Annotated in this window: 102 protein-coding genes, 1 tRNA gene and 1 pseudogene (1 of these 104 running past the window's edge); 42 read left to right on the top strand and 62 right to left on the bottom strand. The window is 73.9% G+C overall.

Going from position 1 to position 107,265, the window contains the following annotated elements; all coding sequences use genetic code 11:
• The 9 genes from PH190_RS02725 to PH190_RS02765 form a co-directional block, all read left to right on the top strand.
• Positions 1-485 carry the end of an acetyl-CoA C-acetyltransferase gene (locus PH190_RS02725; protein ID WP_274229944.1) on the top strand. Its footprint begins 724 nt before the window's first position, so 485 of the gene's 1,209 nt are visible here — the last part of the coding sequence; its start codon lies beyond the left edge, outside the window; it ends in the stop codon at positions 483-485.
• Positions 486-544: 59 nt separating this feature from the next.
• Complete coding sequence (locus PH190_RS02730) at positions 545-2,701, top strand: 3-hydroxyacyl-CoA dehydrogenase NAD-binding domain-containing protein (RefSeq protein ID WP_274230053.1); 2,157 nt, start codon at positions 545-547, stop codon at positions 2,699-2,701.
• A gap of 157 nt (positions 2,702-2,858) precedes the next feature.
• On the top strand, positions 2,859-3,650 hold the full coding sequence (locus PH190_RS02735; protein WP_274229945.1) for a DUF1326 domain-containing protein: 792 nt from the start codon (positions 2,859-2,861) through the stop codon (positions 3,648-3,650).
• Between the two features lie 27 nt (positions 3,651-3,677).
• Complete coding sequence (locus PH190_RS02740) at positions 3,678-4,463, top strand: DUF2182 domain-containing protein (protein WP_274229946.1); 786 nt, start codon at positions 3,678-3,680, stop codon at positions 4,461-4,463.
• A 23-nt stretch (positions 4,464-4,486) separates the two neighbouring features.
• Complete coding sequence (locus tag PH190_RS02745) at positions 4,487-9,277, top strand: multicopper oxidase domain-containing protein (protein WP_274229947.1); 4,791 nt, start codon at positions 4,487-4,489, stop codon at positions 9,275-9,277.
• Between the two features lie 21 nt (positions 9,278-9,298).
• Entirely contained in the window at positions 9,299-9,772 is a 474-nt protein-coding gene (locus PH190_RS02750) for a hypothetical protein (protein ID WP_274229948.1), read from the top strand.
• An 83-nt stretch (positions 9,773-9,855) separates the two neighbouring features.
• Entirely contained in the window at positions 9,856-11,007 is a 1,152-nt protein-coding gene (locus PH190_RS02755; protein WP_274229949.1) for a CaiB/BaiF CoA transferase family protein, read from the top strand.
• 41 nt (positions 11,008-11,048) lie between these two features.
• A complete protein-coding gene (locus tag PH190_RS02760; protein WP_274229950.1) occupies positions 11,049-12,449 on the top strand; it encodes an alpha/beta fold hydrolase in 1,401 nt (466 codons plus the stop codon).
• A 129-nt stretch (positions 12,450-12,578) separates the two neighbouring features.
• Positions 12,579-12,866, top strand: coding sequence for a hypothetical protein (locus PH190_RS02765; RefSeq protein ID WP_274229951.1), 288 nt, complete (start codon positions 12,579-12,581; stop codon positions 12,864-12,866).
• Between the two features lie 20 nt (positions 12,867-12,886).
• Here the strand turns inward: PH190_RS02765 and PH190_RS02770 are convergent, their stop codons facing one another.
• Positions 12,887-13,066: a hypothetical protein gene (locus PH190_RS02770; RefSeq protein WP_274229952.1), complete on the bottom strand. Its 180-nt coding sequence runs from the start codon at positions 13,064-13,066 to the stop codon at positions 12,887-12,889.
• A gap of 291 nt (positions 13,067-13,357) precedes the next feature.
• Here PH190_RS02770 and PH190_RS02775 point away from each other — a divergent pair, with 291 nt between their 5' ends.
• Positions 13,358-14,353, top strand: a complete 996-nt coding sequence (locus PH190_RS02775) for an aldo/keto reductase family protein (RefSeq protein WP_274229953.1) — start codon at positions 13,358-13,360, stop codon at positions 14,351-14,353.
• A gap of 73 nt (positions 14,354-14,426) precedes the next feature.
• On the opposite strand, the gene PH190_RS02780 is transcribed toward PH190_RS02775, so the two are convergent.
• A complete protein-coding gene (locus PH190_RS02780) occupies positions 14,427-15,185 on the bottom strand; it encodes a decaprenylphospho-beta-D-erythro-pentofuranosid-2-ulose 2-reductase (protein ID WP_274229954.1) in 759 nt (252 codons plus the stop codon).
• A 78-nt stretch (positions 15,186-15,263) separates the two neighbouring features.
• Here PH190_RS02780 and PH190_RS02785 point away from each other — a divergent pair, with 78 nt between their 5' ends.
• From PH190_RS02785 to PH190_RS02810, 6 genes are all read left to right on the top strand, one after another.
• A complete protein-coding gene (locus PH190_RS02785; RefSeq protein ID WP_274229955.1) occupies positions 15,264-15,587 on the top strand; it encodes a P-II family nitrogen regulator in 324 nt (107 codons plus the stop codon).
• A 178-nt stretch (positions 15,588-15,765) separates the two neighbouring features.
• Entirely contained in the window at positions 15,766-16,734 is a 969-nt protein-coding gene (locus tag PH190_RS02790) for a sensor histidine kinase (protein WP_274229956.1), read from the top strand.
• A gap of 31 nt (positions 16,735-16,765) precedes the next feature.
• Positions 16,766-17,398 carry a maleylpyruvate isomerase family mycothiol-dependent enzyme gene (locus PH190_RS02795; RefSeq protein ID WP_274229957.1) on the top strand — a complete coding sequence of 211 codons (633 nt, stop codon included), beginning with the start codon at positions 16,766-16,768 and terminating at the stop codon, positions 17,396-17,398.
• A gap of 71 nt (positions 17,399-17,469) precedes the next feature.
• Complete coding sequence (locus PH190_RS02800; RefSeq protein WP_274229958.1) at positions 17,470-17,874, top strand: VOC family protein; 405 nt, start codon at positions 17,470-17,472, stop codon at positions 17,872-17,874.
• A gap of 29 nt (positions 17,875-17,903) precedes the next feature.
• Entirely contained in the window at positions 17,904-18,269 is a 366-nt protein-coding gene (locus PH190_RS02805; protein ID WP_274229959.1) for a VOC family protein, read from the top strand.
• 11 nt (positions 18,270-18,280) lie between these two features.
• The gene (locus PH190_RS02810; protein ID WP_274229960.1) at positions 18,281-18,781 is read left to right on the top strand and encodes a VOC family protein; all 501 of its coding nucleotides are present in this window, start codon (positions 18,281-18,283) and stop codon (positions 18,779-18,781) included.
• Between the two features lie 1,414 nt (positions 18,782-20,195).
• Here the strand turns inward: PH190_RS02810 and PH190_RS02815 are convergent.
• The 6 genes and pseudogenes from PH190_RS02815 to PH190_RS30700 all read right to left on the bottom strand — a co-directional run.
• Positions 20,196-21,161: a C40 family peptidase gene (locus PH190_RS02815; RefSeq protein WP_274229961.1), complete on the bottom strand. Its 966-nt coding sequence runs from the start codon at positions 21,159-21,161 to the stop codon at positions 20,196-20,198.
• A gap of 67 nt (positions 21,162-21,228) precedes the next feature.
• A complete protein-coding gene (locus PH190_RS02820; RefSeq protein WP_274229962.1) occupies positions 21,229-21,714 on the bottom strand; it encodes a poly-gamma-glutamate biosynthesis protein PgsC/CapC in 486 nt (161 codons plus the stop codon).
• Positions 21,711-22,958, bottom strand: a complete 1,248-nt coding sequence (pgsB, locus tag PH190_RS02825; protein ID WP_274229963.1) for a poly-gamma-glutamate synthase PgsB — start codon at positions 22,956-22,958, stop codon at positions 21,711-21,713. Before pgsB ends, PH190_RS02820 begins: the two co-directional genes overlap by 4 nt.
• 1 nt (position 22,959) lies before the next feature.
• Positions 22,960-24,513, bottom strand: coding sequence for a HAMP domain-containing protein (locus PH190_RS02830; protein ID WP_274229964.1), 1,554 nt, complete (start codon positions 24,511-24,513; stop codon positions 22,960-22,962).
• A 181-nt stretch (positions 24,514-24,694) separates the two neighbouring features.
• On the bottom strand, positions 24,695-26,581 hold the full coding sequence (locus PH190_RS02835; RefSeq protein WP_274229965.1) for a CapA family protein: 1,887 nt from the start codon (positions 26,579-26,581) through the stop codon (positions 24,695-24,697).
• Positions 26,582-26,614: 33 nt separating this feature from the next.
• A pseudogene (locus PH190_RS30700) lies at positions 26,615-26,902 on the bottom strand (carboxypeptidase-like regulatory domain-containing protein); the annotation flags it as partial.
• A 633-nt stretch (positions 26,903-27,535) separates the two neighbouring features.
• On the opposite strand from PH190_RS30700, the gene PH190_RS02840 reads away from it, so the two are divergent.
• The 9 genes from PH190_RS02840 (at position 27,536) to PH190_RS02880 (ending at position 35,510) form a co-directional block, all read left to right on the top strand.
• Positions 27,536-27,844: a putative quinol monooxygenase gene (locus PH190_RS02840; RefSeq protein WP_274229966.1), complete on the top strand. Its 309-nt coding sequence runs from the start codon at positions 27,536-27,538 to the stop codon at positions 27,842-27,844.
• Entirely contained in the window at positions 27,841-29,037 is a 1,197-nt protein-coding gene (locus tag PH190_RS02845) for a helix-turn-helix domain-containing protein (protein WP_274229967.1), read from the top strand. The genes PH190_RS02840 and PH190_RS02845 overlap by 4 nt, the downstream gene beginning before the upstream one ends.
• Positions 29,038-29,142: 105 nt before the next feature.
• Complete coding sequence (locus tag PH190_RS02850) at positions 29,143-29,655, top strand: hypothetical protein (protein WP_274229968.1); 513 nt, start codon at positions 29,143-29,145, stop codon at positions 29,653-29,655.
• Complete coding sequence (locus PH190_RS02855; protein WP_274229969.1) at positions 29,655-29,912, top strand: hypothetical protein; 258 nt, start codon at positions 29,655-29,657, stop codon at positions 29,910-29,912. Before PH190_RS02850 ends, PH190_RS02855 begins: the two co-directional genes overlap by 1 nt.
• 274 nt (positions 29,913-30,186) lie before the next feature.
• On the top strand, positions 30,187-30,480 hold the full coding sequence (locus PH190_RS02860; protein ID WP_274229970.1) for a WhiB family transcriptional regulator: 294 nt from the start codon (positions 30,187-30,189) through the stop codon (positions 30,478-30,480).
• 218 nt (positions 30,481-30,698) lie between these two features.
• A complete protein-coding gene (locus PH190_RS02865) occupies positions 30,699-32,234 on the top strand; it encodes an FtsK/SpoIIIE domain-containing protein (protein WP_274229971.1) in 1,536 nt (511 codons plus the stop codon).
• Between the two features lie 59 nt (positions 32,235-32,293).
• Positions 32,294-33,919: a replication initiator gene (locus PH190_RS02870; RefSeq protein ID WP_274230054.1), complete on the top strand. Its 1,626-nt coding sequence runs from the start codon at positions 32,294-32,296 to the stop codon at positions 33,917-33,919.
• A gap of 29 nt (positions 33,920-33,948) precedes the next feature.
• On the top strand, positions 33,949-34,125 hold the full coding sequence (locus PH190_RS02875; protein WP_274229972.1) for a helix-turn-helix transcriptional regulator: 177 nt from the start codon (positions 33,949-33,951) through the stop codon (positions 34,123-34,125).
• Positions 34,125-35,510 (top strand): tyrosine-type recombinase/integrase, encoded by a 1,386-nt coding sequence (locus PH190_RS02880; RefSeq protein ID WP_274229973.1) that lies wholly within the window; start codon positions 34,125-34,127, stop codon positions 35,508-35,510. Before PH190_RS02875 ends, PH190_RS02880 begins: the two co-directional genes overlap by 1 nt.
• A gap of 249 nt (positions 35,511-35,759) precedes the next feature.
• Here the strand turns inward: PH190_RS02880 and PH190_RS02885 are convergent, their stop codons facing one another.
• Together PH190_RS02885 and PH190_RS02890 are read right to left on the bottom strand one after the other, a co-directional pair.
• Positions 35,760-36,284, bottom strand: coding sequence for a hypothetical protein (locus PH190_RS02885; protein WP_274229974.1), 525 nt, complete (start codon positions 36,282-36,284; stop codon positions 35,760-35,762).
• Positions 36,285-36,653: 369 nt separating this feature from the next.
• Positions 36,654-36,737 (bottom strand) — tRNA-Tyr (locus tag PH190_RS02890).
• Positions 36,738-36,847: 110 nt separating this feature from the next.
• Here PH190_RS02890 and PH190_RS02895 point away from each other — a divergent pair.
• Positions 36,848-37,339, top strand: coding sequence for a YajQ family cyclic di-GMP-binding protein (locus tag PH190_RS02895; protein ID WP_274200512.1), 492 nt, complete (start codon positions 36,848-36,850; stop codon positions 37,337-37,339).
• Here PH190_RS02895 and PH190_RS02900 read toward each other — a convergent pair.
• A complete protein-coding gene (locus PH190_RS02900; protein WP_274229975.1) occupies positions 37,323-38,024 on the bottom strand; it encodes a TetR/AcrR family transcriptional regulator in 702 nt (233 codons plus the stop codon). The two genes, PH190_RS02895 and PH190_RS02900, sit on opposite strands and share 17 nt — an antisense overlap.
• Positions 38,025-38,143: 119 nt before the next feature.
• On the opposite strand from PH190_RS02900, the gene PH190_RS02905 reads away from it, so the two are divergent.
• Entirely contained in the window at positions 38,144-38,914 is a 771-nt protein-coding gene (locus PH190_RS02905; RefSeq protein WP_274229976.1) for an SDR family NAD(P)-dependent oxidoreductase, read from the top strand.
• A gap of 54 nt (positions 38,915-38,968) precedes the next feature.
• On the opposite strand, the gene PH190_RS02910 is transcribed toward PH190_RS02905, so the two are convergent.
• Positions 38,969-39,739, bottom strand: coding sequence for an excalibur calcium-binding domain-containing protein (locus PH190_RS02910; RefSeq protein ID WP_274229977.1), 771 nt, complete (start codon positions 39,737-39,739; stop codon positions 38,969-38,971).
• 231 nt (positions 39,740-39,970) lie between these two features.
• On the opposite strand from PH190_RS02910, the gene PH190_RS02915 reads away from it, so the two are divergent.
• Both PH190_RS02915 and PH190_RS02920 read left to right on the top strand, forming a co-directional pair.
• Positions 39,971-40,255, top strand: coding sequence for a hypothetical protein (locus tag PH190_RS02915; protein WP_274229978.1), 285 nt, complete (start codon positions 39,971-39,973; stop codon positions 40,253-40,255).
• 23 nt (positions 40,256-40,278) lie between these two features.
• Positions 40,279-41,619, top strand: coding sequence for an NAD(P)/FAD-dependent oxidoreductase (locus PH190_RS02920; RefSeq protein ID WP_274229979.1), 1,341 nt, complete (start codon positions 40,279-40,281; stop codon positions 41,617-41,619).
• On the opposite strand, the gene PH190_RS02925 is transcribed toward PH190_RS02920, so the two are convergent.
• The 4 genes from PH190_RS02925 to PH190_RS02940 form a co-directional block, all read right to left on the bottom strand.
• Positions 41,612-42,166, bottom strand: a complete 555-nt coding sequence (locus PH190_RS02925) for a Clp protease N-terminal domain-containing protein (RefSeq protein ID WP_274229980.1) — start codon at positions 42,164-42,166, stop codon at positions 41,612-41,614. The two genes, PH190_RS02920 and PH190_RS02925, sit on opposite strands and share 8 nt — an antisense overlap.
• Positions 42,167-42,232: 66 nt before the next feature.
• Positions 42,233-42,688: a GNAT family N-acetyltransferase gene (locus PH190_RS02930; RefSeq protein ID WP_274229981.1), complete on the bottom strand. Its 456-nt coding sequence runs from the start codon at positions 42,686-42,688 to the stop codon at positions 42,233-42,235.
• Positions 42,689-42,838: 150 nt separating this feature from the next.
• A complete protein-coding gene (gene htpX / locus PH190_RS02935; protein WP_274229982.1) occupies positions 42,839-43,666 on the bottom strand; it encodes a zinc metalloprotease HtpX in 828 nt (275 codons plus the stop codon).
• A 67-nt stretch (positions 43,667-43,733) separates the two neighbouring features.
• On the bottom strand, positions 43,734-44,300 hold the full coding sequence (locus tag PH190_RS02940; protein WP_274229983.1) for a PaaI family thioesterase: 567 nt from the start codon (positions 44,298-44,300) through the stop codon (positions 43,734-43,736).
• Between the two features lie 70 nt (positions 44,301-44,370).
• On the opposite strand from PH190_RS02940, the gene PH190_RS02945 reads away from it, so the two are divergent.
• From PH190_RS02945 to rarD, 4 genes are all read left to right on the top strand, one after another.
• A complete protein-coding gene (locus tag PH190_RS02945; RefSeq protein ID WP_274229984.1) occupies positions 44,371-45,177 on the top strand; it encodes an enoyl-CoA hydratase-related protein in 807 nt (268 codons plus the stop codon).
• 177 nt (positions 45,178-45,354) lie between these two features.
• Positions 45,355-47,241 carry a 2-oxoacid:acceptor oxidoreductase subunit alpha gene (locus PH190_RS02950; RefSeq protein WP_274229985.1) on the top strand — a complete coding sequence of 629 codons (1,887 nt, stop codon included), beginning with the start codon at positions 45,355-45,357 and terminating at the stop codon, positions 47,239-47,241.
• Positions 47,238-48,332: a 2-oxoacid:ferredoxin oxidoreductase subunit beta gene (locus PH190_RS02955; RefSeq protein WP_274229986.1), complete on the top strand. Its 1,095-nt coding sequence runs from the start codon at positions 47,238-47,240 to the stop codon at positions 48,330-48,332. The genes PH190_RS02950 and PH190_RS02955 overlap by 4 nt, the downstream gene beginning before the upstream one ends.
• Positions 48,333-48,369: 37 nt before the next feature.
• Positions 48,370-49,245, top strand: coding sequence for an EamA family transporter RarD (rarD, locus tag PH190_RS02960; RefSeq protein ID WP_274229987.1), 876 nt, complete (start codon positions 48,370-48,372; stop codon positions 49,243-49,245).
• Between the two features lie 37 nt (positions 49,246-49,282).
• Here the strand turns inward: rarD and PH190_RS02965 are convergent, their stop codons facing one another.
• The 25 genes from PH190_RS02965 to menD all read right to left on the bottom strand — a co-directional run bounded on the left by PH190_RS02965 (position 49,283) and on the right by menD (position 78,271).
• Complete coding sequence (locus tag PH190_RS02965) at positions 49,283-50,293, bottom strand: polyprenyl synthetase family protein (protein ID WP_274229988.1); 1,011 nt, start codon at positions 50,291-50,293, stop codon at positions 49,283-49,285.
• Positions 50,293-51,933 (bottom strand): NADH-quinone oxidoreductase subunit NuoN, encoded by a 1,641-nt coding sequence (nuoN, locus tag PH190_RS02970; RefSeq protein ID WP_274229989.1) that lies wholly within the window; start codon positions 51,931-51,933, stop codon positions 50,293-50,295. The genes PH190_RS02965 and nuoN overlap by 1 nt, the downstream gene beginning before the upstream one ends.
• Positions 51,930-53,567, bottom strand: coding sequence for an NADH-quinone oxidoreductase subunit M (locus PH190_RS02975; protein ID WP_274229990.1), 1,638 nt, complete (start codon positions 53,565-53,567; stop codon positions 51,930-51,932). Before PH190_RS02975 ends, nuoN begins: the two co-directional genes overlap by 4 nt.
• Positions 53,564-55,558: an NADH-quinone oxidoreductase subunit L gene (nuoL, locus tag PH190_RS02980; protein WP_274230055.1), complete on the bottom strand. Its 1,995-nt coding sequence runs from the start codon at positions 55,556-55,558 to the stop codon at positions 53,564-53,566. The genes PH190_RS02975 and nuoL overlap by 4 nt, the downstream gene beginning before the upstream one ends.
• Before the next feature lie 25 nt (positions 55,559-55,583).
• Positions 55,584-55,883, bottom strand: coding sequence for an NADH-quinone oxidoreductase subunit NuoK (gene nuoK / locus PH190_RS02985; protein ID WP_274229991.1), 300 nt, complete (start codon positions 55,881-55,883; stop codon positions 55,584-55,586).
• The gene (locus PH190_RS02990) at positions 55,880-56,806 is read right to left on the bottom strand and encodes an NADH-quinone oxidoreductase subunit J (protein ID WP_420791563.1); all 927 of its coding nucleotides are present in this window, start codon (positions 56,804-56,806) and stop codon (positions 55,880-55,882) included. The genes nuoK and PH190_RS02990 overlap by 4 nt, the downstream gene beginning before the upstream one ends.
• A 32-nt stretch (positions 56,807-56,838) precedes the next feature.
• Positions 56,839-57,477, bottom strand: coding sequence for an NADH-quinone oxidoreductase subunit NuoI (nuoI, locus tag PH190_RS02995; RefSeq protein WP_274229992.1), 639 nt, complete (start codon positions 57,475-57,477; stop codon positions 56,839-56,841).
• Positions 57,477-58,784: an NADH-quinone oxidoreductase subunit NuoH gene (gene nuoH / locus PH190_RS03000; RefSeq protein WP_274230057.1), complete on the bottom strand. Its 1,308-nt coding sequence runs from the start codon at positions 58,782-58,784 to the stop codon at positions 57,477-57,479. The genes nuoI and nuoH overlap by 1 nt, the downstream gene beginning before the upstream one ends.
• Before the next feature lie 5 nt (positions 58,785-58,789).
• On the bottom strand, positions 58,790-61,339 hold the full coding sequence (locus tag PH190_RS03005) for an NADH-quinone oxidoreductase subunit G (RefSeq protein ID WP_274230058.1): 2,550 nt from the start codon (positions 61,337-61,339) through the stop codon (positions 58,790-58,792).
• A 56-nt stretch (positions 61,340-61,395) separates the two neighbouring features.
• The gene (gene nuoF, locus PH190_RS03010) at positions 61,396-62,727 is read right to left on the bottom strand and encodes an NADH-quinone oxidoreductase subunit NuoF (protein WP_274229993.1); all 1,332 of its coding nucleotides are present in this window, start codon (positions 62,725-62,727) and stop codon (positions 61,396-61,398) included.
• Positions 62,724-63,521 carry an NADH-quinone oxidoreductase subunit NuoE gene (nuoE, locus tag PH190_RS03015; RefSeq protein ID WP_274229994.1) on the bottom strand — a complete coding sequence of 266 codons (798 nt, stop codon included), beginning with the start codon at positions 63,519-63,521 and terminating at the stop codon, positions 62,724-62,726. The genes nuoF and nuoE overlap by 4 nt, the downstream gene beginning before the upstream one ends.
• Positions 63,518-64,864: an NADH-quinone oxidoreductase subunit D gene (locus PH190_RS03020; protein WP_274229995.1), complete on the bottom strand. Its 1,347-nt coding sequence runs from the start codon at positions 64,862-64,864 to the stop codon at positions 63,518-63,520. The genes nuoE and PH190_RS03020 overlap by 4 nt, the downstream gene beginning before the upstream one ends.
• Positions 64,861-65,670 (bottom strand): NADH-quinone oxidoreductase subunit C, encoded by an 810-nt coding sequence (locus PH190_RS03025; protein WP_274229996.1) that lies wholly within the window; start codon positions 65,668-65,670, stop codon positions 64,861-64,863. Before PH190_RS03025 ends, PH190_RS03020 begins: the two co-directional genes overlap by 4 nt.
• Positions 65,660-66,256 carry a NuoB/complex I 20 kDa subunit family protein gene (locus PH190_RS03030; RefSeq protein ID WP_274200492.1) on the bottom strand — a complete coding sequence of 199 codons (597 nt, stop codon included), beginning with the start codon at positions 66,254-66,256 and terminating at the stop codon, positions 65,660-65,662. The genes PH190_RS03025 and PH190_RS03030 overlap by 11 nt, the downstream gene beginning before the upstream one ends.
• Positions 66,257-66,260: 4 nt before the next feature.
• Positions 66,261-66,626, bottom strand: coding sequence for an NADH-quinone oxidoreductase subunit A (locus tag PH190_RS03035; RefSeq protein ID WP_274200491.1), 366 nt, complete (start codon positions 66,624-66,626; stop codon positions 66,261-66,263).
• Positions 66,627-66,781: 155 nt separating this feature from the next.
• The gene (locus tag PH190_RS03040) at positions 66,782-68,134 is read right to left on the bottom strand and encodes a geranylgeranyl reductase family protein (protein ID WP_274229997.1); all 1,353 of its coding nucleotides are present in this window, start codon (positions 68,132-68,134) and stop codon (positions 66,782-66,784) included.
• A gap of 217 nt (positions 68,135-68,351) precedes the next feature.
• Positions 68,352-69,059 carry a demethylmenaquinone methyltransferase gene (locus tag PH190_RS03045; RefSeq protein ID WP_274229998.1) on the bottom strand — a complete coding sequence of 236 codons (708 nt, stop codon included), beginning with the start codon at positions 69,057-69,059 and terminating at the stop codon, positions 68,352-68,354.
• Positions 69,056-69,715, bottom strand: a complete 660-nt coding sequence (locus PH190_RS03050) for a DUF3592 domain-containing protein (RefSeq protein WP_274229999.1) — start codon at positions 69,713-69,715, stop codon at positions 69,056-69,058. Before PH190_RS03050 ends, PH190_RS03045 begins: the two co-directional genes overlap by 4 nt.
• Before the next feature lie 10 nt (positions 69,716-69,725).
• Complete coding sequence (gene mnhG / locus PH190_RS03055; RefSeq protein ID WP_274230000.1) at positions 69,726-70,292, bottom strand: monovalent cation/H(+) antiporter subunit G; 567 nt, start codon at positions 70,290-70,292, stop codon at positions 69,726-69,728.
• Entirely contained in the window at positions 70,289-70,573 is a 285-nt protein-coding gene (locus tag PH190_RS03060; protein WP_274230001.1) for a monovalent cation/H+ antiporter complex subunit F, read from the bottom strand. Before PH190_RS03060 ends, mnhG begins: the two co-directional genes overlap by 4 nt.
• On the bottom strand, positions 70,570-71,172 hold the full coding sequence (locus PH190_RS03065; protein ID WP_274230002.1) for a Na+/H+ antiporter subunit E: 603 nt from the start codon (positions 71,170-71,172) through the stop codon (positions 70,570-70,572). The genes PH190_RS03060 and PH190_RS03065 overlap by 4 nt, the downstream gene beginning before the upstream one ends.
• Positions 71,169-73,007, bottom strand: coding sequence for a Na+/H+ antiporter subunit D (locus PH190_RS03070; protein ID WP_274230003.1), 1,839 nt, complete (start codon positions 73,005-73,007; stop codon positions 71,169-71,171). The genes PH190_RS03065 and PH190_RS03070 overlap by 4 nt, the downstream gene beginning before the upstream one ends.
• The gene (locus tag PH190_RS03075) at positions 73,004-73,498 is read right to left on the bottom strand and encodes a Na(+)/H(+) antiporter subunit C (RefSeq protein ID WP_274230004.1); all 495 of its coding nucleotides are present in this window, start codon (positions 73,496-73,498) and stop codon (positions 73,004-73,006) included. The genes PH190_RS03070 and PH190_RS03075 overlap by 4 nt, the downstream gene beginning before the upstream one ends.
• The gene (locus PH190_RS03080) at positions 73,495-76,368 is read right to left on the bottom strand and encodes a Na+/H+ antiporter subunit A (protein WP_274230005.1); all 2,874 of its coding nucleotides are present in this window, start codon (positions 76,366-76,368) and stop codon (positions 73,495-73,497) included. The genes PH190_RS03075 and PH190_RS03080 overlap by 4 nt, the downstream gene beginning before the upstream one ends.
• Positions 76,369-76,495: 127 nt before the next feature.
• Positions 76,496-78,271, bottom strand: coding sequence for a 2-succinyl-5-enolpyruvyl-6-hydroxy-3-cyclohexene-1-carboxylic-acid synthase (gene menD, locus PH190_RS03085; RefSeq protein ID WP_274230006.1), 1,776 nt, complete (start codon positions 78,269-78,271; stop codon positions 76,496-76,498).
• Between the two features lie 308 nt (positions 78,272-78,579).
• Between menD and PH190_RS03090 the strand changes: the two genes are divergently transcribed.
• Both PH190_RS03090 and PH190_RS03095 read left to right on the top strand, forming a co-directional pair.
• The gene (locus PH190_RS03090) at positions 78,580-79,836 is read left to right on the top strand and encodes a hypothetical protein (protein ID WP_274230007.1); all 1,257 of its coding nucleotides are present in this window, start codon (positions 78,580-78,582) and stop codon (positions 79,834-79,836) included.
• Positions 79,837-79,873: 37 nt separating this feature from the next.
• Entirely contained in the window at positions 79,874-80,746 is an 873-nt protein-coding gene (locus tag PH190_RS03095; protein ID WP_274230008.1) for a 1,4-dihydroxy-2-naphthoate polyprenyltransferase, read from the top strand.
• 343 nt (positions 80,747-81,089) lie between these two features.
• Here the strand turns inward: PH190_RS03095 and PH190_RS03100 are convergent, their stop codons facing one another.
• Positions 81,090-81,521, bottom strand: a complete 432-nt coding sequence (locus PH190_RS03100; protein WP_274230009.1) for a DUF4229 domain-containing protein — start codon at positions 81,519-81,521, stop codon at positions 81,090-81,092.
• A 221-nt stretch (positions 81,522-81,742) separates the two neighbouring features.
• Here PH190_RS03100 and PH190_RS03105 point away from each other — a divergent pair, with 221 nt between their 5' ends.
• Positions 81,743-81,946, top strand: coding sequence for a BldC family transcriptional regulator (locus tag PH190_RS03105; protein ID WP_274230010.1), 204 nt, complete (start codon positions 81,743-81,745; stop codon positions 81,944-81,946).
• A gap of 263 nt (positions 81,947-82,209) precedes the next feature.
• Entirely contained in the window at positions 82,210-82,461 is a 252-nt protein-coding gene (locus PH190_RS03110) for a hypothetical protein (protein WP_274230011.1), read from the top strand.
• 62 nt (positions 82,462-82,523) lie between these two features.
• Here PH190_RS03110 and PH190_RS03115 read toward each other — a convergent pair whose 3' ends face one another.
• From PH190_RS03115 to PH190_RS03130, 4 genes are all read right to left on the bottom strand, one after another.
• Positions 82,524-83,993 carry an AAA family ATPase gene (locus tag PH190_RS03115; RefSeq protein WP_274230012.1) on the bottom strand — a complete coding sequence of 490 codons (1,470 nt, stop codon included), beginning with the start codon at positions 83,991-83,993 and terminating at the stop codon, positions 82,524-82,526.
• A gap of 105 nt (positions 83,994-84,098) precedes the next feature.
• Positions 84,099-85,160 carry a c-type cytochrome biogenesis protein CcsB gene (gene ccsB / locus PH190_RS03120; protein WP_274230013.1) on the bottom strand — a complete coding sequence of 354 codons (1,062 nt, stop codon included), beginning with the start codon at positions 85,158-85,160 and terminating at the stop codon, positions 84,099-84,101.
• On the bottom strand, positions 85,150-86,895 hold the full coding sequence (resB, locus tag PH190_RS03125) for a cytochrome c biogenesis protein ResB (RefSeq protein ID WP_274230014.1): 1,746 nt from the start codon (positions 86,893-86,895) through the stop codon (positions 85,150-85,152). The genes ccsB and resB overlap by 11 nt, the downstream gene beginning before the upstream one ends.
• 5 nt (positions 86,896-86,900) lie before the next feature.
• Positions 86,901-87,749, bottom strand: a complete 849-nt coding sequence (locus tag PH190_RS03130) for a cytochrome c biogenesis CcdA family protein (RefSeq protein ID WP_274230015.1) — start codon at positions 87,747-87,749, stop codon at positions 86,901-86,903.
• Positions 87,750-88,077: 328 nt separating this feature from the next.
• Here PH190_RS03130 and PH190_RS03135 point away from each other — a divergent pair, with 328 nt between their 5' ends.
• Positions 88,078-88,278: a hypothetical protein gene (locus PH190_RS03135; RefSeq protein ID WP_274230016.1), complete on the top strand. Its 201-nt coding sequence runs from the start codon at positions 88,078-88,080 to the stop codon at positions 88,276-88,278.
• A 9-nt stretch (positions 88,279-88,287) separates the two neighbouring features.
• On the opposite strand, the gene PH190_RS03140 is transcribed toward PH190_RS03135, so the two are convergent.
• The 16 genes from PH190_RS03140 to PH190_RS30705 form a co-directional block, all read right to left on the bottom strand.
• A complete protein-coding gene (locus PH190_RS03140) occupies positions 88,288-88,710 on the bottom strand; it encodes a zinc-ribbon domain-containing protein (RefSeq protein WP_274230017.1) in 423 nt (140 codons plus the stop codon).
• 75 nt (positions 88,711-88,785) lie between these two features.
• Positions 88,786-89,364, bottom strand: coding sequence for a TlpA family protein disulfide reductase (locus tag PH190_RS03145; protein WP_274230018.1), 579 nt, complete (start codon positions 89,362-89,364; stop codon positions 88,786-88,788).
• Between the two features lies 1 nt (position 89,365).
• Positions 89,366-90,010: a histidine phosphatase family protein gene (locus tag PH190_RS03150; protein ID WP_274230019.1), complete on the bottom strand. Its 645-nt coding sequence runs from the start codon at positions 90,008-90,010 to the stop codon at positions 89,366-89,368.
• Positions 90,007-91,332 (bottom strand): glutamate-1-semialdehyde 2,1-aminomutase, encoded by a 1,326-nt coding sequence (hemL, locus tag PH190_RS03155; protein ID WP_274230059.1) that lies wholly within the window; start codon positions 91,330-91,332, stop codon positions 90,007-90,009. The genes PH190_RS03150 and hemL overlap by 4 nt, the downstream gene beginning before the upstream one ends.
• 71 nt (positions 91,333-91,403) lie before the next feature.
• A complete protein-coding gene (locus PH190_RS03160; RefSeq protein ID WP_274230020.1) occupies positions 91,404-93,506 on the bottom strand; it encodes a serine/threonine-protein kinase in 2,103 nt (700 codons plus the stop codon).
• Positions 93,507-93,587: 81 nt separating this feature from the next.
• On the bottom strand, positions 93,588-93,977 hold the full coding sequence (locus tag PH190_RS03165) for a hypothetical protein (RefSeq protein WP_274230021.1): 390 nt from the start codon (positions 93,975-93,977) through the stop codon (positions 93,588-93,590).
• Positions 93,974-94,444: a hypothetical protein gene (locus PH190_RS03170; protein WP_274230022.1), complete on the bottom strand. Its 471-nt coding sequence runs from the start codon at positions 94,442-94,444 to the stop codon at positions 93,974-93,976. Before PH190_RS03170 ends, PH190_RS03165 begins: the two co-directional genes overlap by 4 nt.
• Positions 94,441-94,878: a hypothetical protein gene (locus tag PH190_RS03175; protein WP_274230023.1), complete on the bottom strand. Its 438-nt coding sequence runs from the start codon at positions 94,876-94,878 to the stop codon at positions 94,441-94,443. The genes PH190_RS03170 and PH190_RS03175 overlap by 4 nt, the downstream gene beginning before the upstream one ends.
• Positions 94,875-95,864, bottom strand: coding sequence for a porphobilinogen synthase (hemB, locus tag PH190_RS03180; protein WP_274230024.1), 990 nt, complete (start codon positions 95,862-95,864; stop codon positions 94,875-94,877). The genes PH190_RS03175 and hemB overlap by 4 nt, the downstream gene beginning before the upstream one ends.
• Entirely contained in the window at positions 95,864-97,510 is a 1,647-nt protein-coding gene (locus PH190_RS03185) for a bifunctional uroporphyrinogen-III C-methyltransferase/uroporphyrinogen-III synthase (RefSeq protein ID WP_274230025.1), read from the bottom strand. Before PH190_RS03185 ends, hemB begins: the two co-directional genes overlap by 1 nt.
• A 23-nt stretch (positions 97,511-97,533) precedes the next feature.
• Positions 97,534-98,589: a hydroxymethylbilane synthase gene (gene hemC, locus PH190_RS03190; protein WP_274230026.1), complete on the bottom strand. Its 1,056-nt coding sequence runs from the start codon at positions 98,587-98,589 to the stop codon at positions 97,534-97,536.
• Positions 98,586-99,986, bottom strand: a complete 1,401-nt coding sequence (locus PH190_RS03195; RefSeq protein WP_274230027.1) for a glutamyl-tRNA reductase — start codon at positions 99,984-99,986, stop codon at positions 98,586-98,588. Before PH190_RS03195 ends, hemC begins: the two co-directional genes overlap by 4 nt.
• Entirely contained in the window at positions 99,983-100,816 is an 834-nt protein-coding gene (locus PH190_RS03200; protein ID WP_420791555.1) for a redox-sensing transcriptional repressor Rex, read from the bottom strand. Before PH190_RS03200 ends, PH190_RS03195 begins: the two co-directional genes overlap by 4 nt.
• 364 nt (positions 100,817-101,180) lie before the next feature.
• The gene (locus PH190_RS03205) at positions 101,181-101,855 is read right to left on the bottom strand and encodes a twin-arginine translocation signal domain-containing protein (RefSeq protein WP_274230028.1); all 675 of its coding nucleotides are present in this window, start codon (positions 101,853-101,855) and stop codon (positions 101,181-101,183) included.
• Positions 101,852-102,439, bottom strand: a complete 588-nt coding sequence (locus PH190_RS03210) for a hypothetical protein (protein WP_274230029.1) — start codon at positions 102,437-102,439, stop codon at positions 101,852-101,854. Before PH190_RS03210 ends, PH190_RS03205 begins: the two co-directional genes overlap by 4 nt.
• Positions 102,436-102,852, bottom strand: coding sequence for a glutaredoxin family protein (locus PH190_RS30705; RefSeq protein WP_420791556.1), 417 nt, complete (start codon positions 102,850-102,852; stop codon positions 102,436-102,438). Before PH190_RS30705 ends, PH190_RS03210 begins: the two co-directional genes overlap by 4 nt.
• Positions 102,853-103,104: 252 nt before the next feature.
• Here PH190_RS30705 and PH190_RS03220 point away from each other — a divergent pair, with 252 nt between their 5' ends.
• The 4 genes from PH190_RS03220 to PH190_RS03235 all read left to right on the top strand — a co-directional run bounded on the left by PH190_RS03220 (position 103,105) and on the right by PH190_RS03235 (position 107,215).
• Positions 103,105-103,290, top strand: coding sequence for a hypothetical protein (locus PH190_RS03220; protein ID WP_274230030.1), 186 nt, complete (start codon positions 103,105-103,107; stop codon positions 103,288-103,290).
• 644 nt (positions 103,291-103,934) lie between these two features.
• Positions 103,935-104,516 (top strand): sigma-70 family RNA polymerase sigma factor, encoded by a 582-nt coding sequence (locus tag PH190_RS03225; protein WP_274230062.1) that lies wholly within the window; start codon positions 103,935-103,937, stop codon positions 104,514-104,516.
• A gap of 124 nt (positions 104,517-104,640) precedes the next feature.
• Positions 104,641-105,954 carry a DUF5667 domain-containing protein gene (locus tag PH190_RS03230; RefSeq protein WP_274230031.1) on the top strand — a complete coding sequence of 438 codons (1,314 nt, stop codon included), beginning with the start codon at positions 104,641-104,643 and terminating at the stop codon, positions 105,952-105,954.
• A gap of 151 nt (positions 105,955-106,105) precedes the next feature.
• Positions 106,106-107,215, top strand: a complete 1,110-nt coding sequence (locus PH190_RS03235) for an HAD family hydrolase (RefSeq protein WP_274230032.1) — start codon at positions 106,106-106,108, stop codon at positions 107,213-107,215.
• Positions 107,216-107,265: the final 50 nt, after the last annotated feature.

Consider the following 107,265-nt stretch of genomic DNA (forward strand, 5'->3'; position numbering starts at 1 on the left):
ACTGGGTCGAGGCGATCAACCACGTGCACCACCCGGGCAACAGCTCGGGCATCGTCGACGGCGCCGCGCTCGTGCTGCTCGGCACCGAGGAGGCCGGCAAGCAGAACGGCCTCACCCCGCGTGCCCGCATCGTCGGCACCGCCGTCTCCGGCGCCGACCCGACGATCATGCTGACCGGCCCGACGCCCGCGTGCGAGAAGGTCCTGGCCAAGGCCGGCATGACCGTCGACGACATCGACCTCCTCGAGATCAACGAGGCGTTCGCCGCCGTGCCGATGAAGCTGATGAAGGACCTCGGCTTCCCGCACGAGCGCACCAACGTCGCCGGCGGTGCGATCGCGCTGGGCCACCCGCTGGGCGCCACCGGCGCGATGCTCGTCGGGACCATGGTTGACGAGCTCGAGCGCCGCGACCTGCGCCGCGCCCTCGTGACGCTGTGCATCGGCGGCGGCATGGGCGTCGCGACCATCATCGAGCGGGTCTGACCGCACCCCCGGAACCGACCGACCTGACGACAGGAGCGAATCCCGCAGTGTCCGACAACATGTTCCGGTGGGAGGCCGACGGCGACGGCATCGTCACGCTGACGATGGACGAACCGGGCGCCTCGGCCAACACGATGAACGCCAAGTGGGGCGAGGACTTCGCCGAGACGCTGCAGCGTCTCGAGTCCGAGAAGGACTCGATCACCGGCGTCGTCCTGACCTCGGCGAAGAAGACCTTCTTCGCGGGCGGCAACCTCGACGACCTCGTCAAGTACACGCGCGCCGACGCGCAGAAGGTCTTCGACCAGTCGCAGCAGATCAAGAGCCTGCTGCGGCGCCTGGAGACCCTGGGCAAGCCGGTCGTCGCGGCCATCAACGGCGCGGCGCTCGGCGGCGGCCTCGAGATCGCGCTGGCCTGCCACCACCGCATCGCCCTCGACGCCAAGGGCTCGAAGATCGGCCTGCCCGAGGTCACCCTCGGCCTGCTGCCCGGTGGCGGCGGCGTGGTGCGCGTCGTCCGCCTGCTCGGCCTGGCCGACGGCCTCATGAACGTGCTGCTGCAGGGGCAGCAGCGCAACCCGAAGGCCGCGCTCGAGGCGGGCCTCGTGCACGAGGTCGTCGACAGCCCCGACCAGCTGATCTCACGGGCCAAGCAGTGGATCAAGGACAACCCCGAGGCCGCGCAGCCGTGGGACGTCAAGGGCTACAAGATCCCCGGCGGCACGCCGTCGACGCCGAAGTTCGCGGCGAACCTGCCCGCGTTCCCGGCGAACCTGCGCAAGCAGCTCAAGAACGCCCCGATGCCCGCGCCGTACAACATCATGTGCGCGGCCGTCGAGGGCTCGCAGGTCGACATCGACAACGCCGGCCAGATCGAGTCGCGCTACTTCGCCGACCTCGCCTGCGGCCAGGTGTCGACGAACATGACCCGCGCGTTCTTCTTCGACCTGCAGGCCATCAACAAGGGTGCCTCGCGCCCCGACGGCTACGAGCAGCACACGGCGCGCAAGGTCGTCGTGCTCGGCGCCGGGATGATGGGCGCGGGCATCGCGTACTCCTGCGCGATGGCGGGCCTGGAGGTCGTCCTCAAGGACGTCAGCCAGGAGAACGCCGAGAAGGGCAAGGCCTACTCGAAGAAGATCCTCGACAAGGCCGTCTCGCGCGGGAAGTCGACGCAGGAGAAGGCCGACGAGGTGCTCGCGCGCATCACGCCGACCGACGACGCGTCGGCCGCCCAGGGCGCCGACCTCGTCATCGAGGCCGTCTTCGAGAGCCCGGACCTCAAGAAGCAGGTCTTCGCCGAGATCCTGCCGCACCTCGCGCCCGACGCCGTCCTGGGCTCCAACACCTCGACGCTGCCGATCACCGGCCTCGCCGAGGGCGTCGACCGGCCCGAGGACTTCATCGGCCTGCACTTCTTCTCGCCGGTCGACAAGATGCCGCTCCTGGAGATCATCAAGGGCGAGAAGACGAGCGACGCGACGCTCGCCAAGGCGATCGACATCGCCCTGCAGATCAAGAAGACCCCGATCGTCGTCTCCGACAGCCGCGGGTTCTTCACCAGCCGCGTGATCGGCACGTTCATCAACGAGGCCGTGGCGATGCTCGGCGAGGGCGCCGCGCCGTCGTCGATCGAGCAGGCCGGGTCGCAGGCCGGCTACCCGGCCCCGCCGCTGCAGCTGATGGACGAGCTGACCCTGACGCTGCCGCAGAAGATCCGCCAGGAGACCCGTCGCGGCGTCGAGGAGTCCGGCGGCACCTGGAACGAGCACCCCTCCGAGGCGATCATCGACCGCATGGTCGAGCTCGGGCGCAAGGGCCGCTCGTCGGGCGCCGGGTTCTACGAGTACGACGAGTCGGGCAAGCGCACACGCCTGTGGCCCGGTCTGGTCGAGGAGTTCGGCGCCGCCCAGGGCGACCTGCCGTTCGAGGACATGCAGGAGCGCATGCTCTTCGCCGAGGCCCTCGAGACCGTGAAGTGCTTCGACGAGGGCGTCCTGCACACCATCGCCGACGCCAACATCGGCTCGATCATGGGCATCGGCTTCCCGGCCTGGACCGGCGGCGTGGCCCAGTACATCGACGGCTACCCCGGCGGCCTGCCCGGGTTCGTCGAGCGCGCCCGCATCCTGGCCAAGGCCTACGGCGAGCGCTTCAACCCGCCGGCCTCGCTGGTCGAGAAGGCGGAGAAGGGCCAGTCCCTGCGCGGGGAGTGAGCCCCGTCTGACCTGGTCGGCGTCGTCGACGGTGCCGGCTGCGCGTGGTGTTCGAGAACGAACGGCGCTCTCGCTGCTTCCCAGGGCGAGGGCGCCGTTCGCGTCTTCGCACCTCTCCGTGCCCGAACACATAGTCCGCGTGAGATCCCATCACTGCGTGAATGCGATCACTCGCGCGATGCGACGAATACCGATCACTCCGGCCACATTTCCCCCGAACGGCGCCTGCCGCCTCACACTTCACGCCGACCACAATCGTCACGACGTCGACGGAATTCACGCAACGTCGAACGCATCGGGGGGCGTCGTGATCTACGATTTTCACGGTCATTTCATCGAGGCCTGCGACTGTTTCGAATTGTGCCCGTGCTGGGTCGATGACAATCCCGACGAGGGTCACTGCACCGGACTCGTGGCGTGGGACATCAAGGACGGCACGATCGGCGATGTCCCGGTCGGTGGCCGCAATGTCGCTGCGGTCACGAGCCATGGCCCGGCCCGGCGCGACAGCCGCAGCACCACGGTGCTGTTCGTCGACGACGGCGCGGTGGACCGCGAGCACCAGTCGCTGGAGAAGGCCTTCACCGGGGAACTCGTCGCCGACCGCAAGGATCCCCTCGGGGTCCTCATGACGGTCACCGGCACCGTGCTCGCGGTGCAGAGCGCGCCCATCACGATCACCACGACCGCCGACGGTTGGTCGATCCGTATCGGCGACGCCGACTGTCCTCTCGTCGCGGCGCACGGTTCAGCGCTCACCTTCGACGGTTCGACGCAGCCGTTGGAGATAAACCACACGGCGCTCCACCGTGAATTGCAGATCGCCGGTCCGTCGACGGCCCAGCAGGGCAAGGAATTGCGGATCGCCGTTCCCGCACTGCGGGGAGGCGGCTACATCGAGGCGACCGCTCGGTCGGGAATGCGCGGCGACTTCCACTACCGGTACTGATCGGATCGCGGACGGAAGGGACACGCCATGGCCCTCCGCGCACCGCTCCGACACCTCGCGAGCGTCGACGGGCGCGCCGGCGCGACGGCCCTCGTCCTCACCCTCGCTGCCGGCGCCTGGGTCGGGGTCGTCGCTGTCCACACCTCGGCCGCGGGGCACCAGGAGCACGGCCACGCCACGACGACCTCCGTCGCGATCGCGCTCGCGGGCTGGGCGCTGATGGTCCTCGCGATGATGCTCCCACCGGCCCTACCCCTGGTCGGCCTGCTCGGCGGCCTGCTCACGGGCCGTGGCCGAGCGGCGCGCCGGCTCGGTGCCCTCGCCGCCTTCGTGGGGATCTGGGTCGCCGTCGGGGCCGTGCTCGTCTCGGGCGCCGCCGTGCTCCGCGTGACGCTCGCCGACGCCTCCCCGGTGACCACGACACGCCTCGCCGGTGGTGTGGTCCTGCTCGCGGGGCTCTACCAGTTCACGCCGGTCAAGAACGCCTGCCTGACGGCCTGCCGCACGCCGCGCTGGTTCGCCCTGCGCCTCTGGGGCCGCCGCGGTCCCACGGGCGACGCGATCACGATCGCGGGCGCCTACGGCGTCTCGTGCGTCGGCTGCTGCTGGGCCCTCATGGTGCTCTGCCTCGGCACCGGCGCGCTCGCGCTGCCGGTGATGGTCGTGCTCGCGGTCGTGATGGCCGCTGAGCGCCTCCTGCCAGGCGGGCGCGTCGTCGCCCGAGCGACCGGCGCCGCCCTCGTCCTCCTCGGCCTGGTGTTGCTCGCCGGCCTCCTCCCATCGGCCCTGGTCCACCCGCTCCTCGGCGCCTGACGCCGCTCCCGTCGGAGGCCCCCATGCCCGACCGCACCTACCACGTCACCGCGCTCGAGTTCCCGATCGTCTACACGCTCGACGGCGACCACGACCGCAACGGCCTGCTCTACGCACCGAGCAGCGTCGCGCCGCTCCTGCGATGGGTCCGCGACCAGTGGCGGGCCGACGACGAGTGGCTCCCGGAGGCCCATCGTCGACGGCAGCTGATCACCATGCTCATCGACGGCCTCGACCGGTACGAGGAGATGGAGCGTCTCCTGCGGACGACCCTCGTCGCCCACGCCGATCTGCTCGCCCACCGTGGCGAGGTCCTCGTCGCCGACGCCGCCGACGAGGGGGGTCCCGATCTCGACATCGCGCCGACGAGGCGGGAGATCGAGCAGCACTACCACGCTACGGTCAACGAGATCACGACGATCCTCGACGAGCTGACCGACGGAGAGGTCGAGGGCGTCCACCGCGACCCGGCGGTCCGTCAGGGCTGGCGCTGCCGGTGGACGGCCGCGCTCTCGGTCCTGACCGGGGCGATCGCGGACCGCCTCGCGGCCATCGACAAGCAGTGGACCTCCGACCTGCCCCGACTCCGCGCGGAGACCGGCTTCAGCAAGGCCCAGCTCCAGCAGCTGGCCTTCAACGACGTCGCACCGTCCATGGCGGCGCAGGCGACCGTCTACAACCGCGTCAACCCCCTCCGGCCGCTCCCCGCAGCGCGACCTCTCGTCCTCCGGGCCCGTCTGGGCGAGACGGTCGAGGTGACGCTGCGGAACGAGGTACGGCGTCGCCGCGTCGGGCTCCATCGGCAGGGCGCCGGCCTGGTCGACGGCGTGCGGGCGGCCGACGGCGCGCACGTGGTCGCGAACTCGGACACGACGGTGGGCTTCGGCGGGACCATCACCTACCGGTGGGAGGCCGACACCGAAGGGGTGTGGCCGCTCAACGACCTCGCGGACGTCCGTGGCACCCAGGACGGATCCAATGTCCACGGCCTGTTCGGCACGCTGCTCGTCGAACCGGAGGTCGCCCGGTGGTTCGATCCCGTCACCGGGGACGACGTCACCGACTCCGATCTCGGCTGCGCCCTCGACGTCGACATCCACCGGGAGAGCGGTGTGTCCGCGATCGAGGAGTACGTCGACCTCACGTCGGACGGCGAGCAGTGGCGCCCGCACCGCGAGTTCACGATCTTCATCCACGACGAGCCCGAGATCCACAGCGCCCTGCACATCGGCGGGGGCGAGCACACGGTCATGCCGCTGTCGTATCGGGCCGAACCGATGCCGAACCGGCTCCCGCACAGGATGCGCGAGTACGCCCGCCTCACAGAGGAGAACGGGAGTGCCGGAACCCCCGGCACGCCGGCGTCGTCTAGCCCGCACGACCTGCGCGCCGTGAAGCGGGAGATCCACCCCCACACCCTCGCGGAGGAGTTCTGGATCGGACGACGCTCCGACGACACGTGGATCGAGCGGGTGGCCGGCGAGGAGCAGCACCACAGCTCCTGGCTCTTCGGCGACCCCGCGACGGCGATCCTGCGGGCCTACCGCGGCGACCCCTGCCGCGTGCGGCTCGTGCACGCCGGTGTCAAGGAGACCCACGTCTTCCACCTGCACGTGCACCAGTGGCACGCGATCCCGACGGACACGGCCGCCCCGAGCACGTGGCGCCCGGGCGAGGAGCGCGGTTCGCAACTGCTCGACTCGATCACCATCGGACCGCAGGCCGGCTTCACGATCGACCCGCTCTACGGGTCAGGAAGCCGGCAGCACGCGTTCGGGGACATCATCTGGCACTGCCACCTCTATCCCCACTTCCACCACGGCATGTGGGGGCTGTGGCGGAGTTTCGACGTGCTCGTGGGGGAGGACGCGGCACTCCCGGACGGCACCCCTTGCCCCCCGCTGCAGCCGCTGCCCGGACGTCGACCCGAGGACGCCCCGCAGCTCGGCCACCCCGCCTTCCCCCTCCCCGCCGGGCACCGCGTCGGCTTCCCCTGGTTCGTCGACGCCGCGGTGCCGCAGAAGTCCCCGCCGCCCCCGGCCGCCGCCCCGAACCAGGTGTCCGGGCGACGTCGGTTGCTGAGCCTCCCGGCCGCCTCGCCGACCGAAGCAGCAGCGTTCGCGCCGGGAGCCCCGCAGCGTCCGGGAGCCCCCTTCGTCGCCCTCGACACTCAGGCACGCTCGTGGAACGCCACGGCTGCCGTACCGGCGGCGAACCGCGTCGTCTCGTTCGACGTGGCCGTCGCCGAGGAACAGATGACCTACAACCGCATCGGTTGGCACGACCACCACGGGCATTTCTACGAGCTACGGCACGTGAGCACCGTGGTGAACGGCCGCCGGACCGATCTCCCGCTGCCGGGGTCCGGCGATCCCAGAGAACCGTTCTTCATCCGGGCCAACCACGGCGACGTCGTCGAGCTGCGCCTGCACAACGAGCTCGGCACGATCCCGCCCGATCACTTCGACCTGACCCAGCTCCCGGTCGAGTGCGGTCTGCACGTCCACCTCGTCAAGTTCGACGTGCTGGCCGCCGACGGCTCCTCCACCGGTTGGAACTACCTGTCCGGGGCGAGCTGCCGGGAAGCGGTACCGGGTGTCGGCGACGTCCCTCTCCCGGCGAACGTCAGCCTCCACCGCTGGGTGGTCGACGAGGAGTTCGGCCCGTGCTTCTTCCACGACCACCTGCTCGCCAACTACCGCCAGAAGCGAGGTCTCTTCGCCGCACTGATCGCCGAGCCACCCGGCTCGTCGTGGACGCCCGGTCCTCGCCTGGTCCGCCTGCTGCCGCGGGCGGACGACGTGCGGAACGAGGAGCACGACTTCGACGAGACCGCGCTCGCCGTGGCTCCCGCTGGTGACGCGTGGACAGGTGCCAGCGCCATCGTGACATCGCTCCCCGAGAGCGAGATCGACCCGTTCCGGGAGGCCTGTCTCGGCGTCGGGGACTTCGTCCCGCTCTACGACCGCGACGAACGTCCACTCAACCCGCCCGGTGAGCTCGGCGGCGACGACGATCCGGGCACCATGGCCGTCAACTACCGCTGCGCGCCCCTGACGGCTCGCGGACCGAACCCCACCGACTGGTTTGCCACGGACTCGGGACGCCGAGGACGCGAGGACCCGCCCGAACCGGGCGACGCCGACGAGGTCGAGCGCTCGTCGTGGCTGCGCGACCCCGAGACCCCGATCATCCCGACCTACGCCGGCGAGCGGTTGCGGGTCCGGCTCATCCAGGGCTCCCACGAGGAGCAGCACAGTTTCGTCACCCACGGTCTGCGCTGGCGGCGGGAGTGGCAGAAGGCCATCTCCACCCTCGTCAACCAGCAGACGCTCGGCATCTCCGAGGCCTTCACGCTCGACGTCAACGGCGACGGCACGTCGCCCTACGACGTCGGCGACCACCTGTGGCGCTTCAGCGCGATGGACGACCTCTGGCTGGGGTGCTGGGGCCTGGTCCGTGTCCTCCTCCCCGGCTCGCCCCTCGCCCCCCTTCCCCGTGCGGTGACACCAAAGCCGCTCGAGCGACCGCGCCACCCCGACCGGAGCTACACCGTGCGGGCCCGACGGATCGAACACGAGTACGACGGGCGGCGGCTCACTGATCCCTTCGGTCTCGTCTACGAGGTGGTCGACACGCCGGGGTCTCCGTACGCGGCGCCGGAGGTCCGCGAGTCCGGATCCGAGGAGCCGCTGGAGGAGCCCTGGGTGAACGGGGACTGGCGGATCGGCCCGAAGCCTCACGACAACGGGCCCGAGCCCCTGGTGCTGCGGTGCCGTCCGGGGGAGTGGGTGCGCGTCTGCCTGATCAACGAGGTGCGGTTGCCCCGCGACGGGTTCGAGGCCCGCGACGGGTGGACCGGTCGCTACGAGGACCCGCTGCTCCCGCGCTTCGGGCCGGAGCCGCACCCGCCTGCCCTGCCCCTCGACGAGCACCGCCGGACCGTCAGCCCCCGCGTCTCCCTGCATCCCGCGCTGCTGCAATACGACGTCGTCGCCGACGACGGGGCGCACGTCGGTCGCAACCGCGATTCGACGGTGCGGCCCCTGCCACTGGAGGAGGACCACGGGCACGGCCCCGGCCACGACCTGGTGGTCGAGGACCACGACCACGGGCACGACCGGCAGAACTGGCGCTGCTACTGGTGGTACGCCGACCCCGAGCTGGGGAAGGACATCGGCCAGGTCTGCTACCTGCACGACATGGGCGACATCCGTAACCACCGGCACCACGGGCTCGTGGGTGCGGTCGTCGTTGAGCCCGAGGGCTGGGAGCCGGACGATTGGACCGGCACGCACACGACGGTGCGCCACGGTGACGGGCGGACGGCGAACGAGCAGGTGCTGTTCTGGCAGGACGGTCTGCGGCACTACGCCTACGGCGACCTGACCTCACCGATCGCGGACGTCGTGCCGGGCGACGACCCCGAGGACGCGGGCCAGAAGGGCATCAACTACCGGTGCCGCCCGGTGCACCCGCGCACGCAGCTGCGCGAGGAGCCGCCGACGCCGACATGGTCGGCGCGGCAGGGCGAGACGCTCTGGCTCCGGCTCGTCGGCGCCTGCGACAAGCCGCGGAACCACACGTTCACGCTCCACGGTCAGCAATGGCCGATGGGGCCGTGGCTGGGCGCCGCGTCAGCCCAGGTCGGCGGACTCTCGGGGCTCACCGCCGACGTCGTGCACGACATCGCCATGACGGCCGAGCACGAGGGCGACCATGCCTACCGGAGCGGCGTCTTCCGCTGGGCCGTGACCCAGGGGATGTGGGGGGTCCTTCGGGTCAGCGACGAAGACCCGGCAGTCGGCACTTGAAGAACTTCCGATCGTCGAGGGGTGGGCATGCTCGAAGCAGACGATCCCGATTCGGCTGAGTTCCGCGGACCAACCCAGGAGGACTACATCATCTTCCTCCGCCAGCTCCGGCAGGTGCTGGGCTATGTCGCCTCCGAGCCCCAGGGGCTTCTGTCGACCCAACGCCGCTTGGAGCTGCGTCGCGTGCTGGACGAGACCCTTGGGCCCGTCGGATCTCCGGCACGTCCGGAACAGGCCGTACGAGGTATTCCATCCGAGAAGCTGGTGGAAGAAGGGCTCACTGGGCGGCCCGGGTGGATGAAGCTCGACGGCTGGCGGCGGAGGAAGGACCGGTTCCTGGACTGGATGAACCGGAACAATGCCAGGAGCTGCCTGAATTGGGCCGCGGGCGTGCTTGACAGCCTCTCGGCGATCGCTCCGCCTCTTAAAGTCACCCAGGAGTTGGTCTCGGCTGCCGGGAACCTCCTCGCCGACGCGGAGGACGCGGCACGCTGAACGGCAACCGCACCCATACCGTCAGCTCTGACTGTCTCGTACGCTCGGCCCGACCGCCCCACGACGAGGAGGACGAGGGCCCCATGGGTGTGCTGGACGGCGTCAAGGTCATCGAGGTCGCGGGGATCGGGCCCGGCCCGTTCGCGGCGATGATGCTCGCGGACATGGGCGCCGACGTGCTGCGCATCGACCGCCCCGCCGGCGGGCGGGGGCTCTCGCTCGGCAACACCGACAAGGACGTCCTCGCCCGCGGGCGGCGGTCGGTGGCCCTGGACCTGAAGTCCCCCGACGGCCTCGCCGTGCTCCTCGACCTCGTCGAGACCGCCGACGTGCTGCTCGAGGGCTACCGCCCGGGCGTTGCCGAGCGGCTCGGCTTCGGCCCGGACGACTGCCACGCCCGCAACGAGCGCCTCGTCTACGGGCGCATGACCGGCTGGGGCCAGGACGGCCCGCAGGCCTCGCGCGCCGGGCACGACCTGACGTACCTGTCGACCGCCGGCGTCGTCGCGCACATGGCGGGCCGGGACGGGGCGCCGGCGGTCCCGATCAACCTCGTCGGCGACTTCGGCGGTGGCGGGATGCTGCTGGTCGTCGGCGTCCTCGGGGCGCTGGTGGAGCGGAGCACGTCGGGGCGCGGCCAGGTCGTCGACGCCGCGATCGTCGACGGCGCCGCGCTGCAGATGGCGATGGTCTACGGGATGCGCGCGGGCGGGCTGTGGCCGAACGAGCGCGGCGCCAACCTCCTCGACGGCGGCGCGCCGTTCTACGACCACTACCGGTGCGCGGACGGCGGGTACGTCGCCGTCGGGGCCCTGGAGCCGCAGTTCTACGCCGCGCTGATGCAGGGCCTGGGGCTGGAGGGCGAGGAGATCGCCGGCAGCCAATGGGACATGCGCCGCTGGCCGGAGTGGCGCGCGCGCATCGCCGAGGTGTTCGCGACCCGCACCCGTGACGAGTGGGCGGCCGACCTCGAGCCGACCGACGCCTGCGTCGCCGCCGTGCTCACGATGGAGGAGTCCGTCGAGCACCCGCACAACCAGGCCCGCGGCCTGCACGTCGAGGCGTTCGGCGTCACCCAGCCCGCGCCCGCCCCGCGCTTCAGCCGCACCCCGAGCGGCACGCCGACCTCGCCCGCGGCGCCCGGCGAGCACTCCGCGGAGGCGCTCGCCGACTGGGGCGTCGACCGTGACCGGATCGCGAAGCTGCAGGAGGCGGGGGTCGTCCACCAGACCTAGGCTCTGACGACGGTTTCGCGCACCCCGCCCGAGGAGGCCCCGTGATCCTGACCCCGGCCGGGGCGTGGCGCGCCGTGGGCAACATGCGCTCGCGGGTGCTCGAGGGCCCGTTCGCGGACCTGCGCCGTATGCCCCGCACCGCGTTCGACACCGGGCCGGGCGAGGCCGGCGTCGAGGGCGTCGGCCGCGCGCACGGGCTGGCGCGCGCAGGCTCGGTGAGCACCTACCGCTACGCCGTGCACCCCACGGCGCGGCTGCGGGGCGCACCGGTGGTGCTGGTGTCGCCGCTGGGCGCCTGCGGGGTGGCGTTCGACCTGCGGCGCGGCAACAGCCTCGTCGAGCACCTCGTCGGCGAGGGCCGGTCGGTCTACCAGGTCGACGACGAGGACCTCGTCGGCCACGGCGGCGCGATCACCCCCGGTCCCGCCGACCTCGAACGCTGGGTGGACGAGATCCTCCCCCACGTCGTGCGGACGGTCAGCGCCGCGCACCAGGGCGCCCCGGTGCACCTCGTCGGCTGGTCGATCGGCGGGCTGCACGCGGTGCTCGCCGCGACCGGCCACCCGGACCTCCCGATCGCCTCGGTCACGGCGATCGCGACGCCGTTCAAGCTCGACGAGGTGCCCCTGGTGGTGCGGGCGCGCCCGCTGGCGATCGCCGCGGGCGGACCCGTGCTCGCGACCCTGCAGACGCTGCTGGCGCTCATGCCGCTGCCCCGCCTGCTGCGCGCGCTCGGGCTCGGCTCACTCGACGAGCTGCTCACGGCGCCGCTGACGATGATCACGCGCCTGGACGACCGCGACTTCCTCGCGCAGATCGAGGCCGTCGACGACGTGCGGGCCCTCATCGGCGAGCAGGCCCGGTACGTCGGCACCTACTTCCGCGCGATGGTCACCCCCGAGGACCTCGAGGCCGGCCGCGTCCCCGTCGGACACCGGGTCGTCGACCTGCGCGACCTGCACCGCCCCGTCCTGCTCGTCGCCGGCGAGAGCGACCGCGTCGTCCCGCCGCGCGCCGTCCGCACGGGCACCCGCCGGCTGCTCGGCGCCGACACCCGCCTCACCACGGCCCCCGGCGGCCACCTCGGCGTGCTCACCGGCCGGGCCGCCAAGGACACGACGTGGGCCCGTCTGTGCGCGTTCCTGGGCCGCCACGACCCGCCCGACGCGGTCGAGGGCGGCAGCCCGACCGGGCGGCGGATGCTGCGCCCGGCGCGCTCGCGGTCGCGGTCCGGGGCCGACACGATGCGGCCGGCGCCGCGCGAGGAGCCCGCGCCGTCCGCGCCGTCGGCGTCGTCCGCGCCGTCGGAGGCCCCCGACGGCGGCTCCCGCAACGGGACGGTCCCGGAGAGCGGGGGGAACGCGACCCCCGCCCCGCGGCGTTCGTCACGCCTGCCGGCCCCCAAGCGGGCGACGCGCTCGCCCCGTCGCGGGCCGTCTTAGACAGAGTCCCTGGAGAGTTCCGGGGCAGCTCCGGCCTCACCGGCCCCCGTCGGGAGGGTCGTCTACTGTGACGGCGTGGTCTCGTTGCGCGATGCCCGCCGTGATCGAGGGTGGTCGCAGACCACGGCCGTGGCGCGACTGCGCGAGCTCGCCCAACAGGGCCAGGTGGACGTCGCCAGCGCCGCGAGCCTGAAGACCCAGCTGTCGCGCTGGGAGAACGGCACCGTCCCCGACGAGCCGTACCGCACGCTGCTCGCGGAGCTCTACGAGCGCGAGCTCGGCGAGCTCGGCATCGACGTCACCCCGCACTGGGAGCGCAGCCACGAGATCCCGGGGCTGCTCACCGAGATCCGTGACGAGCTGCGCACGCTCAACGAGCTGCTGCGCGACCGGAAGGACTCGACGCCGCAGCCGTGAGCAGGTCGTCGAGGTCCTGCTCAGTTCTGCGGGTGGCGGCCGCGGACGACCTGCAGGTGCGGCGCCTCGTCCGACGGCTCGAGCCGCGTCAGCACCAGCCCGAGGGCGGCGACCGACACGGTGCCCACGGCGGCGACGGCCTCCGCGGTCAGGTCGAGCACATCGGCCAGAGGACGCAGCGGCGCCAGCAACACGTTCACGAAACCCCTACGACGATCGGTGGAGCGAGGACCCGGGCCGTGACCCGAGGAGACCCGCGCGACGTCGTGGCATCGGTGCCGTCCGGCGTCGGGGCCGCTCGCGAGCTCGTGCGGACCATCGTGCCAGCCGGGCCTCGACACCGAGACCGCTGTCGCGTCAATTCACACGTCGGCCACAGCTGACTGCGCCAGCCGGTCGCCCTGGTGCGCCGATCGGTGGATTGTTTCCGCCGGCCGGTAGCGTCGATCTCTGCGCAGGCCGCGGCCGACGACCGGACCTACGGTACGGGAGTGCGCCATCGCCAGCTCGGTTCGAGCGACCTGCAGGTCTCCGAGATCTCCCTCGGCTCCTGGCTGACCTACTCCGGCGGCGTCGAGGCCGACGCGACGGCGGCCTGCACGCGGGCCGCCTTCGACGCGGGCATCACGTTCTTCGACACGGCCAACGTCTACGGCCGCGGGGCGGCCGAGGAGGCGTGGGGGCGGATCCTCGCCGACTACCGGCGCGAGGACTACGTGCTCGCCACCAAGGTCTACTTCCCGATGTCGAGGACCGACCGGGGCCTGTCGCCCGCCCAGATCCACAAGCAGATCGACGCCTCGCTGCGGCGGCTCGCCACCGACCACGTCGACCTCTACCAGTGCCACCGCTTCGACGCCGAGACGCCGATCGAGGACACGATGGAGGCGCTCGCGGAGGTCGTGCGCGCGGGCAAGGCGCGCTTCCTCGGCATCAGCGAGTGGACGCCCGACCAGATCCGCGCGGGCCTCGCCGCGTGCCCGGACGACGTGACGATCGTGTCCTCGCAGCCCCAGTACTCGATGCTCTGGCGTGCCCCGGAGGCCGAGGTCTTCCCGACGACCGCCGAGCACGGCATCTCGAACATCGTCTGGTCGCCCATGGCCGAGGGTGTGCTCACCGGCAAGTACAAGCCGGGCGAGCCGGTGCCCGTCGACTCCCGCGCGGCGAGCGACGAGATGAACGGGTTCATCCGCCAGAAGCTGACCGATCGCACCCTCGAGGCCGTGCAGCGCCTGGTCCCGATCGCCGAGGGGGCGGGGCTGTCGATGGCCGAGATGGCCCTGGCCTGGGTCCTGCGCCGCCCCGAGCTGGCGTCGGCGATCGTGGGCGCCTCGCGGCCCGAGCAGGTCCACGCCAACGCCGCGGCCGCCGGGATCGAGCTCACCGCCGACACCCTCACCGCGATCGACGAGGCCCTCGGCGACGTCCCCGTCACCGGCCAGCAGCTCGGCCCCGGCGCCTCCGCCGCGATCACCCACCGCTGAGGTGCGCCTCCGGCGCTCGTGAGCAGAAAGAAGTGCTGGGGCACTTCTTTCTGCTCACCTGCGCGCAGCGCACCTAGCGCGGCAGGCGGCGCCAGGCCCAGCGGGGCAGCAGGCGCATCACGGTGAAGAGCACGCGCAGCGCGCCCGGCACCCAGACGACGTCGCGGCCGGCGGTCAGGGCGTCGGCGGTGGCGTCGGCGACCTGGCCCGGTGTCGACGACAGCGGCGCCGGGTCGAGCCCGCTGTCGGCCGTCATGCGCCCGACGACGAAGCCCGGGCGCACGAGCGTGAGGTGCACGCCGCTGCCGTGCAGCGCGTCCGCGAGGCCCGACGCGAACCCGTCGAGGCCGGCCTTCGCACTGCCGTAGACGTAGTTCGCGCGCCGCACCCGCACCCCGGCCACCGACGAGAACACAACGATCTCGCCCGACCCGCGCGCCCGCATCCGCGCCGCGACCTCGGTGAGCACCGCGACCTGCGCGACGTAGTCGGTGTGCACGACGGCCGCGGCGTGCGCGGCGTCGCGCTCCGCGCGGGCCTGGTCGCCGAGGACCCCGAACGCGAGGACCACCGTGTCCGGCAGGCCGTGCGCGGCCTCGACAGCGTCGAGCACCCCGGCCTGCGCGGCGAGGTCGTCGGCGTCGAACTCCACGGACGCGACCTCGGCGCCGGCGCTGCGCACCGCCGCCTCCTCGGCCGCCAGCTCGCCCGCGCGCCGCGCGGCCAGCACGACGGTGCCGGCGCGGCCGGACGCGGCGAGGCGGCACGCGAGCGCCACCCCGATCTCGCTGCGGCCACCGAGGACGAGGACGACCGGGCGCTGCGCGGGCACCGCGGCAGCCTAGGGAGAGGCACTCGCCCCGAGGCCCGGGGGCCCGTAGCGTCACGGCGACCGACAGGAGGCCGCGCGGTGAAGACGGTGCACGCCATGATCCCGCCCCACGCGCTCGACGGCGTCCGTCGCGCGCTGGAACGGCACGCGGTGCTGGGGATGACGATCGCGGAGGTCAGCACCCTCGGCGCGTCCGGGTCGCGCAGCCTGCGGCGCGGGCAGGTCGTCGAGGACGGGCTCGCGCCGTGCCTGCGCATCGAGACGATCGTCCACGACGAGCTGGTCGACCGCGTCGTCGACGAGATCGCCGCCGCCGTGCACCCCGACGGGCGGCTCTGGGTGACGCCCCTGGATCTCGTCCTGCGCGTCCGGACCGGGGAGCGGGGCGCCGACGCGGTGTAATCGCCGGCGTCCCGTCGTGACCGCACCGTGACGACACGGTGACGCGTCGGCGACGACCGTCCGCCGCAGGGCCCCGCCCGCTGAGCGGAACACGGTGTCGCCGACGCACGCGGTGCGGCGAGGATCGTCCTGCCGGGGGACGACGCCATCGATCGAGTGATGGTGTGGGGGTGATGACGTGTCGGACGTCGGACGTCATCGCCGCGTCGGTGCCACCGGATTCGAGCACGCGGCCCTCTTCTACGACGACGAGGCGTGCTTCGTCCGTGGCGTGGTCGACCACGTGCGCGCGGGCCTCGAGGCCGACGAGGCCGTCGTGATCGCGCTGCCCGGCGAGGACCTCGGGCCGATCCGCGACGCCCTGGGCGCCGACGCCGCGGCCGTGGTCCTCCAGGACGTCCGCCGCCTCGGGCGCAACCCCGCGCGGCTGGTCCCGGCGCTGCACGAGTTCGTCGACGGCCACCCGGGCCGGCGCGCCCGCGTGGTCGGCCAGGGCCTGTGGGCCGACCGTCCCGCCGACGAGCGCGCCGCCTACCTCCAGCACGACGCGCTGACCAACCTCGCGTTCGCCGTGCGGCCCGTGACGATGCTGTGCCCGTACGACACGCGCCGGCTGGACGCGGACACCGCCGCCGACGCGCGCGCGGCGCACCCGCTGCTCGTCGAGGACGGCGCGCCGGTGGAGAACGCGACGTACGGCGACCCGCTCAAGCTCGCCGAGGCGGTGCTCGGCGCGCTGCCCGAGCCGCCCGAGCTCGGCGAGACGCTGGTCTTCGGCGCCCCGGACGGTCCGCGTGCCGTGCGCCGCGCGGTGGCCGAGCACGCGGCGGGCGCGGGCCTGGCGCCCGACCGCGTCGCCGACCTCTGCCTCGCCGTCCACGAGGTCGCCGTCAACACCGTCGTGCACACCGCGGGCCGCGGCATCCTCTCGCTCTGGCACACCGACGACCGGGTCGTCGCCGAGGTCCAGGACGGCGGGTGGATCGAGGACCCGCTGGTCGGGCGCTACCCGCCGGACCCGGAGGACGGGCGCGGGTACGGCCTGTTCCTCACCCACCGCCTCTGCGACCTCGTGCGCGTCGCGAGCAGCCGCGACGGCGGCACGACGGTGCGCATGACGATGTACCGCGACGGGGGCCCGCGCTAGCGTCTGCCTCCCGCCGATCAGGGAGCACACCGTGGACGCCGCCGATCTGCACGCCGCGATCTCCGCCGAGCGCCTGCGGCTCGCCGACGTGATCGACGCGCTGACGCCCGAGCAGTGGACGCAGCCGACGCTGTGCGCCGGCTGGACGGTGAAGACCCTCGTCGCCCACCTCACGCTGACCTCGCGGCTCACGCCGTTCGAGGCCGTGCGCGCCATGATCGCCGCGCGCTTCGACATCAACCGCATGATCGACCGTTCGGCCCGGGCCCGCGCCGCGGAGTACTCGCCGGCCGAGCTCGCGGCCCAGTACCGCGAGTCGGCGACCTGGACCGGGCGCCCGTTCGGCACCAAGCCCCGGGACCCGCTCGTCGACGTCCTCGTGCACGGGCAGGACCTCACCCGCCCGCTGTCCATCCGGCTCCCGATGCCGGCGGAGCACGTGGTCCCGGCGCTCGACCACACCCTCGGCGCCTCGTTCTACGGCGCCCCGAAGCGCCTCGCCGGCCTGCGGCTCGTGGCGACGGACGCCGACTGGTCCCACGGCGAGGGCGCCGACGAGGTGCGCGGCCCGTCCGGCGACCTGCTCCTCGTCGCCACCGGCCGTCGCTCCGGCCTCGACGCGCTCGAGGGCCCGGGTGTCGAGACGGTGAGCGGGCGGCTCTGAGCTGAGGCGGACCGTTCCTGTCCGCTCTCCCCGCTGGACTGTTCGCCACCGTCCGCCCCGAGGAGGAACCCGTGCTCTCCCGCTTCCCGCTCAACCCCGTGCTCCCCGCCGCCGACGGCCCCCGCGCCCGCGCCTTCTACCGCGACGTGCTCGGCATGACCCTCGTGTCCGGCCCCGACGACGACCCGATGATGTTCACCGCCGCGGAGGGCACCCGCGTCGTCGTCACCGAGATCCCCGACCGCCGCCCGGTGCCCTACCCCGTGGTCGCGTTCCTGGTCACGGGTCTGCACGACATCGTCGACGAGCTCCTGACACGCGGTGTCAGCTTCCACGACCCCGGCGCCGAGCGCGGCACGTTCGCCGGGCAGGCCGGCCGGGCGGAGGGCGTCGTCACCGACTACGGCCCGGTCCGCAGCGCCTGGCTGTACGACTCCGAGGGCAACCTCCTGGCCCTCAACGAGATCGTCGGCTGAGGTCTTGCGGCCCCGAGGACGCTGGGGCCGTGGAGGGACGACTCATGGGCTTCGTCGGCGTCTCCGACCTCGACGCCGCGGAGCGGTTCTACGGCGACGTGCTCGGTCTGGAGCTCGCCGACGAGCGGCCGTTCGCGCTGGTCGCCGACGTCGACGGGACGATGCTGCGGATCACCGAGGTGCCCACGCCGGCCGCCGCCCCGTACACGGTGCTCGGCTGGCGAGTCCGTGACCTCGCGTCCGCCGTCGACGAGCTCGCCGGGCGCGGTGTGGAGTTCACGCGCTACGAGGGCATGGGCCAGGACGAGCGCGGCATCTGGACCGCGCCGGGCGGGACGAGGATCGCGTGGTTCCTCGACCCCGACCGCAACAACCTCTCCCTCGCCGAGATCTGAGGAGCCGGGCCGTGGGCATCGGGATGACGAAGGTCCTGCACGTCAAGCTGCCGGTCACCGACCTCGCGCGCAGCGTGGACTGGTACTGCCGCCTCATGGACCTCGCGCTGGCCTACGAGTTCGTCGAGGACGGTGAGCTGCGCGGAGCGGTACTGCACGCGGAGGAGGGTGGGTTCAACCTCGCCCTGCGCCTGCGTCGGCACTGCGCCGGCAACCCCGACCTGACGGGCTTCGACGTCGTCGGCCTGCACATGGCGACTCGGGAGAGCCTCGTCGGCGTCCGGGAGCGGTGCGCGGCGCTCGGCGCCACGTGCACGGAGATCCAGGACCGCACGCCCCACGAGGCGGTCGTCGACGTGACCGACCCGGACGGCACCCTGCTGCGCTTCTACTGGGCGGACCTCACCGCCGTCCCCGACGTCTTCGTGGGCTACGAGTTCGACGGCGACGGCCCGCCCCGCGTCGTCGAGGAGCCCCGCCTCGACGCTCCGCGAGTGCTCGGCCGGACATGAGTCAGCCCCGTCGTCGCTGGTCAGCGAGGCAACGGGGCTGGTGGTGGCGGGTGAAGGATTCGAACCTTCGAAGCTTTCGCGACGGATTTACAGTGCGCGCCCGTTGTGCATCTGACCTGCGACGACGTGAGCGATCTTGGCTCCCGCCCGTGAATAGTCCGTACGGACACAGGACCGGTCCCGGTGGTGATCTCGTCGCGGCGCGGGTCCTCCCCGGCCGGGCCGTGGGTCCGGAGTGCCAGGTACTCCTTCCCGCCTGGCGCGGAGTGGCCCGCGGACTGGCTGGCCTCTGGCGCGTCGCGAGGAGGTCACCGCCGTCCCGCCCTACCCCCTGATCTCCGAGCGGTGTCGGGTCCGGGCGGAGCCCGTCGTTCGACTATGTGCGCCGCGCGGGAGGATGTGCCATCGACTACTTATAGTTGCTTCACTAGGCGAGCGATAAGCCATCCGGGCGTCAACGCTGGCTCCCGACCCGAACGACTGTCACAATCTGTGATTCTTTCGGCGACGCTGCACGAGCATTGGAGAGGATCGTGCGACACGAGGCCCCCTTGTTCCCTGATCCTGCACTGGGGTGTGACGAGCGAGCGCAGTACCTCGAGGCCGCTCGCAGAGCCGCGTCTGCCTACCCGGGCGCCCTCGGGGAGCTTGTCAGCCGCGAACTACGGGCATACGCGGAGTTCGGCTTTCGCCTGACCGGAGACAACCTCATCTTCCGCCTCGCTGCTGAGGTGCTGGCCGAGGTCGAGGAGGCGGGGTGATGACCGCTCCAACGTGGGCCACTGCCGTCGCGCACGGCGCCATCGCGACGCATGCGGTCTCGGCCCAGCCAATGATCTCAGGACGTGTCGCGAAGCTCCAGCTCCACGAGCAGTCGCGCTTGCGGGCGGCCGCTGAGCACTCCCGGCGGGTCTACCCCGGCGCGCTCGGTGAGTTGGTCGCTCGGGAGCTCAGTTGGTACGTCGAGTTCGGATGTCGACTTGCCGAGGACGGGCTCGGGGCACGCTTGGCCACCCAGGTCCTCGCCTTTCCGGCGGCGAGCAAGGAGCACTTACGGTCGTAACGACAGGGTGTCCGCTTTCTCGATCATCGGGTCGCCGCGGCGGCTCTGCGCGAACAACTGCGGGTGCGGCTCGGCGGCAGCGTCGGCGGGCCGTGGCCGAGCACGGCGCCAGCCGCGCGCAGCGCCACGAGACCGACGCCGCGAGACCGCCGAGCCGTGGCCGCACGGCGCTTGGCACCGCGCCGCCGCAGGCGGCGCCTTGATCCCCTAGAGCCGGATTCGGCAGGGTCGCGGCTTTGACGCTGACGGCCCTCATATATGTAGATCTCGCACCTACTGCTGCCCCAGTGCTGCGCGTAGATGAAAGCGGAATGGGTGCGCTCGCCGTGAAGGGCTGCGAGCCGGCGGGAGTCAGACCCGTCGGGCCATGCGGAAGCGCTCCGCGAAGAATCCGTCGCCGTCGAGCACCGAGGCCCCGCCAAAGTCGCCCATGGTTGGTCCGTTCGCGCCGGCCCGACTGGAGATAAAGCGGTGTCGATCGTCGCTGTCGAGACCGAGGTAGATCGCCGAGTGATCGATGTCGGGCTCGTCGTCCGTCGTGAAGAAGAGGAGATCACCCGGCTTCAGGTTCGCGAGATCGAGGGGTCGTGACCCCTCGTCCTCGAGCAGCAGGGTGCCCGGCCCATCGTGCGCCATAGAGTCGGCACGACGGGGCAAGCCTTCACCAGTGTCTCCCGCCAGCAGGGGCAGGCCCGACCGGTACCCGTAGACCATGCGGAGGAACCCGGAGCAGTCCAATGCGCCCGCCTGACCCGCGCTGGGTGTCTTCTCAGTGCCGTCCCCGAACGACCAGGGCCGGTCGAGGAAGTCGTAGAAGTCGGCCCCGATCTGCCGCTTGCCGTTGTCGAGCTCGGGCCCGAACGCCGCGTCGCCCGCAAAGCGGAGACCGTCGGCGTCGACCTGGTCCGGAGTGCCCTGCACGTACTGCGTCGCGATCTCGAGGATGTCCGGGCTGCGCTCGGCGAGCGCATGCGACAGCCACGTCCGCGCCCACGTCTCGTCCTGAGCGCTGGCGTGCCACGGCTGCGGCGCCAGGCGGACCCATTGCCCCGTCTCGACCGAGGCCCTCGTCCCGCTCTCGGCGAAGACCCGCAGTGGCCCAGCCAGGGTGACCGTTCGGGCGCCTTCGGTGAGGGTGGCGACCGTGATGTCCTGCTGATCCCGGACCTCGGTCACGCCTGGTCCGATCCGCTCGAAGACGAAGCCCGCAGGGTCCGCAGACGGCAGGGCCGCCGCATCGTCGTCACCCGCGAAGCCCGAGAACGGGACGAGCAGCACGCCGGCGACGAGCCCGACGACAACGCCGAGGACGCCCACGACGATGATTCCGATGGCGTGGGAGCCACCGCGCTCTCCCGGCACTCTTCGCTTCAAGTCGAGTCCTTCATCGAGTACTGACCAGGCCGAGCAGGAGTCCGACCACGAGGACGCCGTAGGCCAGTGCGCTGACCGTCAGCGTGCAGAGCAGGGTCGGACGAGTTGGCTGGCGAACCAATTGGTAAGCGATCAAGCCCGGGATGATGAACCCGAGCGTCTCGCTGGAGAACAGCAAGGGATAGTCGCGGTGGATGAGGAGGAACAGGCCGATGGAGAGGAGGACGCTTACCATTGTCACCGAGGCAAAGAGTCGCTTGCCGTAGAGGATGACGTGCCTCTGAAGCACCCGTGTGGCCAGGTAGGTGGTCGCCGTCACCGCGACGATGACGATGACCTTTCGCGTGTCCTCGGCCATTGCGAGCGCCAGCCATCCCGGCGTGATCATGCCGCCCGGCGAGAGGTTGGTCGTGAGGTAGCACCCCAGTGCCAAGAGCAGCCCGATGGCGAGCGCGATCGTCGCCTCCTCGGACGGCAGCGCTCCGAATCCGATCACAACAGCGTCCGCCGCTGCGCCGGGATCAGCAGTGTCGTCTCGGACGGCGCGGGCGCCGGGATTGCCGCATGTGCCGTGGGCGACTCCGCGATGCGCTCAAGCAGGACTTCTCCTTGGCCGTGGATGTTCCCGACCGCCACCATCGACGCCGCTCCGGAGGCATCGGTGACGAGGGCGTCCGCGAGTGCCGTGAAGTCGAGGGGGCCACCGAGCTCGACGGTCCTCTCGTCCATGGCCGGCGACATCGACGCTCGTGCCGAGCGCGTCTGCTCTCCGATCACCACCACACGGTCGGGCATCAGCTGCGAGGTCATCTCGCCCATCTGCCCGTTGCGTTCGATGCGGTCGGCTCGGCAGTTGATGACCAGGTTCAATGGGCGTCCGATCAGTCCGCGATCCTCGAGGAGCCGCACGTTTTTAAGCGTCGACTCCGGGTCGTTGGCCGCAAAGATGTTCGCGAACGACACCGTGCGTCCCCCGAGGTCGTGCGTGCTGACCGCGACGGTGCCGGGGTCTGGTCGAGAGGCGACCATGGCGTCGAGCGCGACGTCCCGACGGACCCCGCACAGTGCCGCCACGGCGATGGCCACGGCAACGTTCTCCTTGAACGTGATCCAGGGGAAGCGGGCCACCTCGGAGTCGCTGACGGACTCGGGGTCGACCTCAATGAGTCGACAGTTTCGGCGCTGCGCTTCCTTTCGGAGCACGTCCACGCGGTCCTGCTCCGCTGTGACGCAGATGCCGCCCACCGGCATCGAGCGGGACAACGACCGAGCGACGTCGTCGAGTGTAGGACCCATCTCGGTCAGGTGATCCTCACGGACATTGCAGATCACGCAGATGGTCGACCGGATTAGCTTCTGCTCGTTGACCTCCTGGAGGTCCGGGAGCACCGCCATGCACTCGATGACGAGCGCATCCGGACCGAACGCAGCTGCTCGTCGCACGATGTCGATCTGTTCGACGATATTGGCCAGGCCGAACTTCCGGTGGATCGGCTCGTCCTCGCCGTCCGGCCTGATGAAGCGAGCCGCCGTGCCGGTCGTCTTGGCGACGGTGAGGCGGCCTCCACCCCGGAGGGCGCCAGCACAGAGCCGCGTGATCGAGCTCTTCCCGCGGATGCCGTTGATGACGATCCTCGTCGGGATGGTCTCGAGATGCTTGTGGTGACGCCGCTGCTCGGCCACACCCGCCACGAGCGCGATCAGACAGCCGACCGCGTAGACGGTGAAAAGGAAGCCCATGTCAGCGGCCCACCGTCATCAGTGGGCCACGCTCGAGGAGCAGGGTGTCGGCTCGGGTCAGCTCGTCCGCGCTTCCCGGCCCGGTCGGCCGCTGAGTCACTCGGAGCACGACTGTGGGCGCCAGGAACGACTCCGGGTCGCTGACCACCCTCGTCTCGTCGTCGGTCGACGTCGCCTCGCCGTCCGCCTTGGCCCTCCACACCAGCACCCGAGCGAGGATGTGGTTCAACGCCGCGGCGATCGCGCCCGTCTCGTTGAGTCGTTCCGGCGGAACGGGTGTGGGAGTGGGACCCCCCGCGGGGACGGCAGCGATCGCTCGAGCGTGATCGGCCAGCGACCTCAGCGGGCGGATCGCCGAGATGTAGGTCCACGTCAGGAGGACAAGCGCGAGGACGCCGGCGATCCCGGCGACCACGGCTGACGTCCGCTTCACCGGATTGCTCGCGTACAGCGCGGTCGACGGGTCGTGCGCTCCAACGGCGACGAGGCGCAGCGTCGCGCTGGCGTCTCCGTACCCGATCGGAGCCGCGGTGACCACCGTGGGTGCACGTGTCGGCAGCGCCGACGTGGTCGGAGCCCCGTCGAGAGCTCGCCGCGCCGCCTGACGGAGGTCGTCGCCCTGCAGCGGCTCAAAGGCCGTGTAGCCGGAGCTCTTCAGGATGGTCCGCATCTCCGTGTCGACGACCGTGATCGCCGATGAGGGCGTCCGGAGGTGGTCGTTCAGCGCGCGGATGTCGAACTGACCGACCAGCGCACGCCCGTCACTTAGCGTCGAGGTGGCGACGAGATGCGGTTCGGCCCCTCCAGAGTTGAGCAGCGAGAGGCCCGGCCTCGGCACGGCGGTCAGGGTCGCGGTGCCGTCACCGGCGGAGGCCAGAGTCCGTGCGTCGGCGTCGAGGACGTACGCGCCCTTGAAGAGGGGCCGGGTCAGCACCGCGCGAGCCGCTGTACTGGCGGGATCGGTGAGCGCGGTGCTGCCGACTGCCACTGCGTCCAGTCCGGACAGAGCGCTCTCGAGTTCGTGCCGCACGACGGCGGCAGCACCGTCAGTAGCCTCCTGGGCGCCACCGGCCAGAGCGGGCTCCGAGACGTGGCCCTCACTCACGGCGAACGGGGTGAGGACGACCCAGGAAGTGATGACAGCGCCCACCAGACAGAAGATGGCCGCCGAGGTCACGGTGCGGCGCCGACCTTCGGGAAAGTCGCCTCGGACGGTGTCCGCGATGCGGTCGACTTCGCGGTTCATGGAGGTACGGATTTCGGGGCCGGCTCCGGCCACTGCCGACTCGAGGTCGACTCGCAGCAGACGGATAGGCGTCACGATCAGGCGTCGGAGGGCGACGTAGGCCCACATCGCGACGAGGGCGAGTGACAGCCCCACCACGAGCGCCGGGTGCTCCGTGCCACCGGTCGCGAGTCCGGTCCGCTCGTCCACGACAGCGGCGGGCAGGGCGATCAACACCACCGCGGCGATCAGGAGCGTGACGAACAGCGCGGCAGGCGCCACGCCGACACCTGATGGGAACTTGATCGGCGGGAAGGCGTACAGGGACATGGGCGACGCGCGCGTACCTCCGCTCTCGTCCCTCTCCGACGGTGCCTTTGTCACGGTCATTTCTCCCCCCGGGTTGTTTCTGGTCCTCGTGCTGCCGCAGCGCGTGGTGATCCGGGCGCCGGCTGTTTCGTCGTCTGTGGTGTGCGCGTCCCGCCGGTGCCGAGAGCGGGACGACCTGTGTTCACGGGCCGAGGGGAAGGAGTGGTGGAGGTAGCTGCTCCCCCGTCCCGAGGCTCGAACCCTCGAGTCGGACAGACCCTCCGGGTGCACTCCGCACGTGTGTGGCCTGAGACGGAGCCATGGCGCCCGGCACCGACCACTCGATGAGCCGGAACGCGTCGAGACGCGCGCTGACTTCGTCCGGTGTGCCGTCGCCTCGCATATCGGCGGGCGACGTCAGTCGGGCGAACACCCCGACGGCCACAGCGTCTGGAGGCGCGTCGGCGTCAATCCGTAACGGCTGCCAACCCCCGCGGTCCGTCTCACCGTGGAGGACCCGCACCGTCTGCCCGGTCGACGGCCCGCGCGTGTCCGCAAACCAGGAGAGCTGGAGCTCCAGCTGCGCTCCCTGAGAGAGACGCACCGACCCGGCCAACGAGACCCGGGCCCGAGAGGCGGGACGAGCGACAGGGAGCGGCGTCGCACGCGTGCCGGGCTCCTCGTCGTCTTTGTTCAACCGACGCAGGCGCTCCGAGTTCGGGTCGGTCAACAACAGACGATGGGTGGTGGTACCGATGGCAGGAGCAGGGTCCCCGTTGTCGCGCTGGAGCTCGTAGACGAGTCCGCGTCCGGCGGCGTCGTCCGGCACGACCCGGGTGTCCGGCCCCTGGGTCCACAGCGCGCCCGGGCCGACGCCGAGCACGTCGTTCTCGAACTCGCCGCTCCAGAGCAGATCGCGGCCCAGGTCGACGACGCCAGGCGTGGCCTCACGGGGCATCCAGCCCGGCGTCACCTCACTGATCCGCCCGTCGTCCGGCGGCTCCACTGTCGCCAACCGACGAGCCGTCGATGACGCCCTGGCGACGTCGAGCTCCAGTGCTCCGTCCTCCATCACGAACGGTCCGCGACTCAGGCCTCCGGCCGTCCGGGTTACCCGCTCCGCGAGGTCAGACCTGATGCCGCGGGCGACATAGCCCTCGATCGCCACCGGCTCGAGGAACGCACGGATTATCTGGCCGCGCCGGACGTGGACGTTGAGGACATAGCTCTGGAACGTCGGCCACACCGTCTGGTCGAAGACCAGGTTGCCGAGTGACCACGCCGCAAGGCTCCCGCCGTCCCAGTCCATCCCGCCCACGACGTGCGGGTGCGCGTTGACCACGAGGGTCGCGCCGGCCTGGCGCGCGATCGCCGTGTAGGACTCGACCTGCCCAGAGGGCTGCCTCCCGTACTCAAAGCCGCCGTGCACGCTGAAGATCACGACGGCCCCGGAAGCGCTCGCTGCGGCCACCGAGTCGCGCACACGGCCCGGATCACACGGCGCGGCGCCGCCCTTGCCCGGGCCCGCAACGTAGGAGATCGGGTTCTCCGTGCCCGTGATCGTTGTGCACCCCAGGAAGGCGAAGCGCGCTCCTTTGGCGCCGATCACCGCAGGGACGTAGGCCGCATCCACGGAGTTGCCCAGCCCGAACTGCCTCAGGCCGGGAGTGAAGCCTGCCCGCGCGAAACCGTCGACCGTGGACCTCACACCCGGCTCGAGGAGGTCGTACTGGTGGTTGTTCGCCAGACCGACGACGTCGACGCCGGCGGTGGCGAGCGCCTCGGGCATCGCAGGCCCGCTCGCGAAGACGAACTCCTTCGTCGGGTGGGCGCGGTCCGTCCGCGGACCGAGGGCGTTCACGAATGGCTCGTCAGAGATCGGGCTCTCGACGTTCACCGCAGTCAGGTCGGCCTGCGCCAAGAGAGGCGCGACCGAACTGAGGAGCGAGACGTGCTCCTCCACGTTCGACGGGTCCTTGATCAGCCCGTCGGACGTCACACCGTCCTCGTTCGGATCGAAGAAGCGGCGACCCATCATCACGTCGCCCCCGAACTGCAGAGCAACGGTCTCGCCGTCGTCCGGAGTCATCCGAATTAGCAACGGATCGCCCTGGAAGCCGGCTCGGGTCCGGCCCAGGAACCCTGCGCGCGACGCAGAGATCCAGGCACCTCCCGGAGCGACAGGGACGGAGAAGAAGCCGTTCGCGTCGCTACGCGTCCTCTCGGCACCGGCGGAGATCTCCGCGCCGGCGAGAGGTGACCCGTCGAGAGCGATGACTCGCCCCGTCACAGGACCAGTCACCAGGCGGGAGTCGGGGCCGGTTGGACCCGAGCATCCGGATAAGAGCACAACTATCGCAAGGAGAACGACGAGACCCGTCAACTGAGGCCGACGAAAGCTCTCGATCATGTTCCGTCAACCGCGGACAGGTCGGCGCTGCGGACTCGTTCTCCGCGACCGTTGAGGCCGCTGCCAGTGACGCATCGTGAGCGGCCAATCCGGGGAATCGGAGCACTGGTTACCACATCGCTGTAACTGGCCGTGCAGAAGCCGCAATTCAAGAACGAGTCCTCCGCAATCACAGAGCGTGAGTGAGAGTTGGTAGATCACGCAACATGTCGTCCGCCGCCGGAGCCCGGCCGCTCTCTGTCGTTCACGCTATCGAGGCACAAGGTCGGTTTCGTTACACGCTCTGTCGTTGCGACCCGTCGTCCATGGGGGGGGATACTGACAAATGCTCGATCGCTGTCACCCATTTAGAGTACGATCAGGCCCGGGACGTGATGTAGCGCTTGGCGGCACTTCGGGTGGGGCCTGGCGCGGACACGTCGGAGCCGCCATCCGCGACATAGACGGTCCGACTGGGTGCACCATCTGCGGCTGCAGCGGCTTCGACACCGACGGTTCGTCGCCTGGGATGCGCGTCGGACCTCGCTCAACGGAGTCAAGAGGCCGTCTATCGACAGGCAGCTACGTTTGCGCTTGGTCTCTGTCCCTCGGGCCGTCGGTACTCTGAGTGCGGTACCGCACTCGGAGGATGACATGTTTAGCTTGACCGTCCGCTTTGACCTCAAAGACGAGGACGCAGCGCAGGGGTTCGACCGGCTCGTGGCCGAGACGGCCCCTGGCATCCGCGAGCAGGAGCCGGGCACGCTCTTGTACGCGGTGCACACGGTCGAGGACGCTCCGTTGGCCCGGGTCTTCTACGAGGTGTACGCGGACCGCGACGCCTTCGAGGCGCACGAGTGTCAGCCGCACACGAAGCGCTTCCTCAGCGAGCGTGACCAGTACATCGTCGAGACGCGGGTGGAGTTCCTGACGCCCACTGGCGGCAAGAACCTCCCGCAGTGAGCGCGCCGGGCGACCAGCGAGCCTTCGGCCAGCGCGTCGCGTTCCTGCGCAAGAAGCTTGGCCTGTCTCAGGCGGAGTTCGCCAGTCGGCTCGACCGCTCTGAGACGTGGCTAAGCCAGGTCGAGCGCGGCGCACGGCGGATCGACCGCATGAGCGTGCTCGAACGGCTCGCGGATGCTCTCGGTGTTCCGGTCGCCGAGCTGGCGCCGGACCAGAAGATCGTCCAGGCCGATGTCGAGCCGGCGGCGAGCGCCCTGAGCCTCGCGCTCTCGTCCAGCGACGCACTCCACGCGGTCTTGGCCGGCACGCGGCCGTTCGACGTGCGGGACCTCGACCGGCAAGCGGTCAAGGCGTGGGAGTACGCCCACGGGTCGCAGTACGACGAGCTGGCGACGCTCCTGACCGACCTCCTCCCCGAGCTGGAGCGCTCCGCGCGGAACGCCAGCGGCGACGACGAGATCGTCGTCAACGTGGCCAAGGCACGGTCGTATCTCGCCGTGGCCGGCGTGCTGTCCAAGCTCGGCGAGACCGGCGCCGCGTGGGTCGCGGTCGACCGCGCCATCACGGCCGCGGAGAAGGCCGACGACCCGCTGCTGATGGCCGAGGGCGCGTTCCGGCTCGCGATCGTCTTCCAGGTCGCACGACGCTTCGACCTCGCCATCCGTGCCGCCGAGTCGGCGGCACACGCGCTCGACGAGCGAGCCGCCGAGGGCGACGCCCCCGCCATCGCGGTCCGTGGCGCGTTGAAGCTCCAGCTCGCGGTCGCCTCGGCGCGGCTGAACGACGCGCGCATGGCGTATCTCTACCTCGACGAGGCCCGGGCGGCAGCCGACGGGCTGGGCGAGGACCGGAACGACTACGAGACCGAGTTCGGGCCGACGAATGTGCTCCTGCATGACGTGGCGGTGGCGGTCGAGCTGGGCGACGCAGGTCGTGCGCTCCGGGTCGCCGAGACGGTCGACGCCTCCGGACTCTCCCCCGAGCGGCAGGGCCGGCTCCTCATTGACGTCGCTCGTGCGCAGGCCCAGCTTCGCCAGACAGACGCCGTTGTGGCGACCCTGCGCCAGGGCCTCGACCTCGCTCCGCAGCAGTTCGAGAGCCATGCCCGTGTCCGCGAGCTGGTCGCCGACCTCGTCCAGAGCGACCGCACGGGCTCGCAGGAGCTTCGCGATCTGGCACAGCGAGTGACCTGACAAGACCACCCGAATAGACCCGCACAATTAGTGCGGCACCCGCACTTTAAGTGCGTACGCTCCTCGGTACCTGGGCACGCGTGCCCCTGTGACGAGGAGATGGTGATGGCAGTCCCTTACGGGCAGAGGTTCCCGGTCGAGTTCGAGACGGTGTTCCCGCAGGGCGGGTTGATGATGGGCGAGGTCTCGGCGGTGACCGAGTACCAGTCGCGCGAGGACCGGGCGAAGGGCCGGCCCGTGCGTCAGCAGGTCGACGAGGAGACCGGCAAGCGGATGTGGCGCGTGACGGTCTCGGACCCGTCGGCGACGCGCGAGGCCGACAAGTCGGTCTCGGTGACGGTGCTGGCCGAGCACCAGCCGGTGCCTCCGGACGGCATCGAGGTCGCGCCGGGCATCGTCGTCCGGCCGATCGAGTTCGAGGGCATGACCGCTGCCCCGAAGTTGGAAGGCCAGGGCGAGTACAAGCGCCTCGGCTACACGTTGCGCGCGACCGGCATGCGGACCCCGGCGGGTCAGGGTGCGCCTGCTCCTCGCTCGTCGTCCCGCGGTTCCGGAGGGTCGGGCGCGAGCGCGACGCCCTCCAGCGGCCAGGACCCGACCGACGGGAAGGCCGCGTGATGGCCGGCGTCGAGTCGCCCGAGCCCGGGATCGCGATGACGGTCGGCGTGCATGTCCGGCCCGACGCGCAGATGGGGTTCATCGTTCACGCCGACGAGGATCGCGTCACGCTCGACGTCGAGGAACGCACCGGGAGCCGGCTGACGCTGTTCCTGCACTCCGGCGAGCTGGTCCGCCTCTCGGACTGCTTCGCCGCCGCCGTCGCGGAACTGTTGGCGGCCCAGCATGCGATCCGCGGAGCCTGCGGCTCCGTCTGACTCGGCGCCGGGGCGGGTCCTGGCGACCAACCTCTCCCCGTCCCGGCGCCTTCGCCCCTCCGCACACGACGGTGCCGGAGCGCGTCGCCCACGGTAGTGACCGCGGGTCCCGCCGTCCCGGTCCGTCGTGTGCCTCCCGACCCCGGAAGGCACGACGATGAGTTCCCCACCTCAGACCCCGCAACCAGTTCACACGCCCGAACCGGTCCTCTCTCGCCTGCGACGCGACGTCGGACCGGGACGCGAGTTCCACAACCCGGCGACCGTCCGACTCGTGCTGCGCCGGGTCCTCTTCGACGGCGACGGACCGCCGTCCTGGCGACAGCACGCCACGTGCGACGGCCTCGACGACCTGTTCTTCCCCGAGCCCTCCGATCCCGATGCGGTCGCCACCTGCCGCGCCGTGTGCGAGTTCTGCCCCGTCCAGGCGGCGTGCCTGGACGACGTCATGAGCTGGGAGCACTCGGGGCGACGTCACGGGGTCGTCGCCGGCTTGACGCCCACCGAGCGGACCCGGCTCGCCCGTGAGCAGCGCGGCGAGCCCGACCTGGGAGGTGCGGTCGCATGAGCACCCCGAAGGCGGAACCGATCGTGTCCGACCGCTGCGAGGTCTGCCGGGCGCGGATCGAGCGACGCCGCAACGCACCTCGCCGGTGCCCTGACCACCTCGATCAGGCCGCCCTGTTCGACGCCGCTCCGCTGCGTCGTCGTGCGGCCACCCGTCGGGCCGTACTCGGCACCGCTCGATCCCCGCGCACCGGTCGATCGTCCCCACAGGAGCCGTAGATGTTCACGCACCAGCCCTTCCGCGGCTCGACGATCCGACGTCGCGCCGACGTCCAGCGCACGGCGATCGTGCGGGAGCCCGACACCCTCTCCAGCCGTCTCGGGCTCGCCGCCGGGCGTGGTCTGTTCCGCCTGGCTCTGCTGGCGGTGTGGGCCGCCGTGATGGCGATCTGGCTGCTGGCCTACGTTCCGATCCTCGGGGCCGTCGTCGCCCTGGCGGTGCTCCTCGGCGCCATGCAGGGCGTCGCCGGCTTCCTGGCGGTCCTGGCGGTCGCGCTGGCTGCCGGCGTCACGTGGTGGTGGTCGCACGGTGCGTCGTTCGATCGCCTGATCTCCTCGCGGGTGTTCCGGTTCGGCCGGCGCATCCGGTACCGAAGCGGCTTCGCCGACCTCATGGCCTCGGCCGGCCTCCAGGCACGCGACGCCTCCGCCCGTCTCGTCGTGCCCCGGCTGCTGTGGTGCCGCCTCGGTCCGCACGCCGATCTGCTCACCGTCCAGCTCTGCCCCGGCGTGACGCGGGAGGACCTCGAGGAGCGGACCGACGAGCTGCGCTCCGAGTTCCGGGCCCTCGACGTCCGGGTGCTCGCCCACCGGCGACGCGGCTGGGTGTGGCTGCGCGTGATCTGCGCGGACACGCTGATGGAGCCGACCGCTCCCCCGAGCTCGGCGCACGCCGTCGACCTGGAAGCGCTCCCGCTCGGGCGCCGGGAGGACGGCTCGCCCTGGCGGCTGCGGCTGCTCGGGCGGCACGTGCTGATGGCCGGCGCCTCCGGCTCGGGCAAGTCGTCGATGGTCGCCGGCCTCCTGGTCGCGCTCGCCCCGGCGATCCGCGACGGCCTCGTGCGCGTCATCGGGATCGATCCGAAGGGCGGCATGGAGTTCGGCATGTACGCCGAGCTGTTCCACCTCCTGGCCGCCGACAGCGACGAACACCTCGTCGTCGGTCTGGAGGCCGCGGCCGCGCTGACCGCGCAGCGCACCCGTGAACTGCGCTCCCGAACGCGTCAGCACGTGCCGACGACCGCCGAGCCGTTCTACGTCGTCCTCGTCGACGAGGTGGCCTCCCTGACCACCTACATCGCCGATCGCACGCTGCGCAGCCGTGCTCAGGCCGCGCTCGGGCAGCTGCTCACCAAGGGCCGCGCCCCGGGCGTCTCAGTCGTCGGATGCGTGCAGGACCCGCGCAAGGAGGTCGTTGACCTGCGCGGGCTGTTCACCACGCGCGTCGGGCTGCGGATGACGGAGAAGACCGAGGTCGCGATGGTCCTCGGCGACGGCGCCCGGGACCGGGGCGCGCGCTGCGACCAGATCAGCGCGCTGACGCCGGGCATCGGCTACGTGGTCGACGACGAGGGCCAGACGCTCACCAAGGTCCGGTCGGTCTACGTGGACGACGAGCAGATGCGCTGGCTCGCCCGCACCTACCCGAGCCCGACCCGCGAGGACATCTCATCGGTGATCCCCGTTCAGCGCGACGAGCCCGCCCCGCGCAAGAAGGCCAAGAGCGCCCCGACGAAGGGCGGTGAGTCCTCGTGACCGACGACGGCGAGGTGGTGGCCGGCGCGAGCACGCCGGCCGAGCGGTCGGTGCTCCCGATGGCTGCTGACGTGGCCCGGGCGATGGCCGCTGAGCATGGCGTCTGCATCCGGCCGGTGGCGCTGCGGCGGATCGACACCCAGGCCGGCCGCACCGAGGTCGTGCCCGTCGCGTGCGGGTCGACGCGGGAGGACGTCTGCGGCCCGTGCGCGGTGAAGGCCCGGACCCTGCGCATGGCGCAGTGTCGCGAGGGGTGGCACCTCGACGAGGAGCCCGACCTGTCCCCGCGCGAGCCGACCGACGAGGAGAAGGAGATCGTCGGCGCGCGGGCCGATCTCGTGGTGGCCTACCGCGCGGCCCGGGAACGCGGTGACGACGAGACGGCCGAGGAGCTGGCGGAGCAGGTCGAGGACCTGGACGAGCAGTTGCGGGCGCTCGGAGTGCGCGGCCGGCTGGCTCCCCTTGACCCGCCGGAACGGGCACGCCGCAAGCGGTCCACCCGACGACGTCAGGACGCCCCGAACCTCCCGCGGCGGCCGGTGGAGGACCGCACCGTCGGACAGACCTTCGGCGCCGGTCGCTACCGGCCCTCGACGTTCGTCACCTGGACGCTGGGCAGCTACGGCCGGGTCCGCGAGGACGGGACGCCGGTGGACCCGGCGAGCTACGACTACCGGCGTGCGGCCCGCGACGCGATCCACTTCGCGGCCCTGCTCGACCGGCTGTGGCAGAACACCCGGCGCTGCGTCGGGTGGGAGGTCCAGTACTTCGGCACCGTCGAACCGCAGCGCCGGGGCGCTCCGCATTTCCACGCTGCCGTCCGGGGCTCGATCTCCCGCACCGACGTGCGTGCGATCACCGAGGCGACCTATCACCAGGTGTGGTGGCCCGCGCACGACCAGGCCGTCCACACCGCCGACCGCCCGCCCCAGTGGGACGCGGTCCGGCGGGTGTTCACCGACCCGGACACGGGAACGGCCCTGCCCTCCTGGGACGACGCCTGCGACGCCGTCACCGAGCCCGCGCACGTCGTGCGCTTCGGGGAGCAGGTGCACGTGAAGGGCATCCTCGGCGGCACCGAGGACGCCGGGCGCCACATCGGCTACCTAACCAAGTACCTGACGAAGAGTGTCAGCCATGCCGCCAGGCTCTCGGCCGCGGCCAAGGGCGAGGAGCAGGAGGAGCAGGCGCGGCCGGTGAGCGACCGCCAGCGCGCCCACGCCCGCCGGCTGCACGCCGAGCTGGCCATGACGCCGTGCTCGCCCCGCTGTGCGGTGTGGCTGCTCTACGGCGTGACACCAAAGGGCGCCGGCGCCCGCACGACGCCCGGTGTCTGTCGCGGCAAGGCGCACCGCGCGGAGACGCTCGGGCTCGGTGGACGTCGGGTCCTCGTCTCGCGGAAGTGGTCGGGCAAGACCCTCGACGACCACCGCGCCGACCGGACCGCGTTCGTTCGGCAACTGCTCGCCGACGCCGGGATCACCCCCACGACCCGGACCACCACCGGCGATCCGGCGGTGCGCTGGGAGCCGACCCGGCCGAACGATCCGGACGTGCCTGGACGCCCGGTGCTGCTCCTGGCTGCGATCGCCGAACGCCAGCGATGGCGCGCGGAGTACACCGCGGCCCAGCTCGCAGCTTCGGGAGACCTCCCGTGTTCGGCAATCGACGGAGCGGCGGCGTGAGCGCCCGGGTTCCGGCACCGCGTTGGCCGGTGGAGAAGCTGACCGTCGAGCAGGTCTGCGACGAGCTGCAGGTCGCGCGCTCGACCTTCTACCAGTGGCGCCAGCTCGGAAAGGCGCCGAAGTGCATCCGGCTCCCGAACGGTGCCATTCGCGTCCGTCGGGCCGATCTCGACGCCTGGCTCGACGGCTGCGAGGTCCCGGCCTGATGGCGCCGGAACGAGAGACCACGCTCGACGTTCGGGTGTGGGGCGTGAAGAAGCGCGAGGGCGCCCGCGGCACGACGTACCGCGTGCGGTGGATCGTCGCCGGCCACGAGTGGCACGACTCGTTTCCGCACCCCAAGCAGGCCGACGGGTTCCGCTCCGAGCTGGTGAGCGCGATCCGGCGCGGGGAGCCGTTCGACCTGGCGACCGGCCGGCCCGTGTCATCAGCGCCCGAGGTCGCCGTGGTGACCTGGTTCGAGCTGGCGTGCGACTACGTCGACATGAAGTGGCCCCGTCAGGCCGGCAAGAGCCGGCGCGGCATCGCGGAGTCGCTGACCACGACGACGCCGGTTCTCCTGACCACCGACCGCGGCCGGCCGGACGACGACGTCCTGCGGGCCACGCTCTACGCCTGGGCCTTCAACGCGCCCGTTCGCGCCGCCGGCCCGCCCGCTGACGAGGAGATGGCCGCGGCGGCGCGCTGGCTGGCTCAGCACACGGTGCCGGTCTCGGCGCTGGCCGACACCGTGCTCGTGCGTGCCGTCCTGGACCGCTTCACGTTGCGGCTCGACGGGACGCCGGCCAGCGCGAGCACCGTGACCCGCAAGCGCGCCACGTTCTTCAACATTGTCGAGTACGCGGTGGAACGGGAGCTGCTGCGGTCCAACCCGCTGCGCACGATCCGCTGGAGCGCGCCGAAGCTGGCCGACACGGTCAACCCGCGGGCGGTGGTCAACCCGGCGCAGGCACGCTCGCTGCTCGAGGCGGTGAAGGTGCAGGGCAAGGCCGGGCCAGCGCTGGTCGCGTTCTTCGCCGCGATCTACTACGCCGCCCTCCGCCCGGCCGAGGCCGTGGAGCTCCGCCGCGACGCGCTGACGTTGCCCGAGGACGGCTGGGGCGAGCTGTACCTCACCGGCTCGGCCCCGGAGACCGGCCGCGCGTGGACCGGGCTCGCCACCCGCCGGGAGCCGCGCGGGCTCAAGCACCGAGGACGTCAGGACGTGCGGATCGTGCCCGCTCCCCCGCCGCTGGTCCGGCTGCTGCGCGACCACCTCGACAGCTTCGGCGTCGACCGGCAGGGCCGGCTGTTCCGTGGCGCTCGCGGTGGCCCGCTGGCCGGCAGCGTCTACCAGCGGGTCTGGCGCGACGCCCGCGAGAAGGCCCTGACGGCCTCGGAGGTGGCTTCACCACTCGCGCGCCGGCCCTACGACCTCCGGCACGCCGCCGTGTCGACCTGGCTGAACTCCGGTGTTCCGGCACCGCAGGTCGCCGAGTGGGCCGGGCACAGCGTGAACGTGCTCCTACGCGTCTACGCCAAGTGCATCGTCGGCCAGGAGGACGAGGCGCGTCGCCGAATCATCGAGGCGCTGGGCGAGGACCCGTCATGATCCATCCGTATGCAGCATCGTCGGCCCCGTCGTCGCTGTTCAGCGAGGCAGCAATGAACGTTCGAAGCCCTCGCGAGGGGTTCGCAGTGAGGTGGTGCCCGTTTAGACCCGCGGTAGGGAAACGGGCCCATTGGTCCTGTGATTGTGCCCTGCGACAGACGGCGCGGTGTGAACGATCGAAGACTGAAAGGTCAAGGTTCGGCGCGTCCTTATAGGGCCAGGACAGGGACGAACAGCCGCAACGAAGTGTTACTCGCGATCCCGCGACACGTCGCCCAGCTCCTCGACTCCTAGGTCTTTGCGGGCGGCCTCGAGGAACTCGGCTTCTGCGGGACTGACGTGCTTCCACAAAACGGTCTCGACCTGATCAGCGTGATAGGTCGCCTCGTAGATCCTCTGCGTGAGGGTCCGGGCCGCTGTCCGCACCGGTTCGGGCGTCACCAAATTGAGTCTGTTTTGATGGTGCCAGACGTCGTTGTTCCGTCGGTGCTTTTCGCGCTCCACATCCGCAGCGTCGTCAAGGGGCTCGCCAGCCTTGGATACAAGCGGCCGCCTCCCCCATAGCCCGTCCATCAGTACCCAGGAGTCCTCGACCACGTCAAGGTAGGCAAGAATCGCATCCTTCTTCTCGGTCCGTCTCGCCGCAGCGAGTTGCACGGCGGCTTGCTGCTTCGTGGTCCGCTGAGTGATGAGCACACCGCCGAAAGAGCCAAGAGCCCCGACAGCGACGCCTACTAACGAGAAGACCGCCGGTCCTAGAACAGCCCAATCCATGACGGTTGACTATCTCGCCGGCGCCTCGCCTGCCGGCAGGGCCGTTTGGTCTACACAGTGCTTCCTGCCGTGGCTGCGCGCTGAGTGCACGGCCCGGCAGCTGCGGGTGTTCCGGCAACACAGGTGGGCGGAGTGGCTCGTTCACAGCGTGAACGTGCTGCCACGCGTCGATGCCGAGTGCGTCGTCGGCCCCGAGGACGCGGAGCGCAGACGGATCTTCGAGGCTCTCAGGGAGGACCCTCATGATCGATCTGTCCGCGCATCGTCCGTAGACACCCGCGCAGGGTCGGTCACAGCCGGACGGAGCCGAACATGACCGTGATCATGAGTCAGCCCCGTCGTCGCTGGTCAGCGAGGCAACGGGGCTGGTGGTGGCGGGTGAAGGATTCGAACCTTCGAAGCTTTCGCGACGGATTTACAGTCCGCTCCCATTGGCCGCTCGGGCAACCCGCCAGGGTGTGCCATCCCGGGGGACGGCGTCGGGAAGACTACAGGCCGGGGCCCGGCCGCCGCGCAGCCGGGGCCCCGCGCCGCACCCGGCCGACACGTCAGGGAGGACGACGATGGCCAACCCCTCGTTCGACGTCGTGAGCAAGGTCGACCGCCAGGAGGTGGACAACGCGCTCAACCAGGCGAGCAAGGAGCTCTCGCAGCGCTTCGACTTCCGCGGCACCGGCGCCGACGTCTCGTGGGCCGGTGAGGAGGCCATCACCATCACCGCGGAGACCGAGGAGCGCTGCACCGCGGCGATCGACGTCTTCAAGGAGAAGCTGATCAAGCGTGGCATCTCGATGAAGGCGTTCGACGTCGGCGAGCCGTCGCTGTCGGGCAAGACCTACAAGGTCACCGGCTCGCTGGTGCAGGGCATCTCCAAGGACAAGGGCAAGGAGATCTCCAAGGTCATCCGCGACGAGGGCCCCAAGGGCATCCAGGCCCAGATGCAGGACGACCAGCTCCGCGTCACCGGCAAGAAGAAGGACGACCTGCAGGCCGTGATCTCGCTGCTCAAGGAGCGCGACTTCGACATCGCCCTGCAGTTCACGAACTACCGCTGACGCCCCCGGGCCGAGCCGCGCCTTCAGGTCCGGGGCCCTCGGCCGTCGCGTGTCGCGCGTGGACCGTCAGCGCGGCCTCCTCGACAGCACGCGCCACGCTCGCCGCGTCCGGGTCCCAGTCGAGCAGCAGCATCCGGGGCCAGAGCACGTAGTTGGCGATCATGCCGAGGAACTGGGTGGCCACGAGGTCGGCGTCGGAGAACCGCAGGGTGCCGGCGCGCTGCTCGGCGAGCAGGTGGTCGCGCACCGAGTCGAAGAACGGCATCTTGCCCAGGTCGAAGTGCGTGCGCCCGAGCTCGGGGAAGCGCGGGAGCTCGGCGATGACGATGCGGAAGAGGTCGGCCATCCCGGGGCGGGTCAACAGGTCCGCATAGCGGGTGCCGAGCGTCGTCAGGGCGGCCAGGGGGTCCCCGGGCACGGGCGGGGCCTGCTCGTCCCCGATCGCCCACGACGTGGTCACCATCGCGCTGAACAGCTCGGCCTTGGTCGGGAACTGCTTGAACAGCGTGGCCCGCGAGACCCCGGCCTCGGCCGCGACCTTCGCCAGCGAGGTGCCGTCGTAGCCGAGGTCGAGGAAGAGCCGGCGAGCAGCGCCGAGGAGCGCCTCGCGATTCCTGCGCGCCAGGTCACGGTGGTACCGCGCCGCTCCCGACGGTCCCGCCGGCGCCGACTCGGTCCCGTCCACGACGACCATCCTGCCGGAGACCGGCCCACGAGGCGAGCCGCTTGACTCACCTCGCTGCCAGTGATCTCCTCGTCGTGAGGTGAGCGGACCGACTCACCTCGCTGAGCGAGGAGGCAACGGTGGGACGCTTCGAGGGACGCACGGTGCTCGTGACCGGAGCCACCGGCGGGATGGGACGCAGCCACGTGCAGGCGTTCCACCGCGAGGGCGCCGCGGTGGTCATCGCCGCGCGTGACGAGGCGGCCGGGGCCGCACTGGCCGAGCAGCTCGGGGAACGGGCGCTCGCGGTCCGACTCGACGTCACCGACGAGCAGCAGTGGGCGGCCGGAGTGGCGGCGGCCGAGCAGCGGTTCGGGCCGATCTCGGTCCTCGTCGCCAACGCCGGCGTCCAGCACCCGCCGACGCTGCTCGAGGACGCCGACCGGAGCCTGTGGGACACCGTCACCGCCGTGAACGTCACGGGCACCGCGCTCGGCATCCGGGCGGTCGCCCCCTCGATGCGCCGCGGCGGCGGCGGCGTGGTCGTCACCGTCGCCTCGACGATGGCCCACGGAGGCACGGCGGCGTTCGGACCCTACGTCGCGGCGAAGTGGGCCGTGCGCGGACTGACCCGGACCGCGGCGCTGGAGCTGGGCCGCGACGGCATCCGCGTCGTGTCGCTGACCCCGGGGGTGGTGGCCACACCGTTGATCACCGAGCCGCTCGCCGACGGGGTGCCGGCCATCGCCGAGGCCTTCGACCCCGAGCCCTTCGCCGTCCCGCGGCTGGGTGAGCCGGACGAGATCAGCCGCGCACTGCTGTTCCTCGCCTCCCCCGACGCCGCCTTCGTCACCGGCTCGGAGCTCGTCATCGACGGCGGCCTGCTCCTCGGCCCGGCACTGTCGGCCTGACCGTCCTCAGCGGGTGCCACCGCCACGCACCACCGCTGAGGGGCCGCCCGGGGCTCAGGCCTCGACCCGGCGGTGGCGACCGGGGCGGGCGTGGCGGACCAGGACCGCGCCGGCGAGCGCGGCGGCGCCCGTGAGGCCGTAGGCCAGGGCGTCGGCGCCGCCGGACGGGCTCGAGCCGTCGCCGGCCTCCACGCCACCGACCGGGTACTGCGGCGCGTCGTCCGCGGCCCGGTCGTCGTCGTGGTCGCCGGAGCCCGACGTCACGGCGGCCGGCTCGGTCTCCACGTCCTCGCCGTAGGCGTACGACTCGCAGGCGATGCCGTCGTCGTCGGCGTCGAGGCGCTCGGGGTCGCTCGGGTCGTCGTCGAGGACGGCCTGGGCCTCGGCCTGCGAGTCGAAGTCGGCGCAGTCGCGGTCCTGCGCCGAGGACCGGGCCGGCGCGTCGGTGGACACCCGGTGCGTCGAGCCGGACGACAAGCCGGACGAGCTCGAGCCGGACGAGTGCGAGGAGCTGGACGAGTTCGAGCCCGACGAGCTCGACGATCCGCTGCCGAGACCCAGCTCCTCGCTCACCGACGATCCCCGCCTCGGCAGGCTCTCGCAGGCGCGGCCGTCGTTGTCGCTCCCGTCGAGGCCGTTGGGGTCGGACGGGTCGGCGTCGTAGACGGCCTGCGCGTCCTCCTGGTACCGGAAGTCCCCGCAGTTCAGGTCGTCGGCGGCGAACGCCATCCCCGCGCCGGGGCCGACGACGCTCACCAGCGTCAGCCCGCCGAGGGCGGCGGCGAGGGCACGGCGGGTGCGGCGGGGGGCGCGGTGAGCGGGCACGGAGGTTCTCCTCGGCGGTGACGGGGCGTAGCGCGGTCGCTGCGCTCGGGAGATCAGTCGCCGGGAGATCCGCGGTCGTTAGGGGGAGAGCACGCGAACCACCCGCACGGGGTCAATGCGGACGACCGAGGCAACCCGCCGCCCGGCCGGACGTCCTGCGACGCCCGCCTCAGGGTGGAACTCGGGGCGATCCCGGAGCCGGCGCCGCCTCCGGTCGACGACGGTCGGGGCATGCGCACCAGGACGTCGGGCTCCGCGAGGACGTGGGCGCTCGTGGCCGCCGTGCTCGTCTTCCTGCTGCTCGCGGCGGGCTGGGTCGCGACGCAGGTGTCGGCGCGGGTGTCGGCGCCGCCGCCCGCCGACGACCCGATCGAGCTCGTCACGGGTCCCGCGGGCCCGGCGTGCTGGGTCGTCGGGCGCGTCGGGGACGGGCTCGCCGAGGCCGGCCCGTGCATCGATCCGGCGGAGTTCCGCGGGGACGTCCTCCGTCGGGGGAGCGTCGACCGGACGGCGTGACCGGGGTGCGGTAGGCAGGGCCCGTGACCGATCGCATCGTCGTGGTGGGCGGCGGGTTCGCCGGAGCCGCCGTCGCGCGGCGACTGGAGAAGCTCGTCCCCGAGGCCGACGTCCGGCTCGTCGCCCCCGACGACTACATGCTCTACCTGCCGCTGCTGCCGCAGGTCGCGGCCGGTCTGCTCCCGGCGCCGGCGACGACGGTGGCGCTGTCGACGTGGCTGCGGCGCACGGTGGTGGTCCCCGGGCGGGCGGTCGGGGTCGACCTCGACGCGCGCCGGGTCCTCGTCGAGAGCATCACCGGCCACCACGAGGCCCTCCCCTACGACCGCCTCGTGCTCGCCCCGGGCAGCGTCACGCGGGTCGCCGACATTCCCGGCCTGCGCGAGCACGGCCGCGGGTGCAAGACGCTCGCCGAGGCCGCGTTCCTGCGCGACCACGTGCTGGCCCAGCTCGAGATCGCGAACACGTCGACCGACCCCGAGGAGCGGGACCGCCGCTGCCGCTTCGTCGTCGTCGGCGGCGGCTACGCGGGCGTGGAGACCGCGGCGAACCTCCAGCTCATGACGACCGACCTCGCCCGCCGGTTCCCCCGCCTCGACCCGTCGCTCGTGACCTGGCACGTCGTGCAGCACCACGACGCGCTGATGCCCGGGCTCGGCCGGCGGCTGAGCGAGGACACGCGGCGGGTCCTGGCCTCGCGGGGCGTGCACGTCGACCTGTCCACCGGCCTGACCGCCGCCGACGAGGGGTCGGTGACGCTCTCCGACGGCCGGCGGCTCGCGACCCGGACGCTCATCTGGGCGGCGGGGATCGCGCCCAGCCCGCTGATGGCGCACCTCGGCGCCGAGACCGACCACGGCCGGCTCGTGGTGCGGGCCGACCTGTCGGTGCCCGACCGGCCCGAGGTGCTGGCCCTCGGGGACGCCGCCGCGGTCCCGGACCTCGCGTCCGGCGGCGGGGCGGTCTGCCCGCCCACCGCCCAGCACGCCTCGCGCCAGGCACCCGTCGCCGCGGCGAACGTCGCGGCGGGGCTGGCCGGGCGCCCCACGACGGACTACCGCCACCGCGACCTCGGGATGGTCGTCGACCTCGGCGGCTCGGACGCCGTCGCCAAGCCCTTCGGTGTCGACCTCAGCGGGCTGCCCGGCGCCACCGTCACCCGCGCGTACCACCTCTGGGCCCTGCGCGCCCCGGCGACGATGACCCGGGTCGCGACGAACTGGGCGCTCGGTGCCCTGCACGGCACGAGCGCGGTCCGGCTCGGCTTCCTGCACGGCACCAGCGGGCGGCTCGCCGAGTTCGAGCACACCGACGACTACCTCGACGCCGACGCCACCCGCGCCGCGATCGCCGCGCTCAGCTGACGGCGCCGCCCTCGAGCGCGTCGAGGCGCCGGTCGAGGCGCCGGAGCAGCTCGACGACGCGGTCGAGCTGCGACATCACCGGCTCCGTGGCGGCGTAGGGGCGGGCGCTGCGGTCGGCGAGCAGGTCGCGCCGGGCGTCGGTGACGACCCGCTCGACGTCGACACCGAGCGCTCGCAGGACCACGGCCGCGTCCTCCGCGTCGTCGGCGAGCACGCCCAGCAGGAGGTGGCGGACGCCGAGCACCGGGTCGGCGGCGGCGTCGGCGACCCGGACCGCGGCGTCGAGCGCGGCGACCGCGCCGGGGGTGTGCGGGCGGTGCGCGGCGCGCGGGTCGCCGACGCCGGTGCGCCGGCGGGCGACCTCGTCGCGGGCCGCGTCGAGGTCGACCGCGGCGAGGACACGGCCGCCGTGGTCGCGCTCGTCGAGCGCGAGGGCGAGCAGGAGGTGGGCGGTGCCGAGCCGGGCGTCGCCGGCGCGGACCGCCTCCCGGTCGGCGAGGAGGAGGACGCGGATGACCCGCTCGGTCTGGCGGGCGGTGAGGCTCATCCGTCTACGGTGGGGGGCGCCGCGCCCCGGCACCTCGGGGTCGGTCCCCGGTCCGCGTCGGGGTCCTCACCACTCCTTGGCGTAGTAGTAGCTCGGCTCGCTCGCCCCGGGCTCGATGAACAGGTAGCCGTGCGTGGCGTAGAAGCGCCGTGCGTCGGTGTCCTCCCCGTCGACGTTGACCTCGACGATCCGCCCGCCCCGCCCGTCCACCAGGGCCTCGACGGCCTCGAGCAGCGCGTGCCCGATCCGCTGTCCGCGCAGGTCCGGGCGCACGTAGAGCTCGTCGAGCAGCGCGACCGGCGCGTCGAACCAGACGTTGGGCCGGAACGAGACGACGGCGAGCGCGTCGGCGGGCTCGCCGTGCACCAGGGCGACGAGGTCGTCGCCGGCCAGCCGTTGCCGCAGCCGCCGAGTCAGCACCGTGACGCCGGGGGTCTCGGTCGCGAACTCGGTGTTGAAGTCGTGGAGCAGGCCGGCGACGGTCGCCGCGTCGCCGACGCCGGCCCGCCGGACCTCACCCACCGGACCCGTACCGGCGGGTGATGACCTCGAGGTGGTCGATGCGAACGGCCACGGGGTGGGTCGCTCCAGGGCTCCGGCGCCTCCATCCGCCGGTCTGACACCGGCCCGGACGCGACGCTGCGGTCATCTGATCGCCGGCTCGAGCGGGCGTCAACCCCGCGCCATCGCCTCGAGGCGCGCGATCCGGTCGTCCAGCGGCGGGTGCGTGGAGAACATCCGCGAGAGGCCCTCGCCCGCCCGGAACGGGTTGGCGATCATCAGGTGCGACTGGCTGACCAGCTGCGGGTCGGGCGGCAGGGGCGCGACGGCCGTGCCGTACTGCAGCTTGCGCAGCGCCGAGGCCAGGGCCAGCGGGTCGTGGGTGAGCGTCGCGCCGCTGGCGTCGGCCTGGTACTCCCGCGACCGGCTGATCGACATCTGGATGATGGCCGCCGCGAACGGCCCGATGACGGCGACCGCGATGGTCGCGAGCAGGTTCCGGTTGCCGCCGAAGAGCTGCGCGGCCAGGACCAGGTACGACACGACGCTCGACAGGGCGCCCGCCACGGACGAGATGAGGATGTCGCGGTTGTAGACGTGCGAGAGCTCGTGGCCGAGGACGCCGCGCAGCTCGCGCTCGTCGAGCAGCGTGAGGATGCCCGTCGTCGCGCAGACGGCGGCGTTGCGCGGGTTGCGGCCGGTGGCGAACGCGTTGGGCGCCTCGGTGGGGCTGACGTAGAGGCGCGGCATCGGCTGGTGCGCGTCGGTCGCGAGCTCGCGCACGATGCGGTACATCGCCGGCTGCTCGGCCTCGCCGACCGGGCGGGCGTGCATGGCGCGCAGGGCGATGCGGTCGGAGAAGAAGTACGCGTACCCGTTGACGCCGAGGGCCACGACCAGCGCGACCAGCAGCCCGGTGCGCCCGAACAGCGAGCCGATCAGGAGCACGATCGCGCTCATCAGACCGAGCAGCGCGGCCGTCTTCAGCCCGTTGCGCACCGGTACCTCCCCTCGGACGGATCTCCCGTCCGGGTCAACGCCGGGGCGCGCCCGCCCGTTCCCGCGCTCAGCCCGCCCCGCGCGCCGCCTCGATCACCTCGCGGGAGGCGCCCAGGGCCTCGAGGTCCTCGGGGCGGCCGTGGCGCAGGAAGTGCTCGACGCCGACCTTGAGGAACAGCGCCCGGGCGGTGCCGACGACCTCCCCGTCGAGGGCGTGGAGGCGTGCCTCGCCGGAGACGTAGATCTTGCGGCCCTGGCGGGCGTCGACGCGCGAGTGCAGCCACACCGTGGCGCCGACGGGCACCGGCCGGCGGAAGTCGGTCTCGAGCCGCGCCGTCACCGCGGACCGGGTGACCTGCGTGTACGCCGTGCCGAGGGCGTCGTCGAACGCCGTCATGAGCATGCCGCCGTGCAGGAGACCCGGCGCCCCCTGGTGCTCGGAGAGGACGTCGAAGCGGCTGATCACCGACACCCCGTCGTCACCGACCCACGAGCGCACCCGCAGGCTGCCGGGCACGTCGCCGCAGCCGCGGCAGCCCTCGAAGTGGGACGTGGTGCGCTCGCCCGGGGCGGGCGCCTTGGGGTTGCGCTGCGGCGCCTCGGCGTCCGCCGGCGGCTCGATCGAGATCGGCACGCACCGCACGTTACCGACGGGGACGGCTCCCGGGCCGCGAGCCGCGTCACGCGGACGGCATGCTGACCCCATGACCTCCCCGGACGTCCGTGTGGAACGCCTCGACGGTGCCCGTGCCGGTACCGCCCTCCTCACCGTCTCCGACCCGAAGCGGCGCAACGCGATGACCGCGGCGCTCTCGGAGCGCCTGGTCGCGGTGCTGGGCGAGGTCGCGGCCGACCCGTCGGTGCACGCCGTCGTGGTCACCGGCGACGACGACCCCAAGCCCGCCTTCTGCGCCGGCGGCGACCTCGACGAGCTCGCGGCCGCGGGCGAGGCGGGCCCGGACGCGCTCGAGCACATCTACGCCGGGTTCCTGGCGCTGGCGGAGTGCCCGCTGCCGACGTTCGCGGCGGTCGACGGGCCCGCGGTCGGCGCGGGGCTCAACCTGGCGCTCGCCGCCGACGTGCGCATCGCCGGCGAGAGCGCCCGCTTCGAGCCCGGCTTCCTGCGCCTGGGCGTGCACCCCGGCGGGGGCATGACGTGGATGGCGCAGCGCCTCATGGGCCCGCAGGTGACGACGGCGATGCTGCTCGGCGGCGAGGGCCTCGACGCGGCGCGCGCCGCCGAGGTCGGGCTGGTGCTGCGGGTGGCGACCGGCGAGGGGTCCGACGGGCGCTCCGCCGCGGTCACCGAGGCGCTGCGCATGGCCGCGGTGGCCGGGGCGGCGCCGCGCGAGCTGGTCGTCGCCACGAAGGCGAGCCTGCGCGCGACCGGGCGGCTCGACCGCCACCGCGACGCCGTCGCCGTCGAGGTCGGCCCGCAGCTGGAGTCGCTGCGCTCGGAGGGCTTCCGCGAGGGGCTCGCGCGCGTGCGGGAAGCCACCGGGAAGAAGTAGCTCGGCCCCCGGACGGCGCAGGGACGGCGCGGCACCCGGACCTGATCGGAGCTTGCACGGTCCAGCGTGTGACCCGCGACCAGCCGCCGGAGATCGCGTGCGCGATGAGGTTAGCCTGGGTGGTCAGCTCCTACAGAGGAACCGACCCACGTCACGTGAAGGGACGGGAAGAGCTCGATGAGCACTGACGCCGCCGTCGGGCCGGCCGGTCGGGAGGTGCGCCAGACCCACCGCGTGGTCATCCGCTTCGCGGGTGACTCGGGTGACGGCATGCAGCTGACCGGCGACCGGTTCACCTCGGAGGCCGCGGCCTTCGGCAACGACCTCGCGACGCTGCCGAACTTCCCCGCCGAGATCCGCGCCCCTGCCGGGACGCTTCCCGGGGTGTCGAGCTTCCAGCTCCACTTCGCGGACTACGACATCCTCACGCCGGGCGACCGCCCCGACGTACTGGTGGCGATGAACCCGGCGGCGCTCAAGGCCAACCTGAAGGACCTGCCGCACGGCGGGATCCTCATCCTCAACACCGACGAGTTCACCAAGCGGAACCTCGCCAAGGTGGGCTACGAGTCGAACCCGCTCGAGGACGACTCGCTGGAGCCGTACACGACGCACCAGGTCGCCATGGCGACGCTGACGCGCGGCGCGCTCGAGCCGACCGGGATGAGCAAGAAGGACGCCGAGCGCGCGAAGAACATGTTCGCGCTCGGCCTCCTGTCGTGGATGTACCACCGCGGCACCGAGGGCACCGAGCAGTTCCTGCGCGAGAAGTTCGCGAAGAAGCCCGACCTGGCCGAGGCCAACATCCTCGCCTTCCGGGCCGGCTGGAACTACGGCGAGACCACCGAGAGCTTCGCGGTGACCTACGAGGTCGCCCCGGCGCGCCTCGCCGAGGGCACCTACCGGCAGATCACCGGCAACCTCGCGCTCGCCTACGGCGTCGTGGCCGCCAGCCAGCAGTCGAAGCTGCCGGTCTTCCTCGGCACCTACCCGATCACGCCGGCGTCGGACGTGCTGCACGAGCTCTCCAAGCACAAGGGCATGGGCGTCACGACGTTCCAGGCCGAGGACGAGATCGCGGGCATCGGTGCCGCCCTGGGCGCGTCGTTCGGCGGGGCGCTGGGCGTCACGTCGACGTCGGGCCCGGGCGTCGCGCTCAAGTCCGAGACGATCGGCCTGGCGGTGGCCCTCGAGCTGCCGCTGCTGATCCTCGACGTGCAGCGCGGCGGGCCGTCGACCGGCCTGCCGACCAAGACCGAGCAGGCCGACCTGCTGCAGGCGATGTACGGCCGCAACGGCGAGGCGCCGGTGCCGATCATCGCCCCGCAGTCGCCCGCCGACTGCTTCGACGCCGCGCTGGACGCCGTGCGGATGGCGCTGACCTACCGCACCCCGGTGTTCCTGCTCTCCGACGGCGCCATCGCCAACGGCTCGGAGCCCTGGCGCATCCCCGACGTCGCGACGCTGCCCGACCTCTCGGTCACCTTCGCCACCGAGGCGAACGCCCCCGACGGCTCCGGGGAGTTCTGGCCCTACCTGCGCGACGCCGACACCCTCGCGCGGCCGTGGGCCATCCCGGGCACCGCCGGGCTGGAGCACCGCATCGGCGGCCTCGAGAAGGCCGACGGGCGCGGGACCATCTCCTACGACCCGGACAACCACGACCGCATGGTCCGGCTGCGCCAGGCGAAGATCGACGGCATCGAGGTCCCCGACCTCACCGTCGACGACCCGACCGGCGACGCCGAGGTCCTGGTCCTGGGCTGGGGCTCGTCGTACGGGCCCATCGGTGCCGCGTGCCGTCGCGTGCGCGCCGCCGGGATGTCGGTCGCCCAGGCGCACCTGCGCCACCTCAACCCGCTGCCGCGCAACGTCGGGGACGTGCTGCGCTCGTACCGGCGGGTGATCGTGCCGGAGATGAACCTCGGCCAGCTGGCGATGCTGCTGCGCGCGAAGTTCCTCGTCGACGCGCACTCCTACACCAAGGTCGCCGGCCTGCCGTTCCAGGCCGAGGAGCTCGCCGGCGTCCTCACCGACGCCGTGAAGGGGGATCTGCCCGCATGACGGCCACCGATCTGCCGACCCCCGGGGTCGGCGGTCTCGACCTCGTCCCGACCACCGACGCGCCGCAGAAGGCCAAGGACTACACCTCCGACCAGGAGGTGCGCTGGTGCCCGGGCTGCGGCGACTACGCCGTGCTCGCGTCGGTGCGCTCGTTCCTGCCGGAGCTCTCCCTCAAGCGCGAGAACATCGTGTTCGTCTCGGGCATCGGCTGCTCGTCGCGCTTCCCGTACTACCTCGACACGTACGGCATGCACTCGATCCACGGGCGCGCGCCGACGATCGCCACCGGGCTCGCGGTCACGCGCCCGGACCTGTCGGTGTGGGTCGTGACGGGTGACGGCGACGCGCTGTCGATCGGGGGCAACCACCTGATCCACGCGCTGCGCCGCAACATGAACATCACGATCCTGCTGTTCAACAACAGGATCTACGGGCTGACCAAGGGCCAGTACTCGCCGACGTCGGAGACCGGCAAGGTCACCAAGTCGACGCCGATGGGCTCGATCGACGCCCCCTTCAACCCGGTGTCGCTGGCGCTCGGCGCCGAGGCGACGTTCGTGGGCCGCGCGCTGGACTCCGACCGCAAGGGCCTCACCGAGGTCCTGCGCCAGGCCGCCGCGCACCGCGGCGCCTCGCTGGTCGAGATCTTCCAGGACTGCCCGATCTTCAACGACGGCTCGTTCGACGTCCTGCGCAAGGGCGACGACGTGGCCGAGCGGCTGATCAAGCTGGTCGACGGCGAGCCCATCACCTTCGGCAACGACGGCGAGTACGGCGTCGTGCGCTCGGCGACGGGCGGGCTCGAGGTGGCGAAGGTGGCCGACGTGGGGCAGGACGCGGTCGTCGTCCACCGCGCCGGCGAGGAGGACCCGACCCAGTCCTTCGCGCTCTCGCGGCTGTCGGATCAGGACCTCACCCACACCGTCACCGGCATCTTCCGCAAGGTCGACCGCCCGACCTACGACGACGGCGCCCGCGCCCAGGTCGCCGCGGCCACGGAGCAGGCGCAGCAGCGGGGCGACGACCTGCAGGCGCTGCTGTCCGGCCGGGACACCTGGGCGGTCCTGCCGGAGCCCGAGAACGAGCAGTAGCACCGCGCCCGACACCGCGCCCGAGGTCCGGGCGCCGGTGTCGGGTGCGGGGCGGGGGTACGCCGCGGCGCTCGCGGCGTACTCGCTGTGGGGGCTCTCGCCGGCGTTCTGGCCCCTGCTCGCGCCCGCCGACGCCGTCGAGTCGGTGGCCCACCGCGTCGCGTGGACGCTCATCGGGATGCTCGGCGTCATCACCGTCGCCCGGCGGTGGGCGGACCTCCGCGGGCTCGCGTGGCGGACGTGGGCGCTGATCCTCGCCGGGTCGGTGCTCATCGCCGTCAACTGGGGCGTCTACATCTGGGCGACCACCCACGGGCACGTCGTCGACGCCGCGCTGGGCTACTACGGCACGCCGCTGATCTCGGTGCTGCTCGCGGTACTCGTGCTGCGCGAGCGGCTGCGGCCGGTGCAGTGGGTGGCGATCGGGCTGGCCGTGGTCGCCGTCGTCGTGCTGACGGTCGGCACGGGGCGGCTGCCGTGGATCACGCTCGTGCTCGCGATGAGCTTCGGGGTCTACGGGCTGGTGAAGAAGCGCGTCCCGCTCGACCCGGTGCCCGGGCTGACCGCCGAGGGCTTCCTGCTCGGGCCGCTCGCGATCGTGTTCATCGTGTGGCTGCAGGCGACCGGTGCGGGCACGTTCACCGGCCACGGCGTCGGGCACGCGCTGCTGCTGATGGCGGCCGGGCCCGTCACCGCGCTGCCGCTGCTGCTCTTCGCCGCCGGCGCGAAGCGGCTGACGCTGGCCACGCTCGGCGTGCTGCAGTACGTCAACCCGACGCTGCAGTTCCTCTGGGGCGTGTTCGTCGCGGGCGAGCCGATGCCGGCGTCGCGCTGGATCGGCGTCTCGCTGGTCTGGGCCGCGCTCGTCGTGTTCACCGCCGACGCCCTGCGCGCCCGTCCCGTCCGTGCGTGATCTTCCGAGCGATGGCTCAGAAGATCACGCACGGAGGTCAGCTCGTGCGGGCGACCGTGTAGTCGAGGAGGGCGGCGAGGGCCTGGCGGGCGGGACCGTCGGGCAGGGTCGCGAGCTCGGCGCGGGCGGCGTCGGCGCGCTCGTCGAGGGCCCGGCGCGCCTCGTCGAGGCCCCGCGAGCCACGCAGCAGCTCCAGCGCCTCGCCCACCTCGTCGTCGCCGAGCTCGCGGCTGCCGACGCCCAGCTCGCGCAGCCGCGGCACCTCGGGGCCGTCCCCGGCGAGCGCGTAGAGCACCGGCAGCGTCGGCACGCCCTCGCGCAGGTCGGTGCCCGGGGTCTTGCCCGAGGCCCCGGACGGCGAGGCGATGTCGATGATGTCGTCGGAGACCTGGAAGACCGTCCCGATGATCTCCCCGAAGCGCCGCATCGCCGTCACGTGCTCGTCGGGTGCGCCCGCGAACATCGCCCCGAAGCGCCCCGAGGTCGCGATCAGCGAGCCCGTCTTCTCCGCCACCACGGCCAGGTAGTGCTCGACGGCGTCCTCGCCGTCCCGGGGCCCGCGCGTCTCGCGCATCTGGCCCGTGACGAGCTCCGCGAACGTCTCGGCGATGATCCGCACCGCGTCCGGTCCGAGCTGCGAGACGAGCCGCGAGGCGTGGGCGAACAGGTAGTCGCCGGTGAGGATCGCGACGGAGTTGTCCCAGCGCGCGTTGGCGCTGTCCGCGCCCCGGCGCATGACGGCCTCGTCCATGACGTCGTCGTGGTAGAGCGTCGCGAGGTGCACGAGCTCCACCGACGTCGCCGCCACCACGACGTCCTCCGACGTGCCGCCGGCCACCTGCGCGGCGAGCAGGGTCAGCAGCGGGCGGAAGCGCTTGCCGCCGGCGTCGATGAGGTGCAGCGACGTCTCGGTGACGAACCGGTAGTCGCTGTGCACCTCGCGGTGCAGCAGCTCCTCGACGCGGTCGAGGCCGTCGGTCACGGCGGCGGCGAGGTCGGGGTCGGAGATCGGCAGTCCCGCGACCTGGGTCAGTTGGGGGCCGGTCATCAGCCCAGGAAGGACAGGCCGTCGGCCCATCCGAGGACGGCGGTCGGCACGACGCCGAGCAGCAGGGTCACCACGACCCCCAGTGTGATCGCCACCGTCGTGAACGGGCCAGGCACGCTGACCGTCGGACCGTCCGCGGCGGGCTCGGAGAAGTACATGAGCACGATGAGGCGCAGGTAGAAGAACGCGGCGACCGCGCTGACCACGAGGGCCACGATGACCAGCGGCGTCATGCCGTCGGCCAGCGCCGCGGAGAACACCGCGAACTTGGCGGTGAAGCCACTGGTCAGCGGGATCCCGGCCAGCGCCAGCATGAGGAACGTCACCGCCGCGGCGACCACCGGCGAGCGCTTCCCGAGCCCCGCCCACGCCGAGAGGTGCGTCGCCTCGCCGTCGGGCCCGCGCACCAGCGACACCAGCCCGAAGAGCGCGACCGTCGTGAAGCCGTAGGCGAGCAGGTAGAACAGCGTCGCCGACAGGCCCGCCGGCGTGATCGCCATCGCGCCCAGCAGCAGGAAGCCGGCGTGCGCGACCGACGAGTAGGCGATCATGCGCTTGACGTCGGTCTGCGTGAGGCCGAGCACCGCACCGATCACCATCGACACGATGGCGACGACCCACAGCACCCCGCGCCACTCCCACACCGTGGAGCCGAACGCGACGGTGAACACCCGCAGGATCGCGCCGAACGCGGCGACCTTGGTGCAGGCGGCCATGAAGGCGGTCACCGAGGTCGGCGCGCCCTGGTAGACGTCCGGGGTCCACGTGTGGAACGGGCCCACCGAGGCCTTGAACATCAGCCCGACCACCAGCAGCGCGAGCCCGCCGAACAGCAGCGAGTCCGGGCGCAGCGAGCCCGCGGCGGCGAGCGAGATGTCGGTGAGCTTCACCGAGTCCGCGTAGCCGTAGAGCAGCGCGAGCCCGTAGAGGAAGAACGCCGACGAGAACGCGCCGAGCAGGAAGTACTTGACCGCCGACTCCTGGCTCATCAGCCGCCGGCGCCGCGCGAGCCCGCAGAGCAGGTACAGCGGGAGGCTGAGCACCTCGAGCGCGACGAACATCGTCAGCAGGTCGTCGGACGCGCAGAAGACGAGCATGCCGCCCAGCGCGAACAGCACGAGCGCGTAGATCTCTGTGTGGCCCTCGACGGGCTGGCCGCCGCGGCCGGTCAGGCGCCCGCCCGACGACCCGCCGGCGCGGCCGGAGGAGCCCGACGAGCCGCTGCGCGCGCCCACCCCGGCCTTCTCGCGGGCCCGCTGCTCGGCCTCGGCCTCGCCGAGCGCGACCGGGTCGGCGAGGAACGCCCCGCCCGGCTCGACCGAGCGGTCGGCGAGCAGCAGCACGCTGGGCACCGCGAGGGCGAGCAGCGTGCCCCAGAGGAACAGCGCCGGCCCGTCGACGGCGATCGCGCCGGCGAGCGTCGACACCGCGGGAGCGCCCGAGGTGGCCCGCACGATCACCGCGAGCAGGGCCGCGACGACGGCGACGAGCGTCAGCGAGAGCTGCACCCGCCCGCGCACCCGCATCGGCAGCAGCGCCTCGAGCAGGACCGCGAGGCACGCGGCGCCGAGCACGATGAGCACGGGGGCCAGCGCCCCGTAGTCGACCGTCGGGAACGCGGGCGCCAGGGGACCCGTCATCGCGGCACTCCGTTCGGGGTCACGGGGTCGGCGACGCCGACCTCGCTGAGGGTCGCCGACACCGTCGGGTCGAGGACCTCGAGGACCGGGCCCGGGAAGAACCCGAGCACGAGGACGAGGGCGACCAGCGGGGTGAGCACCGCGACCTCGCCCCGGGTCAGGTCGCCGAAGCGGGCGGTGGTGCGGCGCATCCAGGACTCGTCGGCGTCGCTTCCGGTGTCGCCGCCGGACCCGCCGAACGTCGCCGCCGACGCCGCGCCCGGCCCGTCACCGACCACGGCGGCACCGCGCAGCGGCCCGGTCATCGTGCGCTGGATGACCCAGAGCATGTAGAGGGCGGCGAAGACGATGCCGACGGTGGCGATGACGCTGAACACCGGCTCGCGCGGGAACGCGCCCAGCAGGACGAGGAACTCGCTGATGAACGAGTTGGTGCCCGGCAGCGAGATCGTCGAGAGCCCGGCGATGAGGAACATCCCGGCCAGCAGCGGCGCGACCCGCCCGACGCCGCCGTACTCGGTCATCGCGGAGGTCCCGCCGCGGCGGATGAGCAGCCCGACGACGAGGAAGAGCATCGCCGTCGAGATGCCGTGGTTGACCATGTACAGCGACGACCCGACCATCGACTGCGACGAGAACGCGAAGATGCCGAGCGCGATGAAGCCGAAGTGCGCGATCGAGGTGTAGGCGACGAACCGCTTGAGGTCGGTCTGCGCGGCGGCGAGCAGCGAGCCGTAGAGCACGCCGATCACCGCGAGCGTCAGCACCAGCGGCGCGAGCTCCTGCGACGCCGCCGGGAACAGCGGCAGCGTGTAGCGCAGGAAGCCGAACGTGCCGACCTTGTCCAGCAGGCCGAGCAGGATGATGCCGCCCGCGATCGGGGCCTCGGCACCGGCGTCGGGCAGCCAGGTGTGGAACGGCACCAGCGGCGCCTTGATCGCGAACGCCGCGAAGAACCCGAGGAAGAGCCAGATCTGGGTCGACAGCGGCAGCTGCGCGGCCATCCCCTGCAGCGCGGTCCAGTCGAAGGTGCCCTCGCCGAGGCGGGTGTCGCTGGCGACGAAGAGCCCGATCACCGACGCGAGCATGATCAGCCCGCCGAGGAACGAGTACAGGAAGAACTTCACCGCGGCGTACTGCCGCCGCGGACCGCCGAAGCGCCCGATGACGAAGTACATCGGGATGAGCATCGCCTCGAACAGCACGTAGAACAGGAACACGTCGGTCGCGGCGAAGACGCCGACGAGCACGCCCTGCGTCGCGAGGATCAACGCGGTGAACCCCGCGCCGGTGCGGCCCGGGGGCAGCTTCTCGGTGAACGCGAACGCCAGCACCACGGGCACGAGGACCGCGAGCAGCGCGATCATCGTCAGCGCGATGCCGTCGAGGCCGAGGGCGAAGCGCGTCCCGAACGCGGGGATCCAGTCCACCGACAGCGCGAACTGGAAGCGCGGCGTGCCCGGGCCGGTCGCGAACTGCGACCAGACGACGACCACGAGCACGAGCGAGACCGCGGCGAACGCGAGGCCGACGATCCGGCCGGCGCGGTCGAGGTCCTCACGGGTCGCCAGGGCACCGCACACGGCGGCGCCGACGAGCGGGACCAGCAGCAGGGCCAGGAGCAGCGCGCTCATCCGCCGAGACCGCCGACGGTGAGGAGGGCCGCGACGAGCACGACGGAACCTCCGAGGATGGTCAGGGCGTAGGAGCGGACGAAGCCGGTCTGCGTGCGCCGCAGCCGGCCCGACGTGCCGCCGAGCATGGCGGCGGTGCCGTTGACGACCCCGTCGACGCCGCGGTTGTCGAGGTAGACCAGCGCGCGGGAGAGCCAGATGCCCGGGCGGGCGATGAGGCCCTCGTTGATCGCGTTGGCGAACAGGTCGGCGCGCGCGGCGCGGACCGGCAGGCTGACCCGCTGCGGCCGCTCGACCGGCACCTCGCGGCGCCCGACCAGCAGGTACGCCGTGCCGGCGCCGACGAGCATCAGCGCGGTGGCGAGGTAGGGCACCAGGCCGACGTAGAACACGGCCGGGACGTCGTAGGGCTCGACGGGGACGCCGAGCGACGCCTCGAGGTAGTGCCCGAGGCGCTCGCCGCCGACGAGGAACGCGCCCGCCCCGACCGACCCGATGGCCAGCAGGATCATCGGCACCGTCATCGAGGCCACCGACTCGTGCGGGTGGTAGTGCTCCGGCGGGTCCTCGAGGTCCGCGGCGTCGATGCGGCGCGGGTGCAGGTCGCGCCAGCGCTCGGGCCCGAAGAAGGTCATGAGCATCAGGCGCGTCATGTAGAACGCCGTCAGCCCGGCCGCGAGCAGCGCCGCCCCGCCGAGGATCCAGCCGGCCACCGGGCCCGCGGTCAGCGAGGCCTCGATGATGAGGTCCTTCGTGTAGAAGCCCGAGAAGAACGGGAAGCCGATCAGGGCGAGGAAGCCCGCGGTGAAGGTCCAGAACGTCACCGGCATGTGCCGCCACAGCCCGCCGAAGCGGCGCATGTCCGTCTCGTCGGCCATCCCGTGCATCACCGAGCCGGCGCCGAGGAACAGGCCCGCCTTGAAGAAGCCGTGGGTCAGCAGGTGCGCGATCGCCGCGGCGTAGCCGACCGGCCCGAGCCCGACGGCGAGCATCATGTAGCCGATCTGGCTCACCGTGGAGTAGGCCAGCACCTTCTTGATGTCGTCGTAGGCGCAGCCGACGATCGCCCCGATCAGCAGCGTGATCGCGCCGATGATGGTCACCACGAGCTGGCCCACCGGCGCGAGGTCGTAGAGCGGGTTCGACCGGGCGATGAGGTAGACGCCGGCGGTGACCATGGTGGCCGCGTGGATGAGCGCCGACACCGGGGTCGGGCCCTCCATGGCGTCCGGGAGCCAGGCCTGCAGCGGGAACTGGCCGGACTTGCCGCACGCGCCGAGCAGCAGGAGCAGCGTGATCGCGGTCAGCGCGCCGGGCGAGATCTCACCGGCCCGGGCGAACACCTCGGCGTACTGCGTGGTGCCCAGCTCCACGAACAGCAGGAAGATCGCGAGCGCGAGCCCGACGTCACCGACCCGGTTCATGAGGAACGCCTTCTTGGCCGCGCTCCCCGCCGACCGGCGTCCCGTGTAGAAGCCGATGAGCAGGTACGACGCGAGGCCGACGCCCTCCCAGCCGAGGTAGAGCGTCACGAACCCGTTGCCGAGGACGAGCACGAGCATCGCCGCGACGAACAGGTTGAGCTGCGCGAAGAACTTCCGCCGGTCCGGGTCGTGGGACATGTAGCCCACGGAGTAGATGTGGATCAGCGACCCGACACCGGTGATGAGCAGCGCGAACGTCAGCGACAGCGGGTCGATGCGCAGGCCGAACTCGACGTTCAGCGACCCGACGGCGATCCACTCGTAGAGCCCGAGGTCGCGCACCCGCTCCTCGGCCGGCAGCGCGAGCGAGCCCGCGAAGAGCACGACGGCGACGACGAAGGACGCGACGACGGTCGCGACGCCGAGGAGGTGCCCCCAGCGGTCGGTGCGGCGCCCGCCGACGAACAGCACCAGCGCGCCGAGCGCGGGCAGCGCGACGAGCAGCCAGGCCGCGCCCGCGGCTCCCTCGGCGGGGAGCACCTCGGGGAGCGGAGCGGCGGCCAGCAGAGGCGACACGTCTCTTCGACCCCCTTCAGTACTTGAGCAGGTTGGCGTCGTCGACCGAGGTCGTCCGGCGCGTGCGGAAGATGGCCATGATGATCGAGAGGCCGACGACGACCTCCGCCGCGGCGACGACCATGACGAAGAAGGCCATGATCTGGCCGCCGAGCGACCCGTTGATGCGGGAGAAGGTGACGAGCGTCAGGTTCACCGCGTTGAGCATGAGCTCGATGCACATGAACACGACGATCGCGTTGCGCCGCACCAGCACGCCGACCGCGCCGATGGCGAACAGCAGCGCGGAGAGCAGCAGGTAGACCGTGGGGCTCATCGGGCTCCCTCGCTCTCGCCGGTCGCGCGGTGGGAGCCCTCGCTGAGCCGGTCGTGGGTGCTGCCGACGTCGTGCCCGGCGTGCCCGTCGGTGTGACCGTCGCCGTGACCGTCGCCGCCCCGCAGAGCCCGGGCGTCGACCTCGCCGGCCGGGCCGCTCTCGGACGCCACGTCGGCGATGTCGGCGTCGAGGCGCTCGCGGCGGGTCGCCTCGATGATCCTCGACAGCGAGGCCGGGGCGACCGAGCCGTCGGGGAGCAGGGCCGGGGTCGCGACCGAGTCGGCGGTGGCGAACACGCCGGGCCCGGAGCGCGAGCCGTACTGCGCGAGCGGCCCGCGCAGGCGCTCGACGACGCGCTCGCGCTGGCCCGCCTGCTTCCGGCGGACCTGGCCGGCGAACGTGTAGACCATCGCGCCGACGGCGGCGGTGATGAGCAGCGCCGAGGTCAGCTCGAAGGGCAGCAGGTAGTCGCGGAAGATGCTGGTGCCCAGCGCCTGGACGTTGCCGCGCGCCTCCGGGCCGTAGCCCGGGCCGAGCCCCACCGGGCCGACGGCGGTCAGCGTCTCGGCGACCGCGGCGACGGCCAGCCCGCCCAGCCCGACGCCGAGGACGGCGGCGGCCAGGCGCTGGCCGCGCAGCACCTCGACCACGGAGTCCGAGGCGTCGCGCCCGACCATCATCAGCACGAACACGAACAGCATCATGATCGCGCCGGTGTAGACGATGATCTGCGTGAACCCGAGGAACGGCGCCTGCTGGACCATGTAGAGCACGCCCAGGCTCAGCATCGTCAGGACGAGCCACAGCGCCGAGTGCACCGCGTTCCGCGCGAAGACCATGCCCAGGCCGCCGGCCAGGGCCACCGGGCCGAGGATCCAGAACGCCACCGACTCGCCGGTGCTCATCTCCCCGCCGCCGGTCATCGGCGCCGCGGCGGCGATCGCGCCGACGGCGCTCACCGCTTCTCCCCGGTGCTCGTCACCGAGCTCTGCTCCACGGCCTCGGTCGAGACGCCGTCCTGCGGCGCCGGCTCGCGCGCCGGGGCCATGACGACCTCGTCGCGCACCGCGTCCTGGACGTCGGAGCGCCGGGCCATCTCCGGGCCCTGCACGTAGTAGTCCTGCTCGTCGGCGCCGAGGCGCATCGGGTGCGGCGGCTGCTCCATGCCCGGCAGCAGCGGGGCGAGCAGGCGCTCCTTGTCGTAGATCAGGTCCTGGCGGTCGTCGTCGGCGAGCTCGTACTCGTTGGTCATCGTCAGCGACCGCGTCGGGCACGCCTCGATGCACAGCCCGCAGCCGATGCAGCGCAGGTAGTTGATCTGGTAGATCGCGCCGTAGCGCTCACCGGGCGAGTAGCGCTCCTCGTCGGTGTTGTCCCCGCCCTCGACGTAGATGGCGTCGGCCGGGCAGGCCCAGGCGCACAGCTCGCAGCCGACGCACTTCTCCAGGCCGTCCGGGTGGCGGTTGAGCTGGTGGCGCCCGTGGTAGCGCGGGGCGGTCACCTTCTTCACCCGCGGGTAGTCCTCGGTGACGACCTTGCGGAACATCGTCGAGAAGGTGACGCCGAAGCCGGCGACCCCGTCGAACAGGCCCATCAGGGCTCTCCTTCCCGGCTGGCGCCGGCGGACACGGTCTCGCCGCTCGGGTCCTTCTCCCGGGACCCGGCGACGGCCCGGCGGCGACGCTTGGGCGTCGGCGGGACGGCCAGGTCGAGCGGCGGGACGGGGTAATCGGTGACGATCGTCGGCTCGGGGTCCTCGTCCGGCGGCGCCTGGTCCGGGATGAGCAGGGCCGCGCCGACGAGCAGCACGAGCGCCACGCCGCCGACGATGAGGATCTGGCCGGTGGTGAGCTCGGCGCGCAGCACCCGCAGCGTCGCCACCAGCATCAGCCACAGCAGGCTGACCGGGATGAGCAGCTTCCAGCCCAGGCGCATGAACTGGTCGTAGCGCTGCCGGGGCAGCGTGCCGCGCAGCCAGACGTAGACGAACAGGAACACCAGCGTCTTGCCGAAGAACCAGACCAGCGGCAGCCAGCCCTCGTTGACGCCGGGGATCAGCGACAGCGGCCACGGGGCCATCCAGCCGCCGAGGAACAGCGTCGTGGCCACCGCGGAGAGGGTGACCATGTTGACGTACTCGGCGAGGAAGAACAGGGCGAACTTCAGCGACGAGTACTCGGTGTGGAAGCCGCCGACCAGCTCCGACTCGGCCTCGGGGAGGTCGAACGGCGCGCGGTTGGTCTCGCCGACCATCGACACCGCGAAGATCAGGAAGCTCACCGGCAGCAGCCAGACGTACCAGCCGGTCGACTGCGCGGCGACGATGTCGGCGGTCGAGAGCGAGCCCGCGTAGAGGACCACCGCGATGATGGACAGGCCGAGGGCGAGCTCGTAGGAGATGACCTGGGCGGCGCTGCGCAGGCTGCCGAGCAGCGGGTAGGGCGAGCCCGACGCCCAGCCGGCGAGCACGATGCCGTAGACGCCGATCGACGAGCAGGCGAGCACGACGAGCACGCCCACCGGCAGGTCGGTCAGCTGCAGGGCGGTGCGCTCGCCGAAGATCGAGACCTCGGGGCCGAGCGGGATCACCGCCCACGCGACGAACGCGGGCACCACCGAGAGCACCGGCGCGATGAAGAAGACCGCCTTGTCCGCGAGGACCGGGCGGATGTCCTCCTTGAACGCGAGCTTGAGCCCGTCGGCCAGCGACTGGAGCAGCCCGAACGGTCCGTTCCAGTTCGGGCCCGGCCGCTGCTGCATGCGGCCCACGACCCGGCGCTCGAACCAGATCATGAACAGCGTGACCAGCATGAGGCCGGCGAAGATCACGAGGACCTTGATCGCCGTGAGCCAGAACGGGTCGTCGGCGATGAGGGTCTGCGTGTACCCCGGCGGGGGCATCGGGTTCACGAGGGGCTCCCGGGGTGCGAGGGGCTGCCGCCACCGAGGCGGACGGGCCCGCCGTGGCCCAGCCCGAGACCGGCGAGGGTGACGACGCCGTTCTCGCCCGGCACCCGCGCGGGCACCCAGACGACGTCGTCGGGGAGGTCGGCGACCTCCACCGGCAGGATCAGCGAGCCACGCGGGCCCTCGACCTCGGCGGGGTCGTCCTCGGCGAACCCGAGGCGGCGGGCCGTGGTCGCCGAGAGCCGGATCCGCGGCGGGCGGGCCGTGCCGGCGAGGTCGGGCTCGTCGGCCAGCAGCGCGCCGCCGTCGAGGAGCTGGCGCCAGGAGGCGAGGCGGAGCTCGGGGTTGTCGCCCGTGGCTGCCGGCTGCCCGGCGTGCTCGGCGTGCTCGGCGTGCTCGGGCGCGCGGACCGCGCCCCGCGTGGCGGGCCGGCCGGTGCCGAGGCGGGCGAGCTCGGCGCCCGCGACCTCGGGGGTCTGGGTGAACAGGTCGACGTCCATCTCGACGGCGAGGGTGTCGAGCACCCGGCAGTCGGGCAGGGTCGTCGCCGCCGTCCCGCCGACCCGGCCGGCCGAGCCGCCGGACGGGTCGATCGTGGTGGCGAACCGCCGGTCGCGGCCCTCCCAGTTGCGGTAGGTCCCCGCCTTGTTGATGACCGGGGCCACCGGCAGGACGACGTCGGCGTGGGCCGTGACCTCGGAGTGGGCCAGCTCGAGGCTGACGACGACGTCGGCCGCGGCGAGCGCCGCCCGCGCGAGGTCGGGGTCGGGCAGGTCGGCGAGCTCGACGCCGCCGACCACGAGGCCCGCGAGCTCGCCGTCCGCGGCCGCGCGCAGGATCGCGGTGGCGTCGCGGCCGGGCGTCGCGGGGAGGTCGGCGACACCCCAGGAGGAGGCGAGAGTCGCACGCGCGGCGTCGTCGGCGACCGGGCGGCCGCCGGGCAGCACCGTCGGCAGCAGGCCGGTGTCCACCGCGCCGCGCTCGCCGGCGCGCCGCGGCACCCAGGCGACGCGGGCCCCGGTGCGCGCGACCAGGTCGGACACCGCGGCGTAGAGGCCGGGGACCTCGGCCGCCCGCTCCCCCACCAGCACCACGGCGCCGGGCTGCGCGAGCGCCTCGGCGACGGGGTCGGGCAGGGAGGCGAGCGCCGCGGGCTCCTGGCCGGGCGCGCAGCGCACCAGCCGCCCGCCGGTCTTCACGACGGCCGGGCTCGACCAGTGGCCGAGGTGGTGCACCGCCGTGCCCGTCCGCGCGGCCTTGCGCAGCCGCAGGAAGACGATCGGCGCCTCCTCCTCGACCTCGAGGGCCACGGTGAGGACGGCCGGCGCCTCCTCGAGGTCGCCGTAGGTGACGCCCAGGCCGGTGCCCGCGACGTGCGCGGCGAGGAAGTCGAGCTCCTCGTCCGAGTGCGCCCGCGCGCGGGCGTCGACGTCGTTGGTGCCCAGCGCCAGGCGCGCGAACTTCGCGTAGGCGTAGGCGTCCTCGAGGGTCAGGCGGCCGCCGGGCAGGACGCCGACACCGCGCTTGGGCGCGAGCTCCTCGCCGTCCTCGCCCACCGGCGCCGGACCCGACCCGTCGCGCGCGGCGACGAGCAGGGCGGCCGCGCGCTCGAGCGCCTCGGTCCACGAGGCCTCGACCAGCGCGCCGTCCTCCCCCCGGACCATCGGCCGCGTGATCCGCTGCGCGGACTGCGTGTACCGGAACGCGAAGCGGGTCTTGTCGTCGATCCACTCCTCGTTGACCTCGGGGTCGTCGCCCGCGAGCACGCGGGTCACCGCCCCGCGCCGCCAGTCGCGGCGCACCGACGCGCCCGAGCTGTCGTGCTCCGCGACGCCGGGCGTGGAGACCAGGTCGAACGGCCGCGAGCGGAAGCGGTAGGACGCCGAGGTCAACGCGCCGACCGGGCAGATCTGGATGGTGTTGCCGGAGAAGTAGGACTGGAAGTCCTCGCCCTCGCCGAAGGCGGTCTCCTCGGTGCCGATCTGCTGGTGCGCGCCGCGCTCGAGCAGCTCGATGAACTGGTCACCGGCGATCTGGCGCGAGAACCGGGTGCAGCGCTGGCAGAGCACGCAGCGCTCGCGGTCGAGCAGCACCTCGTCGGAGATCGGCAGCGGCTTCGCGAACGTCCGCTTCTCCTCGACGAACCGCGACTCCGCCCGCCCCGACGACATCGCCTGGTTCTGCAGCGGGCACTCGCCGCCCTTGTCGCAGACGGGGCAGTCGAGCGGGTGGTTGATGAGCAGCAGCTCCATGACGCCCTGCTGCGCCTTGTCGGCCACCGCCGAGGTCATCTGGGTGTTGACGACCATGTCCGTGGCGACGGTCATCGTGCAGCTGGCCTGCGGCTTGGGCATCTTGCGCCCGCCCATCTCCACCTCGACCAGGCACTGGCGGCAGGCGCCGGCCGGGTCGAGCAGGGGGTGGTCGCAGAAGCGGGGGACGACGATGCCGAGCCGCTCGCAGGTGCGGATCAGCAGCTCGCCCTGCGGGGCGTCGACGATGCGGTCGTCGATGGTCAGCCGCACGTGCCCCTCGGGGACGGGCGGCAGGTCGTCCCGCTCCGAGGGCTTCGCCGGGGCCTCCGATGCCTTCTCTGACGCCGCCGTCACGCGCTGGCTCCGCTCAGTTCGACGATCCGGTCGACCTCGGGGTGGCGCTGCTGCGCCGTGCAGAGGTCGACGAACTCCTGCCGGAAGTACTTGATGCCGCTCGTGATCGGCGAGACCGCGCCGTCGCCGAGCGCGCAGAACGAGCGCCCGAGGACGTTGTCGCAGACGTCGAGCAGCGTGTCGATGTCGGACTCGGTGCCCTCGCCGTCGACCATGCGGCGCAGGATGCCGGCGAGCCAGTAGCAGCCCTCACGGCACGGCGTGCACTTGCCGCACGACTCGTGCTCGTAGAACTCCGTCCACTTCATGACCGCCCACGGGACCGACACGGTCTCGTTGAAGATCATGAGCGCGGTGGTGCCGAGCATCGAGCCGGCCTCGGTGGCGCCCTCGAAGTCCAGCGGGACGTCGAGGTGGTCGGCGGTGAGCAGCGGGGTGGACGAGCCGCCGGGCGTCCAGAACTTCAGCGGGATGCCGTCCTTCATGCCCCCGGCGAGGTCGAGCAGCTCGCGCAGCGTCGTGCCCAGCGGCGCCTCGTACTGCCCGGGACGCTCCACGTGCCCGGACAGCGAGTAGATCTTCGGTCCGGGCGAGCGCTCGCGGCCCATCGTCCGGAACCAGTCCTTGCCGCCGGTGACGATCGACGGGACGGTCGCGATCGTCTCGACGTTGTTGACGACGGTCGGCGCGGCGTAGAGGCCCGCGGTCGCCGGGAACGGCGGCTTGAGCCGCGGCTGCCCGCGGCGGCCCTCGAGCGAGTCGAGCAGCGCGGTCTCCTCGCCGCAGATGTACGCCCCGGCGCCGGCGTGCACGACGATGTCGAGGTCGAAGCCGCTGCCGTGGATGTCCTTGCCGAGGTGGCCGGCGTCGTACGCCTCGCGCACCGCGGCGTGCAGGCGCCGGATGCAGTGCACGATCTCGCCGCGCACGTAGATCACGCAGAAGTGCGCGCGGATCGCCCAGCTCGTGATGATGCAGCCCTCGATGAGCGAGTGCGGGTCCGCCATCATCAGCGGGGTGTCCTTGCAGGTCCCGGGCTCGCCCTCGTCGGCGTTGATGACGAGGTACTTGGGCTTCGCGGCCGGACCGGTGGGCTCCTCGCCGGGCTTGGCCTGCGGGATGAAGCTCCACTTCATGCCCGTCGGGAAGCCGGCGCCGCCGCGGCCGCGCAGGCCCGAGTCCTTGACCAGCGCGACGAGGTCGTCCGGCGGCGTGTTCAGCGCCTTGTCCAGCGCCTCGTAGCCGCCGAGCTCGGTGTAGTGGCGCAGCGTCCAGGACTCCGGTCCCAGCCAGCGCTTCGTGAGCACCGGGGTGAGGGGGTCGGTCATGCGTTCTCTCCCTCGTCGGGCACCGCGGGGGCGGTCCAGCCGCGCTCCTCGGCGAGCCGGGCGCCGGCCAGGCTCTCCGGGGCCGCCGACGGCCCGGCGACGGCCTCGAGGCCGCCGACGGCCGGGTCGTCGTAGAAACCGGCGAGCAGCAGCTCGACCGAGCGGAAGTCGGTCAGCGGCGCGCCGCGCGTCGGGTGCGGCTTCTCCCCGCGGCGCAGCGCGTCGATGATCTCGAGCGCCGAGTCGACGGTCTGGTTGTCGAAGAACTCGTAGTCGACGGTCAGCACCGGCGCGAGGTCGCAGGCCGCGAGGCACTCGGCGTGCTCGAGGGTGGCCGTGCCGTCGGCGCTGGTCTGCTCGTGCCCGATCCCGCCGAGCCGCTCGCCCACGGCCCGGTAGATGGCGTCGCCGCCCAGGGCCGCGCACAGCGTGTTGGTGCAGACGCTGACGAGGTGGCGCCCGGTGGGCTCGCGCTTGTACATCGTGTAGAAGGTCGCGACCGCCGAGACCTCGGCGGTCGTGATCTCCAGGGCCTCCGCGCAGAACGCGATCCCGGCGCGGGAGACGTGGCCCTCGACGTGCTGGACGAGGTGCAGCAGCGGCAGCAGCGCCGACCGCGGCTCCGGGTAGCGGGCGATGATCGCCGCCGCCCGGTCGCGCACGCCGTCGAACACCGTGGTGTCGACCGTGCTCAGCCCGGCGTGCTGCGCGGTGGTGCCGCCCGCCTCGTCGATCGCGTGCTCGGGCTCCTGCGGCGGCGCCGCGGGCGCCTCCGGTCCCAGGGCACGGCTCATCGGTCACAACCCCCCATCACGGGATCCAGGCTGGCCAGCGCGGCGATGACGTCGGAGACCATCCCGCCCTCGGACATCGCCGGCGCGGCCTGCAGGTTGACGAAGCTGGGGTCGCGCAGGTGGACCCGCAGCGGGCGGGTGCCGCCGTCGGAGACCAGGTGCGCGCCGAGCTCGCCGCGCGGCGACTCGATCGGCACGTACGCCTGGCCCGGGGGCACCTTGAAGCCCTCGGTGACCAGCTTGAAGTGGTGGATCAGCGACTCCATCGACTGGCCCATGATCCGGCGGACGTGCTCGAGCGAGTTGCCCATGCCGTCGGCCCCGATCGACAGGCGCGCCGGCCAGGCGATCTTGGCGTCCTCGACCATGACCGGGCCCGGCTCGAGACGCTCCAGGGCCTGCTCGATGATCTTCAGCGACTCGCTCATCTCCTCCACCCGCAGCAGGTAGCGGGCGAAGCTGTCGGCGGCGGTGTCGGTGGGGACCTCGAAGTCGTAGTGCTCGTAGCCGAGGTACGGGTCGACCTCGCGCAGGTCCCACGCGAGGCCCGCCGAGCGCAGGATCGGGCCGGTGACGCCGAGCGCCAGGCAGCCGTCGAGCGGCAGGTAGCCGACGCCCTCGAGACGCTGGCGCCAGATGCGGTTGCCGGTGAGCAGCTTGTGGAAGCCGGGCAGCCGCCCGCGCATCACCTTGACGAACGACCGGATGCGCTCCTCGTGGCCCTCGGGCAGGTCCTGCACGACGCCGCCGGGGCGGACGAAAGCGTGGTTCATGCGCAGGCCGGTGAGGAACTCGAGCAGGTGCAGGACCTCCTCGCGCTCGCGGAACCCGTTGGTCATGCCGGTGAGCGCGCCGAGCTCCATGCCGCCGGTGGCGAGCGCGACGAGGTGCGAGCCGATCCGGTTGATCTCCATGAGGAGCACGCGGATCGTCGCGGCGCGGTCGGGGACCTCGACGCCGAGCAGGCGCTCGGTCGACAGGCAGTACGCGGTCTCGTTGAAGATCGGCGAGAGGTAGTCCGCGCGCGTCACGAACGTGACGCCCTGGGTCCAGGTGCGGTACTCGCAGTTCTTCTCGATGCCGGTGTGCAGGTAGCCGATGACCAGGCGGGCGTCGGTCACCGTCTCGCCGGAGAGCTCGAGCACGAGCCGCAGCACGCCGTGGGTCGACGGGTGCTGCGGGCCCATGTTGATGACGATGCGCTCGTCGCCGGCGGTCTGGTCGACCATCTCGTCCCAGTCGCCACCGGTGACCGTGTAGACGGTGCCCTCGGTGGTCTCGCGGCTGGTGGCGGCGTACGGGTCGCTCGGGGTGCCGGTCTGGGTGTCGTCCCTCGTGCTCACGTGTAGGCCCTCCGCTGGTCGGGCGGCGGGATCTCCGCGTCGTGGTACTCCACGGGGATGCCGCCGAGCGGGTAGCTCTTGAGCTGCGGGTGGCCGTTCCAGTCGTCCGGCATGAGGATCCGGGTGAGGCTCGGGTGGCCCTCGAAGACCACGCCGAACATGTCCCAGGTCTCGCGCTCGTGCCAGTCGGCCGTCGGGTAGACCTCGACCAGCGACGGGCAGCGCGCGTCGTCGAGGTCGAGGGCGATCTCGAGGCGCAGCCGGCGCCGGTAGGTCATCGACAGCAGGTGGATGACGACGTGCAGCTGCTGCGGCACGCCCTCGCCGTAGTCGACCCCGGAGACGCCCGAGCAGAACTCGAAGCGCAGGCCCGGGTCGTCGCGCAGGGTGCGGGCGAGGCGCACCAGGTGCTCGCGGTCGACGTACCAGGTCATCTCGCCGCGGTCGACGGTCACCTGGTGCACGCACGTGTCGAGGTCGGCGCCGCCGTCGTCGGCCAGCGCCGCGGCCGCCTCGTCGGCGACCTCGTCGAACCAGCCGCCGTAGGGACGCTCGGCGGGCGCCGGGGCGTAGCCGGGCAGGCGCAGGCCGCCGAAGCCCGACGTGTCGCCGGAGCCCTGGATGCCGAACATGCCCTCGCGGGCCCGGCCGGCGGTGGAGCCGCTGACGTCGCGGCGGGCGATCTCCTGCGGGCCGAAGGCGGTGCCGGCCGTCCCGGGGTTCGAGGCCCCGGTCGGCCCGCTCGCGCCGCCGGCGCCGGTGCCGGGCGTCTGGGGCGTGCCCTGCGGCTTCTCGTCACCAGACATGCTCGCGCTTCGCCTCCCCCGTCTTCCGGTCCTTCTTGGCGTACTTCTCCGAGGAGGGCAGCAGCTCGAGCTTCTCGCCCTGGGCGCGGCGCTCGGCCGCGAGCTCGGCGCGGACCGGCCCGAGCGGCTCGTTCTGGATCTTCTGGTGCAGCTTGAGGATCGCGTCGATGAGCATCTCGGGCCGCGGCGGGCAGCCCGGGAGGTACATGTCGACGGGCACGACGTGGTCGACGCCCTGGACGACCGCGTAGTTGTTGAACATGCCGCCCGACGAGGCGCAGACGCCCATGGCCAGGACCCAGCGGGGCTCGGCCATCTGGTCGTAGATCTGGCGCAGCACCGGGGCCATCTTGTTGGTGACGCGGCCCGCGACGATCATCAGGTCGGCCTGGCGGGGGCTCGGGCGGAAGACCTCCATGCCGAACCGGCCGAGGTCGTAGCGCGGGGCGCCCGAGGTCATCATCTCGATCGCGCAGCAGGCCAGCCCGAAGGTGGCGGGCCACAGCGATGCCTTGCGGGTCCAGTTGACCAGGCTCTCGACGCTGGCCAGCACGATCCCGTTCGGGAGCTTCTCTTCCAGTCCCATGCTTCTAGCTCCAGTCCAGCCCGCCGCGCCGCCACACGTACGCGTAGGCGAAGGCGACGGTGGCCACGAACAGCACGATCTCGACGAGGCCGAACAACCCGAGCGCGTCGATGTTCACCGCGAACGGGTAGAGGAAGACCATCTCGATGTCGAACAGGATGAACAGCATCGCGGTGAGGTAGTAGGCCACCGGGATGCGGCCGCCGCCGGCGACCGGCTGCGGCGAGGGCTCGATGCCGCACTCGTAGGAGTCGAGCTTGGCGCGGTTGTAGCGGTGCGGCCCGATGAACGGCGCCGCCGTCACCGAGAACAGCCCGAACGCGGCCGCGAGACCGAACATGACGATGAGCGGGACGTAGGGGTCCAGCATCGTCGTCTCCTTCCTCCCCGGTGCTGCGCGTCGGGAGTGTCGCGTGGTGGGGCCCCCGTGCAGGGCCGTGTGGTGGAACACGCTCGTCGGGCCACGGGGACCCTAATGAGGACGACCGGGCCGTCCGCCGATCAGGGCGCCCTAACCCGTCGAGGTCAGGCGGCGCGTCCGGCCGCCGGGGCCCCCTTCCGCGCGGGGGTGTCGGGTCGGTCGGTCAGGGGCGGCACCAGGCGCAGGGCGAGCTCGAGGACGCGGTCGGCCGCGTCCCCGTCCCGCCCGTCGGTGAGGCCCGCGAAGAGCTTGAGCGCCGTGCTCATCACCCGGCGCCGCGGCAGGCCGAGGCGCAGCGCGTGGTGCATGAACCGCGGGCGCCCGAGAGCGTGCGCGGCACGGTTGCCGACGCGGTAGTAGCGGCCCAGCGCGTGGCGCACCGCGACCGGGTAGGCGCCGAGCGCCCGCTCGCGGCCGGGGCCCTCGGGGCGGGCCATCGCCTGCACGACGCACTCGGCGGCGAGCGCGGCGGACTCCATCGCGTAGGCGATGCCCTCGCCGCTGAAGGGGTTGACCATGCCGCCGGCGTCGCCGACGAGCACGAGCCCGTCGCGGTAGACCGGCGTGCGCGACAGGCCCATCGGCAGCGCGGCGCCGCCGATCGGTCCGGTGGCGTTCTCCTCGGTCAGGCCCCACGCCTCGGGCAGGCCCTCGAGCCAGGAGCGCAGCAGCGCGCGGTAGTCGCGCTTGTCGCCGTGCTGCGTGGCGAGCACGCCGAGCCCGACGTTGGCGGTGCCGTCGCCCATCCCGAAGACCCAGCCGTAGCCGCCGTGCAGGTCGGGGCCGACGCCCGGGCCGTCGAGCAGCCCGAGGTGGGTCTCGAGGTAGCGGTCGTCGTGGCGCGGGCTCGTGTAGTAGCGGCGCACGGCGACGCCGAGCGGGCGGTCGTCGCGCTTGGCGATCCCCAGGCTCAGGGCGGTGCGGGCGCCGACGCCGTCGCAGGCGACCACCAGCGGCGCGGTGCACGTCGCGGGCGTGCGCCCGGGGCCGCGGCGGACCTCGACGCCGGTGACGCGCCCGGTGCGCTCGTCGCGGGTCGCGCCGGTGACCGAGACGCCCTCCTCGACGCGGGCGCCGGCGGCGCGGGCGTGGTCGGCGAGCATCTGGTCGAAGTCGCGGCGGGGGCGCACGAGGCCGTAGGCCGGGTAGCTCGCGAGCTCGGGCCAGTCGAGCTCGACGCTCGCGCCGCCCCCGATGACGCGCAGGCCGCGCTGGTGGCGCCAGCCGGCCTCCTCGCGGGTGTCGACGCCGAGGTCGACGAGCTGCTTCACGCCGCGCGGGGTGACGCCGTCGCCGCAGACCTTCTCGCGCGGGAACGTCGCCTTCTCGAGCACGAGGACGTCGAGGCCGGCGCGCGCCAGGTACGTCGCGACCGTGGAGCCCGCAGGACCGGCACCCACGACCACGACGTCGGCGTCGCTGTCGGGGCTGCGGCGCGCTCCGGTGGTGGCGGACACGGCGTCTGGCTCCCTTGTGAATCCGTTCACTAGCTCGGCAGGAGGGAGTGTAGGAGCCGGATGGCGTGATCGCCCGCCGAGGGTGGTTTGGCCTCGGCGGGGAACGGTCAATCGATGGGGTTCTGCGGGCGGAGGGCCGGGAACACCGCGTGTCGCGCCGGTGAGGATGTGGCGATCCCGGCGGTGGTCGCCGGTGATGCCGCATCGCTCGTGGGGGTTACTCGGGGCGCGTGGCGGTGTGGAGGGCGACGATGCCGCCGGTGAGGTCGCGCCAGGCCACCGAGCGCCAGCCGGCCGCGGCGATCCGCTGCGCGAGGGCGGCCTGGTCGGGCCAGGCGCGGATCGACTCGGCGAGGTAGACGTACGCGTCGGGGTTGGAGCTCACCGCCGTCGCGACGCGGGGCAGCGCGCGCATGAGGTAGTCGGTGTAGACCCGGCGGAACGGCGCCCAGGTCGGCCGGGAGAACTCGCAGACGGCGAGCGTGCCGCCGGGGCGGGTGACGCGGGCGAACTCCGCGAGCGCCGCGTCGGGGTCGACGGTGTTGCGCAGGCCGAACGAGATGACCACCGCGTCGACCGAGGCGTCGGGGAACGGCAGGTGCAGCGCGTCCGCGGCCACGAAGGGCAGGCCGCGGGTCGCGGGACGCGAGCGGCCGGTGCGCAGCATGCCGAGCGAGAAGTCGGTGGCGAGGCAGCGCGCGCCGGTGCGGGCGAGCTCGACCGTCGACACCCCGGTACCCGCGGCGACGTCGAGGACCGTGTCACCCGGCCCGACCGCGAGCGCCTCTCGCGTGGCCCGGCGCCAGCGGACGTCCTGGGCGAACGACAGCACGGTGTTGGTGAGGTCGTACCGCGCCGCGACCCCGTCGAACATGCGCGCCACGGCGTTCGGGTCGCGGTCGAGGTCCGCGCGGGTGCCGCTCACCGGCGCACCGTCCCGGCCATCTCGGGCTCCTCGTCGGCGCCGTCCTCACCGTCGGGGCCGTCCTCACCGTCGGGGCCGTCCTCACCGTCGGGGCCGTCGGACCCGGCGGCGCCGTCTGCCGGCTCCTCGCCCCGTCGCCACGCCGCCGACGCCTGCGCGGCCTCGCGGCGGCGGCGACGCCGGCGCCCGAGCGCCCACGCCGAGGGCCCGACCACCGCCCACAGCCCGAGCATGCCGAGCAGGACGGGCACCAGGCCCTCGGTCCACGTGCGGCCCGCGACGCGGACGAGCTCGGGGTCGGTGCGGTCGTACTCGACCTCGACCAGCTGGCCCGGCTCCAGGCCCCGCGGGTAGAACACGCCCTTCTCGGGCGTGAGCACCGCGCCCTCGACCGTGGTGAAGCGGACGTAGGTGTGCGGGCGCGAGCCGCCCTCGAGCACCTCGGCCACGGCCTGGGCGCGGTTGGCGTCGATGTGCGCGTCGTTGCGGCCGGCGCCGACCAGCACGAGCGCCAGCAGCACGCTGATGACGACGCCGACGACGACCACGATCTCGGGGGCCCGCCGGCCCGCGGGGCGCACGAGCGCCACAGCGTCCGCCAGCACCGGCGCGGCCCGGTCCCGGGCCCGCCGCAGCAGCTCCCACAGCCGGGTCACCGGTCCGAGTCTAGGGAGCACCGTCGCGCCCCCTCCGGCCGGCCGTGCCGTCGCCGTCGGGACCGCCCCCGCCGGCCCCGACGCCACCGCCGCCGCCGTCCCGGCCCCGTCCCCGCGTCGCCGGCTCGGGCTCCTCCGGCTCGGGCTCGTCGGCCTCGGGCTCGTCGGGACCCGGGTCGGTGGTGTCGGGCCGGTCGGCGAGCTCGTCGACGTGGAGCAGGTCGCGGCGCACCCCGTCGCCGCGGTGCGCGAGCCGGCCGACCACGTGGGCGGTCACCGGTGCCGTGACCAGTTGGAACGCCCCGACCAGCACGAGCATCCACACGTCGACGCTGGTGCGCAGGTGCAGCGCGCCGCCGAGGACGACGAGCAGGAGGCCGACCACCTGCGGCTTGGTGGCCGCGTGCATGCGGCTCAGGACGTCGGGCAGCGACAGCAGGCCGACCGAGGCGACGAGGGTCAGCAGCACCCCGAGCACGATCGCGACCGTGCCCACCGCGTCGAGCGCGACCTCGAGCCCGCTCTCGCTCGGGGGCGACACCGGGGGCGCCATCGGGAACGGCACCGGCGCGCTCACCGGTCGGTCCCCCGGCGCACGAACCGCGCGACCGTCGTCGAGCCCAGGAAACCGACCAGGCTGATCGCCACCACCACCGGCACGAGTGCGGAGGTGCCGGTCAGCGCGGCGTACACGACGAGCCCGACGAGGAACTCGGCGACGAGGACGTCGAGGGCCACGAGCCGGTCGAGCCCCGACGGACCCCGCAGCAGCCGGACCACGACGAGCAGGGCCGAGAGGCCCAGCAGGACGAGGCAGACGACGAGGATCCCGTCGAGCAGGGCGGGCAGGCCGGTCACGATCGCTCCCCGTCGGTGTCGGCGCCCGGCGCGTACGTCACCGGCGCGGCGGGCCGGCCGAGCGCGGCGACCACGTCGGCCTCGAGCCGGGCGACCTGCTCGCGGAAGGCGGCGACGGCCGCGTCGTCGTCCGCGCCGAGCACGTGCGCCCAGATCGTGCGCTCCTCGGGCCGGGCCTCGATGACCACGCTGCCCGGCACCAGCGTGAGGAGCTCCACGACCATCGCCATGACGAACTCCGACGACGACGCCAGCCGCACCGCGACCACGGAGCTGTGGATGGGCTCGCCGGGGCGCAGGGCCTGCAGCGACTGCCACGCCACCTGCAGGCTCGAGACGACGAGGTCGACGACGAACCGACCGACCGTCCGCAGCGTCGCGAGCGGGCGCAGCCAGCCCCGGCCCGGCGCCGGCGGCAGCGGGAACACCGTGAGCACCACCAGCGCGACGACGAGCCCGCCGAGCACGTTGGCCCACGAGAAGGTCCCCCAGAGCAGGACCCAGACCAGCACCAGCCACACCACGGGGGCCGCGCGGCGCAGCAGGCCGGCGGTGTCGGGCGGGACGGGGCCCGGCGTCCGGTCCCGGGCCGCGCTCACCGGGCCACCCGGTCGTCGACGGTCTGCGCGAACACCGCGTCGATGTAGGGGGTGCGCGCCACGAGGTCGTCCGCGGCCTGGTCGGCGACGGCGTAGAGCGGGCCCGCCACCACCGTGAGCGAGAGGCCGAGCGCGACGAGCGCGCCGGTCGCGCCCGCCATGACCTTCGGCAGGCGCCGGGAGACCCGGTCGCCGGGCGCGCCGAGCAGCCGCCCGGACAGCAGCGGGACACCGTCGGCCGGGGCCGTGCGGGCGACGGGCCAGTCGACCTCCGCGCCGGTGTTCGCCTCGGCGCCCGCGATCGTGCGGGCGGTGCCGGGCCGCACGCCGGTCAGCGTGCCGGTGCGCGGCGCCGGGGCCCCCGGCAGGCCGCCCGACGAGGGGCGCGCCGCGCGCTCGCCGTCCTCGCCGTCGTCGCCGTCCGCGCCGTCCGCGCCGTCCTCGTCGTCGTCCTGGTCGGCCGCGGGGTCCGGCTCCTCGGGGACCGGGATCTGGTCGGCCGGGCGCCAGAAGGCGAGCACCCACACCTTGGTGACGGCGTAGAGCGTGAGCAGGCTCGTCAGCACCGAGACCGCGACGAGCACCCAGGCCATCGCGGAGCCGTCGACGACCCCGGCCTGCACCAGCCCGAGCTTGCCGACGAACCCCGACAGCGGCGGGATGCCGCCGAGGTTGATCGCGGGGACGAACCACAGCACCGCGAGGATCGGCGAGGCGCGCATCAGCCCGCCGAGGCGGGTCACCGACGTCGAGCCGCCCACCCCCTCGATGAGCCCGACGACGCAGAACAGCGTCGCCTGCACGGTGATGTGGTGGACGACGTAGAACACCGCGCCGGCCACGCCGAGCGGGGTCGCCAGCGCGATCCCGAAGATCATGTAGCCGATGTGGCTGACGAGCGTGAACGACAGGACCCGCTTGATGTCGGCCTGCGCGATCGCGCCCAGCGCGCCCACGAGCATCGTCAGCCCCGCCGCGACCAGCAGGATCGTCTGCGTGACCTCCGAGTCCGGGAAGATCAGCATCTCGGTACGGATGATCGAGTAGACGCCGACCTTGGTGAGCAGGCCCGCGAACACGGCGGTGACCGGGGCGGCGGCGGTCGGGTAGCTGTCGGGCAGCCACGCCGAGAGCGGGAACACCGCGGCCTTGATGCCGAACGCCGTCAGCAGGACGAGGTGGATCGCCAGCGCCGTACCCGGCGGCACCGCCTCCATGCGCGTGGAGATCTGCGCGAGGTTCAGCGTCCCGACCGCGGCGTAGACGAGTGCGATGCCGACGAGGAAGACCAGCGACGACACCACGTTGACGACCACGTACGTGACGCCCGCGCGCACCCGGGAGCGGGTGCCGCCGAGGGTGAGCAGCACGTAGCTCGCCATCAGCAGGACCTCGAACCCCACGTAGAGGTTGAACAGGTCCCCCGACAGGAAGGCGTTGGCGACGCCCGCCGCGAGCACGAGGTAGGTCGGGTGGAAGATCGTGATCGGCGTGGACTCGTCGCGGTCGTAGACGCCCTGGCCGATCGCGTAGACCAGCACGGCGAGGGTCACGGCCATCGACGTCAGCAGCATCAGCGCCGACAACGGGTCGGCGACCAGCGTGATCCCCAGCGGCACCGGCCAGGACCCCACGGTGACCACGATCGGGCCGTTCTGCACCGCCGCCACGAGCAGCAGCGCGGCGATGACCACGACGACCGTGAGGACGGCGACCGACAGCGCGCGCTGCAGCGTCGGGCGCCGCGAGAGCACGAGCGTCGCCCCCGCGCCGAGCAGCGGCAGCAGCACGGGCAGCGGCATCAGCGTGGCGAGCAGGCTGGAGCCGGGGTTCACGGCGCCCCCTCCCGTCCGGTGCCGGCGGTGACCGGCGCGGGGTCGGGGGCCGACTCGGTGTCGTCCGGGTCGGTGTCGGCGGTGCTCTCGCAGCCGGTGGTGTCGAGCTCCTCCTCGTCCTCCTGCTCGCCGCGGGCGAGGCGGCGGCGCACCGAGCGGTCCTCGACGTCCTCGGTGAGGTCGTCCTCGCGCTCGAGGGTCCACGTGCGGTGGATGAGCGCGAGCAGGAACGCGGTGACGCCGAGCGTGATGACGATGGCGGTCAGCACCAGGGCCTGGACCAGGGCGTCGCTCATCGCGGCGTCCGGCGCGGTGCCGACCAGGGGCGGGGCGCCGGCGCGCCCGCCCGCGACGATGACGAGGACGTTGGTGGCGTTGCCGAGCACGAGGATCCCGAGCAGCACGCGGGTCAGGCTGCGCTCGAGGATGAGGTAGACCCCGGTGGCGTAGAGCACGCCGATGAGCGCGAGCAGCGCGATCGGTGAGGTCACGACGGCACCTCCTGCCGGGTGGCCGGACGCGACGCCGTCCCCGACGTCGCCGCGCGGCGGCGGTCGAGCTCCGCGCCGAGGCTGCGCAGCACGTCGAGCACGAGCCCGACGACGATCAGGTAGACGCCGATGTCGAAGATCAGCGAGGTCACGAACTTGACGTGCCCGAGCACCGGGACGTCGCCCTCGACGACGGCGGTCTGCAGGACCTCACCACCCAGCAGCAGCGCGCCCACCCCGGTGCCGCCGGCGCAGAGCAGGCCGAGACCGAGCAGCAGGCCGGCGTCCACCGGCACCGCCTCGCCGAGCTCGTAGCGCCCGCCCGCGACGTAGCGGACCGTCAGCGCGAGACCCGCGACCAGGCCGCCGGCGAAGCCGCCGCCGGGCGCGTTGTGGCCGGCGAACAGGAAGTACACCGAGACCACCATCATCGTCGGGAAGACGAGGCGCGTGATCACCTCGAGGAGCAGCACGCGGTCGGCGTCCCCGCGGCGCGCCGAGCGCAGCCAACCGCCGGCGCGCGTGGTCGGCGTGACGACGGGCTGCGCCTCGGCCCGGGGCGGGGCGCCGGAGCGGCGGTGCAGGAAGACGAGGCTCGCGACGCCGGTGGCCGCGGCGACGATCACCGAGAGCTCCCCCATGGTGTCCCAGGCGCGGATGTCGACCAGGGTCACGTTGACGACGTTCGCGCCCGCGCCGAAGCCGTAGGCCTGCGCGGGGTACGCCGCGGACACCGGGGGCGCGCTGCGGGCGGCGAGCGCGACCGCGCCGAGCCCGGTCATCAGCAGCCCGACCGGCACGGCGACGAGCAGGCGCCGCACGCGCTGGCGCGGGGTGTGCCGGTCGGCGATGTCGCGGGGCAGCGTGCGCAGCACGAGCACGACGACCACGAGCGTCGCCGTCTCGACCAGCGCCTGGGTCAGCGCGACGTCGGGCGCGCCGGCGAGGGCGAAGATCAGCGCGGTGGCGTAGCCGAGCCCGCCGACCACCAGGACCGCGCCGAGCCGCCGGCGCACGCGGGTGGCGACGATCGCGCACGCGCCGCCGATGACGGCCGCGAGCACCTGGAACGGGGAGTCGGCGAGCCGGTCGACCTCGACCTCGCCGAGCCCGGCGCCGAGGAGCATCGCCAGCCCCGGACCGAGGACGAGCACCGCGAAGATCGTCGAGAGGATCCACGACAGCGAGCCGCGCTGGGTGAGCGCCGTGACGCGCAGCGCGGTGTTCTCCAGCGCGTGGATCACCCCGCGCCAGGTGATCTCGGCGCGGACCGGGGCCAGCGGGTACCGCGCGGTGAGGCGGGCGCTGACGCGGGGCAGGCCGACGACGAAGCCGAGGGCCACCGCGAGCACCGAGAGCCCGAGCGCCACCCCGATCGACGGGATCACCGCGAGCTCGAGCAGCACCGGGTAGCTCACCGGCAGCGTGTCGGCGTAGGCGACGAACAGCGGCGACAGCGTGCTCACGCCGACGCCGGCGGCGAGCCCGGCCACGCCGAGCACGACGGGCGCGGTCGCGAAGAGCGGGCCCGGCGCGTCCCAGGTGACCTCCTCGACGCCCGGCTTGCGCCAGAACGCGCCCCACACGAACCGCGTGCTGTACCCGACCGTGAGCACCGAGCCCAGCACCACCAGCGCCAGCAGCGGGATCGCCGCGTCGCCGTAGGCGTCGTGCAGGAACGCCTCGAACGAGCCCTCCTTGGTGACGAACCCGAGCAGGGGCGGCAGCCCCGCCATCGACGCGGCACCGAGGATCGCCGCCGTCGCCAGCACCGGCGCGCGGCGTCCGAGGCCGGACAGCTCACGCAGGTCCCGGGTGCCGGCCCGCCGGTCGATGATGCCGACGACGAGGAACAGGCACGCCTTGAACAGCGCGTGGCCCACGACCAGCCCGATCGCCGCGAGCGCGCCGTCACGGGTCCCCGCGCCGGCGAGCAGGATCATGAACCCGAGCTGGGACACCGTGCCGTGGGCGAGGACCAGCTTGAGGTCGTGCTGGCGCAGCGCCTGCAGTCCGCCGAGCAGCATCGTGGTCACCGCGAGCGCCGCGACCAGCGGACGCCAGGGCTCGACGTCGGCGAGCCCGGGCGCCAGGCGCAGGACGAGGTAGACGCCGGCCTTCACCATCGCCGCGGCGTGCAGGTAGGCGCTGACCGGCGTCGGCGCCGCCATCGCCGAGGGCAGCCAGAAGTGGAACGGCACGAGCGCGGACTTCGTGATCGCGCCGACGAGCACGCACACGACGCCGGCGACGATCGCCGCCGACACCGGCGCGGGCCCGGCGAAGTGGGCGACGAGCTGGGAGATCCGGGTGGTGGCCGCGGCCTGCGAGAGCACGACGAGCCCGACCAGCATCGTCAGCCCGCCCGCCGCGGTGACGACGAGCGCCTGCACCGCCGCCGCGCGGCTCGCCCGCTTGTGCGCGTCGTGACCGACGAGCAGGAACGAGAAGACGGTCGTGAGCTCCCAGCAGACGTAGAGCACGAACACGTCGTCGGACCAGACGAGCGCGAGCATCGCGCCGGCGAACGCCGTCAGCACGCCCGCGAACCGCCCGAGCCCGCGCGCGTCGGCCGGGAAGTAGCGGGCGCAGTAGAGCAGCACCAGCGCCCCGATCCCGGTGACCAGCAGCGACACCGTCGCCGCGAGGGGGTCGAGGCGCAGCGCGAGGTCGACGCCGAGGGCGGGGATCCACGGCACGACCTGCTCGGGCACGGGCCCGGCGAGCACCGCGGGGAGCTGGGCGAGGATCCACGCGAAGGCCGCCGCGGGCACGAGCGCGAGGACCGGGAAGGCGCGCCGGTCGAGGATCCGGACGAGCGCGGGTGCGGCCAGCGCCGCGACCGCGTGCGCCACCACCAGCACCAGCACGCCTGCCGCACTCCTCTCGTCGCCCGCTCGGGGGCCGCCGCATTCTGGCGGATCGTCCGTGGTGACCGCGTGCGGAAACGAACGCGTCACTCCCCGGGCTCACCTCCGGCTCACACCGGGGCCCGGTTCAGTCGTGCGGCTCCCCGGTGACGGCCTCGCGCACCGCGGCGGCGGTGCGCTCCGCCGACGCGCGGCGGGTGCCCCGGTCGATGCGCACCTCGACGACCCGCGTCCCCGGCCGGCCCGTGGGCGCGAGCAGGGCGGGGAGGTCGGTGGGCTCGGCGCGCCGGTGCGGCACCCGGTGGGCGGCGCAGAGCGCGGCGAGGTCCGTGCCGTGCGGCGTGCCGAACACGCGCTCGAAGGCCGCCGTGTAGCGCGGCGCGCCCTGCTCGAGGGTGGTGAAGATCCCGCCGCCGTCGTCGTTCGCGACGACGACGACCAGCTCGCCGCGCGGCTCCTCGGGCCCCACGAGCAAGCCGTTGGTGTCGTGCAGGAACGTCAGGTCGCCGAGCAGGGCGTACGTCGGACCGCGGTGCCCGAGCGCGACGCCGACCGCGAGCGAGACGGAGCCGTCGATGCCCGAGACACCGCGCGCGGAGTGCACGGTGACGTCCCTGCGCGGGGTCGCGGCGAGCGAGACGTCGCGGATCGGGGCGGACGCGCCGACCACGAGGTGCGCGCCGGACGGGAGCGCGGCGACCGTCGCCGCGGCCAGCGCCGGCCCGTCGCCGGGGATGCCGGGGTGCTCCGGCGCGGGCGCGCCGGTCGGGGTGCGGCCGAGCACGCCCACCGCGCGGTCGTCGGCGTCGGCCCAGGCGGCGGCGAAGGCGGCGTCGGGCTTCCAGTCGTCGGGGTCCGAGAGCGCGCCGACGGCGCTCACCGCGCCGGCGACGTCGGTCCAGCCCGGCCGGGGCCGCCCCCCGGTCGGGGCGACCGCGGGCACGGCGAGGACCTCGACACCGGGGTCGGCGAGCAGCCGGGACACGGCACGGTGCAGCGTCGGGCGGCCGAGGACGACGACCTGCTCGGGGCGCAGGTCGTCGCGCAGGCCGTCGAGCGCGGCGGGCAGCACCCACGTGCCGGCGTGCAGCGCGCGGCCGCCGTGCGGGTCCGTCCACAGCGGGGAGGTCGGCTCGGCGAGCACCGGGACGCCCTCGGGGAGGCGGGTGCCCGCGGGCACCGTGGCGCCCCCGAACCCGGCGACCACCAGCGTGCGCACCCCGGCGCGCAGCGGCAGCGGCGCGAGCGCGCACGACGGCGGCGCGGCGATCGTGCGCGTCCACGGCGCGCCGTCGGGGCGGCCCGCGAGCGCGGGGTCGGGCTCGCCGGGGGCTGGATCGTCGGGGTCGGCGGGGTCGAGCAAGGGCTCGCGCAGCGGGACGTCGAGCTGCACCGGGCCCGGGTCGCCGCCGGTGGTGCCGGCCGCGCGGTCGAGCGCGCGGGCCACGACGGCGCGCCACGTGCGAGCGGCGCCGGGGCGGTCCTCGGCGAGCGGCATGACCACCGAGGCGCGCGCGGCGACGCCGAAGAGCCCGACCTGGTCGACGGTCTGGTTGGCGCCGCTGCCGACGAGCTCGACAGGCCGGTCGGCGCTGACGACGAGCAGCCCCACCCCGGCGCGGGACGCCTCGAGCACCGCGGGGTGCAGGTTCGCCACGGCCGTGCCGGAGGTGACGACGACCGGCACGACCCGCCCGGTCACCGTGCCGAGGCCGACGGCGAGGAAGCCCGCGCCGCGCTCGTCGACGCGCACGTGCAGGCGCAGCCGGCCGTCGCGGTCGGCGGCGTCGAGGGCGACGAGCAGCGGCGCGTTGCGCGAGCCGGGGCACGCGACGGCGTCGGTCACCCCGGCGCGGACCCACTCGTCGACGACCACGTGGGCCTGCGCCGTCGAGGGATACACACGTCCACGGTAATGACGCCCGGGCCGCCGCACCCGCTGACCGGCGGGTGATCCGCGTGCGCTCACCCACAGGAGCCCCGGGGGTCCCGCACGTCTGCCCCACGTACGCGCCGGCGTCGAGGCGGCGCGCCGGACGGGTGGCGAAACCCTCGACCGGGTGACACGCCATCGAGCGGATCTCCGTCGCGGTCGGCACCCGGGCCCGCGACCGCGCCGTTCACTGCAGCGTGCGCACCGACACGACGCGACCCCAGGCCCCTGCCGGGCGCGTCGTCGGCGCCCCGCGGACGCGACGGACGGGTCTCGTCGTGGCCGCCGGGGTCCTGACGACCGCCCTGACCCTCGCCACCGCGCTCGGCACGCCCGTCGCGCGGGCCGACCCCCCGCCGCCCCTCGGCGCCCCGGCGTCCCGGGACGACCTCCGGGCCGCCGACGAGGGCCCGCAGCGCTGGGCACCGCCGCTCGCCGGGATGACGACCGGTGTCGAGGTCGCCCAGGGCACCGCTCGCCTGAGCACCACCCGCGACGGCACCGAGACCGGCCCCGCGGCGCTGCGCGGCGCCCAGCGCCAGGGGCTGCTCGACCTCGGCGCGCACCAGTTCGCCACCCCGGTCAACCGCGTCGACGCCCCGGTCCAGGGCGACGTGCCGGCCGGCTCCGAGGTCACCGTCGACGTCCGCGGCCAGGACGCCGACGGCCAGTGGAGCGAGTGGATCCCGGTCGCGCCCGGGGCGCCCGCGATCCTCCCCGAGCCGACCCGCACCGTCGCCGCGCGCCTGGCGCTGCTCGCCCCGGCCGGTGTGCCCGGACCGGTGGTGCGCAGCCTCGAGGTGCTCGCCGACCAGGTGCCGACGGACCCGCGCGCCATCACCCCGCGGGCGAGCTACCGGGTGTTCGCCACCCGCGAGGGCCTCGTCGGCGGGACCACCGCCAACGGGCACCGGATCGTCGCGAACGACCAGTTCGTCGCGCTGCCCTCGCGCCGCGCCCTGTCGCCGAAGGGTCGCGGGGACTACAGCGTGCGGGTCTGCACCGACGCCGGGCGCTGCGCGACCGTGCCGGTCTGGGACGTCGGGCCGTGGAACACCAAGGACGACTACTGGAACCCGCCCGCGCAGCGGGAGCAGTGGAAGGACCTCCCCCAGGGCCGCCCGCAGGCCCAGGCGGCGTACGAGAACAGGTACAACGGCGGGCGCGACGGGTTCGGGCGCCAGGTGAAGAACCCGGCGGGCATCGACCTCGCCGACGGCACGTTCTGGGGCCTCGGCCTCCGGACCAACGCCTTCGTCACGGTCGACTACCTGTGGACGGCGAAGTCCGCCGCCCTCGGGCGGGCCGTGACCAACGGCGCCGGCCCCGTGGTCGAGCGGGCCGGCGCGGACGCGGCGGCCGCGGACAGCGGCGTGGTCGGCGACGGCGCCCAGGTCGAGGTGCAGTGCCAGGTCGCGGGCAGCACGGTCGCGGGCACGCAGGGCACCAGCAACCTGTGGCTGCGCACCCGTCCCGACCGCTACGTGCCCGCCGCCTGGATCCAGGGCGCGCCGCCGGTGCCGCCCTGCGCGTAGCTGACCCGACCAGCGAGGGCCAGTAAGGTCGCCCGACGTGGCGACCGTCGCGGAATGGGTGGAGGGGGCCCGGCCGCGCACGCTGCCCACGGCGATCGCGCCGGTGCTCGCGGGGACCGGGGCGGCGGCCGGTGTGGCCGGGTTCGACCCGCTGGCCGCGGTGCTCGCGCTGATCGTCTCGGTGGCGCTCGTCATCGGCGTGAACTACGCCAACGACTACTCCGACGGCGTGCGCGGCACCGACGACGACCGCGTGGGCCCGCTGCGCCTCGTCGGCTCCGGGGCGGCCCAGCCCTACAAGGTCAAGCGCGCCGCCTTCACCTGCTTCGGGATCGGCGCGGTCGCCGGCGTCGTGCTCTCGCTCTACAGCGGGCACTGGTGGCTCATCGTCGTCGGCGCCGTGTGCCTGCTCGGCGCGTGGTTCTACACCGGCGGTTCCCGGCCCTACGGCTACCGCGGGCTCGGCGAGGTCGCGGTGTTCGTGTTCTTCGGGCCGGTCGCGGTGCTCGGCACCGAGTTCGTCCAGACCGGGCGGGCCAGCGGGCTCGGGATCGGCGCGTCGGTCGGCGTCGGCCTGCTCGCCTGCGCGGTGCTCGTCGCCAACAACCTGCGCGACATCGGCTCGGACGTCGACACCGGCAAGCGCACGCTCGCGGTGGTCCTCGGCGACCGCGACACCCGCGTGCTCTACGCCGCGCTCGTCGTGGTGCCGCTGGGCATGACCCTGGTGCTCAGCCTGCGCGCCTGGGGCGCGCTCGCCGGGCTCCTGGCGCTGATCCTGCTGGGGCCCGCCCTGCGCCGCGTCCTGGCGGGCTCGACGGGCCCCCAGCTGATCCCGGTGCTGCGCGACACCGCCCTCGGCCTGCTCGTGTGGTCCGCGGCCACCGCCCTGGGGCTGGCGCTGACCTGAGCCCCGCCGCGACGAGCCGGCGGGGTGCTCTCCAGAACGATCTCTCGGGAGTGTCACCGCGGCACCGCGCCGGCGACACCCTCGAGAGATCGGGATGGAGAGCTGCGCGCGGACACCTCTGCGCCCGGGCTGCCGCGAGGGGCACGTTCCGCATGATCGAACGGCTGTCGGGGCTGCCGAACGTGCCCCTCGGCGCTACGGGCCGGCGGGGTGCTCTCCAGAACGATCTCCCGGGAGTGTCACCGCGGCACCCCGGCTCCCCCGAGGGGCACGTTGCGCATGATCGAACGGCCCCTGGAGCTGCCGAACGTGCCCCTCGACACGAGACGAGCCGGCGAACCCTCTACTCCCGCCCCTCCGGGTCCAGGTCCCCCCGGAGCTCGGCGCGCAGCCGGTCGCGGCGCTCGCGGCGGGAGGCGGTGGCGGCGTCGACCTCGGCGGCGAGGCGGGTGCGCAGGCCCCGGAACAGGAACAACGACAGCGGCAGGGCCACGACGAACGCGATGAGCAGCGCCACGAGCAGCGGCAGGCCCACCGCCACGAGGACGCCGGCGAGGACCGCCACGACCAGGAGGCGCGCGCCCACGTAGAGGACGATCGCCAGGGCCACGCTGCCGGTGGTGCCGGCGGCGGGCGGCGGCGTGGCGCCGGAGGTCGGGCCGGGGACGGGGGCCGAGGACGCGGAGGGTTCGGAGGGCGCCGGGGGCCCGGACGGCTCGTGCTCGCTGCTCACGGCGCCGGCGGCCTCGGTGGACCGGGGTTCCTGGGAGCTCACACCACCAGGGTAGGCAGGTCCGCGCGACGCGCACGGGGAGACCACGACCCACGGAAGGTGTCCCTTTTCGCCCTTTATGGTCCCTTTACCTGGATACAAGCGTTCGAGTACGTACGGGGTCCGGTGTCACGATTCGCTCTGTTACGTCCGCTCCGCCCCGGCCCGGCACTTCGGGCCCCGGCGGCGCGGGCACGGTGAAGCGATAGGGAAGGTGGAGTGACATGACCATCGCTCACGACGCCAGCGAACGGCTCATGACCCCGGGCGAGGTCGCGGCGATGTTCCGCGTCGACCCCAAGACCGTCACCCGGTGGGCCTCCGCCGGCCGCATCGGCTCCATCCGCACCCCGGGCGGCCACCGCCGCTTCCGCGAGTCCGAGGTCCGCACGCTGCTCGACGGACTCACCAGCGAGGCACGGCCCTAGCACCACGAGGACCGCTCGACGACGCGGGGCGACCGGCGGCCGTGGTGCCGCCGGCCGCGCCCGTCGCTCCCCCGCCCGGCGCGCTGCGCCGTCCGGGGAACCCGTGCGCACCACCCGTCCCGCTCACCCCGAGCACCCGACCGTCACCCGACGGCTACCTCCCGCACGCCACGCGGACTCCCGGCGCGACCGGTAGCGTGGTGGACGACCGGCCCGCGGAGCCGTCCGCGAGCCGGAGACGTCGAGATGCTGGAGGCGTCCGAGTGATCCCGTTCCTCGTGGCCGTGCTGGTCCTGGTCGTCGTGGGGACGTTGCTGTGGAAGGTGATGGCCGCCCAGGCGGCGCAGGCCGGAAGCGACGGCGGACCCGGTGGCATGGTCGAGGACGCGCCGACGGGTCCGACCCGTCAGGCCCCGCGGCGCCCGCAGCGGCGGTCCGTCGCCCCGGACGACGACCCGGAGTTCCTCCGGTCGCTCGACGAGAAGATCCAGCGCGAGGACCCGCCCTCCAGCTGAGACCCCCGTGCGCACCGACGAGGGGCGCCCCGGAGGACCGGGGCGCCCCTCGTCGTCCGTGCTCAGCGCGGCAGGACGGGGCGGCGCACCCGTGACCCGGCGCGGCCGAAGTCGTCGGCGACGGTCGCGGCGAGCTCGAGCAGGGCCGCGCGGGTGCGGGAGGCGAGCTTGTCCAGCTCGATCTCCGCGCCCTCCTCCAGGTGCGGGTCGAAGGGCAGGCGCACCACGGCGCGGCAGCGGGCCGCGAAGTGGTCGGACACGCGGTCGAGGTCGACGTTGCCCGACGACCGGCGCACGTAGTTGATGACGGCCACCGAGCGGGACACGAGGTCGCGGTAGCCGTGGGCGTCGAGCCAGTCGAGGGTCGCCGACGCGCTGCGGGCACCGTCGATCGAGGCCGACGAGACGATGAGCAGGGAGTCGGCGACGTCGAGGACGCCCTTCATCGCCGAGTGCATGAGACCGGTGCCGCAGTCGGTGAGCACGACGTTGTAGAAGTGCTCGAGCAACGTCACCGTGCGCCGGTAGTCGACCTCGCTGAACGCCTCGGACACCGCCGGGTCCTGCTCGCTGGCGAGGATCTCCAGCCGCGACGGGCCCTGCGAGGTGTAGGCGCGCACGTCGGAGTACCGCCGCACCCGGTCGGCGTCGCGCAGCAGGTGGCGCACCGTCGCCGTGGTCTCGAGCGGGATCTTCTGGCTCAGCGTGCCGCGGTCGGGGTTCGCGTCGACGGCGATGACGCGGTCGCCGCGCAGGGACGCGAACGTCGAGCCGAGCGTGGTGGTCATCGTCGTCTTGCCGACGCCGCCCTTGAGGCTCAGCATCGCGATCTTGTAGCAGCCGTGGAGCGGCTGGTTGACCCGCGCGATCAGCTCCCGGCGCTCCGCATCGCCCTGGCTTTCGCCGGGGTTGACCAGCCCGCCCGTGCCGACGAAGAGCGCGCGCCGCCACCCCGTCTGCGGCGGGCGCTTGCTGGGGCGCAGCAGCTGGGCCGACGACAGGTCGTACGGCCCGCCGTTGGGACCGCCGGCGGGCGCCGAGGCGCCGCGACCGGGTGTCGTGAAGCGGCCGGCGACCGGTGCGCGGTCGCTGGGCGGGCCGGCGACGCGGCCGGTCGGGCCGGCGCCGCCGCGCGGGTCGAACCCCGGGTGCCGCGGCTGGGGGGCGTCACCCCGGGCGGCCTCGGCGGTGTCGACGCGGCGCGTGGTCTCGGGCGAGTCCGGCGGGGCCGCCACCCCGGGCGCCTCCCCCGCCGGCCCGGACGGGCCTGACTGCCCGGACGGCGGGCCGGACGAGGCCCCGGACGGCACCCCGGACGACGCTCCGGACGCCGGGGCGCCGGGATCGGTCGGCGCGCTCGCGACGGGCTCCGCACCGGGGGCACCCCCCGACACCCCGGACGCGCTCGACGCCGAGGCGCTCGACGAGCCTGCGCCGGCCGTGCCCGCGGCCTCGGACGGGGAGGCCCCGGCCGCCGGGTCGCGGGGCCGGCCGCCCTCGCGCTCGGCGCCGGCGTCGTCCCTGGGTTCCATCGCCACGGTCCTCCCTCGTCGCGTGCGCGCCGCACCGTATCCCGTCGGGGAGATCCGAACGACCGGAACGGCGCAGCCGGGGGTCCGCCGCGTGGCCCCTCCGGTTCAGCCGACCCCGGCGTAGGAGTGCAGGCCGGTGACGACGAGGTTGACGAAGAAGAGGTTGAACACCATGACCGCGAAGCCGACCACGTTGATCACGGCCGCGCGGCGCCCGCGCCAGCCGGCCGTCGACCGGGCGTGCAGGTAGCAGGCGTAGACGATCCAGGCGATGAACGCCGTCGTCTCCTTGGGGTCCCAGCCCCAGTAGCGGCCCCACGCCGCCTCGGCCCAGATCGCCCCGGTGATCACCGCGAACGTCCAGATCGGGAAGGCGATCGCGGTGGCGCGGTAGGCGACGCGGTCGAGCACGTCGGCCGAGGGCAGGCGGGAGGTCCAGGCGAAGCGCCCGCTCGACTCGTGGGCCGCGCGCAGCAGGTAGAGGCAGCTGGCGACGCCGGCGAGCAGCAGGATGCCCGAGGCGATGACGGCCGCGGACACGTGCACCACGAGCCAGTACGAGCGCAGCGCGGGCACCACGGGCGCGGTCTGGGTGTAGAGCACCGTGCCGGCGAGGAACATCAGGATGATCACCGGCAGCAGCACGAACGCGCCGAGGCGGCGCAGCTCGGGCCGGCGGCGCAGCACCACGAGCCAGGCGCCCACCGCGACCAGCGAGATGGCCGCGGTGAACTCGTACATGTTGCCCCAGGGCACGCGCTGGGCGGCGAACCCGCGCACGACGAGCATCGCGAGGTGCAGGGCGAAGCCCAGGACGGTCAGCGAGACCCCGGTGCGCCCGAAGCGCTCGGCGCGGCTGCGGGGCGGGCGGGTCGGGGGCTCGGCGTCGCGGGCGTCCCGCTCGTCGAGGTCGGCGGCCAGCGCGGCACCCTCGGCCGAGAGGCCCTCGCCGGAGCGCCCCTCGGAGGAGAGGCCCTCCCCGGACCGGGCGGACGCGGCGGTGGCCCCGGCCGCCACCGGTACCCGGCTCACGCTCTCCTCCTCGGTGCCCGTGCGCCGCAGCAGCGCGTGCTCGACGGCGTGCAGGATCATCGCGAGCACGTAGATCGCGAGCGCGGAGCCGAACAGCAGGTCACCGAACTGGCCCAGCTGGGCGTCAACGACCATCGTCGTCCTTCCGGTCGGGCGCGGGGCCCTCGGGCACATCGCTGTCGTGGAGCTCGTCGAGCTCGTCCTCGGGCACCGCCGGGTCGGGCCGTGCCCGTCCCCGCTCGCCGTCGCCGGTGCCGGCGCGGGGCGGGACCAGGTCGGCGGCGAGCCGGCCGAACTCCTCGCCGTAGCCCGCCCGGTCGGTCCGGGCCAGGCCCCCGAGGACCACCAATGTACGACCACCTGTCGTAGACGGCAGCGCCGGGCTCGCGCGCACCCAGAACCGGCGCCGCCGCACCGTCAGCGACAGCGTCAGCCCGCCGAGCAGCGCGATCGCCGCCAGGAGCACGGCGGTCTGCGCGGGGTCGTGGGAGACCTGCAGCGACACCCAGTTCTCGACGCCGTCGAAGCGCACGCGGGTGCCGTCGTCGAGGGCGATCTCCCCGCCGGGCTTGATGTTCTCGCGGGCCACGCGCACCAGCCGGCCCTGCTCGACCATGCCCCGGTCCACCTCGAAGATCGACTGGGCGCGGCCTGAGTCGAGGCCGAGGTCGCCGCGCAGGACGTCGACCGCGACCTCCGGGTCGTTCGGGGCCGGGAACACCGAGGTCACGAGCCCGCCGCCCGACGAGGTCGGCGCGAACAGGCCGGTGATCGCGAGCTGGGAGCGGCGACGCTGCGACTCGTCGGTGACGCCCGGCGGGTCGATCTTCGTCGCGCCCTCGGAGAGCAGGGTGGCCTGGTCGACCGGGCGCCACTGGACCAGCCCGACGCGCTGCTCGCCGTTCGGGAAGGTGACGGTGAAGCGCGGGGCGTAGCCGTGTCCGAGCAGGTAGACCCGCTCGCCGTCGACGCGCAGCGGGGCGTTGACGGCGAGGTCGTGCTGCCGCCACGCACCGTCGCCGCGCTCGACGGCGTCGGTGTCCTGGTAGCGCACGGTGGCGTCGAACGAGTCGGGCTGGCCGTCGGGGCGGAAGGCCGCCCGGAAGTCGTCGACGGTGAGGCAGAACGGGTCGAGACCGGTGCCGTCGACCTGCAGGCCGGGGCGGAACGAGTCGTAGGCGTAGATGCCGCTGTTGCAGAACTCGCTGCCGTCGGCCATGACGATGACCTGGCCCTCGTAGCCGAAGAGCTTGCCGACGGCGATGCCGCCGAGCAGGGCGACGAGGCTGAGGTGGAAGACGAGGTTGCCGACCTCGCGCAGCGCGCCCTTCTCCGCCGACAGCGTCCGCACGCCGCCCGGCTCGGAGCGCACCGCGACCTTCCAGCCCCGCAGCCGCCGCCGCGCGGCGTCGACCACCGCGTCCGGGTCGTCGTCGGCGGTGCCCTGCGCGTGGTGGGGGAGGCGGGCGAGGTTGCGCGGCGTCGAGACCGGCTCGGTGCGCAGGCCCCGGACGTGCTCGAACGACCGCGGCACGAGGCAGCCGATGAGCGAGACGAACAGCAGCAGGTAGATCGCCGCGAACCACGGGGTGGCGAAGACGTCGAAGAGGCCGAGGTCGTCGAAGAACGGGCCGAGGGTGGGGTTCGCGACGAGGTAGTCGGCGACGGCGTTCGGGCTCGGCGTGCGCTGGGGCAGCAGCGCGCCGGGCAGGGCGGCCACGGCGAGCAGGAACAGCAGGATCAGCGCCGTCCGCATGCTCGTCAGGCCGCGCCAGGTGTTGCGCGCCAGCGCGAGCGCCTGCCGCGCCCGGCCCGGGCGCGACGGCGGCGGGCCGGCGTCGCCCGGGGGAGCCTGCAGCGTGGAGGTCATCAGGCCTACAGGGGAGTGGTGAAGCCGGCGACGGGGCCGCGCAGGAGGGCGACGATCTCGGCCCACAGGCCGGTGGCGAGCAGCAGGCCGACGACGACGAGCGCGACCCCACCGACGATCTGGATGCGCCGGCTGTGGGCGCGCAGCCAGGCCTGGGCCCGCACGGCGCGCCCGGCGCCCAGCGCGATGAGCACGAAGGGCCCGCCGAGCCCGACGCAGTAGGCGAGCAGCAGGACGATCCCGCGGACGCCTGCGGAGCCGGCGTCGGTGCCGCTCGCCAGCGCGACGACCCCGGCGAGCGTCGGCCCGAGGCACGGCGTCCAGCCCAGCCCGAACGTCGCGCCGAGCAGCGGGGCGCCGAGCAGGCCGGTGCGCGGCACCCAGTGCGGGCGGCTGTCGCGCTGCAGCGCGGGCACGAGGCCGAGGAACACCAGGCCCATGGCCACGGTGACCACGCCGCCGATGCGCTGCAGCAGGGCCTCGTTGGCGAGCAGGGCGTCGGCGAGCCAGACGACCGAGCCGAGGCCGAGGACGAACACCACGGTGAAGCCGAGGACGAACAGCGCCGCGGCCCCGGCGACCCGGAGGCGTCGCGAGCGGCGGGGCGCGGCGGTCGCGGTGCCGGCCGTCGGGAGCTCGCCCGTCACGGCCGCCCGCCGCTCGGCGGCCTGGAGGCGCGCCTCGTCCTCGGTGACGGCCGGGGCGTCGGCGCCCACGAGGCCGGCGAGGTAGGCGAGGTAGCCCGGCACCAGCGGCACGACGCAGGGCGAGGCGAAGCTGACCGCACCCGCGGCCACCGACAGCAGCACCGCGAGCAGGACGGGGCCGGACGTGGCCACCTCGGTCAGGTTCATGACCCGTCCAGGGTAGGACGCGGCGGTCGTGCGCGCGTGAGCACGGGGGCCGATCTCCGACGATGTGTCGTAGGAGACGGCCCCGACCGGCGCCGGAATTCGGTGGCGGCCCCGGCCCGGGAGCTCCTACCGTCCCCGCTCGTGGACATCGACTCCTGAGGCGCCGGGCCCGTCCGCGGCCCGCGCCCCCTCCGCTGCCCTCCCGCCGCCCGCGTCCCGGGCGTGATCGGGGAGCCCGTGCGGTCGATGTCGATCTCCCTCGTGACCGTGCGGGCTGTCCGGTCCTCCCCCCCGCCGGCGGCGTCCGCCGACCACCAGGAGGTCCTCCGTGCGAGACGCCACACCGCCCGCGCAGTCCATCCCGTCCACCCGGCCCGCGCCCGCCAACCGCGCCGAGCGCCGTGCCGCGGCCCGCGGCCGATCGGCGGGCACCGACGGCCGCCCCGCCGCCCCGCGCCGCACCGGCCCGCGGACGGACAGCCGGTTGGCGCGAGCCCGCGCCGACTTCGTCGCCCGCCGCAGCGGGTAGCGGCGGTCGCTAGTTGTTCCGCGCCGCGTGGCCGTTGGTGCCGCCGTCGTGGGGCGCGGACCAGGGGGCGGCGCCGGGCATGCCCGGCGCCGCCTGCTGCTGGGGGTACGGCGGGTACTGCTGCTGGCCGTACGGCCCCGCCGGGTACTGCCCCGCCTGGTACTGCCCGGGCAGCGGCGGCGGGCCCGCGGCGCCGGCCGGCGGGGCCTGCCGGAGCTGCTCGGCCTGGCCCTTGTCGACCCACATGAGGAAGCCGCAGGCCGTGCACTGCGTCGCGTACCGGGTGCGGATCGGGAAGAGCGGGATGAAGAACAGCGTGAACTTCGTGACCGCGCGGATGACCGCGTTGGCGGCCGAGCGGTGACAGTTCACGCACGTCAGCACGACCATGGCGAGCTGGGTGACGGTGCGACGGGTGCCGAAGATGATCACGAGTACCCCCGGGGAGCGGTCCTGTGGGTGAGCCTCCCAGATCGGGTGAGGTCGCGGGAGGTGATCAGCTCGCGGTCAGCTCAACGGCGCCGGCTCCGCCGCGACGCGGTCGACCACGGGCTGCAGGTCCGAGGCCAGGACCGCGGTGAGGAAGACGGCCGCGACCCGGTGCCGGCGGTCCAGCACGATCGTCGACGGCACCGCGTTGCGCGGGTAGCCGCGCAGCACGAGCAGCGACCGGCCCGGCGGGTCGAAGATCGACGGGTAGACGACGCCGCGGTCGCGGACGAAGTCGGCGGCGGCGCTGCGCTGGTCGCGCACGTCGATCCCGAGGAACTGCACGCCCCGCGGCGCCGACGCGACGGCGACCTGGTCGAGGGCGCCGGCCTCGGCCCGGCACGGCCCGCACCACGAGCCCCACACGTTGAGCACGACGACCTGGCCCCGCCACGCCTCGGTCGACAGCTGCCGGCCGGGCTCGAGCAGGCTCTCCCCGCTCACCGCCGGCAGCACCCCGCGGGTCTCGGGCGGGTCGTAGACGACGGTGGTCCGCCCGCCGGTGCCGCCGAAGGTGAACTCGCCCTCCGGGGCGTCCGACGACGAGCACCCGGCGACGAGCAGCAGCGCCGCCAGCGCCAGCAGGAGCGCGCGCACGTCAGGCCCCCGTGGCCGTCGGGTCGGTGACGCCGCCGGGCTCGGCGTAGGCGATGTCGGCGAGGCTCTCGTCGTCGAAGACGAAGCTCGTCACCGAGCCCAGCGAGCACTGCCGGCGGCGCGGGTCGTGCCAGAGCCGCTCGCCGGCCAGGAAGCGGCGCAGGGTCCAGATCGGCAGCTGGTGCGACACGCACACCGCCTCGTGCCCGGCCGCCGCCGTCCGCGCGCGGTGCACGACGCCGAGCATGCGGTGCGCGATCTCGAGGTAGGGCTCGCCCCACGACGGGCGGAACGGGTTGCGCAGCAGCGGCCAGTACTCGGGCCGCCGCAGGGCCCCGTCGCCGACCCCGACCGTGAGCCCCTCGAAGGCGTTGCCGGCCTCGATGAGTCGCTCGTCGGTGACCGGCACCAGGTCCAGCGTCTCCGCGATCGGGACGGCGGTCTCCTGCGCGCGCTGCATCGGCGAGACGTACAGGGCGGTGACGTCGTTGCCCCCGAGGTGCGCGGCGGCCCGCCGCGCCTGCTCGCGGCCCCGGTCGGAGAGGCCGTAGCCGGGCAGGCGACCGTAGAGGATCTTCTCGGGGTTGTGGACCTCGCCGTGCCGGACCAGGTGGACGGTGGTGCGGACCGTGCCCTCAGCGCTCACGAACCCTCCGGCGCGGTGGCCGCGGCCGCCGCTCGCGCCGCGGCCGGCAGCGCGTCGGCGATCACCGCGAACGCGTCGTCGTCGAGCGCGGCGGAGATGAAGCACGCCTCGAACGCGCTCGGCGGGGCGTAGACGCCGTGGTCGAGCAGGGCGTGGAAGAAGGGCGGGAAGCGCCAGGTCTCGGCCGCGCGCATGTCCTCGAAGTTCCGCCCCTCCCCCTCGGCGAAGCGGATCGAGATCAGCGAGCCCGCCCGCTGGACGGTGTGCACGACGCCGGCCTCGGACAGGGCGTCGGTGAACAGCCCGTGGAGCCGGTCGGCGTGGGCGTCCAGCGCCGTGTAGACCTCCGGGGTCGCGTGGCGCAGCGTCGTGAGCCCGGCCGCGACGGCCACGGGGTTCCCGGCCAGCGTGCCCGCCTGGTAGACGGGGCCGGCCGGCGCGAGCTGGGCCATGACGTCGGCGCGCCCGCCGAACGCCGCGGCCGGCAGCCCGCCGGACATGACCTTGCCGAAGCAGTAGAGGTCGCCGGCGACGCCCTCGAGGCCGTACCAGCCCGCGGACGAGACGCGAAACCCCGTCATCACCTCGTCGACGATGAGGAGCGCGCCGTGGGCCCCGCAGAGGCGCTTGAGGCCGGCGTTGAAGCCGTCGTCCGGGGCGACCGCGCCCATGTTGCCCGCGGCCGCCTCGGTGATGACGCAGGCGATGTCCTGGCCGCGTTCGGCGAACACCTGCGCGACGCCGTCGAGGTCGTTGTAGGGCAGGACGATCGTGTCGGTCGCCTGCGCGCCGGTGACCCCGGGCGTCGACGGCAGCCCGAAGGTGGCGACGCCCGAGCCCGCCTCGGCGAGCAGGGCGTCGACGTGGCCGTGGTAGCAGCCGGCGAACTTCACGACGACGCTGCGCCCGGTGAACCCGCGCGCGAGACGCACCGCGCTCATCGTCGCCTCGGTGCCCGAGTTGACCAGACGTACCTGCTCGACGGGCTCGACACGGCGCACGAGCTCCTCGGCGAGCTCGACCTCGCCGCCGGTCGGCGTCCCGAACGACAGGCCCGCGGACGCGGCCTCGCGCACCGCCTCGACGACGGCGGGGTGCGCGTGCCCGAGGATCATCGGCCCCCAGGAGCTGACCAGGTCGACGTAGCGGTTGCCGTCGGCGTCGGTGAGCCACGGCCCGGTGCCGGCCACCATGAACCGCGGGGTGCCGCCGACCGACCGGAAGGCGCGGACCGGGGAGTTGACCCCGCCCGGGACCACCTGCTCGGCGCGCGCGAAGAGCTCGGCGCTGCGCTCGACGCTCGACGTGCCGGTGCCCGTCATCGCTGTACTGGTCACGGGGCCAGTCTCCCAGCCGCGCGCGGGCCCCGCCGTGGCCGGGACCGTGAGCCGCGTCAGCCGGGCAGGGCCGTGCCGGCCGGGGGCAGGAGCCCGGTGACGGCACGCTCGACGACGGCGCAGTCGGGGCCGACGACCTCGGCGGCGTAGGGCGCGGCGTCCCACCCGAGCAGGCCCCGGCAGGTCCCGCCGTCCTCGGCGACGATGTAGGGACCCTGGCGCGGCCCGTCTGGCGCGTTCCAGGAGCTCACGGTCTCGCCGGTGCGCGAGCCGCGCGCGTTCACCTCGGCCGCGACGTCGCCGGCGCCGTTCCACCGCGACCAGGTCACCGTGGTGCCCTCGGCACCGGTGCAGCTGCGCACCTCGCGCGGGACGATCCCGGACGTGCCGGCGGTCGGCGTCGCCGCCCCGCAGCCCGCGCGGGCCGCCGCCGGGATGGTGCGCTCGACCGCGCGCAGCTCGTCGGCCGACGGCCACGGGGTGCTCGCGAACGTCGCGGCGACGCCCGCGCACCGGTCCTGCGGCGCGTAGATCTGCAGCATGGTGGCCAGACCCTCGTAGGCGGCGAGCAGCGTGCAGTCGCCGCTGTAGGTCGTCTGCCAGTACGGGCCCTGCACCACGCCGCCGCGCTGCCAGGTCCGCAGGCCGTCGATCGAGGGCACCGAGGTGTACGAGAGCACGCGGTTCGCGGCCTCGGCGGGCGTGCTCCAGCGGGCGTAGGCGGCCGTCGCGTCACCCCGGGTGCACTGCACCACCTCGACCGGGCGCACGGCCGACGGCCGCTGCTCGTAGAAGCTGGGGTCGCCGGGCACGCAGCCGCCCGCCGCGCTGTCCGGGAAGCTCTGGGCGAGGGTCGCCGGGGCGCCCGTGGCGATCGCGACCGGTCCGGACGAGCCGCGGTCGACGACCACGAGCAGCGTGACCACCACGGCCGCGACCAGCACCAGCGCGCCCACGACGATCGCGATCGTGCGGCCGCGGCGGCCCGCGCCACCCTGCCCGCCCTGCCCGCCCGGCCCGCCGGGCGTCGTCGTCGGCGGGAGCGACCAGGGGCTCGGCCCGCCCCACCCGGTCGGGCCGCCGGGAGCCGCCGGCGACCAGGCCTGCGCCGGCGCAGCACCCGGCCCGCTGACCGGTGCCCCCGCCGACCGGGGCCCGCTGTCCCAGCGGATGCCGCCCGGGGGCGGCGCGCCCGTCCCCGGCCCGACGTAGGTCGCGCGCCCGTGCTCGGCCCCGGGAGCGACGCCGGGCCCGCCCGGCGACGGGGCCGGCGCGGGCACGGGGGCGGGCACCGCGCGGCCCTCGAGCGCGGCGCGCGCGGCGTCCGCCAGCTCGCCCGCCGAGGCGAACCGCTCCTCCGGGCGCTTGGCCAGGCCCCGCAGCACCACGGCGTCCAGGGCGGGCGGCAGGCCCGGGCGGCGCGACGACGGCGGCGCCGGCGTGACCGTGAGGTGCTGGTGCAGCATCGCCGGCATGTCGCCGTCGAACGGCGGCGCGCCGACGAGGCACTCGTGGAGCACGACGGCCAGGGCGTAGACGTCGGCGCGGCGGTCGACCGCGGCGCCCTCGAACTGCTCGGGCGCCATGTAGGCGAGCGTGCCGAGCGTCGTGCCGGTGCCGGTGAGCGCGCGACCCCCGGTCGACGACTGCGCGAGGCGCACGATGCCGAAGTCGACGAGGTGCACGAAGTCCCGCCCGGGGCTGACGAGCACGTTGCCGGGCTTGACGTCGCGGTGCACGAGGTCGTGGGCGTGGGCGTCGTCGAGGGCGTCGGCGACCTGCCCGACGATCGCCACCGCGCGGGCCGGGTCGAGCGGCCCCTCGTCGGCGATCAGCCGGGCGAGGTCGCGGCCCTCGACGAGGCGCATGTCGAGGAACAGGCGCCCGTCGATGACCCCGAAGTCGTGGATCGGGATGACGTGCGGCGACGACAGGCGGGCGGCGGTGCGGCACTCGCGCTCGAAGCGCTCGCGGATCTCGGGGTCGTCGGCGAGGTCGGGCGTCAGGCACTTGAGGGCGACCTCGCGGTCGCGGCGGGTGTCGTAGGCGCGGTGGACCTCGCCCATGCCGCCCCGGCCGAGGCGGCCCTCCAGCCGGTAGGGGCCGAAGGTCGATCCCGCTGCCGGACCCCCCGACGGACCGGGCGGCGACCCCGTCATCCCGACCTCCCCCTGGCTGCGGCGGACGGTGGTCGTCGCGGCGCCGGACGGAGGATACGGTCGCGACCCCCGATCAGGCGATCACGCGGTGCGCTCGGACCCCGTCGCCGTGGTCGCGTGCTCGGGTGCGGTGGGCTCGGGGGCGGCGGGCCCGGCCGTCGGGCTCCCGGCGGCCTCGGTGGTCCCGGCGGGCTCGGTGGTCCCGGCCGTCCCGGTGGGCTCGGTGTCCCCGGTCGTCTCCCCGCGCCGCGCGGCCCGCAGTGCCGGTACGGCGACCAGCGCGGTGAGCACCGCGGCGACGCCCGCGACGGTGCCGCCGAGCAGGAGGCCGCCGACGAGGTGGAGCTGGCGGATCGGGGTCACGAGCAGCCCGCCCGTCGTCTCGCGGACCTCCACCCCGGCGATCAGCAGCACGACCGCGGCGACGGCGAGCACCACGGCGGCGCCGGTGAGCAGGAGCGCGCGCCTCACGACACCGCCCGCGTGCGCAGGAGGTCCTCGAGCGCCCGGCGCAGCGCCGCCCCGTCGCGCGCCCACGCGACCGCGCGGGTGCCGTCGGACAGGCGCAGCACCACCGGCTGCAGGCGGCGCGGCACGACCGGGCCGTCGCCGAGCACCCGCACGCCGTGGTGCTCCTCGTCGGCCGGGCGCAGCGACGTGACCTGCGACATCGGCAGGCGGGTGGTGCCCTGCACGAGCACGGAGGGTGTCAGCTCGACCCGCAGGAAGCGGCGGCGGCTGCGCACGAGCACGAGGGTGTAGAGGAACACGAGCAGCCCGACGCCGAGCCACAGTGACACCGACACCCCGCCGGGCGCGAGGCTCTCCAGCCCGATCCCGGCGACGGCGAGCACCGGGCCGAACAGCAGGATCCAGGGCCGGGTGCCGGTCTCGGCGTAGAGCACCGGCTCGGCGCGGGTGTCGTCCGGGGCCGTCATGCCGATCGGCCGAACCAGGCCCGGGCCGCGGGCAGGTGCAGCAGGCCCGCCGCGACGACGAACGCGACGAACCACACGCCACCGGCCCCGAGGAACGTGACCTGGACCAGGCCCGCGATCGCCAGCACCGCGCCCAGCACCGTCAGCCCGGCGCGCGCGGTGCGCGACGCGCCGCGCAGCCGCCGGGCCGCGACGAGGGTGGCGACGCCCGCGGCGGCGAGCACGACCATCGCACCGACCACGGCGATCGGCCCGGTGCCCGGGTCGAGGTCGCCGAACGCGAGCCCCAGGCCGAAGAGCAGCGCGGTCCCGATCATGAGGACACCGAGCACGGTCCACAGCACGATCGCCGCGGTGACGATCCCGGGGCGGCCGGGCTCCTCCTCGGGCGGGGTCACCGACCGGGAGGCCGGCGCGTGGTCGGCCACCGTCACCGGTCCAGCCAGGCGGCGGCCTCGGTGGCCCAGTACGTCAGCACGATGTCCGCGCCGGCGCGCCGGATGCCCGTGAGGGACTCGAGGATCGTGCGCTCGCGGTCGAGCCAGCCGCGCTCGACCGCCGCGGAGATCATCGCGTACTCGCCGGAGACCTGGTACGCCGCGACCGGGACGTCCGCGGCGTCGGCGACCCGGCGCAGGACGTCGAGGTAGCCCATCGCCGGCTTGACCATGACGATGTCGGCGCCCTCGTCGAGGTCGAGCGCCACCTCGCGCGCGGCCTCGCGGCCGTTGGCGGGGTCCTGCTGGTAGGTGCGCCGGTCGCCCTGCAGCTGCGAGTCGACGGCCTCGCGGAACGGGCCGTAGAACGCGCTCGCGTACTTGGCCGAGTAGGCGAGGATCGCGGTGTCGCGGAACCCGGCCTCGTCGAGCGCGGCCCGGATGACGCCGACCTGGCCGTCCATCATCCCGCTGGGTGCGACGACGTGGGCGCCGGCGCGGGCCTGGGCCACCGCCATCTCGCCGTAGATCGGCAGGGTGGCGTCGTTGTCGACGTTCCCGTCGGCGTCGAGGACCCCGCAGTGGCCGTGGTCGGTGAACTCGTCGAGGCAGGTGTCCGCCATGACGGGCAGGGCGTCGCCGACCTCGGCGCGCACGTCGCCCAGCGCCACGTTGAGGATGCCCCCGGGGTCGACGGCGCCGGACCCGACCGCGTCGTGGCGGGCGGGCACGCCGAACAGCATGATCCCGCCGACCCCCGCGGCCGCCGCCTCCGCCGCCGCCTTGCGCACCGACTCGCGGGTGTGCTGGACGACGCCCGGCATCGACGAGATCGGGCGCGGGGCGTCGAGCCCCTCCGCGACGAACACCGGCAGGACGAGGTGGCGCGGGCGCACCTCGGTCTCGGCGACGAGACGCCGCACGCCGGGGTTGGCGCGCAGGCGGCGGGGACGGTCGGCCGGGAAGGATCGGGGGGTGGACATCAGCGCTTGCGGGCCTTCGTCTTGCGGGGCGGGGGCAGGGCGCCCTCGGCCCGCAGCTTGTTGGCGTGCGCCGCCAGCGCCTCGACCAGCGACGGCACGTCGGCGGTCTCGGGCTTGACGTCGACGCGCAGCCCGAACTCGACGGCGGTCTCCGCGGTCTTCGGGCCGATGCAGGCGACGATCGTGCGGGCGTGCGGCTTGCCCGCGATCCCGACGAGGTTGCGCACCGTGGACGACGAGGTGAAGCAGACGGCGTCGAACCCGCCGGTCTTGATCGCCTCGCGCACCGGCGCGGGCGGCGGCGCCGCGCGCACCGTGCGGTACGCGGTGATGTCGTCGATCTCCCAGCCGCGCTGCTGGAGGCCCTCGGCGAGGGTCTCGGTGGCGATGTCGGCGCGCGGGAGCAGGACGCGGTCGACCGGGTCGAGCACGTCGTCGTGCGGCGGGAAGACGTCGAGCAGGCCCTCGGACGACTGCTCGGTCTCCTCGCCCGGCACGAGCTCGGGGTGCACGCCGAACGAGCGCACGACGTCGGCCGTGGCCTCGCCGACGCAGGCGATCTTGACGCCGGAGAAGGCGCGGGCGTCGAGCCCGAACTCGCCGAACTTCTCCCACACGGCGCGCACGGCGTTGGCCGAGGTGAACACGACCCACTGGTAGCGCCCGTCGACCAGGCCCTTGACCGCGCGCTCCATCTGCGCCGGGCTGCGCGGGGGCTCGACCGCGATGGTCGGCACCTCCTCGGGCACCGCGCCGTGCACGCGCAGGCGGTCGCTCATGGCGCCGGCCTGGTCCTTGGTCCGCGGCACGAGGACCCGCCAGCCGTACAGCGCGCGGGACTCCCACCACGACAGCGTCGCGCGGTCGGTGACGGCGTCGCCGAGGGTCACGACCAGCGTGCCCTCGAGCTCCGCGCCGTCGGCGGCGAGCTTGTCCAGGCTGGTCTCGACGGTGCGCTGGCGCGAGCCGGTCCCGGCCGTGGTGACCAGCGCGGGCGTGCCGGGCTTCCAGCCGTTCTCGACCAGCTGGGCCGAGGCCCCCGCGAGCTCCGCGGCCGTGGCCTGCAGCACCAGCGGGCCGGGCGCGACGGCGAGCGCGGCGTAGTCGACGGCCTCGCCCGCGGTCAGGTCCACCGAGGTGTGGGCCGGGCCGAGCGCGACGCCGGCGTAGGTCGGGACCGCGGTGTCGGCGGGCATGCCGGGCACGACGTCGAAGGGGACGCCCGCCGCGGCGACGGCGCGCACCTCGGTGACGACGTCGGGGCGCACGAGCGGGTCGCCCAGGCACAGGCGCACGACCGAGGCGCCGCCCCGGGCCTCGGTCACGACCGTCTCGGCGAGCGCCGCGGGGTCGGCCGGCGCGGGGCCCGCGCCGGTGCCGGCGGGGTCGTCGGCGGCGAAGCTCGGCGCCACGACCGCGTCGGTGGCCGGGCCGCCCGCCGCGGGGTCGTCGCCGGCGTGCCCGACCGGGCGCACCGTCACCGACGACGGCAGCAGGCCGAGGACGTCGGCGGGGACGCCGCGGTCGGCGACGACCAGCGTGGCGGCGGCGAGGGCGTCGCGTGCCCGCACGGTCAGCAGACCGGGGTCCCCGGGTCCGCTGCCGACGAAGGCGACCCGGCCGGCGGTCGTCGAGGGTGCTGTCATGTCTTCCGTTCCCATCGTGGTGTTCAGGAGGCGGGCGGCGGGAGCTCGCCGGCGACGGCGTCCGGGCCCGGACGGGGCCCCGCCTCGCTGACGGGCATCGCGTACCCCGACGGCTCCGCCCCGTCGGCGAGCAGTTCCTCGGCCAGCTCCCGGCCGATCCGCTCGGCGTCCTCGGTCTCTCCGGTGGCGGAACCGCGCACGAGCGCGCCGTCCGCCGTGGTGGCCACCGCGCGCAGCGACAGCCGTTCGATCACGCGTCCGTCGTCGTCGAGGTCCTCGACGACCTCGGCGAGTGCCCCGATCGGGGCGCTGCAGGGCGAGCCCAGGGCCGACAGGACGGTGCGCTCGGCCGTGACGGCCAGGGCGACGCCCTCGTCGTGCAGGGTGGTGCGCAGGAGGTGCCCGAGCGCGGGGTCGTCGCTGCGGCACTCGCAGGCGAGCGCGCCCTGCGCCGGGGCGGGGAGCACCTGCAGGGGGTCGAGCACCTCGGTGGCCTCGCCGACCCGCCCGAGGCGGGCCAGCCCGGCGCGGGCGAGCACGACGGCGTCGAGCTCGCCCCGGGTCACCTTGGCGATCCGGGTGTCGACGTTGCCGCGGATCGGGACGAGCTGCAGGCCCAGCCCGAGCGCGGCGATCTGCGCGACGCGCCGCGGCGAGCCGGTGCCCACGACCGCGCCCGGCGGCAGCTCGCCGAGCACCATCCCGTCGCGGGCGATCAGCGCGTCCCGCGGGTCCTCGCGCGCCGGCACGGCGGCGAGCGCGAGGCCGGGCACCGCCGCGGTCGGCAGGTCCTTGTAGGAGTGCACGGCGACGTCGATCTCGCCGGCGAGCAGCGCGTCGCGCAGCGCGGTGACGAACACGCCCACCCCGCTGCCCGCGATCGGCGTGCCCGCGGCCTGCGACCGGTCGCCCTCGGTGGAGATCGTGACGACCTCGACCGTGGCGCCGGCCGCGGTCAGCGCCGAGGCGACGATGTCGGTCTGGGTGCGGGCGAGCAGGCTCGCGCGGGTGCCGACGCGGATGGTCCGGGCGCCCTCGCCGAGGAGGGTCGCGGTGTCCGCGGCGTCGGTCACGGTCATCGCCGCCCCCCGCTGAGGGCCTGGTCCACGTCGTCGCCGGGCTCGACGCTCGTCGTCGCGACCGGGACGGTGCCGGGCACGGTCCCGGGGACCGTCTCCGTGGCCGCGAGCACCGCCGGCGCCTGCGGGTCGAGCTCGAAGAGCTCGCGCAGCGCCTCGGCGTAGGAGTCGCCGCCCGGCGCCTGCGCCAGGCGCTTGACCTGCACGGTCGGCGTGTGCAGCAGCTTGTCGACGACGCGGCGCACGGTCTGGGCGACCTCGCCGCGGGCGTGGTCGTCGAGGTCGGGCAGGCGCCCGGTCAGGCGCAGCAGCTCGGCGTCGACGACCTCGGCGGCGCGCCGGCGCAGCGCGGTCACGGTGGGCGTGACCTCCGCGGTGCGTTGGGCGGCGAAGTAGGCGCGCACCTCCTCGGCGACGACGGCGCGGGCCTCCTCGACCGCGCGCCCCGCGCTCGCCGAGCGCAGCCGCTCGCCGAGGGCGGCGAGGTCGACGACGGTGACGCCGGCCAGGTCCGCGGCGCGCGGGTCGACGTCGCGGGGCAGGCCGAGGTCGCAGACGACCAGCGGACGGGCGTCGCGGGCCGCGAGGGCCCCGCGCACGTCCTCCTCGCCCACGACGGTGCCGACCGCGCCGGTGCAGGCGACGACGACGTCCGCGGCGGCGATCTCGCGGCGCAGCGCGTCGAGCCCGGTGGCGCGGGCGGCCGCCCCCTCGGCGCGCAGCGAGACCGCGAGCCGCTCGGCGTTGGCCTCGGAGCGGTTGGCCAGCACGGTCTCGGCGACGCCGGCACGGCGCAGGTGCGCGGCCGACAGGGCGCCCATCGACCCGGCGCCGACGATCAGCGCGCGCCGCCCCTCGAGCGTCCCGAGCGCGGCCTCGGCGTCGGCGAGGGCCTCGGAGACCACCGAGGCGCCGGCCGCGTCGATGCCGGTCTCGGCGTGGGCGCGCTTGCCGACGCGCAGCGCCTGCTGGGCCAGCTCGTGCAGCACCCGGCCCGCCGACCCGAGCTCGCGGGCCTCGGCGTACGACGCCCGCAGCTGCCCGAGGATCTGGGCCTCGCCGACGACCATCGAGTCGAGCCCGGCGGCCACGGAGAACAGGTGCTCCACCGCGGAGCCGGCGTAGTGCACGTAGAGGTGGTCGGTGAGGTCGGAGACCTCGGCGTGCGCGTGGCGGGCGAGGACGTCGGTGACCTCGGTGAGGCCGCCGTGGAACGTCTCGACCACGGCGTAGATCTCGACGCGGTTGCACGTGGACACGAGCATGGCCTCGGTGACGTGCTCGCCGGTGAGCAGGTCGTCGAGCACCTTGCGGGTGTCGTCTCCGGACACGGCGACGCGCTCGAGCACCGGCACCTCGGCGGTGCGGTGCGAGACGCCGACCAGGAGCAGGCTCATCGGGAGACCGCCTCTCGCGGGGTCGGGCGCGGGGCCGCTACGGGTCCCGCGGCCGGCACCGTCCCGTGCCGGCGGGCGACGTGGAACGAGAGCACCTGCATCTCCACCGCCAGGTCGACCTTGCGCACCTCCACCCCCGCCGGCACGGCGAGCACGGTGGGCGCGAAGTTCAGGATGCTGCGCACGCCGGCGGCCACGAGGTGGTCGCAGACGCGCTGGGCGGCAGGCGCGGGTGTCGCGACCACGCCGATGGTCACGCCGCGCGCGGCGCACACCGCGCCGATCGCGTCCGCGTGCTCGACCTCGACGCCGCCGATGGTGGTGCCGACGAGCGCCGGGTCGACGTCGAAGAGGGCCGCGACGGGGAAGCCGCGCTGCGCGAAGCCCCCGTAGCCGGCCAGGGCGTGCCCGAGGTTGCCGACCCCGACCAGGGCCACCGCGTGCGGCTGCGTCAGGCCCAGGGTGGCCTCGACCTCGGCGGTGAGCCGGGCGACGTCGTACCCGACCCCGCGCACGCCGGACGAACCGATGTGGGAGAGGTCCTTGCGCAGCTTCGCCGAGTTGACGCCGGCGGCGGCGGCGAGCTCCTCGCTGGAGACGGTGCCGCGGCCCTCGCCGAGCAGGGTGGTGAGCACGCGCAGGTACACCGCCAGCCGGGCCACGGTCGCCTCGGGCACGGGGCGGGCGGCGGGGTCGGTCGCGTCGGTGGGGTCGGTCGCGTCGGTCACGTCGCCCGTGTCCTCGGCGTCGACCGGCGCGAGGGCGTCCTCGGGCGTCCGGGTCGACGGCACCGGGCGTCGGGAGGGCCGGGTGCCGCGGTCGACCGTCACTTCCGGGCGCCTCCTGTCATCCCTCGCTCGCGTGCCGCGCGGCGCGACGGGCCTCCGCACCCCTCGCGCGGGCCCGCACCTCGCGGCACTGCACCACGCGGACGTCCCCGGAACCGTTCCGGGCAACGCTAGCGCTCGTGAACGCACGCACAAAATCGCCGCGACCCGCGGACCAGGGGGCTGGGGTACCCACCGCGCCGACGCGGACCGCGCCGTGTCGTACAGCGTCGTGCAGGCGTCGTGCCGACCGGCGGAGGCCACCAGTCTGCCACCGGTCGCGCTCCGACGCCGCGCCCGAACCCCGTCCGGAGCAGGACGGCGCGGTACCCGGCGTCTCCCGTGCGCCGTCCGGTGGACGCCCGCGTCAGACCGTGAGCGCGTCGGGGGTCAGCGCTCCGGCGACGGGATCGGTGGGTGCGGTGGGCGGACGGCCCAGCAGGAAGTCGGCGGTGGCGCCGTGCATGGCCACGACGGGTCCGACGCCCGCCGCGAGCGTGACCGCGGACGCGTCGGTGACCTCGCCCACGATCCGTGTCACGGTGGCCGCGACGGTGCCCGTGAGGTCGGCGGCGAGGCCCAGGAGGTCGATCGGGGCGCGGGCCGCGTCGAGGCGGCCGCGCAGGGCGGGCTCGACGGTGAGGGGGTAGCCGGTGACCGCGGGGCGCCCGCCCGCCGCGAGCAGCCGGTTCCACGCCTCCGCGTGCGCGACGTGCTGGGCGGCGGCCCCCGACAGGTACGCGGACACGACGCCCGGGACCGCGCCGAAGCGCCCCTGGGCGGCGCCGGTGGCCGCCTGGCCGAGCAGGTCGCCGGCGAGCCCGGAGAGCGCGGCGCCCAGGGCGATCCAGGCCACCTCTCCCTCGTAGGCCGCCGGGGCGGTCGACGTGGTGGTCGTGGGCGACGGCGGGACGCCCGGCGCCGGCGGACCCGGCGGCGCGTCGTTCGAGCACGCGGCGAGGCCCGCCGCGCCCGCGAGCGCGCCGAGGCCGACGAGGAAGCCGCGCCGGGAGAGGGGCCGGGGCTGCGGACGGGGGCTCATCGCGGCGTCCCCTCGGTCGGCGGCGAGGCCTTCTCCGTGGGGAACAGGACGTCGGGGAAGCCGACGGTGCCCGCGCCCGGGGGCAGGGCGAGCAGGTCCGGGGGCACGGCGACGAGCTCGGTCCGCCCGCTCGCGAGCAGCGTCTGCAGGGTCAGCAGCAGCGCCTTGCGCCGCGCGGCCGCCGCCGCGTGCCCGGCGACCGTGGTGCGCACCGGCGGCGCGGAGAGCTCGACGACGTCGCTGACCAGCGTCTGCGCGAGCACGTCCTCGAGGGTCAGCGCGAGCCCGACCGCGTCACCCGGGCCCCGCACCGTCGGCAGCGCCTGCTCCACGACCGGCGCGTACTCGGGGTCGGGGTCGGTCTGCACCCGCCCGCCGGCGTCGCGCGTGGCCTCGGCGAGGTCGGTGCGCGCCCGCTCGAGGGCCGCGACGGCCGCCGCGAGCAGCTCGCGCACCGGCGCCGGCGCGGACGCCCCGCCGCCGAAGGCCAGGCGCTGCAGGCGGACGTAGGTGTCGAGCGTCAGCTCCACCAGCGACGAGGCGGTCTGCAGGATCGGCACGTCGGCCGGGGCGGGCGCGGTCACCGGGCACCCAGCGCGCGCACGAGGTCGTCGGGCTCCAGGCGCCACGAGGCGATCTCGACGTCGTCGACGAGCACGACGGGGATGCGGTCGCCGTACTCGGCGCGCCACTCCGGGTCGGCGCCCGGCCCGTCGACGTCCACCACCGTGTGCTCCTCGCCGACGCGGCCGCAGATCTCGCGCACCACGCCCTCCATCCGGTCGCAGGTCCGGCAGTCGGCGCGCACGAGCACGACGACCCGGACCGCCTCCTCCGACTCCTCCGGGTCCTCCGACGAGGTCCCCGCAAGAGTGTCGGGCAGACCGTCGGATCCGGTGACGCGGGGCGACCCGGACTCCGTCGACCCGTCGGAGCGACCGCCCGTCGCACCGCCCACCGACGTCATCGCCCGCTCGTCGGACCGCTCGTCCGCCACCGCCGCGTCGCCTCCGTCCCGCACCGCCCCGGTGCACCGCCCGGCGGCAGTCTCGCACGGTCCCAGGGGCCCCACGCGGAGCCCCGGGATACCTCCGAATGGCCGCTCGTCGCACCGTCGGTGCAGGTCGGAGAGGGTCGGTGCCCCCGCGGGCGCGCCGGTGTCCGGGCAACTCACGCCGCACGTATGCTCCCCCGTCGACGCCCCCTCGGGGGGATTTCCGGTCGGGGAAGGTCGATCGAGGGGGAGGGCATGTCCGACGCTGCCGGTCACCTCGGCCGCGCCTGCGCGCGCCGCGACGGCCGCGCGATCCGGACCGTCGTCCGGGTCCTCGCGCCCCGCTCCCGCCCCGTCCCGGCGGCCTCCGGCGGTGTCTCCGTCGTGCACAACGCGCCCGCGGCCCGCGCGATGCGCCCGACTCTCCCCGGAGCGCCGTGAGGCGCGCCGCACCCGATCCCGCCGACGAGCCCGGCGCCGGCCCCGTGCCGGCGCGGGGCGGCGCCCGGCGCGGCCGGGGCGCGGGCTCCGCCGGGGGTTCCGTGGCCGGTTCCGGGGGGCGGCCCCGCGGCGCGACCGGCACCGACACCCCACCCGAGCCGCTGCTCGACGCGCGCGCGCACGGGCAGGCGAACGGGTACGGCCCCGTCGCCCCGCCGACCGCGCCCGTGGCCTACCCGGCGCAGCGCCGCCGCGAGGACACCTGGCCCCCGCCGGACCAGACCCCCGCCGACGCCCCGCCGCGCCGTCCGGGTCGCCCCGGCCGGCACCCCGAGGGCCGCCCGACCCCGCCGTCCGGCCTGCCGCGCCCCGACACGCTGCCGCCGGCCGCGGGCCCGGCCGGCCCGGCTGTCCCGGCCGCCCCGCCCGTCCCGCCGGCGCCCCGCACCGGCACCGGCCCGCTGCCCCCGACGGCCGCGCCGCCCGACCTCGCCGGCCCGCCCGACCTCGCCGTCCCGCCCGTCGACCCCGGCGTGCCCACGGCCGCCGTGCCGCTGCACCCGCCGGGTGACCCGCACACGGGCGCGCTGCCCGAGGAGTCGGCGTCGGCCGGGACGGCCGTCGACGAGGAGCTCGCCGACGAGCTGGCGGACGACCTCCCCGACGACGGCGCCACCGCCGAGGGCTGGGCGCTCGTCCGCCTCGCCCAGGACGGCGACACCCAGGCGTTCGGCGAGCTCTTCGACCGGTACCACGACACCGTCTTCCGGTTCGTGCTCTTCCGCCTGGGCGACCGCCCGGCCGCGGAGGACCTCACCCAGGAGACCTTCGTCCGCGCGTTCCGCCGGATCGCGTCGGTGAGCTACCAGGGCCGCGACATCGGCGCCTGGTTCGTGACGATCGCCCGCAACCTCGTGCTCGACCACGTGAAGTCCAGCCGCTACCGGCTCGAGCACTCCACGCCCGAGGTCGCCGACGTCGCGCCGTCGAGCGTGCGACCCAGCCCCGAGACCGAGGTCATCGCGGGCGCGACCCACGCCGAGCTGCTCCGCTGCGTCGCCCGTCTCGGTGACGACCAGCAGGAGTGCATCGCCCTGCGCTTCCTCCAGGGACTCTCCGTGGCCGAGACCGCGGAGATCATGGGGCGCAACGAGGGCGCCGTGAAGGCTCTGCAGCACCGGGCGGTCCGCCGCCTCGCTCAACTGTTGCCCGAGGGGCTGCGGTGAGTCACATCGTTGTGGTTCGAACCGCACACCGCATCGTCGTAACCGGTCGCCCGTCTCGTCGTTCAACCCAGCGACGAGCACGGCGCGTACGGAAAGTGACGCGTGGACGATGAGGACGGGCGGCATGTCGAGCGGGCACGACGAGGACGACGAGCTCTTCGCTCGCGTCTGGGAGCAGCGGGACGCCACGGGGCGTCCGCCGCATCCCGGTCGTGCGGGCGGCGGGCCGGATCCGATGCGTGATCCCGACCTCGCCCGCGACCTCGAGCTCGCCGCCGCGCTGCGGGCCGCCGGGCGCGACGCCATCGGTCCCGACGCCGACGCGAGCGCCCGCATGCGGGCCGTGGTCATGGGCGAGGTCATGGGCGAGGTCATGGCCGAGATCGGCGGGGGCACCGCGACGCCTCCGCGCGAGCGCACCCGCGTGCTGCGCTCCCCCGACTCCGGTCCGGTCGGCGGTCGGGGGGCCGGCCGGGCCGGTGCGACCACGCGCCGCGGGAGCACCCGCCCCGGCGACGGTCGTCCCGGGAGGGCCGCGACCCGCCGGCGCTCGACCCGCCTGATCTCCTCGCTGATCGGCGGGGCGTGCGCGGTCATGCTCCTCGGCGCCCTGACGGTGCTGCTCAGCCGCGGTGCGCTGCCCGGCGAGATGCTCTACGGCATCAAGCGGGCGTCCGAGAGCGCCGAGATCGGGCTGACCAGCGGCCAGGAGGCCAAGGGGCAGCGCCACCTCGACTTCGCCGCGACCCGCCTGGAGGAGGTGTCCGACCTCATCGGCCGCGACACCGCCACGGCGGCGGGCGCCGGGCCGGTCGCCGCGGGCATCGGCCCGGAGGAGGCCGCGCTGGTGCTGGAGAACCTGCGCGACTTCGACGAGCAGGCCCGCACGGGCTCGCGCCTCATCCTCCCGCTGGCCGGCCGCTCGAGCGGGCCGTCGCCCTCGCAGCTCGCCGAGTGGGCGCGCGAGCAGTCGGCGCGGATCGACACGCTGAGCCCCTCGCTCGACACCGACGGGCGCGGCGCCGCGGCCCAGTCCCAGCAGATGCTCCAGCGCCTCGGCCAGCGCGCGACCGCCCTGGGCGGCCCGCAGCGTTGCGCGACCGGCGGGGAGAGCGACGACCTCGGCCCGCTGCCGATCCGCGAGTGCGACACCTCCACCTCGCCGTCGGTGGCGACGCCGGAGCGCACCGACGTCTCGGCCACCGAGACCTCGAGCACGACCACCACCACCACGACGACGAGCCGCACGAGCACCAGCTCGAGCGAGTCGTCGACGCGGGACGGCGGGGCGGACGAGGACTCCGGGTCGGGCGGGGAGTCGGACGACGCCGGCGACGACGCGCCGCCGCCGGTGCAGGTCCCGCTGCCGGTGCCGCTGCTGCCGCAGGTCGACGTGCCGCCGCTGTTGCCCGGTCTGCCCGGTCTGAGCCTGGGCTGACGTCCGCCCGGGTCGTGGGGCCGGTCGCGGGGCACCCCGACCGTCGTGCCTCCCGTCTAGGGTGAGGTCGCACCGCCCCGGGGTCGATGTCGTTCCGTCCCGCCCCGGCAGGCTCGGGTCCGGGGACGGACACCACAGGGAGGGTCCGCCGGTGGGACGACGGCGCGAGCGCCGGATGCAGGCGGAGCGCGAGGCGGCACGGCTCGCGGGCGAGGCGTCCGCCGAGGCCGCCCTCGCCGATCCGGCGATCGGTGGGCCCACCGCCTCCGAGCTCCTCGAGTCGGTGCCGGACAGCGCCGGCCCGACCACCGACCCCACCGCGGGCGAGAGCCCCGCGGACGTCGCCGTGGCCGGGGGCGCCCCGGACGGCGAGCTGGCCGGCGGCGGGCCCGCGGCGGCCGCCGCGGCGGCCGAGGCGCCGGACATCCGGCAGTACCCGCCGTCGCCGCGGGTGCCGCCGGACCTCACCGCCGCTGCGTTCTTCGACGTCGACAACACCATGATGATGGGCGCGTCGATCTTCCACTTCGCCCGCGGGCTGGCGGCGCGGAACTTCTTCTCGGGCTCGGACCTGCGCGGGTTCGTCTGGCAGCAGCTCAAGTTCCGGCTCGGCGGCGAGGGCACGCCCGACGACGTCCGGGCCCACCGCGAGCAGGCGCTGTCGTTCGTCGCCGGCCAGTCGGTCGCGGAGCTGGTGGAGCTCGGCGAGGAGATCTACGACGAGCTCATGGCCGACCGCATCTGGGAGGGCACGCGCGCGCTGGCCCAGATGCACCTCGACGCCGGGCAGCGGGTCTGGCTGGTGACGGCGACGCCGCTGGAGCTCGCGCGCATCATCGCCCGCCGTCTCGGGCTCACCGGCGCGCTCGGCACGGTCGCCGAGAGCGTGGACGGCGTCTACACCGGGCGCCTGGTCGGCGAGCTGCTCCACGGCCCGGCCAAGGCCCACGCCGTGCGCGCGCTGGCGGCCCGCGAGGGCCTGGACCTGCGGCGCTGCGCGGCGTACTCCGACTCGGTCAACGACGCCCCGATGCTCTCGGTCGTCGGCACCGCCATCGCGGTCAACCCGGACTCGGACCTGCGCCAGCTCGCGCGGCGCCGCGGCTGGGAGATCCGCGACTTCCGCTCCGGGCGCAAGGCCGCCCGCATCGGCGTGCCGTCGGTGCTCGGCGCGGGCGCGGTCGCCGGCGCCGTGGTGGGCGGGCTGGCCTACCGCCGCCGCTCGACCGCCTCGCGGCTGGCCGAGCGGCTGGTCGGCTAGGGCGTGTCTGATGAATCATCGGGCGTGACTCTGACAAGATCTCGTTGTGC

Source organism: Actinomycetospora straminea (assembly GCF_028737255.1).
Taxonomy (GTDB): Bacteria; Actinomycetota; Actinomycetes; order Mycobacteriales; family Pseudonocardiaceae; genus Actinomycetospora; species Actinomycetospora straminea.

Coding starts and splice junctions, on each gene's coding strand:
- PH190_RS02730 (WP_274230053.1), top strand. CDS start 545: ATGTTCCGGTGGGAGGCCGACGGCGACGGCATCGTCACGCTGACGATG.
- PH190_RS02740 (WP_274229946.1), top strand. CDS start 3,678: ATGGCCCTCCGCGCACCGCTCCGACACCTCGCGAGCGTCGACGGGCGC.
- PH190_RS02745 (WP_274229947.1), top strand. CDS start 4,487: ATGCCCGACCGCACCTACCACGTCACCGCGCTCGAGTTCCCGATCGTC.
- PH190_RS02755 (WP_274229949.1), top strand. CDS start 9,856: ATGGGTGTGCTGGACGGCGTCAAGGTCATCGAGGTCGCGGGGATCGGG.
- pgsB (WP_274229963.1), bottom strand. CDS start 22,958: ATGGGCTTCCTTTTCACCGTCTACGCGGTCGGCTGTCTGATCGCGCTC.
- PH190_RS02830 (WP_274229964.1), bottom strand. CDS start 24,513: ATGTCCCTGTACGCCTTCCCGCCGATCAAGTTCCCATCAGGTGTCGGC.
- PH190_RS02835 (WP_274229965.1), bottom strand. CDS start 26,581: ATGACTCCGGACGACGGCGAGACCGTTGCTCTGCAGTTCGGGGGCGAC.
- PH190_RS02840 (WP_274229966.1), top strand. CDS start 27,536: ATGTTTAGCTTGACCGTCCGCTTTGACCTCAAAGACGAGGACGCAGCG.
- PH190_RS02850 (WP_274229968.1), top strand. CDS start 29,143: ATGGCAGTCCCTTACGGGCAGAGGTTCCCGGTCGAGTTCGAGACGGTG.
- PH190_RS02855 (WP_274229969.1), top strand. CDS start 29,655: ATGGCCGGCGTCGAGTCGCCCGAGCCCGGGATCGCGATGACGGTCGGC.
- PH190_RS02865 (WP_274229971.1), top strand. CDS start 30,699: ATGTTCACGCACCAGCCCTTCCGCGGCTCGACGATCCGACGTCGCGCC.
- PH190_RS02870 (WP_274230054.1), top strand. CDS start 32,294: ATGGCTGCTGACGTGGCCCGGGCGATGGCCGCTGAGCATGGCGTCTGC.
- PH190_RS02880 (WP_274229973.1), top strand. CDS start 34,125: ATGGCGCCGGAACGAGAGACCACGCTCGACGTTCGGGTGTGGGGCGTG.
- PH190_RS02885 (WP_274229974.1), bottom strand. CDS start 36,284: ATGGATTGGGCTGTTCTAGGACCGGCGGTCTTCTCGTTAGTAGGCGTC.
- PH190_RS02895 (WP_274200512.1), top strand. CDS start 36,848: ATGGCCAACCCCTCGTTCGACGTCGTGAGCAAGGTCGACCGCCAGGAG.
- PH190_RS02915 (WP_274229978.1), top strand. CDS start 39,971: ATGCGCACCAGGACGTCGGGCTCCGCGAGGACGTGGGCGCTCGTGGCC.
- PH190_RS02925 (WP_274229980.1), bottom strand. CDS start 42,166: ATGAGCCTCACCGCCCGCCAGACCGAGCGGGTCATCCGCGTCCTCCTC.
- PH190_RS02945 (WP_274229984.1), top strand. CDS start 44,371: ATGACCTCCCCGGACGTCCGTGTGGAACGCCTCGACGGTGCCCGTGCC.
- PH190_RS02950 (WP_274229985.1), top strand. CDS start 45,355: ATGAGCACTGACGCCGCCGTCGGGCCGGCCGGTCGGGAGGTGCGCCAG.
- PH190_RS02955 (WP_274229986.1), top strand. CDS start 47,238: ATGACGGCCACCGATCTGCCGACCCCCGGGGTCGGCGGTCTCGACCTC.
- PH190_RS02965 (WP_274229988.1), bottom strand. CDS start 50,293: ATGACCGGCCCCCAACTGACCCAGGTCGCGGGACTGCCGATCTCCGAC.
- nuoN (WP_274229989.1), bottom strand. CDS start 51,933: ATGACGGGTCCCCTGGCGCCCGCGTTCCCGACGGTCGACTACGGGGCG.
- PH190_RS02975 (WP_274229990.1), bottom strand. CDS start 53,567: ATGAGCGCGCTGCTCCTGGCCCTGCTGCTGGTCCCGCTCGTCGGCGCC.
- nuoK (WP_274229991.1), bottom strand. CDS start 55,883: ATGAGCCCCACGGTCTACCTGCTGCTCTCCGCGCTGCTGTTCGCCATC.
- PH190_RS02990 (WP_420791563.1), bottom strand. CDS start 56,806: ATGACCGGCGGCGGGGAGATGAGCACCGGCGAGTCGGTGGCGTTCTGG.
- nuoI (WP_274229992.1), bottom strand. CDS start 57,477: ATGGGCCTGTTCGACGGGGTCGCCGGCTTCGGCGTCACCTTCTCGACG.
- nuoH (WP_274230057.1), bottom strand. CDS start 58,784: ATGCCCCCGCCGGGGTACACGCAGACCCTCATCGCCGACGACCCGTTC.
- nuoF (WP_274229993.1), bottom strand. CDS start 62,727: ATGACCGACCCCCTCACCCCGGTGCTCACGAAGCGCTGGCTGGGACCG.
- nuoE (WP_274229994.1), bottom strand. CDS start 63,521: ATGAGCCGTGCCCTGGGACCGGAGGCGCCCGCGGCGCCGCCGCAGGAG.
- PH190_RS03025 (WP_274229996.1), bottom strand. CDS start 65,670: ATGTCTGGTGACGAGAAGCCGCAGGGCACGCCCCAGACGCCCGGCACC.
- PH190_RS03030 (WP_274200492.1), bottom strand. CDS start 66,256: ATGGGACTGGAAGAGAAGCTCCCGAACGGGATCGTGCTGGCCAGCGTC.
- PH190_RS03035 (WP_274200491.1), bottom strand. CDS start 66,626: ATGCTGGACCCCTACGTCCCGCTCATCGTCATGTTCGGTCTCGCGGCC.
- PH190_RS03105 (WP_274230010.1), top strand. CDS start 81,743: ATGACCATCGCTCACGACGCCAGCGAACGGCTCATGACCCCGGGCGAG.
- PH190_RS03115 (WP_274230012.1), bottom strand. CDS start 83,993: ATGGAACCCAGGGACGACGCCGGCGCCGAGCGCGAGGGCGGCCGGCCC.
- ccsB (WP_274230013.1), bottom strand. CDS start 85,160: ATGGTCGTTGACGCCCAGCTGGGCCAGTTCGGTGACCTGCTGTTCGGC.
- resB (WP_274230014.1), bottom strand. CDS start 86,895: ATGACCTCCACGCTGCAGGCTCCCCCGGGCGACGCCGGCCCGCCGCCG.
- PH190_RS03130 (WP_274230015.1), bottom strand. CDS start 87,749: ATGAACCTGACCGAGGTGGCCACGTCCGGCCCCGTCCTGCTCGCGGTG.
- hemL (WP_274230059.1), bottom strand. CDS start 91,332: ATGACGGGCACCGGCACGTCGAGCGTCGAGCGCAGCGCCGAGCTCTTC.
- PH190_RS03160 (WP_274230020.1), bottom strand. CDS start 93,506: ATGACGGGGTCGCCGCCCGGTCCGTCGGGGGGTCCGGCAGCGGGATCG.
- PH190_RS03170 (WP_274230022.1), bottom strand. CDS start 94,444: ATGACGGCCCCGGACGACACCCGCGCCGAGCCGGTGCTCTACGCCGAG.
- hemB (WP_274230024.1), bottom strand. CDS start 95,864: ATGTCCACCCCCCGATCCTTCCCGGCCGACCGTCCCCGCCGCCTGCGC.
- PH190_RS03185 (WP_274230025.1), bottom strand. CDS start 97,510: ATGACAGCACCCTCGACGACCGCCGGCCGGGTCGCCTTCGTCGGCAGC.
- hemC (WP_274230026.1), bottom strand. CDS start 98,589: ATGACCGTGACCGACGCCGCGGACACCGCGACCCTCCTCGGCGAGGGC.
- PH190_RS03195 (WP_274230027.1), bottom strand. CDS start 99,986: ATGAGCCTGCTCCTGGTCGGCGTCTCGCACCGCACCGCCGAGGTGCCG.
- PH190_RS03205 (WP_274230028.1), bottom strand. CDS start 101,855: ATGAGCCCCCGTCCGCAGCCCCGGCCCCTCTCCCGGCGCGGCTTCCTC.
- PH190_RS03220 (WP_274230030.1), top strand. CDS start 103,105: ATGTCCGACGCTGCCGGTCACCTCGGCCGCGCCTGCGCGCGCCGCGAC.
- PH190_RS03230 (WP_274230031.1), top strand. CDS start 104,641: ATGTCGAGCGGGCACGACGAGGACGACGAGCTCTTCGCTCGCGTCTGG.